The 115,343-nt window shown below is 45.2% G+C and carries 115 protein-coding genes, 3 pseudogenes and 1 riboswitch (2 of these 119 only partly in view); of the genes and pseudogenes, 94 read left to right on the forward strand and 24 right to left on the reverse strand.

All coding sequences use genetic code 11. The features are described from left to right. The 5 genes from NQZ91_09820 to pknB all read left to right on the forward strand — a co-directional run. Positions 1-1,589 carry the 3' portion of a primosomal protein N' gene (locus tag NQZ91_09820; GenBank protein ID UUM57615.1) on the forward strand. Its footprint begins 799 nt before the window's first position, so 1,589 of the gene's 2,388 nt are visible here — the last part of the coding sequence; the start codon falls outside the window, past its left edge; the stop codon is at positions 1,587-1,589. Positions 1,590-1,751: 162 nt separating this feature from the next. Next, complete coding sequence (gene fmt, locus NQZ91_09825; GenBank protein UUM57616.1) at positions 1,752-2,690, forward strand: methionyl-tRNA formyltransferase; 939 nt, start codon at positions 1,752-1,754, stop codon at positions 2,688-2,690. Then, positions 2,671-3,987: a 16S rRNA (cytosine(967)-C(5))-methyltransferase RsmB gene (rsmB, locus tag NQZ91_09830; GenBank protein ID UUM57617.1), complete on the forward strand. Its 1,317-nt coding sequence runs from the start codon at positions 2,671-2,673 to the stop codon at positions 3,985-3,987. Before fmt ends, rsmB begins: the two co-directional genes overlap by 20 nt. Before the next feature lie 33 nt (positions 3,988-4,020). Beyond that, the gene (locus NQZ91_09835) at positions 4,021-4,758 is read left to right on the forward strand and encodes a Stp1/IreP family PP2C-type Ser/Thr phosphatase (protein UUM57618.1); all 738 of its coding nucleotides are present in this window, start codon (positions 4,021-4,023) and stop codon (positions 4,756-4,758) included. After that, on the forward strand, positions 4,758-6,770 hold the full coding sequence (gene pknB / locus NQZ91_09840) for a Stk1 family PASTA domain-containing Ser/Thr kinase (protein ID UUM57619.1): 2,013 nt from the start codon (positions 4,758-4,760) through the stop codon (positions 6,768-6,770). The genes NQZ91_09835 and pknB overlap by 1 nt, the downstream gene beginning before the upstream one ends. Positions 6,771-6,774: 4 nt before the next feature. Here the strand turns inward: pknB and NQZ91_09845 are convergent, their stop codons facing one another. Beyond that, positions 6,775-8,031 carry an ISL3 family transposase gene (locus tag NQZ91_09845; protein UUM57620.1) on the reverse strand — a complete coding sequence of 419 codons (1,257 nt, stop codon included), beginning with the start codon at positions 8,029-8,031 and terminating at the stop codon, positions 6,775-6,777. A 235-nt stretch (positions 8,032-8,266) separates the two neighbouring features. Here NQZ91_09845 and liaF point away from each other — a divergent pair, with 235 nt between their 5' ends. The 6 genes from liaF to NQZ91_09875 all read left to right on the forward strand — a co-directional run bounded on the left by liaF (position 8,267) and on the right by NQZ91_09875 (position 13,864). Beyond that, positions 8,267-8,962, forward strand: a complete 696-nt coding sequence (gene liaF / locus NQZ91_09850; protein ID UUM57621.1) for a cell wall-active antibiotics response protein LiaF — start codon at positions 8,267-8,269, stop codon at positions 8,960-8,962. Beyond that, positions 8,962-9,978 carry a sensor histidine kinase gene (locus NQZ91_09855; protein ID UUM58859.1) on the forward strand — a complete coding sequence of 339 codons (1,017 nt, stop codon included), beginning with the start codon at positions 8,962-8,964 and terminating at the stop codon, positions 9,976-9,978. The genes liaF and NQZ91_09855 overlap by 1 nt, the downstream gene beginning before the upstream one ends. After that, a complete protein-coding gene (locus NQZ91_09860) occupies positions 9,950-10,591 on the forward strand; it encodes a response regulator transcription factor (protein ID UUM57622.1) in 642 nt (213 codons plus the stop codon). The genes NQZ91_09855 and NQZ91_09860 overlap by 29 nt, the downstream gene beginning before the upstream one ends. A gap of 54 nt (positions 10,592-10,645) precedes the next feature. Further along, positions 10,646-12,046, forward strand: a complete 1,401-nt coding sequence (locus NQZ91_09865; protein ID UUM57623.1) for a Cof-type HAD-IIB family hydrolase — start codon at positions 10,646-10,648, stop codon at positions 12,044-12,046. Between the two features lies 1 nt (position 12,047). Next, positions 12,048-12,419, forward strand: a complete 372-nt coding sequence (locus tag NQZ91_09870; GenBank protein ID UUM57624.1) for a S1 RNA-binding domain-containing protein — start codon at positions 12,048-12,050, stop codon at positions 12,417-12,419. A 99-nt stretch (positions 12,420-12,518) separates the two neighbouring features. Continuing rightward, positions 12,519-13,864 (forward strand): IS3 family transposase gene (locus NQZ91_09875; protein ID UUM57625.1). Its coding sequence is split into 2 segments (ribosomal slippage): positions 12,519-12,960 and positions 12,960-13,864, totalling 1,347 coding nucleotides; the frame shifts between segments, so codons are not numbered across the junction. A 52-nt stretch (positions 13,865-13,916) separates the two neighbouring features. Here the strand turns inward: NQZ91_09875 and cysK are convergent. Continuing rightward, a complete protein-coding gene (gene cysK / locus NQZ91_09880) occupies positions 13,917-14,843 on the reverse strand; it encodes a cysteine synthase A (protein UUM57626.1) in 927 nt (308 codons plus the stop codon). A gap of 90 nt (positions 14,844-14,933) precedes the next feature. Next, positions 14,934-15,566, reverse strand: a complete 633-nt coding sequence (locus NQZ91_09885; protein UUM57627.1) for a YigZ family protein — start codon at positions 15,564-15,566, stop codon at positions 14,934-14,936. A gap of 56 nt (positions 15,567-15,622) precedes the next feature. Here NQZ91_09885 and NQZ91_09890 point away from each other — a divergent pair, with 56 nt between their 5' ends. From NQZ91_09890 to NQZ91_09935, 10 genes are all read left to right on the forward strand, one after another. Beyond that, the gene (locus tag NQZ91_09890; GenBank protein UUM57628.1) at positions 15,623-16,915 is read left to right on the forward strand and encodes a DEAD/DEAH box helicase; all 1,293 of its coding nucleotides are present in this window, start codon (positions 15,623-15,625) and stop codon (positions 16,913-16,915) included. Then, the gene (locus NQZ91_09895; protein ID UUM57629.1) at positions 16,908-17,573 is read left to right on the forward strand and encodes a ComF family protein; all 666 of its coding nucleotides are present in this window, start codon (positions 16,908-16,910) and stop codon (positions 17,571-17,573) included. Before NQZ91_09890 ends, NQZ91_09895 begins: the two co-directional genes overlap by 8 nt. Positions 17,574-17,649: 76 nt before the next feature. Next, positions 17,650-18,192 carry a ribosome-associated translation inhibitor RaiA gene (raiA, locus tag NQZ91_09900; GenBank protein ID UUM57630.1) on the forward strand — a complete coding sequence of 181 codons (543 nt, stop codon included), beginning with the start codon at positions 17,650-17,652 and terminating at the stop codon, positions 18,190-18,192. 219 nt (positions 18,193-18,411) lie between these two features. Next, positions 18,412-18,738, forward strand: coding sequence for a hypothetical protein (locus NQZ91_09905; GenBank protein ID UUM57631.1), 327 nt, complete (start codon positions 18,412-18,414; stop codon positions 18,736-18,738). 115 nt (positions 18,739-18,853) lie between these two features. Further along, positions 18,854-21,937: an SNF2 family helicase gene (locus NQZ91_09910; protein UUM57632.1), complete on the forward strand. Its 3,084-nt coding sequence runs from the start codon at positions 18,854-18,856 to the stop codon at positions 21,935-21,937. An 84-nt stretch (positions 21,938-22,021) separates the two neighbouring features. Beyond that, complete coding sequence (locus NQZ91_09915; GenBank protein UUM57633.1) at positions 22,022-22,681, forward strand: hypothetical protein; 660 nt, start codon at positions 22,022-22,024, stop codon at positions 22,679-22,681. A gap of 1 nt (position 22,682) precedes the next feature. Beyond that, the gene (gene murC / locus NQZ91_09920) at positions 22,683-24,014 is read left to right on the forward strand and encodes a UDP-N-acetylmuramate--L-alanine ligase (protein ID UUM57634.1); all 1,332 of its coding nucleotides are present in this window, start codon (positions 22,683-22,685) and stop codon (positions 24,012-24,014) included. A gap of 43 nt (positions 24,015-24,057) precedes the next feature. Further along, a complete protein-coding gene (locus tag NQZ91_09925; GenBank protein UUM57635.1) occupies positions 24,058-24,543 on the forward strand; it encodes a GNAT family N-acetyltransferase in 486 nt (161 codons plus the stop codon). 14 nt (positions 24,544-24,557) lie between these two features. After that, positions 24,558-24,920 (forward strand): TIGR02328 family protein, encoded by a 363-nt coding sequence (locus NQZ91_09930; GenBank protein ID UUM57636.1) that lies wholly within the window; start codon positions 24,558-24,560, stop codon positions 24,918-24,920. Between the two features lie 152 nt (positions 24,921-25,072). After that, positions 25,073-25,534, forward strand: a complete 462-nt coding sequence (locus tag NQZ91_09935; protein ID UUM57637.1) for a GNAT family N-acetyltransferase — start codon at positions 25,073-25,075, stop codon at positions 25,532-25,534. 15 nt (positions 25,535-25,549) lie between these two features. On the opposite strand, the pseudogene NQZ91_09940 reads toward NQZ91_09935, so the two are convergent. After that, a pseudogene (locus NQZ91_09940) lies at positions 25,550-25,798 on the reverse strand (DNA cytosine methyltransferase). Here NQZ91_09940 and NQZ91_09945 point away from each other — a divergent pair. Further along, positions 25,797-26,296 (forward strand): annotated as a pseudogene (locus tag NQZ91_09945) (ATPase). The pseudogenes NQZ91_09940 and NQZ91_09945 overlap by 2 nt on opposite strands. Before the next feature lie 21 nt (positions 26,297-26,317). Here the strand turns inward: NQZ91_09945 and NQZ91_09950 are convergent. Genes NQZ91_09950 through NQZ91_09960 form a run of 3 tightly spaced genes read right to left on the reverse strand, consistent with a single transcriptional unit; the run spans position 26,318 to position 30,004 of the window. Beyond that, positions 26,318-27,577, reverse strand: coding sequence for a hydroxymethylglutaryl-CoA reductase, degradative (locus NQZ91_09950; protein UUM57638.1), 1,260 nt, complete (start codon positions 27,575-27,577; stop codon positions 26,318-26,320). Positions 27,578-27,636: 59 nt separating this feature from the next. Beyond that, positions 27,637-28,794: a hydroxymethylglutaryl-CoA synthase gene (locus NQZ91_09955; GenBank protein ID UUM57639.1), complete on the reverse strand. Its 1,158-nt coding sequence runs from the start codon at positions 28,792-28,794 to the stop codon at positions 27,637-27,639. A gap of 25 nt (positions 28,795-28,819) precedes the next feature. After that, positions 28,820-30,004 carry an acetyl-CoA C-acetyltransferase gene (locus tag NQZ91_09960; protein UUM57640.1) on the reverse strand — a complete coding sequence of 395 codons (1,185 nt, stop codon included), beginning with the start codon at positions 30,002-30,004 and terminating at the stop codon, positions 28,820-28,822. Between the two features lie 283 nt (positions 30,005-30,287). On the opposite strand from NQZ91_09960, the gene NQZ91_09965 reads away from it, so the two are divergent. The 13 genes from NQZ91_09965 (at position 30,288) to NQZ91_10025 (ending at position 44,667) form a co-directional block, all read left to right on the forward strand. Beyond that, the gene (locus tag NQZ91_09965; GenBank protein ID UUM57641.1) at positions 30,288-30,980 is read left to right on the forward strand and encodes a phosphoglycerate mutase; all 693 of its coding nucleotides are present in this window, start codon (positions 30,288-30,290) and stop codon (positions 30,978-30,980) included. A 272-nt stretch (positions 30,981-31,252) separates the two neighbouring features. Next, positions 31,253-31,954 (forward strand): discoidin domain-containing protein, encoded by a 702-nt coding sequence (locus NQZ91_09970; GenBank protein ID UUM58860.1) that lies wholly within the window; start codon positions 31,253-31,255, stop codon positions 31,952-31,954. Between the two features lie 372 nt (positions 31,955-32,326). Then, the gene (locus NQZ91_09975) at positions 32,327-32,710 is read left to right on the forward strand and encodes a VOC family protein (GenBank protein UUM57642.1); all 384 of its coding nucleotides are present in this window, start codon (positions 32,327-32,329) and stop codon (positions 32,708-32,710) included. A 132-nt stretch (positions 32,711-32,842) separates the two neighbouring features. Next, positions 32,843-34,240: a polysaccharide deacetylase family protein gene (locus NQZ91_09980; GenBank protein UUM57643.1), complete on the forward strand. Its 1,398-nt coding sequence runs from the start codon at positions 32,843-32,845 to the stop codon at positions 34,238-34,240. A gap of 159 nt (positions 34,241-34,399) precedes the next feature. Continuing rightward, a complete protein-coding gene (locus tag NQZ91_09985) occupies positions 34,400-35,755 on the forward strand; it encodes a 6-phospho-beta-glucosidase (GenBank protein UUM57644.1) in 1,356 nt (451 codons plus the stop codon). After that, on the forward strand, positions 35,755-37,155 hold the full coding sequence (locus tag NQZ91_09990; protein ID UUM57645.1) for a glycoside hydrolase family 1 protein: 1,401 nt from the start codon (positions 35,755-35,757) through the stop codon (positions 37,153-37,155). Before NQZ91_09985 ends, NQZ91_09990 begins: the two co-directional genes overlap by 1 nt. A gap of 10 nt (positions 37,156-37,165) precedes the next feature. Further along, positions 37,166-38,257 carry a MupG family TIM beta-alpha barrel fold protein gene (locus NQZ91_09995; GenBank protein UUM57646.1) on the forward strand — a complete coding sequence of 364 codons (1,092 nt, stop codon included), beginning with the start codon at positions 37,166-37,168 and terminating at the stop codon, positions 38,255-38,257. Between the two features lie 125 nt (positions 38,258-38,382). Then, a complete protein-coding gene (locus tag NQZ91_10000; GenBank protein ID UUM57647.1) occupies positions 38,383-40,440 on the forward strand; it encodes a BglG family transcription antiterminator in 2,058 nt (685 codons plus the stop codon). 86 nt (positions 40,441-40,526) lie between these two features. Then, entirely contained in the window at positions 40,527-41,819 is a 1,293-nt protein-coding gene (locus tag NQZ91_10005) for an IS110 family transposase (GenBank protein ID UUM57648.1), read from the forward strand. A 200-nt stretch (positions 41,820-42,019) separates the two neighbouring features. Continuing rightward, positions 42,020-42,331: a PTS sugar transporter subunit IIB gene (locus NQZ91_10010; GenBank protein ID UUM57649.1), complete on the forward strand. Its 312-nt coding sequence runs from the start codon at positions 42,020-42,022 to the stop codon at positions 42,329-42,331. A gap of 1 nt (position 42,332) precedes the next feature. Next, entirely contained in the window at positions 42,333-42,650 is a 318-nt protein-coding gene (locus NQZ91_10015; GenBank protein UUM57650.1) for a PTS lactose/cellobiose transporter subunit IIA, read from the forward strand. Between the two features lie 44 nt (positions 42,651-42,694). Beyond that, complete coding sequence (locus NQZ91_10020) at positions 42,695-43,132, forward strand: DUF3284 domain-containing protein (GenBank protein ID UUM57651.1); 438 nt, start codon at positions 42,695-42,697, stop codon at positions 43,130-43,132. A 158-nt stretch (positions 43,133-43,290) separates the two neighbouring features. Beyond that, positions 43,291-44,667, forward strand: a complete 1,377-nt coding sequence (locus tag NQZ91_10025) for a PTS transporter subunit EIIC (protein ID UUM57652.1) — start codon at positions 43,291-43,293, stop codon at positions 44,665-44,667. A gap of 194 nt (positions 44,668-44,861) precedes the next feature. On the opposite strand, the gene NQZ91_10030 is transcribed toward NQZ91_10025, so the two are convergent. Both NQZ91_10030 and NQZ91_10035 read right to left on the reverse strand, forming a co-directional pair. Next, entirely contained in the window at positions 44,862-45,944 is a 1,083-nt protein-coding gene (locus NQZ91_10030; protein UUM57653.1) for a DEAD/DEAH box helicase, read from the reverse strand. Beyond that, positions 45,941-46,921 (reverse strand): Gfo/Idh/MocA family oxidoreductase, encoded by a 981-nt coding sequence (locus NQZ91_10035; protein ID UUM57654.1) that lies wholly within the window; start codon positions 46,919-46,921, stop codon positions 45,941-45,943. The genes NQZ91_10030 and NQZ91_10035 overlap by 4 nt, the downstream gene beginning before the upstream one ends. A gap of 82 nt (positions 46,922-47,003) precedes the next feature. Here NQZ91_10035 and udk point away from each other — a divergent pair, with 82 nt between their 5' ends. From udk to dnaX, 5 genes are all read left to right on the forward strand, one after another. Beyond that, entirely contained in the window at positions 47,004-47,633 is a 630-nt protein-coding gene (gene udk / locus NQZ91_10040) for a uridine kinase (protein UUM57655.1), read from the forward strand. Between the two features lies 1 nt (position 47,634). Next, positions 47,635-48,174 carry a PadR family transcriptional regulator gene (locus tag NQZ91_10045; protein ID UUM57656.1) on the forward strand — a complete coding sequence of 180 codons (540 nt, stop codon included), beginning with the start codon at positions 47,635-47,637 and terminating at the stop codon, positions 48,172-48,174. A gap of 185 nt (positions 48,175-48,359) precedes the next feature. Further along, entirely contained in the window at positions 48,360-48,629 is a 270-nt protein-coding gene (locus tag NQZ91_10050; GenBank protein UUM57657.1) for a DUF1294 domain-containing protein, read from the forward strand. 65 nt (positions 48,630-48,694) lie between these two features. After that, positions 48,695-49,192 (forward strand): GAF domain-containing protein, encoded by a 498-nt coding sequence (locus NQZ91_10055; protein UUM57658.1) that lies wholly within the window; start codon positions 48,695-48,697, stop codon positions 49,190-49,192. Continuing rightward, positions 49,192-50,859: a DNA polymerase III subunit gamma/tau gene (gene dnaX / locus NQZ91_10060; protein ID UUM57659.1), complete on the forward strand. Its 1,668-nt coding sequence runs from the start codon at positions 49,192-49,194 to the stop codon at positions 50,857-50,859. Before NQZ91_10055 ends, dnaX begins: the two co-directional genes overlap by 1 nt. A 74-nt stretch (positions 50,860-50,933) precedes the next feature. Here dnaX and NQZ91_10065 read toward each other — a convergent pair. Next, positions 50,934-51,203: pseudogene (locus NQZ91_10065) on the reverse strand (DUF4300 family protein). 414 nt (positions 51,204-51,617) lie between these two features. Here NQZ91_10065 and NQZ91_10070 point away from each other — a divergent pair. Beyond that, complete coding sequence (locus NQZ91_10070; protein UUM57660.1) at positions 51,618-51,812, forward strand: DUF3272 domain-containing protein; 195 nt, start codon at positions 51,618-51,620, stop codon at positions 51,810-51,812. Here NQZ91_10070 and birA read toward each other — a convergent pair. Next, entirely contained in the window at positions 51,784-52,728 is a 945-nt protein-coding gene (gene birA, locus NQZ91_10075; protein UUM57661.1) for a bifunctional biotin--[acetyl-CoA-carboxylase] ligase/biotin operon repressor BirA, read from the reverse strand. The two genes, NQZ91_10070 and birA, sit on opposite strands and share 29 nt — an antisense overlap. Before the next feature lie 64 nt (positions 52,729-52,792). Here birA and NQZ91_10080 point away from each other — a divergent pair, with 64 nt between their 5' ends. The 10 genes from NQZ91_10080 (at position 52,793) to NQZ91_10125 (ending at position 62,321) form a co-directional block, all read left to right on the forward strand. After that, positions 52,793-53,827, forward strand: coding sequence for a M42 family metallopeptidase (locus tag NQZ91_10080; GenBank protein ID UUM57662.1), 1,035 nt, complete (start codon positions 52,793-52,795; stop codon positions 53,825-53,827). 1 nt (position 53,828) lies between these two features. After that, complete coding sequence (locus NQZ91_10085) at positions 53,829-54,569, forward strand: CBS domain-containing protein (protein ID UUM57663.1); 741 nt, start codon at positions 53,829-53,831, stop codon at positions 54,567-54,569. A 12-nt stretch (positions 54,570-54,581) separates the two neighbouring features. Continuing rightward, positions 54,582-55,049, forward strand: coding sequence for a cytidine/deoxycytidylate deaminase family protein (locus tag NQZ91_10090; protein UUM57664.1), 468 nt, complete (start codon positions 54,582-54,584; stop codon positions 55,047-55,049). An 806-nt stretch (positions 55,050-55,855) separates the two neighbouring features. Next, complete coding sequence (gene metK, locus NQZ91_10095) at positions 55,856-57,046, forward strand: methionine adenosyltransferase (GenBank protein UUM57665.1); 1,191 nt, start codon at positions 55,856-55,858, stop codon at positions 57,044-57,046. Between the two features lie 19 nt (positions 57,047-57,065). Next, positions 57,066-57,677, forward strand: a complete 612-nt coding sequence (locus NQZ91_10100) for an NAD(P)H-dependent oxidoreductase (GenBank protein UUM57666.1) — start codon at positions 57,066-57,068, stop codon at positions 57,675-57,677. Positions 57,678-57,796: 119 nt separating this feature from the next. Then, complete coding sequence (locus NQZ91_10105; GenBank protein ID UUM57667.1) at positions 57,797-59,056, forward strand: UDP-N-acetylglucosamine 1-carboxyvinyltransferase; 1,260 nt, start codon at positions 57,797-57,799, stop codon at positions 59,054-59,056. A gap of 42 nt (positions 59,057-59,098) precedes the next feature. Then, complete coding sequence (locus tag NQZ91_10110; protein ID UUM58861.1) at positions 59,099-59,671, forward strand: GNAT family N-acetyltransferase; 573 nt, start codon at positions 59,099-59,101, stop codon at positions 59,669-59,671. Next, on the forward strand, positions 59,668-60,528 hold the full coding sequence (locus NQZ91_10115; protein ID UUM57668.1) for a methionyl aminopeptidase: 861 nt from the start codon (positions 59,668-59,670) through the stop codon (positions 60,526-60,528). The genes NQZ91_10110 and NQZ91_10115 overlap by 4 nt, the downstream gene beginning before the upstream one ends. Positions 60,529-60,561: 33 nt before the next feature. Further along, positions 60,562-61,485, forward strand: a complete 924-nt coding sequence (locus NQZ91_10120; protein UUM57669.1) for a YihY/virulence factor BrkB family protein — start codon at positions 60,562-60,564, stop codon at positions 61,483-61,485. A 92-nt stretch (positions 61,486-61,577) separates the two neighbouring features. After that, positions 61,578-62,321: a hypothetical protein gene (locus NQZ91_10125; protein ID UUM57670.1), complete on the forward strand. Its 744-nt coding sequence runs from the start codon at positions 61,578-61,580 to the stop codon at positions 62,319-62,321. Positions 62,322-62,360: 39 nt separating this feature from the next. Here the strand turns inward: NQZ91_10125 and NQZ91_10130 are convergent, their stop codons facing one another. Beyond that, positions 62,361-62,798 carry a GtrA family protein gene (locus NQZ91_10130; protein ID UUM57671.1) on the reverse strand — a complete coding sequence of 146 codons (438 nt, stop codon included), beginning with the start codon at positions 62,796-62,798 and terminating at the stop codon, positions 62,361-62,363. A gap of 29 nt (positions 62,799-62,827) precedes the next feature. Further along, positions 62,828-62,925: riboswitch (PreQ1 riboswitch) on the forward strand. Between NQZ91_10130 and NQZ91_10135 the strand changes: the two genes are divergently transcribed. The 3 genes from NQZ91_10135 to NQZ91_10145 all read left to right on the forward strand — a co-directional run bounded on the left by NQZ91_10135 (position 62,926) and on the right by NQZ91_10145 (position 66,215). Next, positions 62,926-63,435, forward strand: coding sequence for a QueT transporter family protein (locus NQZ91_10135; GenBank protein UUM57672.1), 510 nt, complete (start codon positions 62,926-62,928; stop codon positions 63,433-63,435). 193 nt (positions 63,436-63,628) lie between these two features. Then, a complete protein-coding gene (locus NQZ91_10140) occupies positions 63,629-65,785 on the forward strand; it encodes an RNA-binding transcriptional accessory protein (GenBank protein ID UUM57673.1) in 2,157 nt (718 codons plus the stop codon). Then, entirely contained in the window at positions 65,772-66,215 is a 444-nt protein-coding gene (locus tag NQZ91_10145; GenBank protein UUM57674.1) for a SprT family protein, read from the forward strand. Before NQZ91_10140 ends, NQZ91_10145 begins: the two co-directional genes overlap by 14 nt. A gap of 30 nt (positions 66,216-66,245) precedes the next feature. Here the strand turns inward: NQZ91_10145 and NQZ91_10150 are convergent, their stop codons facing one another. From NQZ91_10150 to NQZ91_10170, 5 genes are all read right to left on the reverse strand, one after another. Then, positions 66,246-66,683 carry a NusG domain II-containing protein gene (locus NQZ91_10150; GenBank protein ID UUM57675.1) on the reverse strand — a complete coding sequence of 146 codons (438 nt, stop codon included), beginning with the start codon at positions 66,681-66,683 and terminating at the stop codon, positions 66,246-66,248. 95 nt (positions 66,684-66,778) lie between these two features. After that, entirely contained in the window at positions 66,779-68,797 is a 2,019-nt protein-coding gene (gene recG / locus NQZ91_10155; protein ID UUM57676.1) for an ATP-dependent DNA helicase RecG, read from the reverse strand. Between the two features lie 58 nt (positions 68,798-68,855). Next, on the reverse strand, positions 68,856-70,196 hold the full coding sequence (locus NQZ91_10160; GenBank protein UUM57677.1) for an MATE family efflux transporter: 1,341 nt from the start codon (positions 70,194-70,196) through the stop codon (positions 68,856-68,858). Positions 70,197-70,243: 47 nt separating this feature from the next. After that, the gene (locus tag NQZ91_10165; GenBank protein ID UUM57678.1) at positions 70,244-70,909 is read right to left on the reverse strand and encodes a TrkA family potassium uptake protein; all 666 of its coding nucleotides are present in this window, start codon (positions 70,907-70,909) and stop codon (positions 70,244-70,246) included. 10 nt (positions 70,910-70,919) lie between these two features. Continuing rightward, positions 70,920-72,254, reverse strand: a complete 1,335-nt coding sequence (locus NQZ91_10170; protein UUM58862.1) for a TrkH family potassium uptake protein — start codon at positions 72,252-72,254, stop codon at positions 70,920-70,922. Between the two features lie 207 nt (positions 72,255-72,461). Between NQZ91_10170 and asnA the strand changes: the two genes are divergently transcribed. The 3 genes from asnA to NQZ91_10185 all read left to right on the forward strand — a co-directional run bounded on the left by asnA (position 72,462) and on the right by NQZ91_10185 (position 75,724). After that, entirely contained in the window at positions 72,462-73,454 is a 993-nt protein-coding gene (asnA, locus tag NQZ91_10175) for an aspartate--ammonia ligase (GenBank protein ID UUM57679.1), read from the forward strand. 141 nt (positions 73,455-73,595) lie between these two features. Next, a complete protein-coding gene (gene typA, locus NQZ91_10180; protein ID UUM57680.1) occupies positions 73,596-75,443 on the forward strand; it encodes a translational GTPase TypA in 1,848 nt (615 codons plus the stop codon). Between the two features lie 20 nt (positions 75,444-75,463). Then, complete coding sequence (locus NQZ91_10185) at positions 75,464-75,724, forward strand: DUF3165 family protein (protein UUM57681.1); 261 nt, start codon at positions 75,464-75,466, stop codon at positions 75,722-75,724. Between the two features lie 72 nt (positions 75,725-75,796). Here the strand turns inward: NQZ91_10185 and NQZ91_10190 are convergent, their stop codons facing one another. Further along, positions 75,797-76,999, reverse strand: coding sequence for a mechanosensitive ion channel (locus NQZ91_10190; GenBank protein ID UUM57682.1), 1,203 nt, complete (start codon positions 76,997-76,999; stop codon positions 75,797-75,799). 196 nt (positions 77,000-77,195) lie between these two features. Between NQZ91_10190 and murD the strand changes: the two genes are divergently transcribed. From murD to ileS, 12 genes are all read left to right on the forward strand, one after another. Further along, positions 77,196-78,551 (forward strand): UDP-N-acetylmuramoyl-L-alanine--D-glutamate ligase, encoded by a 1,356-nt coding sequence (gene murD / locus NQZ91_10195; protein ID UUM57683.1) that lies wholly within the window; start codon positions 77,196-77,198, stop codon positions 78,549-78,551. Next, positions 78,548-79,636, forward strand: a complete 1,089-nt coding sequence (locus tag NQZ91_10200) for a UDP-N-acetylglucosamine--N-acetylmuramyl-(pentapeptide) pyrophosphoryl-undecaprenol N-acetylglucosamine transferase (GenBank protein ID UUM57684.1) — start codon at positions 78,548-78,550, stop codon at positions 79,634-79,636. Before murD ends, NQZ91_10200 begins: the two co-directional genes overlap by 4 nt. After that, positions 79,620-80,723, forward strand: coding sequence for an FtsQ-type POTRA domain-containing protein (locus NQZ91_10205; protein ID UUM57685.1), 1,104 nt, complete (start codon positions 79,620-79,622; stop codon positions 80,721-80,723). Before NQZ91_10200 ends, NQZ91_10205 begins: the two co-directional genes overlap by 17 nt. A 151-nt stretch (positions 80,724-80,874) precedes the next feature. Then, positions 80,875-82,251 carry a cell division protein FtsA gene (gene ftsA, locus NQZ91_10210; GenBank protein ID UUM57686.1) on the forward strand — a complete coding sequence of 459 codons (1,377 nt, stop codon included), beginning with the start codon at positions 80,875-80,877 and terminating at the stop codon, positions 82,249-82,251. 26 nt (positions 82,252-82,277) lie between these two features. Continuing rightward, the gene (gene ftsZ / locus NQZ91_10215) at positions 82,278-83,528 is read left to right on the forward strand and encodes a cell division protein FtsZ (protein UUM57687.1); all 1,251 of its coding nucleotides are present in this window, start codon (positions 82,278-82,280) and stop codon (positions 83,526-83,528) included. A gap of 1 nt (position 83,529) precedes the next feature. Beyond that, positions 83,530-84,210 carry a YggS family pyridoxal phosphate-dependent enzyme gene (locus tag NQZ91_10220; GenBank protein UUM57688.1) on the forward strand — a complete coding sequence of 227 codons (681 nt, stop codon included), beginning with the start codon at positions 83,530-83,532 and terminating at the stop codon, positions 84,208-84,210. 2 nt (positions 84,211-84,212) lie between these two features. Next, positions 84,213-84,779: a cell division protein SepF gene (locus tag NQZ91_10225; GenBank protein UUM57689.1), complete on the forward strand. Its 567-nt coding sequence runs from the start codon at positions 84,213-84,215 to the stop codon at positions 84,777-84,779. A 6-nt stretch (positions 84,780-84,785) separates the two neighbouring features. Beyond that, on the forward strand, positions 84,786-85,043 hold the full coding sequence (locus NQZ91_10230; GenBank protein UUM57690.1) for a YggT family protein: 258 nt from the start codon (positions 84,786-84,788) through the stop codon (positions 85,041-85,043). Next, positions 85,040-85,831 (forward strand): YlmH/Sll1252 family protein, encoded by a 792-nt coding sequence (locus NQZ91_10235; GenBank protein ID UUM57691.1) that lies wholly within the window; start codon positions 85,040-85,042, stop codon positions 85,829-85,831. Before NQZ91_10230 ends, NQZ91_10235 begins: the two co-directional genes overlap by 4 nt. Before the next feature lie 8 nt (positions 85,832-85,839). Next, positions 85,840-86,520 (forward strand): DivIVA domain-containing protein, encoded by a 681-nt coding sequence (locus NQZ91_10240; GenBank protein UUM57692.1) that lies wholly within the window; start codon positions 85,840-85,842, stop codon positions 86,518-86,520. 234 nt (positions 86,521-86,754) lie between these two features. Then, on the forward strand, positions 86,755-87,210 hold the full coding sequence (locus NQZ91_10245; protein UUM57693.1) for a GNAT family N-acetyltransferase: 456 nt from the start codon (positions 86,755-86,757) through the stop codon (positions 87,208-87,210). After that, entirely contained in the window at positions 87,207-89,996 is a 2,790-nt protein-coding gene (gene ileS / locus NQZ91_10250; protein ID UUM57694.1) for an isoleucine--tRNA ligase, read from the forward strand. The genes NQZ91_10245 and ileS overlap by 4 nt, the downstream gene beginning before the upstream one ends. A gap of 64 nt (positions 89,997-90,060) precedes the next feature. On the opposite strand, the gene NQZ91_10255 is transcribed toward ileS, so the two are convergent. Together NQZ91_10255 and NQZ91_10260 are read right to left on the reverse strand one after the other, a co-directional pair. Next, positions 90,061-90,369 (reverse strand): DUF1827 family protein, encoded by a 309-nt coding sequence (locus NQZ91_10255; GenBank protein ID UUM57695.1) that lies wholly within the window; start codon positions 90,367-90,369, stop codon positions 90,061-90,063. Positions 90,370-90,431: 62 nt separating this feature from the next. Further along, on the reverse strand, positions 90,432-90,887 hold the full coding sequence (locus NQZ91_10260) for an NUDIX hydrolase (protein UUM57696.1): 456 nt from the start codon (positions 90,885-90,887) through the stop codon (positions 90,432-90,434). Between the two features lie 156 nt (positions 90,888-91,043). Between NQZ91_10260 and NQZ91_10265 the strand changes: the two genes are divergently transcribed. Continuing rightward, entirely contained in the window at positions 91,044-92,042 is a 999-nt protein-coding gene (locus NQZ91_10265; GenBank protein ID UUM57697.1) for an MBL fold metallo-hydrolase, read from the forward strand. Positions 92,043-92,211: 169 nt separating this feature from the next. On the opposite strand, the gene NQZ91_10270 is transcribed toward NQZ91_10265, so the two are convergent. Next, a complete protein-coding gene (locus NQZ91_10270; protein UUM57698.1) occupies positions 92,212-94,464 on the reverse strand; it encodes an ATP-dependent Clp protease ATP-binding subunit in 2,253 nt (750 codons plus the stop codon). A 222-nt stretch (positions 94,465-94,686) separates the two neighbouring features. Between NQZ91_10270 and NQZ91_10275 the strand changes: the two genes are divergently transcribed. The 4 genes from NQZ91_10275 (at position 94,687) to NQZ91_10290 (ending at position 97,421) form a co-directional block, all read left to right on the forward strand. After that, positions 94,687-94,917: a DUF1797 family protein gene (locus NQZ91_10275; GenBank protein ID UUM57699.1), complete on the forward strand. Its 231-nt coding sequence runs from the start codon at positions 94,687-94,689 to the stop codon at positions 94,915-94,917. A gap of 127 nt (positions 94,918-95,044) precedes the next feature. Continuing rightward, complete coding sequence (locus tag NQZ91_10280; GenBank protein ID UUM57700.1) at positions 95,045-95,725, forward strand: amino acid ABC transporter permease; 681 nt, start codon at positions 95,045-95,047, stop codon at positions 95,723-95,725. Between the two features lies 1 nt (position 95,726). Then, positions 95,727-96,461: an amino acid ABC transporter ATP-binding protein gene (locus tag NQZ91_10285; GenBank protein ID UUM57701.1), complete on the forward strand. Its 735-nt coding sequence runs from the start codon at positions 95,727-95,729 to the stop codon at positions 96,459-96,461. A 114-nt stretch (positions 96,462-96,575) separates the two neighbouring features. After that, positions 96,576-97,421, forward strand: a complete 846-nt coding sequence (locus tag NQZ91_10290; GenBank protein UUM57702.1) for a bifunctional methylenetetrahydrofolate dehydrogenase/methenyltetrahydrofolate cyclohydrolase — start codon at positions 96,576-96,578, stop codon at positions 97,419-97,421. A gap of 407 nt (positions 97,422-97,828) precedes the next feature. Here the strand turns inward: NQZ91_10290 and NQZ91_10295 are convergent, their stop codons facing one another. Continuing rightward, positions 97,829-98,752, reverse strand: coding sequence for a neutral zinc metallopeptidase (locus NQZ91_10295; GenBank protein ID UUM57703.1), 924 nt, complete (start codon positions 98,750-98,752; stop codon positions 97,829-97,831). 144 nt (positions 98,753-98,896) lie between these two features. On the opposite strand from NQZ91_10295, the gene xseA reads away from it, so the two are divergent. From xseA to NQZ91_10350, 11 genes are all read left to right on the forward strand, one after another. Further along, positions 98,897-100,240, forward strand: a complete 1,344-nt coding sequence (xseA, locus tag NQZ91_10300; GenBank protein ID UUM57704.1) for an exodeoxyribonuclease VII large subunit — start codon at positions 98,897-98,899, stop codon at positions 100,238-100,240. Continuing rightward, positions 100,215-100,430: an exodeoxyribonuclease VII small subunit gene (locus tag NQZ91_10305; GenBank protein UUM57705.1), complete on the forward strand. Its 216-nt coding sequence runs from the start codon at positions 100,215-100,217 to the stop codon at positions 100,428-100,430. Before xseA ends, NQZ91_10305 begins: the two co-directional genes overlap by 26 nt. Before the next feature lie 2 nt (positions 100,431-100,432). Then, a complete protein-coding gene (locus NQZ91_10310; GenBank protein ID UUM57706.1) occupies positions 100,433-101,305 on the forward strand; it encodes a polyprenyl synthetase family protein in 873 nt (290 codons plus the stop codon). Then, entirely contained in the window at positions 101,298-102,119 is an 822-nt protein-coding gene (locus tag NQZ91_10315) for a TlyA family RNA methyltransferase (GenBank protein ID UUM57707.1), read from the forward strand. Before NQZ91_10310 ends, NQZ91_10315 begins: the two co-directional genes overlap by 8 nt. Then, complete coding sequence (locus NQZ91_10320) at positions 102,112-102,537, forward strand: arginine repressor (protein ID UUM57708.1); 426 nt, start codon at positions 102,112-102,114, stop codon at positions 102,535-102,537. The genes NQZ91_10315 and NQZ91_10320 overlap by 8 nt, the downstream gene beginning before the upstream one ends. A gap of 3 nt (positions 102,538-102,540) precedes the next feature. Further along, on the forward strand, positions 102,541-104,202 hold the full coding sequence (recN, locus tag NQZ91_10325) for a DNA repair protein RecN (protein ID UUM57709.1): 1,662 nt from the start codon (positions 102,541-102,543) through the stop codon (positions 104,200-104,202). 156 nt (positions 104,203-104,358) lie between these two features. After that, the gene (locus tag NQZ91_10330) at positions 104,359-104,742 is read left to right on the forward strand and encodes a hypothetical protein (protein ID UUM57710.1); all 384 of its coding nucleotides are present in this window, start codon (positions 104,359-104,361) and stop codon (positions 104,740-104,742) included. 152 nt (positions 104,743-104,894) lie between these two features. Then, positions 104,895-105,728 carry a DegV family protein gene (locus NQZ91_10335; GenBank protein UUM57711.1) on the forward strand — a complete coding sequence of 278 codons (834 nt, stop codon included), beginning with the start codon at positions 104,895-104,897 and terminating at the stop codon, positions 105,726-105,728. Then, positions 105,721-106,551, forward strand: coding sequence for an SGNH/GDSL hydrolase family protein (locus NQZ91_10340; GenBank protein ID UUM57712.1), 831 nt, complete (start codon positions 105,721-105,723; stop codon positions 106,549-106,551). The genes NQZ91_10335 and NQZ91_10340 overlap by 8 nt, the downstream gene beginning before the upstream one ends. Beyond that, positions 106,529-107,128, forward strand: coding sequence for a YpmS family protein (locus tag NQZ91_10345; GenBank protein ID UUM57713.1), 600 nt, complete (start codon positions 106,529-106,531; stop codon positions 107,126-107,128). The genes NQZ91_10340 and NQZ91_10345 overlap by 23 nt, the downstream gene beginning before the upstream one ends. Positions 107,129-107,213: 85 nt before the next feature. Continuing rightward, on the forward strand, positions 107,214-107,489 hold the full coding sequence (locus NQZ91_10350; protein ID UUM57714.1) for an HU family DNA-binding protein: 276 nt from the start codon (positions 107,214-107,216) through the stop codon (positions 107,487-107,489). Positions 107,490-107,971: 482 nt separating this feature from the next. Here the strand turns inward: NQZ91_10350 and yidC are convergent, their stop codons facing one another. Together yidC and NQZ91_10360 are read right to left on the reverse strand one after the other, a co-directional pair. Further along, on the reverse strand, positions 107,972-108,889 hold the full coding sequence (gene yidC / locus NQZ91_10355) for a membrane protein insertase YidC (protein ID UUM57715.1): 918 nt from the start codon (positions 108,887-108,889) through the stop codon (positions 107,972-107,974). 93 nt (positions 108,890-108,982) lie between these two features. Beyond that, positions 108,983-109,264 (reverse strand): acylphosphatase, encoded by a 282-nt coding sequence (locus NQZ91_10360; GenBank protein UUM57716.1) that lies wholly within the window; start codon positions 109,262-109,264, stop codon positions 108,983-108,985. 70 nt (positions 109,265-109,334) lie between these two features. Between NQZ91_10360 and NQZ91_10365 the strand changes: the two genes are divergently transcribed. From NQZ91_10365 to NQZ91_10405, 9 genes are all read left to right on the forward strand, one after another. After that, positions 109,335-110,075 (forward strand): RNA methyltransferase, encoded by a 741-nt coding sequence (locus NQZ91_10365; GenBank protein ID UUM58863.1) that lies wholly within the window; start codon positions 109,335-109,337, stop codon positions 110,073-110,075. 46 nt (positions 110,076-110,121) lie between these two features. Next, on the forward strand, positions 110,122-110,604 hold the full coding sequence (locus NQZ91_10370) for an HD domain-containing protein (protein UUM57717.1): 483 nt from the start codon (positions 110,122-110,124) through the stop codon (positions 110,602-110,604). A 15-nt stretch (positions 110,605-110,619) separates the two neighbouring features. Further along, positions 110,620-111,321, forward strand: coding sequence for a Bax inhibitor-1/YccA family protein (locus NQZ91_10375; protein ID UUM57718.1), 702 nt, complete (start codon positions 110,620-110,622; stop codon positions 111,319-111,321). An 85-nt stretch (positions 111,322-111,406) separates the two neighbouring features. Next, complete coding sequence (locus NQZ91_10380; GenBank protein ID UUM57719.1) at positions 111,407-112,654, forward strand: diaminopimelate decarboxylase; 1,248 nt, start codon at positions 111,407-111,409, stop codon at positions 112,652-112,654. Positions 112,655-112,731: 77 nt separating this feature from the next. After that, positions 112,732-112,971 (forward strand): YneF family protein, encoded by a 240-nt coding sequence (locus NQZ91_10385; protein ID UUM58864.1) that lies wholly within the window; start codon positions 112,732-112,734, stop codon positions 112,969-112,971. 65 nt (positions 112,972-113,036) lie between these two features. Further along, the gene (gene racE, locus NQZ91_10390; GenBank protein ID UUM57720.1) at positions 113,037-113,831 is read left to right on the forward strand and encodes a glutamate racemase; all 795 of its coding nucleotides are present in this window, start codon (positions 113,037-113,039) and stop codon (positions 113,829-113,831) included. Next, on the forward strand, positions 113,828-114,835 hold the full coding sequence (locus NQZ91_10395) for a nucleoside-triphosphate diphosphatase (protein ID UUM57721.1): 1,008 nt from the start codon (positions 113,828-113,830) through the stop codon (positions 114,833-114,835). The genes racE and NQZ91_10395 overlap by 4 nt, the downstream gene beginning before the upstream one ends. Then, complete coding sequence (locus NQZ91_10400; protein ID UUM57722.1) at positions 114,808-115,335, forward strand: metallophosphoesterase; 528 nt, start codon at positions 114,808-114,810, stop codon at positions 115,333-115,335. The genes NQZ91_10395 and NQZ91_10400 overlap by 28 nt, the downstream gene beginning before the upstream one ends. Beyond that, positions 115,332-115,343, forward strand: the 5' portion of a protein-coding gene (locus tag NQZ91_10405; GenBank protein ID UUM57723.1) for a CBS domain-containing protein. It continues 447 nt past the right edge of the window; 12 of the gene's 459 nt are visible here — the first part of the coding sequence; its start codon is at positions 115,332-115,334; its stop codon lies off the right edge, out of view. Before NQZ91_10400 ends, NQZ91_10405 begins: the two co-directional genes overlap by 4 nt.

The following is a 115,343-nucleotide window of genomic DNA, read 5'->3' on the forward strand; positions in this document are numbered from 1 at the left end:
TCAAGGAAATCCTGTCCAAGGTCGGCCAGGAGAGCCAGACCTATCTGCTGCAGGGGGTGACAGGCTCTGGCAAGACAGAGGTCTATCTGCAGGTCATTGACCAGGTCCTCAAGATGGGTAAGACGGCTATCATGCTGGTGCCGGAGATTTCGCTGACGCCCCAGATGACCAATCGTTTTATCGCGCGTTTCGGCCAGCAGGTGGCCATCCTGCACTCAGGCCTGTCAGACGGGGAGAAGTACGACGAGTGGCGTAAGATTGAGCGGGGGGAGGCCCAGGTGGTGGTCGGTGCCAGGTCGGCGATTTTTGCTCCCTTAAAAAATCTAGGAGCCATTATCATCGATGAGGAGCATGAGGCGACCTATAAGCAGGACTCCAATCCTCGCTACCATGCCAGAGACGTGGCAAAGCTGCGGGCGGACTACAACCAGGCTGTCCTGGTTTTGGGGTCGGCTACGCCAAGCCTAGAAACTCGTGCCCGTGCCAGTCGCGGTCTTTACGGTAGGCTGGTCCTCAATCAGCGGGCCAATCCGCAGGCCAGGATACCAGAGGTCCAGGTCATTGATTTCAGAGATTATATCGGCCAGCATGAGGCTAGTAATTTTACGCCGGTTTTGATAGAAAAAATCCAGGAAAAGCTGGCTCGTAAGGAGCAGGTGGTCCTCATGCTCAATCGCCGTGGCTATTCTTCCTTTGTCATGTGTCGGGATTGTGGGACGGTGGACCAGTGTCCAAACTGTGATATTTCTTTGACCCTGCACATGGACAGCCGGTCTATGAATTGCCACTATTGCAATTTTCAAAAGCCCATTCCCCAGGTCTGTCCTAACTGTCAGAGTCGGGCCATTCGCTACTACGGTACGGGGACCCAGAAGGCCTATGATGAGTTGCAGGAATTGCTGCCGAATGCTCGTATCCTTCGGATGGATGTGGACACGACCAAGAAAAAAGGTGCCCATGAGGCCCTTTTGGAGAAATTTGGTCGACAGGAGGCAGATATCTTGCTGGGGACCCAGATGATTGCCAAGGGACTGGACTTTCCAAATGTGACCTTGGTAGGGGTGCTCAATGCGGATACGGCGCTGAATTTGCCAGACTTCAGGTCATCCGAGCGGACCTTCCAATTATTGACCCAGGTGGCTGGTCGAGCAGGTCGGGCAGACAAGGAGGGGGAGGTCATTATCCAGACCTATAATCCCAATCATTATGCCATTGCCTTTGCCAAGAACCAGGACTACGAGGGCTTCTATCAGTATGAGATGGGCATTCGGAAAAGTCTGGGCTATCCGCCTTACTATTTCACGGTGGGCTTGACCTTTTCTCATAAGTCGGAGGATCTTGTCATCAAAAAGGCCTATGAGACGGTGCAGCTCTTGCGGGAGAACTTGACGGAGCAGATTCAGATTTTGGGGCCGACGCCCAAGCCTATCGCCCGTACCCATAATCTTTACCATTATCAAATCATTCTCAAGTACCGGCGGGAGGAGCAGCTGGAGCAGGTCCTCAATCGGATTTTGGACTGGACCCAGGAGCGGGACAACCAGGACTTGCGCTTGGTGATTGATAATGAACCGCAAAATATGATGTGATACTCTTTGAACATCGACAGTATCCGTTCTTGAGTTACAATATATGAGGTTGGACAGGTGTGTCCAGCCTTTTTGCTATCTAGATTTCAAGTCCCAGTTAAGGCAATTATCCATAAAAATGGTATAATTAAGGGATACTAAATAGAGGATGAAGGAGCAGAGATGACAAAATTGATTTTTATGGGAACGCCTGAGTTTTCAGCGACTGTTTTGAAAGGCATTTTGGCAGAGGGCTCCTATGAGGTTTTGGCGGTGGTGACCCAGCCTGACCGAGCGGTTGGGCGCAAGAAAACCATCCAAATGACACCGGTCAAGCAGGTGGCCTTGGAGTACGACTTGCCTGTTTACCAGCCGGAAAAATTATCAGGCAGCCAGGAAATGGCGGACATTATGGAATTGGGAGCGGACGGAATTGTGACAGCGGCCTTTGGTCAATTTTTACCGATCAAGCTGCTGGACTCTGTTGACTTTGCGGTCAATGTCCATGCCTCGCTCTTGCCCAAGTACCGCGGTGGCGCGCCCATTCATTATGCTCTTATCAACGGAGATGAGCGTGTCGGAGTGACTATTATGGAAATGGTCAAGGAAATGGATGCGGGTGACATGATTTCAAGCGACAACATTGCCATTGAAGAGACAGATAATGTCGGCACCCTTTTTGAAAAACTAGCGGTGGTCGGTCGTGACCTGCTCTTGAAAACCTTACCGGGTTATATGGCTGGCGACATCAAGCCGGTGGCACAAGACCCTGAACAGGTGACCTTCTCGCCCAATATTCAGCCTGAGGAGGAAGTTTTGGACTGGGCCAAGTCTGCGCGCCAGATTTTTAATCAGATTCGTGGTATGTATCCTTGGCCGGTTGCCCATACCTATTGGCAGGGAGGGCGCTTTAAAATTCAGGAGGCTTTGGAAGTGGAAGGGTCTGGCAGACCAGGTCAGGTCATTGAAAAGACTAAGAAAACACTGGTCATCGCCTGTGGCAGCTCTGCTATTTCCCTAAAAACCGTTCAGCCAGCGGGCAAGCCCAAGATGACGATTGCGGACTTTTTGAATGGGGCTGGCCGTGAGATTGAGGTAGGAGATGTCTTTGGTGAACAATAAGCAAACAGCGCGTGGACTGGCTCTGGCGGTCTTGACAGAGGTCTTTGAACAGGGAGCCTACTCCAATATCGCCCTCAACAAGGCCTTGGAAGGAACCAACCTGTCAGCCCAGGACAAGGGGCTGGCTACGGAATTGGTCTATGGTACGGTGTCACGAAAAATTACGCTGGAATGGTATCTGGCCCACTTTATCAATGACCGGGACAAGCTGGACAACTGGGTTTATTACTTGCTCATGCTGAGCTTGTACCAGCTGCTTTACTTGGACAAATTGCCTGTCCATGCCGTGGTCAATGAGGCGGTAGAGTTAGCCAAGCGTAGCAAGGGAACGGACAAATTTGTCAATGCCATCTTGCGGAAAATCAGCCAGGCGGACCTGCCTGACCCAGCTAGTATTAAGCGGAAAAACAAGCGTTTGTCAGTTCAATATTCTGTCCCAGTCTGGCTGGTTCAGACCTTGGTTGCGGAATATGGTGATGAGAGGGCGGAGAAGATTTTTGCCAGCCTGCACCAGCGTAATAAGGCTAGTGTCCGTGTGACAGATACTAGCTGTCTGGATGATTTGCAGGCAGCATTGGGAGCGGAGCGGTCGCACTTGTCTCCTGTTGGCCTAGTCAAGTCCCATGGACATTTTGCTGGGACGGAGGCTTTCAAGTCCGGTCTTTTGACCATTCAGGACGAGACCAGCCAGCTGGTGGCTCCGACCTTGCAACTTGAGGGCCATGAAGTCGTACTGGATGCTTGTGCGGCACCTGGTGGTAAGACCTGTCACATGGCGTCTTACCTGGATAGTGGGAAAGTGGTGGCCTTGGATCTATATGACCACAAGCTGGCTCTTATCCAGGAAAATGCGGACCGCCTGGGTCTTTCAGATAAGATTGAAACTCAAAAATTAGATGCCAGTCGGGTGCATGAAGTCTTTGGTCCAGATAGTTTTGACAAGATTTTGGTGGATGCTCCCTGCTCCGGCATCGGGCTTATCCGTCGTAAGCCAGACATTCGTTATAATAAAGCTGGTCAGGATTTTGAAGCATTGAAAAAAATCCAGCTGCAGATACTGGACAGCGTTTGCCAAACCATTAAAAAAGGTGGTATAATAACCTATAGCACATGTACCATTATTGCAAAAGAAAATCAGGAAGTTCTTCGAGAATTTTTAGACAGTCATCCTGATTTTGAACAAGTTGCATTAACACATCCAGAATCATCAATTGTGACAGATGGAATGATACTGATTACCCCTGAACTTTTTCAGACAGATGGCTTTTTCATTGGTCAGCTGAGAAGACGATTCTAGAAAAGGAGGCTGTTGCTTAGCAACAAGAAACTTATGGAAATTGCATTACTTACAGATGTTGGACAAAAACGATCAAATAACCAGGATTATGTCAATCGTTATGTCAACCGAGCAGGAATTGATTTGATTATTCTAGCAGATGGACTAGGAGGTCATCGCGCAGGCCATATTGCTAGTGAAATGACAGCCACAGACCTTGGTGCTGCCTGGGTAGATACTCAAATTATGACCCTCAACGAAGTCCGTGAATGGATGGTTGACATCATTGAGCAGGAAAATCAAAAGATTTATCAATTGGGTCAGACTGAAGAATACAAGGGCATGGGAACAACCTTAGAAGCGGTTGTGGTTATTGACAATCAGATGATTTATGCCCATATCGGGGACTCTAGAATCGGTATCGTTCATAATGAAGAATATGAACGCTTGACCAGTGACCATTCCTTGGTTGGAGCTCTTATGCGAGCGGGTCAATTGACAGAAGAAGAGGCGCAGAACCATCCTCAGAAGAATATTGTGACCCAGTCCATTGGTCAGGCGGACCCGGTTGAACCAGATATTGCCTTGAAGACCTTGGAAGTTGGGGATTACGTGTTAATCAACAGTGATGGCTTGACCAATATGGTCTCGACAGAGGATATTCGCGATATCCTCTTGAGTGATGTTTCGCTGGAAAGCAAGGCAGAGACCCTGGTTCGTTTTGCTAATAATGCTGGTGGTTTGGACAATATCACGGTTGCCATCCTTCATATCACGGAGGAGGCTAACTAATGATTCAAATCGGTAAGATTTTTGCCGGTCGGTATCGGATCATTCGGCAGATAGGCCGAGGAGGAATGGCTGATGTCTACCTGGCAAAGGATCTGATTTTGGATGGTGAGGAGGTTGCTGTAAAAGTTCTCCGGACCAATTACCAGACAGATCAAATTGCTGTTCAACGTTTTCAGCGTGAAGCCAGAGCCATGGCTGATCTCAATCACCCAAATATCGTACGGATTACGGATATTGGTGAGGAAGATGGTCAGCAATACCTGGCCATGGAATATGTTAATGGCCTGGACTTGAAGCGCTATATCCAGGAAAATTCACCCTTGGATAATGATGATGCGGTCCGTATCATGGGGCAAATCTTGCTGGCTATCCGTATGGCCCACACCCGCGGTATTATCCATAGGGATTTGAAACCTCAGAACGTCCTTCTAACGCAAGATGGCGTGGCCAAGGTAACGGATTTCGGGATTGCGGTTGCCTTTGCAGAGACCAGTTTGACCCAGACAAATTCGATGTTGGGCTCGGTTCACTATCTCTCGCCAGAACAGGCGCGGGGGTCCAAGGCTACAGTGCAAAGTGATATTTATGCCATGGGGGTCATTCTCTTTGAGATGCTGACAGGACGAATTCCTTTTGATGGCGATAGCGCTGTAACCATTGCTCTCCAGCATTTCCAAAAGCCCATGCCATCTGTCCGCGAGGCCAATCCAAACGTACCGCAGGCTCTGGAAAATGTTGTCTTAAAAGCAACAGCCAAGAAATTGACAGACCGCTACAAGTCCATTGCGGAAATGTACACGGATATGGCTTCAGCCTTGTCCTACAATCGCCGCAATGAGCAGCGGGTGGTGTTGGATGAAAACAAGGTGGATTCAAAAACCCTGCCTAAATTATCCCAGGTTGCTTCAGAGAAAAAAGTAGATACACCAGTGGAGTCTTCACCAGCTCCAGCAGCAGTTGCTCCAAAAACTAAGCCGACGTCATCAGCCAAGAAGCCCAAGGCAAAAAAGAGGATTCGTACCCGCTATAAGGTATTGATGATTGCTATTGGCCTTCTCTTGGCGGCCTTCTTCGCCATTCTTTTTAATACTCCAGCCACAGTGACAGTGCCGGATGTTGTGGGGCAAACCTTGGAAGTTGCGACGGAGGAGATTGAGACAGCCGGATTGCGCGTGGGTACGGTGACCAATGAAGCTTCGACGGAAGTCGCAGAAGGTCAAGTTATTCGGACAACACCTGCTGCTAATTCCAAGCGCAAAGAAGGTTCCCGTGTCAATATTGTCATTGCCATGGAAGAAGGTGTCAACATTCCTGATTTGTCTGGTGATGAATTGGCGAAAGCCCAGGAAAAACTAGAGGCTCTTGGCTTCAAAGTGGAAGTGGAAGAAGAGTATAGCGAGAAGGTCAAACAGGGCCGGGTGATTCGGACCAAGCCAGAATGGGAGACCAGTCAGCCAAAAGGTTCAACCGTTGTCTTGGTTGTTTCCAGAGGGGCTGAGCCAGTTGATGTACCGGATGTATCTGGACGTAGTGTGAATGATGCTACCCATGCCCTAGAAGCTGTCGGTTTGAAGGTTTCTTCGACCAAGGAAGAATACAGCGACTACTTAGAAGCTGGTCAGGTAATCGGAACAGACCCTGCAGCCAATACCAGTGTTTCTAAGGGTTCTAGCCTGGTTCTCATTGTTTCAAAAGGTCAACGACCACTCATGCCAGATTTTGGTATCTTGACGACTTCCTACTCAGATGCTAGAAAACAGCTGGAAGCTTTGGGAATTAAAAGTATTGAGCGCGTGGAAGACTCGAGTTATTCGACTAGTGAGCGAAATCTGGTCGTAGGACAAAGTCCTCTGCCAGGTCAACCTATTACTGACTCTGTCACAATTTATGTATCCATTCCTACGGTGACACCAGAGTCCAGCAGTAGCAGCACTAGCTCGACAGAAGAATCAACGACGACTAGTACGTCTTCATCAAATAATGGCTCTTTGTCAACTGTAGTGGGTAGATGAAAAGCTAACACCTAGAGAGGACGAAATTCGTTCTCTCATTTTTGATGTTTAAAGCAATATATATCTTGGTTTTAAAGTTCGTAAAGTTCCTAAAGCCAAACGCTTGCCTCTTAATGTCTTTGATGAGTTTATTGGTCGCTTCCAGTTTAGCGTTGGAATATGGAAGCTCCATGGCGTTCGTGATGTAAGTTTTATATTTTAGAAATGTCTTAAAAACAGTCCTAAAGGTTGAATTGACAAGATTCAGATTGTCCTCTAGAAGTTCGAAGAAATGTTTCGAGTTCTTCTCTTGGAAATGGAAGAGAAGGATCTGATAGAGTTCGTAATAGAATTTCAGTTCCACAGAGAAATTCAATGTCTTCTGGATAACCTCTCTCGGTGTTACTGTTTGCCCGAAAGTGCGGGAAAAGAAGCGATTCAGAGACAGTTTACGGCTATCTTTTTGGAGAATACGCCAGTGATTTTTCATGGATCGATAAGGTAGGGAACGCGTATCGAAAGTCTTCATAATATCAATTCTAGTCGTCATCATAGCACGGCTCAGGTGTTGGATAATGTGAAATCTATCAAGGACAATTTTAGCTCTTGGAAATAGTTGTTTGATGATGGGAATATAGCTACCCGACATGTCCACTGTTACGACCTCGACAGTTTCTCTGACCGCCCTAGGATACTTGTAGAAATAGTTCTTGATGGTGGTTTGGCGGTTGTTGTCAAGAATGGTCACAATCGATCTCGTCTCAAAATTCTGAGCAATAAAGGCGAGTTTCCCCTTGTTCCGACAAAATTCATCCCAGCTCAAGACTTTTGGTAATGTCGTAAAATCATGCTCAAATTGAAACTGAGTCAGTTTCCTCTGGACGACCGACACGGAGATATGTAGTCTCCTAGCGATGGCTATATTGGTCATGTTTTCTGTATGGAGTTGCGTCACTTTCTCCCAAATAGGTTGGGAAATCTGACAGTTTTTCTTGACTAGAGCAGTCTCAGATACAGTCACTTTTTGGCAAGATTTGCATTGAAACCTCCGTTTCTTAAGCAGGAGGAGGGTCGGAAAGCCCTGACAATCTAAAATCGGAATCTTTGACGACTTTTGAAAATCGTACTTGATGCATTTTCCTTGGCAATGAGGACAACGAGGACTGTCGTAATCTAGCTTTGCCCTGATTTCTAGATGGGTCTGATGTTTCAAAACGAAGAGAATTTTGATATTTTTGTCTTTGATTCCGATTAGTTCTGTGGTATGATAAAGTTGTTCCATATGAGTCTTTCTAATGTGAGTGTGGTTGCTTTTCATTATAGGTCATATGGGATTTTTTGTATACACTCAAAAAGGCTACATAATCTCTACAGTGGATTTACCCACTACAGAAATTATAGAGTCCAAATAATTCAGACTAAGAGGGGCATTGTCCTCTCTTTTTTCTTAAAATTCCTACCCGGGTAGGAGACAAATCCTGCTAAAATCTGTTAGAATATTGGGAGAGGATCCTTACATGAAAAAAATCCAATTTTTTATACTGATAGAGAGTATTTTGTTTACGCTGGCCTTTTTTGATACCCTAGCCAGTGAGACGGCACGGACTCTTCTCCTAATCGCAGTGATACTAATTCTATTCTGGTATATCACAGGCAGAAAGGGGCTTAATGCCCTACTAACAACGGCCCTTTCTCTCATATTTTTAGTCTTTTTCCTCAATATTTATTTCATTATCGGTGTTTTGCTGATGGTGGTCTATATTTTGGTTAATTTCTTTTCACGCTATGAGAAGCAGTACCAGTATTCCCAGATAGTTCTGGGGGATCAGCATATTCAATCCCAGCATCAAAAGTCCCAGTGGTTTGGTCATAAAGATCATTCCCAGGACCAGTATGGTTTTGAGGATATCAATATTATCCGCCTGTTTGGCAATGACGTTGTTGACCTGGATCAGACGGTTCTAATTGGTCGGGATAATGTGGTTGTTATCCGTAAGACTTTTGGTAAGACTAAAATTATCATTCCTATTGATGTCGAGCTATCCCTGTCTGCCTCTAGTCTGTATGGACGTGTCTATTTTTTAGGCGATGCACATTGGGATTTGCGAAATGAGAGTTTTTCGATTGCGACCCCTGACTATTCTTCTGCCAATAAGCGGGTCAAGGTTGTTATCAATAGCCTCTATGGCGATGTGGAGGTCGTGCGGGTATGATGAAGAAAGGAACGCTATTTTTTCTCATTTGGTATGCCGGGCTGATTGTTATCGTCATCCTTGCCTCAGTCCTTCCCTTGTTGGGCTATTCCTTATTTGACATGTCCTTTTGGACGGCCAATGACCAGCTCTATGTGACCTTGATTTCGCTCCTGGTACTCTTGACAATCTTTCTATCTATCTTGGTTCAGACGGTCAGTTTCCTATCCACGCAGACCATGAGAATGAAGATTAAGCAAATTAGCAATCACCAGCCCATTAGGGTTGATAGCGACGAGGACCAATTGCTCCTACACCTATCTGAGAAAATGCGCAGTTTGACCAGGCAGGTCCAATTGATTGACAACCAGGACCTAGTCAAACGGGAAGCAATTGTCGAGGGGGAGCGTAAGCGAATTGCCCGTGACCTGCATGATACGGTCAGCCAGGAACTCTTTGCGACCAGCATGATTTTATCAGGTCTGGCATCAAATCTGTCCACCATACCGAAAGAAACCCTGCAAGAGCAGCTGGTCTTGGTCAAGGACATGATTGAGTCGGCCCAGCGGGATTTGCGGATTTTGCTCCTGCACTTACGACCTAGTGAGCTGGAAGGTAAGACCCTGGTTGAAGGTTTTGATGTGATTCTGCGGGAAGTCAGCGACAAGAGTAGTATCCAGGTCCACTTCCAGCATGAAGTAGAAGAATTGCCTAAGCTGATAGAAGAGCACCTCTTCCGCATTGCCCAGGAGATTATTTCCAATACCTTGCGCCATGCCAAGGCCAAGCAACTGGATGTCTACTTGATTCAGAAGGAGACAGAATTACAGCTTAAAATGACAGATGATGGCATTGGTTTCCAGCAGGAAGATGATGGGGAGCTCAGCTATGGCCTCCAAAACATCCGCGAGCGGGTGGAAGATATGGCAGGGACTATCAAGATTCGGACGGCTCCCAACAAGGGGGTTGCCATTGATATTCGTATCCCACTACTGAAAGGAAAAGAAGATGAAGACGATTCGAGTGATGCTGGTTGATGACCACGAGATGGTCCGACTAGGATTGAAAAGTTATTTAAATTTACAGGCTGATGTGGAGGTTGTCGCAGAAGCCAGCGATGGCGAGGAAGGCTTGGCTAAGGCACTGGATTTGCGTCCAGATGTGGTTGTTATGGACCTGGTCATGCCCAAGATGACAGGGGTAGAGGCGACTCTGGCCCTCTTGAAGGAATGGTCGGATGTCAAGATTGTGATTTTGACTTCTTATTTGGACAATGAAAAAATCTATCCAGTTCTTGAGGCTGGTGCCAAGGGCTATATGCTTAAAACCTCTAGTGCAGACGAGATTCTCTCTGCCATTCGCAAGGTGGCGCGTGGGGAATTTGCCATTGAAACAGAAGTAGAGAAGAAGGTCGAGCACCACAAGCGTTATCCAGACCTGCATGATGATTTGACCGTACGTGAACGGGAGATTTTGGCCCTGCTTGCCAAGGGCTATGATAACCAGCGTATTGCGGATGAATCCTTCATTTCCCTCAAAACGGTGAAAACCCATGTTTCCAATATTCTGTCTAAACTAGCTGTCAGCGACCGGACCCAGGCTGTCGTCTATGCCTTTCAACATGGACTGGTGGCACAGGATGAAGATTAGTGATATAATGGTAGGCGGTCATACTCAATGAAAAACAAAAGTGGGGGAGAATAGATGGACGCAAAATTAAAATACAAGGCCAAGAAGATTAAGTTGGTATTTTTCGATATTGATGATACCTTGCGCTTGGTGGAGACGGGATTTATTCCGGACACTATTCCGACGGTCTTTGCATCACTGAAAGCAAAAGGCATCTTGACAGGGATTGCCTCTGGTCGGGCCAAATATGGTGTTGTGCCAGAAATCCAGGCCTTGCAGCCGGATTACTTTGCTATGATAAACGGCTCTTATGTAGAAGATGCCAAAGGCAATGTCATTCGTAAGGCTCCGATTGCACCGGATTTGATTGAGAAATATATTGCTTGGACCAAGCAAGTGGGGATTGACTATGGGGTTATGAGCGCCGAAAAAGCCACTCTGTCCTTCCGTGACCAGCGGATTAGTCAGGCCATTGACCCCATTTATGATAATCTGGAGACAGACCCTGATTTTTACAAGGGCCAGGATATTTACCAAATGTGGACCTTTGAGCAGGAAGGTCAGGAAGTGGTCTTACCGGAGGAATTGCAGAGTGACTTACGCAGTGTCCGTTGGCATGCCATTTCATCAGACATTGTCCTCAAGTCTGCCTCTAAGGCAGCAGGGGTAGCCGCAATCGTTGAAAAGCTTGGTCTCAAACCAGAAAATGTCTTGGTCTTTGGCGATGGTCTTAATGACATCGAGCTCTTCCAATATGCTGGCATCAGTATTGCCATGGGGCATTCCCACCCAGAACTGCAAAAACATGCAGATTATATTACAAAAACAGTAGAAGAAGACGGCATTTTTGATGCTTTGGAGAAATTAGGTTTGGTAGAAAAAGAAAAATACTTCCCACAATTAGACTTGGAAAATGTAGAGGGACCAGTTGCCCGCATCAAGACCAATCACGGTAGCATGACCATCAAGCTCTTCCCAGAAATTGCACCAAAAACAGTGGCGAACTTTGTTGCCCTGTCAAAAGATGGTTACTATGACGGCATTATTTTCCATCGTATTATCGAGGATTTCATGATTCAAGGTGGCGACCCGACTGGTACAGGTATGGGCGGTGAGTCTATCTACGGTGAGTCCTTTGAGGATGAATTTTCTATGGAGGCCTTCAACCTGCGTGGTGCTCTTTCTATGGCCAATGCAGGTCCCAATACCAATGGCAGTCAATTTTTCATCGTGCAGAACCAGAATTTCCCTTACAATGTCAAGGAATTGGAGCGCGGTGGCTGGCCTAAGGAAATTGCGGCTCTTTATGCTGAAAATGGTGGAACACCGCACCTGGATCAACGCCACACGGTCTTTGGACATTTGATGGATCAAGAATCTTATAGGGTATTGGATACCATTGCGTCTGTAGAGACAGATGGTTCAGACCGTCCGCATGAAGATGTTGTCATCGAAAGTATTGAAATCGAGGACTAAGATGAATATTGGTGATAAAGTCAAAGGAAAAGTGACGGGCATTCAGCCCTACGGTGCCTTTGTTGAATTAGAGAACGGTCAGATTGGGCTTATCCATATTTCTGAAATCAAGACAGGCTTTGTTGATAATATCCACCATTTTATTAAAATGGGCCAGGAAGTTCTGGTCCAAGTCGTTGACTATGATGAATATTCGCACAAGGCTAGTCTATCTATGCGGACCTTGGAAGAAGAACGCCAAAAAATCCCAAGACACCACCGCTTTACCAACGACCGCTATAAGATTGGCTTTGAGCCTCTGGCCAAGGCCCTCCCAACCTGGATTGCCGAATCCAAGGAGTATTTGAAGGAAATGAAAGAAGGAAAGGTCTAGACTAGTTGCTAGTCTAGCTTTCCAATAGTAAAAAGAGCTTGGAAATGAACTGCACCCCAAAAGTTAGACACAAAATCTAACGATTGGGGTGTTTTTCTTATGAAATTAAGTTATGAAGATAAACTAGAAATATATGAGCTGAGAAAGAGTGGCGTGTCGTGGGTCAACCTTAGCCAGATATACAAGGTCACTATTGCCAATCTCACCTACATGATAAAACTCATGGATCGATATGGCGTGGAAAGCGTTGAAAAAGGTAAAAATAGGTATTATTCACCTGAATTAAAGCAAGAAATAATGGATAAGGTCTTGATTCATGGGTGTTCTCAACTCTCAGTTTCCCTTGATTATGCCTTGCCAAATCGAGGAATGCTTCCCAATTGGATAGCACAATACAAGAAAAACGGGTATACTATTCTTGAAAAACCAAGAGGGAGACCGAGCAAGATGGGACGTAAACGCAAGAAAACCTGGGAAGAGATGACGGAATTAGAGCGCCTTCAAGAGGAAAATGAACGTCTTCGAACTGAGGTGGCCTTCCTAAAAAAGTTGAGAGAACTTCGCTTGAGGGACGAAACACTAGTGCGCGAACAGCAGAAACAATTAGAGATATGGTCCAAGGAGGATTCCGACTAGACCTCCTACTTGCGACAGCTAAAATGCCTCGCTCAACTTATTATTATCAAGTCAAGCAACTGGATAAACCCGACAAGAACAAAGCCATTAAGGCTGAAATTCAAGCCATTTATGATGACCATAAAGGTAATTACGGCTATCGTCGGATTTATTTAGAACTCAGAAATCGAGGTTTCTTCATCAACCACAAAAAGGTGCAGCGCTTGATGACAGTAATGGGCTTAGCGGCTCGTATTCGTCGTAAGCGCAAGTATGCTTCTTACAAAGGTGAGGTGGGTAAGAAGGCTGATAATCTGATTAAACGTCAGTTTGAGGGATCTAAGCCTTATGAAAAATGTTATACCGATGTGACGGAGTTTGCTTTGCCTGAAGGGAAACTCTACTTATCGCCTGTTCTTGACGGCTATAATAGTGAGATTATTGCTTTTACCCTGTCTCGGTCACCTGACTTGAAACAGGTTCAAACCATGCTTGCGAAGGCTTTTCCAGCAGATTTATACAGTGGGACTATTCTCCACAGCGATCAAGGTTGGCAATACCAGCACCAGTCTTACCATTACTTTTTGGAAACAAAAGGCATTCGACCATCCATGTCCCGCAAAGGGAATAGCCCAGATAATGGGATGATGGAGTCTTTCTTTGGCGTCTTGAAAACAGAAATGTTTTACGGATTTGAAAAGAGTTTCAAGTCTCTGGATCAACTGGAGAAAGTTATCACTGATTATATTTTTTACTATAACAACAAACGAATCAAAGCAAAATTAAAAGGACTTAGTCCTGTCCAATACAGAACTAAATCCTTTCAATAATTATTTGTCCAATTTTTTGGGGTCAGTACAAAATCCAGGCTCTTTTGGTATATTAGTTTTCAAACTCATAGAGGGTAGTTGACAGATAGCGTTCACCGTTGTCAGCCAGGATAGCCAAGACTTTTTTGCCAGCTCCTAGTTCCTTAGCGACTTCAATCGCAGCATGAATAGCAGCGCCAGAAGAAATACCGACCAGGAAACCTTCCTGTCCACCGATAGCGCGGCCGGTTGTCAGAGCATCATCTGATTTGACGCGGACAATGCTATCGTAGGCAGCGGTATCCAGGGTGTCTGGGATGAAGCCAGCTGAAATTCCTTGAATCTTGTGCGGACCAGGTGCTTCACCAGAGAGGACGGCAGACTCATCTGCTTCCACAGCGTAAATTTTTACATCGGGATTGGCTGCCTTAAGGACATGAGAGACACCGCTGACGGTACCACCAGTACCCACGCCTGACACAAATGCATCCAGACCAGTTGGGCCAAAGTCCTCCAAAATTTCTTGTCCTGTTGTATCTTCATGAACTTTTGGATTGGACGGGTTGGCAAATTGGAAAGGTACCCAGCCATTTTGTGCTTCAGCGATTTCATTGGCCTTGGCAATGGCACCCTTCATCCCCTCGCTACCTGGTGTGAGAACTAGCTCAGCTCCGTAGGCTTGGATAATTTTACGACGCTCAATGCTCATGGTTTCAGGCATGACGATGATGACCTTGTAACCTTTTGCAGCTCCAACCCAAGCCAAACCGATACCAGTATTTCCGCTAGTAGGCTCAACGATCGTATCACCAGGCTTGATAGTGCCGGCCTTTTCAGCATCTTCAATCATTGCCAGAGCAATGCGGTCTTTGACAGAAGAACCAGGGTTGAAGGCCTCCAGTTTGACATAGACATCCGCAGCACCTTCAGGGACAATGTTATTGAGTTTGATAATCGGTGTTTTTCCGACAAGTTCTGTAATCGATTGATAAATAGCCATTGCTAATACCTCCAAATATAGTTACTTCTAGTATATATCAAGTCCCAGCCAATGTATAATATAAAAAAACTATCGTCATGATAGCTTTTTTTAATGAACAGGAACTTCGACAATTCTTGGCTCAGTCTCTTGGCTTGTGACCTTGCCATGGTAAAATTCGGTCAGACTGGTCAGAGTCGGCGCAACCAGTTCCTTGTCAACATAGATCATGGTTTGAACTTCCGTTGTAAATTGGGTATCGTGTTCTTCCAGTCCCAACTCAGCCCGCCAGTTGGCAAATTCCTGGTACTGGGCATAGGAAAGGGTGATAGAAATGCCTTTTTGCTCCTTGACTTCGACAATGCCGATTTCCTTGACAGCCTTGGACACGGCCCCAGCATAAGCCCGAATCAGCCCACCGGCACCCAATTTGATACCTCCAAAATAGCGGGTCACAACCGCTGCGACATTGGTCAGTTCATGATTTTCCAGCACTGTCAGCATGGGAACACCCGCTGTACCAGAAGGCTCGCCGTCGTCCGATGATCGCTTGATTTCCATATTTTCGCCAAGGATAAAGGCAGAGCAGTTATGGTTGGCCTTGTAGTGCTCTTTCTTAATACCGTTGATAAATTCCCTGGCCTCTTCCTCGGTTGTCACCCGTTTCATAAAGCAAATAAAGCGGGATTTCTTAATCTCTTCTTCGACAATACCGTCTTCTTTAATGGTCTTAAATTCTTTCATACCAAAATTATACACGTTTTTCCAAAAACTGACAAAAATTTCCGAATAAATAAGTGATGAAAGAATTAGAAAATTATTATGGACGACTGTTTACCAAGTATCAATTGACAGCTGAAGAGCGCCAAGCAGCTCAGACCTTACCTAGCATGACAGAGGGGGGCGCTTGTTTTCGTTGTTCGACTGCATTTTCGGACCGCCATCGTTTACCAAACGGGGCCTACTATTGCCGAGAATGTATCCTGCTAGGCAGGGTGCGGTCAGATGAGGAACTCTATTATTTTCCCCAGCAGGATTTCCCAGAAAATGCCTGTCTCAAGTGGTCTGGTCAGCTGACTGATTGGCAGCAGAAGATTTCAAACGGGCTCTGTGCCAATATTGAAAAAAGGCGGCCGACCTTGGTTCATGCCGTGACGGGGGCTGGAAAGACGGAGATGATTTACCATGCAGTAGCGCAAGTCATTGACCAGGGCGGAGCAGTTTGTCTGGCCAGTCCCAGAATTGATGTCTGTATCGAGCTTTATAAGCGGCTGCAACAAGATTTCGCTGTTCCCATCAGTCTCCTTCATGGTCAGTCGGATCCTTATTTTCGGACGCCGCTTGTGGTCGCTACCACCCACCAGTTGCTCAAGTTCTACCAGGCCTTTGATTTGGTCTTAATCGATGAGGTGGATGCCTTTCCCTATGCGGACAATCCCATGCTCTACCGGGCAGTAGACAATGCCGTCAAAGCAGACGGGCTCCAGGTTTTCCTGACAGCGACCTCGACGGATGAGCTGGATAGGAAGGTAAAATCCGGCCAATTAGAACGGCTCAGTTTGCCCAGACGCTTTCACGGCAATCCCTTGATTGTGCCAGAAAAGGTCTGGTTCAGCCAATTTGACCAGAGCCTGAAAAAGGACAAGCTGGTTGTCAAGCTCAAGAAAGCTATCAGAAACCAGCGAAAAACAAGTTTTCCCTTGCTGATTTTTCTGCCAGAAATTTCCAAAGGCCAGGAATTTGTAGCGATTTTGGAGCGAGAATTTCCTGATGAGAAAATCGGTTTTGTTTCTAGTCAGACGGAAAATCGACTGGAGATTGTTCAAGGTTTTCGCGACCGCACCATTACCATCCTGGTTTCAACAACGATTCTGGAGCGAGGTGTGACCTTTCCCATGGTTGATGTCATGGTAGTCCAGGCCAACCACTATCTCTATACGTCGTCCAGTTTGGTGCAGATTGGAGGTCGAGTCGGACGGTCCATGGATCGTCCCACAGGCTTGCTCCTCTTTTTTCATGAGGGTTCGACCCGTGCCATTGAAAAAGCAATCGCTGAAATCAAATTTATGAATAAGGAGGCCGGCTATGTCTAACTGCCTACTCTGTGCGGAAAGCCTGCGAACCCGCACCACATTTAGCTCTATCCTCTTTTTCCAGCAGGAGAAGCTAGGGATTTGTTCCAGCTGTCAGGCTTCTTTTAAGGAAATAGCAGAGCTCCACTGTCCGTCGTGTTATAAGTCAGGAACTTCCGATATCTGCAGTGATTGTCGGCACTGGCAGGCCAGGGGCAAACACATTGACCACAGGGCCATTTTCCAATACAATCCAGCCATGGCAGATTATTTCAGCAAGTACAAGTTTCAAGGGGACTATCTGCTCAGACAGATCTTTTCCCAGCAAATCAAGGCAGCCCTGTCAGCTTATTCGGACTATACCTTGGTTCCCATTCCCCTTAGTCCAGAGAGGTTGGAGGAGCGAGGCTTCAATCAGGTGACGGGGCTACTTGATGCGGCTGGTCTTCCATATAAAGAGCTCTTAGGCAAAATTGATAGCCGGAAACAGTCTTCAAAAAGTCGGGAGGAGCGTCTTGATGCGGAACAGGTCTTTTATTTGTTGGAGGAAGATGAGCTTCCAGAAAAAATAATTTTAGTTGACGATATTTACACAACAGGTGCCACAATCCAGCTTGCCGTGGGACTTTTCATGAAAACTGGTCAGAAAGAAATCAAAACATTTTCACTTTCACGTTGAGAAAACGGTTGCAATATTTTATAAATGTGTTATAATGATAGTGAAGAAAGGCGAAAGCCAAGAAAGAGGTACTAATATGATTAAATTCAGTATTCGTGGAGAAAACCTTGAAGTTACAGATGCACTCCGTGCCTATGTAGAAGAGAAAGTTGCTAAGATTGAGAAGTACTTTAGTGCAGACCAAGAGTTGAATGCCAAAGTAAACTTGAAGGTTTACCGTGACAAGCGTGCTAAGGTTGAAGTGACCATCCCTGTTGGTGGTGTAACCCTGCGTGCAGAAGACATTTCACAAGAAATGTATGGCTCAATCGACCTTGTCGTAGACAAGATTGAACGTCAAATCCGTCGTAATAAGACAAAAATCGAGCGCAAACACCGTCAAAAAGTGGCTACTGGTCAAGTCTTTACAGACGAGTTGGTAGAGCAAGCTGAAGAAGAAGTAAAAGTAGTTCGTACTAAGCAGGTAGACTTGAAACCAATGGATATGGAAGAGGCGGTTCTTCAATTGGAATTGCTTGGACATGACTTCTTTATCTACACAGATGCCAATGATGGTACTACCAATGTCCTTTACAAACGTGAAGATGGCGATTTGGGACTCTTGGAAGTGCGTCAGTAATTCTCAGAACTTGTATTCACAGTTCAGTATCTTTAGCTAAGGCTAGTTTTCTGCCACTCATCGTTCGTTTTTCTCGAAATACAGTCAGTATTCCATCAAAAAACGGTCTTGATTTGTAAAAAAAACTATCTCTCATCTAAATCTACCTTACTTGTAAATACTGTTTCTTATATAAACGAATAGGAGAGGAGGGCAACCTTCTCTCTTTTGCCATGACGGGTGACGAAAGGACTAGCTATGCAGTTTTTAGCAGAATTGATTGGAGAGTGGCTCTTGGAATTGCCAGATTTTGAGCCAGAAAAACAGGCGCCCTTTGGCAGTCGTTACTGGTTGGGCTGGCTCGGAATCTTGTTTCATCTGGTCCTGGTCGGCTTGCTTGCCTTTATCAGTTTCTTTAGCCTAGCTAAGCTGCTGAAAGACTTTCATCTGGGCCATATGATTCTTGCAACCTTCCTCCTTGGGCTTGCGCTCTTTTCGCTTTGGCGACTTGGCAAATACCTGGTCAGGATGTGTCGCGCAACCAACTATTATTGGAAGAGGAAATAGAAAGCATCAGCTTGAGCTGGTGTTTTTTTGATCCCTGGGGAGGGAAATTCGGTTTCAATTATGCTATAATGGAGAGATAATATTTGTTAGGAATGAATGTTGAATAGGAGCATGGATGAGTAGGATGATGCCGGGGCGGACTCGCCAGGAAGGAATTGATTTATACGAATCGGGTCAGTTGACAGTCGTTGAGAGCGAGCTGGGTAAGATGACACTGGAAATTGCCGGGGAGTTGTTTTCCTATAGTGATGACGATAGTGAGCTTAATTGTAGCTGTCTGCTATTTCAAAACAAGGGCTACTGCCAGCATTTGGCTGCTACGGAGTATTTTTTGAAGAATGATAAGGCTGGTCAGACCCTCAAGGAGGAGGGCAGCCATCAGAAGGAGACCGCTAGGCGAACCTACTTTGGCGGCTTGTTTTTGGATGAAATTTTACCGCTTCCGCTTGATTTGGGTATCCAATACCAATTGGCGGTGGAGGGGCAGTTATTGGCCTATGACCGCCAGATTGACTGGACCCTCAAAATCGGTCGTTTGCCAGACCAGCGTTACTATATTATTCGCGATATTGGGGCCTTTTTGAAGGTGGTCAAAACCAATGGCCAGTATCAAATCGGTAAAAAATACTTTGAGCATGTGTCCTTTGATCATTTTGACCCGGCAAGTCAGGCTCTTCTGGAATTTTTATGGGTCCTGGTGCCTGAAAAAGCCCGCCTGGACTCGGAAGTCTTGGTTCATTTCGGTCGTCATTTTCGCCTGCCCAAGTCTCACTTTGAGGAGGGGCTGGAATTACTGGGGGACTTGGATGAATTTCAACTGACCCACCAGCAGACCAGCTACTCACAGTTGACCATTAAACACCTAACGCCAGAAGACGGTCTCTTTTGTTTTGAAGTAACGGTTCATATGGATATGATTGAAATGGTGATTCATGAAGAGCCTGTCCGCCAGCTCTTTTATGGAAGTTACCTGCTCAAACATGGTATTATCTATAGCCTGAATCGCCAGCAGGAAAATCTGCTGATGCGGATCAATGATCTGGTTCCGACTGAATCAGGCCTACGCAAGGTTCAAGTGGATTTTCAAGATCAGGGCAAATTGGCCCTCAGTTTATTGGAACTGCAAAAATTGGGGAAAGTCAAGGCACCCAAACGCTTTGCCATTGAGGATTTTCAGCCGGAATTCCATCTGGGCATGGAGGCAAGTGGTCGCTTGACCCTGCAGCTGGTCTTGGATTTTTCAGGTCGCAAGGTTGCCTCGCAAGAGGAGCTGGACTTACTACCTTTTACAAGTCATTTTCAACATTTGGAAGCTGTCCGCCAGGCGATCAAGCTAGCAGGCTTTCATGGGAAATTCCTGGCCTACCGCCAGCCCTTGGTCCAGACCGAATGGTATACCTTCTACAAGGAACATCTAGCCCTGTTGGAAAAAATGGGTAAGGTTTACCTGGACCAGCAGTTAGAAAATAATCTTATTCAGGCCAAGCCAAGTCTTGAAATCGTGAAAAATGGTTCCTTGTTGGACATTTCCTTTGACTTGACAGGCATTGATCAATCTGAGGTGGATCAGGCCATCCAGGCCCTTTTAAACCAGGAGGACCACTATACCAGCCCAAGTGGCAAGTTGCTGGTCTTCGACGAAGAGGCCTTGCGCATCAGCCAGACTCTGACCAATCTCCGAGCTAAATTTGGAAAGGGGCAGACCCTTCATTTGGATGCCTTGAATGGTTTCCGACTGGCTCAGCAATTGTCAGGCTTGGACCAGGTTCATTTTTCGGAAGAATTTCAAACCATGGCGGCTCATTTGGCGGCACCAGATACCTTTCCTCTTCCCCAACAGCCCCTTAATCAGCAACTACGGGATTACCAAGAGACAGGCGTCAAATGGCTTTCCATGCTCAACCATTATGGTTTCGGGGGCATTCTGGCAGATGATATGGGTCTAGGGAAGACCCTGCAAACTATTGCCTTCCTGTCAGGCCATCTGAAGTCAAGTTCCAAGGTTTTGATTTTGGCTCCGTCTAGTTTGATTTATAACTGGCAGGAAGAATGTGCCAAATTTGCGCCGGACTTGGAAGTGGCAGTGGTCTATGGCAATAAGGACCACCGGGAAAAGCTTATCAATGAGGACCATCAGGTCTATGTGACTTCCTATCCAACCTTCAGACAGGATTTTGACCTCTATAAAGAAGAGCAATTTGATTATTTGATTTTGGATGAAGCCCAGGTCATGAAAAATTCTCAGTCAAAAATTGCCCAGCTTCTGAGAGAGTTTGAGGTAGGGAATTGTTTTGCCCTGTCTGGTACGCCTATTGAAAATCACCTGACTGAGCTTTGGTCTATTTTCCAGATTGTCCTACCAGGCCTCCTGCCAGGTAAGCAGGAATTTAGCAAGATGACTTCCCAGGAAATTGCCCGTATGATCCAGCCCTTTGTCCTCAGACGGCATAAGGAAGAGGTTCTGGATGAATTGCCAGATTTGATTGAGGTCAATGTCCTAAATGAATTGACAGATGAGCAAAAGGTCATCTATCTGGGGCAACTCCAGCAAATGCAGACCAAGGTGTTGGGAGCAGATGATGCCCAGATTAACCGTAATAAGATTGAAATCCTATCAGGCATTACCCGTCTCCGCCAAATTTGTGACACTCCCAGCCTGTTTATGGATGATTTCACCGGAGAAAGTGGTAAGCTCAATAGCCTGAGCGAGCTCCTACAACAGCTTAAAGAGGGTGAGCATCGGGTATTGATTTTTTCACAGTTTAGAACAATGCTGGATAAGATTGAGCAGCAGCTGGATGAGTTGGGCCTGACCTCTTACAAATTGACCGGCTCGACCCCTGCTAGTCAGCGCCAAGAAATGACCCAAGCCTTTAACGCAGGTAGCCGAGATGCCTTCCTCATTTCCCTCAAGGCAGGTGGCGTGGGGCTCAACCTGACCGGTGCCGATACAGTCATTTTGGTTGACCTCTGGTGGAATCCTGCGGTGGAATCCCAGGCCATTAGTCGGGCCCACCGAATGGGGCAGACAGAAACGGTCGAATGCTATCGATTGATTACCAGGGGAACGATTGAAGAAAAAATCCTTGCCCTGCAGGAAAGTAAGAAAAATCTGGTCAAGACGGTGCTGGACGGCGAAGAAAGTCGTTCAAGTCTGACGGTTGAAGATATTCGTGACATTCTTGGTATCACAGAATAAGGCTGACAATCTGAAGCAGACTTCCTCTTGTGTGGTAAAACCCTGTGCCTTTATGATATAATGAGTAGTTGAAAGGAATGTGCTATGATAAGAGAAGATACTCGATTTCCCATCATTTCAGACAATGAGCCTCTGATTGAGGCCAGCCCTCAGATGCTTCTCTATGAGGAGAGCGATTTGATTTCAAATATTAAGGGACCTTATCAGGACAAGGTGTTTGAAGCCAGTGGCAGTCAGGAACCAGCGGTGAAACCTGTTCCAGAGCAGACGGAAGACGAGCTCTTGCCCCCTTTATTTGCTACCAAGAGGTCGCATTATTCCAGACGGGACCGAAATCTTCACAGACCGGTCCAGCATGCGGAGCGGAAGACCCAGGGGCAGTTAGCCAGGGAAGTAGCCAAAGAAGATATTAAAAAGAAACGTTCAGCTAGCTATTTGAAGGATGATTTTATCGGAAGCAAGCCTAAAAAAGTTCCAACTGTCCAGCCTACTCCTCGCAAGGAAGCGACTGGCAATCTTCTGGCCAATCTAGCTGACCGTTTGCGCCAAGAAAGCTATATTTTAGCAGATCTGCCAGAAGTCTATTCTTTGAAAAAAGAGGAGCGGGTGCAGGAAAAAACATCAAGCAACCAGTCCTTTGATTTCCTCAAGAGAAGTCAGGTCTACAATTATCCGGAAAGGCGTGCCTTTCGTGATAAGCAGGTTGCTCAAGAACTCAATTTGACACATATAGAAGAGGATTAAGATGACAAAAAACTATCATTTTATTGGTATTAAGGGTTCGGGCATGAGTGCGCTGGCTCTTATGCTCCACCAAATGGGCCACAAAGTTCAAGGAAGTGACGTAGATAAGTATTACTTTACCCAGCGTGGGCTGGAGCAAGCTGGAATTCCTATCCTGCCCTTCGATGAAAAAAATATTACTGCCGATGTGGAGCTGATTGCTGGTAATGCCTTCCGTCCAGACAATAACGTGGAAATCGCCTATGCGGATGCGAAAGGCTACAGCTACAAGCGTTACCACGAGTTCCTGGGTCAATTCATGAAGGAATTTACTAGCCTAGGTGTGGCTGGTGCCCACGGTAAGACGTCAACTACAGGTCTCTTGGCCCATGTTATGTGCAATATCACGGATACCTCATTCTTAATCGGTGATGGTACAGGTCGTGGTTCTGCCAATGCCCAATACTTTGTTTTTGAGTCAGATGAGTATGAGCGTCATTTTGCTCCATATTACCCAGAGTACAGCATTATCACCAACATTGACTTTGACCATCCGGACTATTTCACTAGCCTTGAGGATGTCTTCAATGCCTTCAATGACTATGCCAAGCAGGTTAAAAAAGGTCTTTTCCTCTATGGTGAGGATGAGGAATTGCGTAAGATTACAGCCAATGCGCCGATTTACTACTATGGTTTCGGTGATGAGAATGACTTTGTAGCCTATGATTTGCGTCCGTCAACCACAGGTTCGCAGTTCAAGGTGCGCTACAAGGACCAGGAATTGGGTGAATTTCAAATTCCAACCTTCGGTAAGCACAATGTTATGAATGCGACAGCGGTTATTGCCAATCTCCATATTGCTGGTTTTGATTTGAGCTTGGTAGCTCAACACCTCAAGACCTTTGCTGGTGTCAAGCGTCGTTTTACGGAGAAAATTGTCAACGATACGGTTATCATTGATGACTTCGCCCATCATCCAACGGAAATCATTGCGACCATTGATGCGGCCCGTCAGAAGTACCCAAGCAAGGAATTGGTGGCTATTTTCCAACCGCACACCTTTACGCGGACCATTGCCCTTTTGGATGAATTTGCAGAGGCTTTGAATGGGGCTGATGCGGTTTATTTGGCACAAATCTATGGATCAGCGCGTGAGACAGATAACGGTGAGGTCAAGGTAGAGGATTTGGCGGCTAAAATCACGAAAAAAGGTGGGCTGGTGACGGTTGAAAATACTTCTCCACTCTTGGACCATGACAATGCGGTCTATGTCTTCATGGGGGCAGGGGATATTCAGTCCTATGAATATTCATTTGAGCGTCTCTTGTCAAATTTGACACATAATGTACAATAAGAAAAGGGACTGCGGTCCCTTTTCAGATACTAGGGGAAATAATATGGAAATTCGTTTTGCGCAGCCGGGTGACTTGCCTGGTATTTTGCGGCTGGAACAGGAAAATTTTATTCCTGAGGAGCAGATTTCAGATCCTGTTTTGGCTGTCTATGCTGAGAATCTTAGCAAGTCTAGCCTCGTTATGATTCACGAAGGAGAAGTAGTAGCCTATTTGTTAGCCTGTCCTGCAGAAGAGAAGTTGGTGACGGATGCTATTTTTGAGCTGACAAGCTCTGCTGACTTAAAAGGACGATACTTGCACATTGCTAGCCTGTCAGTGGACAATGCCTACAAGGGTCAGGGGCTTGGTACCCTACTCACGGCTGCCTTGAAAGAAGTCGCAAGGTCAAGAAATATGGAGGGGATTGCTTTAACTTGTAAGGAATATTTGCTCAACTATTATGAGCGTAATGGCTTTGAGGATATGGGACCCTCCCAGTCACAGTTTGGCGGCGGCCAGTGGTTTGACATGTATTGGTCTGTGCCATAACAGGGGGGGATCCAATGCAACTTTGGCATCAAGACTTAATTTCGGTACTTCCGCGCCAGCAATTGTTGGGACAGCATAGAAAATGTTGTGCCTTACGAGGTGCAGGTTGGGGACGTCCTCATGCGACGGTCAACTATGTCTTTACCCATTCTCCGATAAAATTGTTTCAATATTATAAGAAGAACATGCAGGAGATGGAGAATAGAGGTTACAAGGTGTCGGCCGAATGGCAGGAGTCGACCTATCGTGGGAAGAAGGAAGCGTCTTATAGTGAGGTTGAAGAAATTCCACTGACCATTCCTATTTATCCAGAGCATGACGCATTTTACTTGGAAGAATGTCTGGTCAATTTGCGGGACAAGGGGATTTTTCTGTAAATCATCCGTTAAACACAAAAAATCAGCCCAGAGGACTGACTTTTAGGAGATTTATGAAAAATTTTAGGATACACTTATAGTATAAAGGAATTTTCAGAATATTCATCGGTCTTAGGACCGATTTGTATTATTTTTTTTGAAGGAGGAAAAAGATGATTAGACAAGCTCAGTTACAAGACATTCCAGCACTGGAAAGCCTGCTTGAGGAGATTTTACAGTTTCATCATGTGGGGAGACCTGATATTTTTAGGGAAAGTGGGCAAAAATATTCGCAGGCAGACTTGACTTCCATGATTGGAAATCCAGACCAGCTAATTTTTGTCTATGAAACGGCGGGACAGGTAGTTGGGCATCTCTTTTGCCAAATTCAAGAGGCCCAGAGTCAGGTATTACAGCCTGTAAAAACGCTCTTCATCGATGATTTGTGTGTGTCATCGCAGGTTCGCGGTCAGGGAATTGGCAAGGAACTCTATGCTTTTGCTCTTTCTTATGCCAAGGAAAGTGATTGCTACAATATAACGTTGGATGTTTGGGCGGATAATACGAAGGCAGTCGCATTTTATGAGCAACTAGGGTTGAAACCGCAGAAGATACGGATGGAGGAAGTATTATAATAGAACTCAACTATTTCAGTTGAGTTCTTTTATAAATTCTCCGATTTTTTTAACGATTTCTGTTACTAAGGCATTACCCATGAAAAACATTCGCATTTTATCAGAAACGTCAACAATAGTTCCGTCAGAAAGTTTTTTCTTAGCTGTCCAAACGTCTGGAAAGTCTTGCAGTCGCTCTGCTTCAATAGGTGTAATGAGGCGGTAATGCCCATTGACTTTTAAGAAGTGGGTAGAGCGATTGACAGTCCCCTCTGATGTTAGCATAAAAAATACCCTGATTAGTCAGGGTGTAAAAATCGCACATGCAACCTTGGAACAATATCTGAACAGCCTTACAGATAGCCTGCTCTTTTACGCAGTTCCTCGGTTTGATGTAAAAGGGTGTAGTCTCTTACAGCGTCTAGAAAAATACTACACAGTAGACCTTGGTTTTAGAAACCTATTGCTCCCAGATCATCAGGAAGATATTGGACATATGATTGAAAATATTGTATTTTTGGAGCTATGTCGACGTTATAGCAAGGCCTATGTTGGCAATGTCGATAAGTACGAGGTGGATTTCATTGCCGTCACGGAGCAGGGGCATTGTGCCTACTACCAAGTCAGTGAAACAACTCTTGCGTCTGAAACGCTTGAAAGAGAATTGCGTCCGCTGCAGAAGATTTCAGACAGTATGTACTGACTATGGATACTATTCAACCCTATGCAAATTATGGCGGTATCGAGAAGATGAGCCTGCTAGACTGGTTAGTGGAGGCTTAAAAAAGAGTCACCCCTCTTTTTTTAGTTTCTTCTCATTTCTTCTAACAATTTCTGTGCTGTCTCCAGATTGCTGTGTTTTTTTTGGCGCAGGAGGTGGGCTAGGTGGTCGACCTCCTTTTCGTGGGCGCCGGCTAGCAGGGCCAGGGATTTGGCATGAAGTTTCATGTGTCCCTGTTGGATACCAGTTGTGACCAAGGCGCGCAGAGCAGCGAAGTTCTGGCTGAGACCGACAGCGGCTATGATAGAAGCTAGTTGCCGCGCCTGTGGATGTCCCAAAATAGCAAAAGCTGCTTGAACCTTAGGATTGAGGCCAATTGAACCACCGACGGTAGCGATAGGCAGGGGCAGTGTGATGGAACCCACCAGCTCCTCGCCTTGGATTGTCCATGTCGAAAGACCGCGATATTGTCCGTCGCGACTGGCATAGGCGTGAGCGCCTGCCTCAACCGCCCGCCAGTCATTTCCCGTCGCAACTACAAGGGCGTCAAGGCCGTTAAAAATCCCCTTATTGTGGGTGGCAGCCCGATAAGGGTCCACCTGAGCCAGTTTGCTGGCAAGGCTTATTTTTTTTGCCGTTTCTTGAGCAATGGCAGAGCTGATTGCTAGACTTGAGATGGCTATCCGACATTCTGCGGACACCAGGGACTCCGTTGCATAGTTGGACAGAATCCCCATCAAGGCCTGACCTTGCGATAGAGTTTCCAAATGTTCTTTTATCCCTTCCAACATATTATTTAACATATTGGCGCCCATGGCCTCTTGGACGTCGACCTGCAAGTAAACAATCAGAAATTCACCCTTTTGCTCGACGGTAATCCTTCTAGCGCCACCGCCTCGTTTGACAATAGATGGATGTGCGTCGTTGGCTAGTTGGAGCAGTTCTTCTTCCGCCTGACCAATGAGCTGACTAGCTCTGTTCATGTCAGGAACGTCGTAGAGTGCGACTTGACCGATCATAAGGCGGTTGTGGATAGTGGTGGAAAAACCGCCCGATTTGGCAATCATTTTTCCACCTAGCGAGCAAGCGGCAACGACAGAGGGTTCTTCCGTGACCATGGGAATGCTGTAGCTGACACCGTCAACCAGCAATTCAGGTACGACCGAGAAGGGCAAGGAGAAGGTTCCAAGGTGGTTCTCAGCCATTTTTCCTGCAACGGTTTCTGGGAGATTATCATCTTGCTGGAGAATGGCAATGGTTTTCTCATCTAGCTCATGAGCTTGAGCTAGCAAGTCAATGCGTTCAAGCCGCGTTTTTTTGTAATATCCTGAGAAATGGGACATGATTTCCTCTTTCTATATGAGAAAAGCACCCTGGCTTGGCCAAGGGTGCCAGTTACTGACTAGTTTTTGATATAGATTCGTCTGTGGTCTTGGATTTTAGCTAGAGCAAATGGACTTTGGTCAGCAGGCAAGTCAGCAGAAGTGCCTGTTTCGTCCAATTCAATTTCTTCAAAGAAGATTTGTTCGTATTGGTCCATGCTCAAGCGTGTCCGCTGGTTGAGCTTGTCTAGGCGGTCCATTTCCAAGTGCTCTTGGTAGCCTTCGACTAGACGGCCGCTAAAGATTTCACAGACAGCTCCGCTACCATAGCTATAAAAGAGGACTTGGTCATCTGCCTTGAGCGCTCTGCTATTTTCCAAAAGGGAAAGGAGAGAAAGGAAAATCGAGCCAGTATAGATGTTGCCGACCACCTTATTGTAAACGATGGCCTCTCGGAAGCGGTCAGAGAGGCGGGTCAGGGTTTCCTCATCCTTGGCAATGGCTTGGAGGCCCTTGAGCCCCTGCTTTGAGAATGGGATATGGAGGCACATAGCCGCGAAGTCGCTGAGCTGTTGTCCAGTTTTCTCATGGTAGTGGTCGAAGGTAGTAGTCAAGCAATCAGTGTATTGTTCGGTTGAAAATTTGCCATCAACACGCGGATATTTGTCATAGTTGGGACGCCAGAAGTCGTAGATGTCGCGGGTTTGGCAGACATTGTCATTGTTGAGGACCATGATGCGTGGGTCAGCAGTGACCAGCATGGCAACAGCACCCGCACCTTGAGTTGGTTCACCGCCTGATGCGATACCGTATTTGGCAATATCGCTGGCGATGACCAGAACTTTGGAGTCAGGGAATTGGTTGATGTGGCTTTTGGCTAGGCTGAGTCCAGCAGTTGCACCGTAGCAGGCCTCTTTCATTTCGATAGACCGTGCAAAGGGTTGAATACCTAGGAGTCCATGAATAGCCACGGCTGCAGCCTTACTCTGGTCAACACTTGATTCGGTACCAACGATAACCATGTCAATAGTTGCTTTATCTTCTTCGGTCAAGATGCTAGCCGCAGCCTGTGCCCCCAAGGTCACGATGTCTTGAGTCACAGGAGCCACAGCCATTTCAGACTGGAGCAATCCGATTTTAAATTTATTAGGATCAACAGAGCGGGCTTGGGCTAAGTCAGCCAAATCTAATACAAAATCAGGTGCCGCAAAACCGATTTTATCAATACCAATATTCATAAAAATTCCTTTGTTTACAAGTGATTTATCTTGTGGTCGCCTTGGAAATGATGAGGGAAATTCCCTGACCGCCTCCGATACAGAGTGAGCAGAGGCCTAGTTTTCCATTGCGTTTTTCTAGTTCGTGGATCAGCGTCACCAGGATGCGGCTACCGCTGGCACCGATAGGGTGTCCGAGTGCGATTGCACCTCCGTTGACGTTGACCTTATCTGCTGGGATGCCCAATTCCTTGACAACAGGAATGGACTGGGCAGCGAAGGCCTCATTGATTTCAAACAAATCAATGTCGTCCACTGTTTTTCCGAGTTTTTGTAGAGCTTTCTGGCTAGCTGGAATTGGTCCCAAGCCCATGTAGGCTGGGTCCAATCCGCTAGTCGCATAGGCCTCGATGAAGGCTAGAGGCTGGACATTCAACTCCTTAGCCTTCTCTTCTGACATGAGAACGAGAACTGCACAGCCGTCATTGATACCTGAGGCATTGGCTGCAGTCACCGTACCATCTTTTTTGAAAGAAGGGCGGAGTGTTGCTAATTTATCAAGTGGGGTCAATCGTGGGTATTCATCTGTGTCAAATATGACTTCTCCCTTGCGGGTTTGTAGGCTAATTGGGACAATTTCATCTACGAATGTGCCTTGGGCAATAGCCTGAGCAGCTTTTTCTTGGCTGGCAAAGGCGAAGGCGTCCTGTTCTTCACGAGTGACCTGATACCGCTCTGCAACATTTTCAGCGGTAATGCCCATGTGGTAGCCCTCAAAAGCATCCGTCAGACCGTCAGTCAGCATAGAATCTTCTAATTCCAAGTGTCCGAATTTAGCACCGAATCGGCTGTGCTTTGACAGGTAGGGGGCTTGGCTCATGATTTCAATACCACCTGCAACGACGACGTCATTGTCGCCCAGCATGATAGACTGGGCTGCGAGCAAGACGGATTTGAGACCGGAACCGCAGACCTTATTAACCGAATAAGCAGAAGTTTCTTGCGGAAGTCCTGCTTTGACAGCAACTTGGCGGGCAATATTTTGCCCCTGACCAGCAGAAAGGACATTGCCAAAGATGACCTCGTCAATGCTCTCCGCTGGGATATTCTTTTTCTCTAGCGCCTGCTTGAGAACCTGGGATCCCAAGTCGGCGATTTCTATATCTTTTAGACTACCTCCGAAACTGCCAATGGCAGAGCGGTAGGCAGACACGATAGCTACTTTATTCATGAGTACTCCGTGTTCATTATTATTGTTCAGTTCGCAAAGGATAAAAAAGTCCGGCATTTCTAGAGTGCGGAATCTCCTCTTGGATCTGTCGTGTTCAGCCTAACTATTATATCATGTTTTTGGCATAATGGATAAGAAGAAGGATAGGTCTGAGGGCTGAATTTTCAAGAAAAAATAATGAAAGCGTAAACAGCTTGTGGAAAAACTAGCATTTTTTACGCAATTCGTGTAAAATAGAGAAGTATAAGAGGGAAACCTCAAAATAAAAAGGAGAATCCATATAATGGTAAAATTGGTTTTTGCTCGCCATGGTGAGTCTGAATGGAACAAAGCTAACCTTTTCACTGGTTGGGCTGATGTTGATTTGTCTGACAAAGGTACACAACAAGCAATCGACGCTGGTAAATTGATCAAAGAAGCTGGTATCGAGTTTGACTTGGCCTTCACTTCAGTATTGAAACGTGCAATCAAGACAACAAACTTGGCTCTTGAAGCTGCAGATCAATTGTGGGTACCAGTTGAAAAATCATGGCGTTTGAACGAGCGTCACTACGGTGGTTTAACAGGTAAAAACAAGGCTGAAGCTGCTGCTGAATATGGTGATGAGCAAGTACACATCTGGCGTCGTTCATACGATGTATTGCCACCAGAAATGGCAAAAGACGATGAGCATTCAGCACACACTGACCGTCGTTATGCTCACCTTGATGGCTCAGTTATCCCAGATGCTGAAAACTTAAAAGTAACGCTTGAGCGCGCTCTTCCATTCTGGGAAGACAAGATTGCTCCAGCCTTGAAAGATGGCAAAAATGTCTTCGTAGGTGCACACGGTAACTCTATCCGTGCCCTTGTAAAACACATCAAGCAACTGTCTGACGATGAAATCATGGATGTGGAAATCCCTAACTTCCCACCACTTGTGTTCGAATTGGACGAAAACCTCAACATCGTGAAAGAGTACTACTTGGAAACGTAATTGGATGGACACCTGGACTTCGGTCTAGGTGTTTTTTGATGCTCGGATAGAATTATCACAACTTATAACTATGTTTGTATGACAACTGAATTCGTATATCAATAAATTATCAAGTGGATATATCCACAAAATGCTTGTGATTAAAATCATTCAATGAAAGACTCTTTTTGTAAGCGTTCCAATATGGATGATGTAGGTTTAGGAGGATGCATCAAAAGTGAACACAATATAATTAATATAATAAAAAAGAGAGGTCTATGTTAAATGAGTAAATTTCAAAGCAACTATTTGATAAGCGGCAACGTTTTTCTATTCGACGTTTTACTGTCGGTATGGCTTCGGTTGCGATTGGTCGGACAGAAAATGCTCACTTTGATGTGCACAGTCTTTTGCCAACTACAAGTTATCGATTCCGTGTGACAGCCCGTAATCCACTAGGTTCTTCAGAAGCATCTGAGGTTCTCGAAACCGATACAATTGCTAAAGAGCCAAGCTTGAAAGTAGCAATTGTCAATGCAACTGCAAGCACGGCAGAACAAGCAAATGAACCATTAACCAATCTTTACGATGATGATGATAATACACTTTACCATAGTGATTGGAACAATAATCGTGCTGTTCCGTCAAGTCTAGTTATTGATTTGGGAGAAAGTACAGCTGTCGATCACCTAATTTATCGTCCTCGCGATAACGCTGGTAATGGAAATATTACTGGATTGAGCCTTGAAATTAGTCAAGATGGTGAGACATGGCAAGCAGTCGGTGAACCAACAACCTGGCTTCGTAATGCGAACGAAAAAGCTGCTCTTCTACCAGAGGGGACCGTTACTCGCTACATCAAGATTAACTGGCTATCAAGTGTGGGTGGCTATGTATCTGGTAATGAGTTGACTGTCATGGCGCCAGCAGCAGTCGTTGAAGAAGAATTGGTGACGGAAAAAGGGAACCAGCTTATCACTATCTGCCAGCTTTGAGTTCAAAGTACCAGCTGCACCTGTCACTACTTCAACAGTAGCTAGTCCAGAACCGGCTTCAACTTCTGAACTCTCAATTCCAACTGAGTCAGTAAGTCCAGCTTCAGCAACTCAATCAGAATCTGCTAGCTTGCCAAATACCGGAGATAGTCAATCAGTCCTTGCTCTTATTGGTCTTACAGGATTTGCAGCTCGCAAAAGAAATCATAGTTGATAGGGAGTGTTCATGACCATTGGTCTCAGGGGCAATAGGAATTGAGCATCAACTATATAAGGTGGACCGTCCTTGTGATGGTCCACTTTTCATATCAGATATCAGATTTTTCATGTATTTTATGATAGAATTTAAGTATCAAATAAAAGGAGTCTAACATGGCAAGTAAAAAAATGTTGCACGCTTGTTTGCGTGTTGAAAACTTAGAAGCTTCTCAAAAGTTCTACGAAGAAGCCTTTGGATTTAAAGAAACCCGTCGTAAGGATTATCCGGACCACAAGTTTACCTTGGTGTATTTGGCACTTCCAGGTGATGAGTTTGAGATTGAATTGACTTATAATTACGATCATGGTCCTTATGTGGTTGGGGATGGTTTTTCACACCTGGCTCTCTCTTCCGATGATTTGGAAGGGGACAATGCTAAGCACAAGGCGCTTGGCTATCCAACGACAGACCTCAGTGGACTACCAGGCAATCCAGGACGATACTATTTTGTAACGGATCCAGATGGCTACCGTGTGGAAGTTATTCGCGCAGACTAAGAGATGAAAAGGAGTCGAAAAAGTTCGGCTCTTTTTTATTTTATGTAACTGTTTTCAGAAACCGAATATTGATTGAAAAAAAGTCGTTTTTATACTATGATAGTTATATATCTATGAAAGAGATTTACTTGTATGAGAAAACAAAATGTTGCGCTGTTGGTTGTCAATAGCATTCTTTTTTTAGTGTGCCTTGGCATGTTGGTCTTTGCTTATGGAAAATACCAGGAACAGGCCTTGAGAGATGACGTCAAACAGCTAAAATTAAACTATTCCAAGGAAAGCAATGTCTATCGTCAGGCTGGGAAAATCGGTTCAGAATTTGTTCAAGTTGCCATTCCAGAAGATGAAGCTGGGAATCCGATTTCGGTGATTCAGAAGGAGGTCCTAGCACTGGTGAAAAAGCAATTCGGCCAGGAAGGGCCTCAATCTAGAACGACAGGACTGCATTTTTTCAGTGTGGATAAGGAAAACTCTGAGTACAAAGACATCATAGCTTATCGGATTCGAACAAGGCCTTACAAGGTACGGGGAACCAAGTTGGTTTCTCAGAAAAAACAGGATGTGGAGCAGATTTTACTGACAGCGGAGCAAGAGGTCTTTAGTTTGAAACATTTGGTTGAGGACCAGGGAGTTTTTCGTGCCATTGTCTCATCTCATCTGCAGAGAGAATTGGCTAGTCAAGGCATGGAGCAGGCAGAAATCGACCAGCTTCTCCAGAAATTTGGCCAGGAAGAAGTGGAAAATCTATCCTTCAGCTACCGAGAGAGTCAGTTTCTGTTAAACCTGCCAGAAGGCTATCAAGTGGAGACCCTAGCCATTTCCATCTCAGAGCTCTATGATTGCTTGTCCGGCCATCATTTGACAGTCACAGATCAGGAAAACTACGACAAGTACCAAAAGGAAAAAGAAGAATTGGCCAATCAAAAACGGATTGCTCTGACCTTTGACGATGGTCCCAACCGCCAGACGACACCAAAGATTTTGGATATTTTGAAGAAATACAATGTTAAGGCAACATTCTTTATTTTAGGGAAAAATATTGCTGGCAATGAGGATATTATCCAGCGAATGGTGGCCGAAGGTCATGAAATTGGTAACCATACCTGGAACCATCCGAAGTTAACGGGCATCAGTCCAGAGGCTGTTCAGTCAGAAGTTGGTGACACCCAGGCTGCTCTGGAAAAGATTCTGGGCTACAAGCCCAAGCTCATGCGGCCGCCGTACGGAGCAGTCAATCAAGCGACCATGAATGTCATTAATATGCCCATTATCTATTGGTCAGTGGATTCCAATGACTGGTCCAGCCGGAATCCTGCGGTCATTCTGGAAACCATTAAGGCCAATACGATTCCTGGATCTATCGTTTTGCTCCACGATATCCATCCTACCAGTGTAGAAAGTGTCGAACCAACGCTCCAGTATTTTGCGAGCCAAGGCTTCAAGTTGGTGACTTCTAGTGAATTACTGGGGCAAGAACTAAATCCTCAATTGATTTATTACAATCAATTTGATGCCGGACCCGGCGCTTAAATAAGATCATATCTAACCTATGTTCACCATGAGCATAGGTTTTTCTTTGCCCAGAACCCAAGGATTTTCCGTAGGGAAAAGGAAAAGTTTGGTCTTAGAAACCGTTTACAAATCCAGTATATTAAGAGTATACTTTTAGTAAGAGTAAAATGGAGGATAATGCCTATGGTTAAACTCGTAACAATAGGTGGTGGCTCAAGCTATACACCGGAACTGGTAGAAGGAATGATTCTAAGACATACCGAGGTACCTATCAAAGAATGGTGGTTTGTAGACATCGAAGATGGCCGAGAAAAATTGGAAATCGTGGTAGAACTTGCCAAACGCATGGTCAAAAAAGCTGGTCTTGACTGGGAAATTCATGCGACCTTGGATAGGAGAAGCGCTCTAAAAAATGCAGATTTTGTGACCTCTCAATTTCGGGTCGGTCAATTGCAGGCGCGATACTTGGATGAGACCATTCCTCTCAGTCATGGATTTTTAGGTCAAGAGACTAACGGAGCTGGAGGTATTTTTAAGGCTCTGCGGACCATTCAAGCCTATAAGAGCATCATTGCTGATATGAAAGAGCTCTGTCCAGATGCCTGGCTGATTAACTTTACGAATCCTGCTGGCATGGTGACGGAGGCTATTGTCAATTACCTGGGGTGGGAAAAGGTGATAGGTCTATGCAATATTCCGATTGGGCAAAAGAAAGCTGCCGCAGAGGTGCTTGGTCTTCAGGAATCTGAGGTTATGACCCGCCATATCGGTTTGAATCATTTTCATTTTCATCAGGTTTGGGACCGTTTTGGAAAAAATCGGACCATGGAAGTGATGGAGAAACTCTATGGAAATCAGGCAAGCCGTCCAGCAGATGCGGTGAAAAATATCAGTAATCTGGAATTTTCAATTGACTTACTTCGGACAATTGGCCTGCTGCCGTGTGACTATCACCGCTATTATTTTTTGGAAAAGGAGATGTTGGATGATGCCCTCCAGCAATACCAGGCTGGGCGGGTGCGTGCCGCAGTGGTCCAAGAGGTAGAAAAGGAACTGTTCCAGCTCTACGCCGACCCTCATTTACAAGAAAAGCCCAAGCAGTTGGAGAAACGGGGCGGAGCTTATTACAGCGACATTGCCTGCCAGTTGATTGTGGCCATTTACAATGACAGCCACCAGGAGTTAACCGTTTCGACGGTCAATCGGGGTGTGATTCCCTATCTACCAGAAAATTGTGTTGTGGAGGTGACTGCTATTATTACAGCTCATGGGGCTATTCCGCTCGGCTGTCCGCCAAGTCCACCTCTGGTGACTGCTTATTTGAAGCTAATGAAGGAGATGGAATTAGCAACGGTAGAAGCTGCGGTGACAGGTGATTATGACTTGCTCTTGCAAGCCTTCTATCTCAATCCCTTGATTGCCAACGGGCCTAAAGCAGAAGAACTATTAAAAGACCTATTGCTTGCACATGCGGATTATTTACCGCAATTTGTATCCAGCATTGAAGCCATCAAAGCAGAAAGGAAAGTATAATGACAGAACAAGGGACATTTTATCAATTTCCAGAAGGATTTCTCTGGGGTTCATCCACCTCTGGTCCACAGAGTGAGGGGATAGAGCCAGGTGACGGAAAGGGCTTGAACAACTGGGATTACTGGTTTGGGATTGAGCCGGAGCGTTTCCATGGGCAGATTGGTCCGGATGTGACCTCCACTTTTTATAAAAACTATCAGACCGATATTGAGCTTTTGAAAGAAACGGGGCATACGATTTTTCGGCCATCTATCCAGTGGTCACGTTTAATCCCGGACGGTGTCGGTCAGGTCAATCCAAGGGCTGTGGAATTTTACCGGGATGTTTTTCAGCAGGTCAATGCCTTGGGTATCAAGTTGCTGGTCAATCTCTATCATTTTGACCTACCTTATGCTTTGCAGGAAAAAGGAGGATGGGAATCCAAGGAAACGGTTTGGGCCTATGAAGCCTACGCTCGGAAATGTTTTGAATTATTTGGGGATTTGGTGGACCACTGGGTGACCTTCAATGAGCCGATTGTGCCGGTAGAGTGTGGCTATCTGGGCTCCTACCATTATCCCTGTAAAGTTGATGCTAAGGCTGCAGTAGCGGTGGCTTACCATACTCAATTAGCCAGCTCCTTGGCAGTCAAGGCCTGTCATGAATTGCATCCAGACCATCAGATTTCTATTGTGCTCAATCTGACTCCTGCCTACCCAAGGAGTGACAGTCCTGAAGACCAGAAAGCTGCCCGCATTGCCGAACTTTTCCAGACCAAGAGCTTTTTGGATCCGTCTGTATTGGGGGCCTACCCAGAAGAATTGGTAGCCATTATCGATGAATACGGGCTCAGACCAGATGTTACAGAAGAGGAACTTGCTATCATCAGGGAAAATACGGTTGATTTCCTAGGGGTCAACTACTATCAGCCTCTCCGAGTACAGGCTCCGAAAGTAATCTTTGAGGAGGGTGACCTGTTGACGACGGAACATTTCTTTGCCTCTTATGATATGCCTGGCAAGAAAATCAACCCTCACCGTGGCTGGGAAATCTATGAACGTGGCCTTTATGACATTGCCATGAATTTGAAAAAGGACTATGGCAATATCGTTTGGCTGGTCACGGAAAACGGCATGGGCGTGGAAGGAGAAGAGGCCTTCAAAGAGGACGGCTATATTCAGGATGATTATCGGATTGAATTTATTCAAGACCATTTGATTGAGCTACATCGAGCCATTCAAGAAGGCGCCAATTGTAAGGGTTACATGCTTTGGACCTTTATTGACTGCTGGTCTTGGTTAAATGCTTATAAAAATAGATATGGCTTGGTTGAGCTGGATTTGAGCACTCAAAAGAGAATCATCAAAAAATCAGGTTATTGGTTTAAGGAAGTCAGTCAAGCCAACGGCTTTAGTAGGTAGGAGGGGGAATATGACAAACTTTGGATTTTCAATCTATCCGGAGCGACATGGCTTGGAGAAATGTCAGAGCTACATCGATTTGATGGAACGATATGGTGCAAGGAGGATTTTTATCAGCTTGCTCCAGATTGGGCCAGATAATTCCGAGGTGTTTGACCTGTATCGTTCAGTTATTTCCTATGCCAACCAAAAGGGGATGCTAGTGATTGCAGATATCAGTCCAGGATTCATTGAATCCTGTGGTTGGAAAGATTCCCTTATTGAAAAAGCGCATGCATTCGGAGTTGCAGGGATTCGCTTGGATGAAGCTCTGCCCTTGGAAGAAATTGTTTCTCTGACACAAAATCCTTATCAGCTGAAAATTGAGTTGAACATGAGTACAGATAAGAGATTATTGACAGATCTCTTGCAAGCAGGAGCTAATAGAGAGAATATAATTGCCTGTCATAATTTTTATCCCCATGAATATACGGCACTTTCGGAAGATTACTTTCTCGAAATGTCAGAGTTTTATAGACAAGAGGGGATTACATCGGCAGCCTTTGTCTCCTCGCAGACTGCAACAGAGGGCCCATGGCCCTTGTCTGAAGGGTTACCAACTCTAGAAGAACACCGTCATCAAGAATTAGCTCGTCAAATTGCGTGGATAAAAGCGACTGGTTTGATTGATTGGGTATTGATTTCCAATCAGTTCGTGATAGAAGAAGAATTAGAGTCTATTCAAGAGGTGCTCGATGAAGATGTTCTGACTTTCAGAGTGCAATTGGCAGAACACGTGACCGATATTGAGAGAGAGATTATTGATTTTAGTCACAATTATCGTGGGGATATCTCTGCTTATGTTATTCGTTCAACCATGCCACGAATTGTATATAAAGATAACTCTATTCCTGCTCAGACAGATGGATATCGCAAGGTAGAAGCCGGAACTGTCATCATTGATAATGACCTCTACGGTCGCTACAAAGGAGAACTCCACATTGTCATTAAGGAACTGGAGCTATCCCCTAAGGCAAATATCGTTGGAACCATACATCCTGAGGATTGGCCGTTGGTTTCCTTTTTGAAGCCATGGCAGGCCTTTCGCTTAAAAGTAGTTTAGTCGCAATCTTTCATCAATGCTAAGGAAAAAAGAAGAATAGTCAATTTCTTGTGTGTATGTTATTATAAATCTATAGAGCTACAGGGATTTTGAATACAGATTTTAAGTTTGGAAAGGAGGACGAGATGCTATCAAAAAAGGAGATTCGATTATTAGAATTTCTAATCGACCATCCAGATGATTACGTTTCTAGTTTGGAAATTGCTCAGCAGCTGCATATTAGCGACCGTACGGCTAGAACCTATCTGAAGCAGTTAACGGCTTCGCTACAAAATAGCGGGAGTCAATTGCTATCAAAGCCTGGTCTCGGTTATCATCTGCAAGTGGATGATTCTCGTGCATTTGAAACCTTTTGGCAATCCTCCCTTTCTTCCAAAAGGCAGCTGACCAATCTTCATTCGGTGGAAGAAGCTGTGGACAGGCAGAGATTTGTGCTCAATAAGCTCTTGTTTGAAGGACAGTCGCCAACATTGGCGGAATTGGAAAGGGACTTATTTATCAGTAAAACAACCCTGCACTCGGTGATTGTTGATATCCGAAACCTATTGTCATCCTACGATATGGAATTAAATATGACAAAAGCAGGTTTAGAAATCACTGGTAAAGAGACGGCGATTCGGCATTTTATCATGGATTATTTTTTCAGCGAACAGCTAGGGAAAACCTTATATGGACTCGTTGAGAATAACCTCCTTCCATCCATCAATTTCACAGAAATTATGAGGATTGTGATTGATGAATGTCGGGATGCCAGTCTTCGTCTATCAGATTTTGTATTGCAAAATTTGGTCCTTCATATCGCCCTGATGTTGCAGCGGATGCGGGCTGGCTCTGCAATTGAACGCTTTCCCATTTCAGAACAAATTAGTCGCTCTAAGGAATATCAGGTTGCCCAAAAAATTCTCAGGAAAATTGAAGGAGCCTTTGACCTATTGATTCCTGAGGAAGAAGCAAATTATATTGCCCTTCATTTGAAGGTTAAGCTGACGGAAAATCTGGCCAAAATAGATCAGGCAGAAGTGGCCTTGAGACAGCAAATTCAAGATAGTTTGCTCCAATTGTCTCGTAAGATCGGTTTAGAACTTTCTGCCGATCAGCAGTTATTTAAAGGAATTCTAGCCCACATGTTGCCCCTAAAAATCCGACTGGAAAATGGGATTGTCTTGGATAATCCATTGACGGAGGAGATTCGTAGGGATTATGCGGAAGTCTTTGACCTCACAAAGGAGGTCTTTGGACAAATGCCCCTCTTTCAAGGTTATAAAGTTTCAGATGATGAATGGGCTTATCTTTCCCTGCACTTGATGGCGGCAGTTGAACGGTACAATCCACAGCGAAAGACAAAGGTATTGGTCGTTTGCTCAACAGGTGTCGGTAGTGCCTTGATGTTGAAAAATCGGCTGGAGAAAGAATTTTCTTCAAGTATAGAAATTGTAGATGTGGTCAGCTATTACGAGGTGACCGAGGAGCGATTGTCTGATGTTGAGTTGATTATCTCATCTGTCAGTCTATCCAATCTTATCTTTATGACACAGGTTATCACGGTTTCCGTTTTTCTATCCGGAGAGGACGTCTCAAAGATAAAGCAACATTTGCAGCAAGGTTTGACTTTTTCGATGGGTGAGGAACATGGGGAAAATATGGACCATGTTCAAGCGCGTCAGATTGCTGAGGCGGTCTTTGGACCGAGTCGGATTGTGGTAGTCGATGAAAATAGGGAACGAATGTCCCTGTTGGAAGAGTTGACAATGAAGCTGAATGAAGCTAGTCAGCCAGGTTTTGTAGAAACGTTTTTAGACCAGGTTCATCTGCGGGAGACCTATAGCTCTGTAGTATTTGAAGAAATGTTGGCCTTCCCTCATCCTGCGGTAGCAATGAGCTATTCAGAACAGATTGTAGTAGGCATTTCTAAAGAAGGTATCCGTTGGGGTGAGGAGGGAATCGTTCATTTTGTATTCTTACTATCCCCTTCAAAGGGGCGAAATTCTCACATAAAATATATATCCCCCTGTCTGGTCGAGTTTGTCAAAGACAAAGACCTACAAAAACGGTTGTTGAACAATCCAACCTATGATGAATTAGTAACTATTTTTATTCCCTTAATACAAAAACATACTAAGATTAGTAGTGAAGAAATCTCCGACGGGAGAGAGTACTCACTACTTTTTTCATTCTCAAGATGATAAAGTAGAGGTGTCTTGTTAAGTCGAGGGTTCTTTTGACGCTAGACGTCGCGACAAAAACTGGCAAGACACCTGTTTTAGGAAGAATGTTATCAAAGTATGTGGGACGCCAGACGTCGAGTATTGAAAATGACATCGCTAAAACAAGGAATCATTCAAGACAAAGAGGTAGTATCATGCGAGTAGTATTTGGGATTGACGTGAGTAAGGTAAGTTCAGAAATAGCCATTCTAGTCAATGGCGAGAAGGTACATAACTACACCATGTCCAATGATGCCATTGGCTTTTCACGGCTACTTGGCGATTTGAGAACCGTCCACAAGCCAGAAATCATCTTTGAAGCAACAGGCGTCTATTCTCGTCGTCTTCAATCTTTTCTGGATGAACATGGCTACGCTTATACACGACTCAATCCCTTAGAAGCCAAGAAGCAACTGGATAGCTTGCGTGTGAGAAAAACAGATCAAATTGACGCCGAAAAACTAGCTCAATCTCAGTTTGTACTGAATCGTAAATCGACGTATGTCCAAGAAGAAGTCTACCAAAACTTGCGGGATCTCAGTCGTTTCTATCAGAATCTGACCGAGGACATTGTTCGGGCTAAAAACCGCCTGCACAAGGTCTTACAGGTCACTTTCCCTGAATTGGAAAATATCTTGTCAACACCAACTGGTGAACAATACTGGAACTTAGTTATAGCTTTTCCTTGTAAGGACTTCGTGCTTGAGCTAAGCCAGGATAAACTCTTAGAAAGCATTCGTCAATCCACTTCAAAACGGATTTCGGACAAGCGTGTGGCGTACTTAGCCGAAAAGCTGATAGCACTAGCTAATCAATCTTATTGTGCCGTCAAGAAAACCTCTCCAATGCTGGAAGAGGTCCGTTACTATACAAAAGAATTGCTTAGACTTTCTGAACAGAGACAGGCAGTCTTAGACGAAATGGTGGAACTAGCCCAACCTTTACCAGAGTATGACATTCTGCTTTCTATTCCTGGTATCGCTGAGACTACTGCAACAAGTATTATTGGCGAACTGGGAGATATTCGCCGTTTTCAGTCTGCCAATCAAATCAATGCCTTTATCGGTATTGACCTGAGACACTATGAATCTGGAAACTTCATCGCTAAGGAACACATTACCAAGCGTGGCAATCCCTATGCTAGAAAGATTCTGTTCAAATGCATTCACAATATCGCTTCAGCTAGTCACACCAATCCTTGCCATATAGCAGACTTTTATGAGAAACGAAAAAGGCAATCGCAAATGACTTCAACGAAGCCACACACGATTGCCTCCATACATCGACTCATTCGGACAATGTATTACCTCATTATGCATAACAAACTTTACGATTACGCTTCAACCCAAAATCGATAAAACTGTTTATGCTCTATCATTGTAACACCTTATCAAAAAATTTCAACATAAGGTGTTGGTTTTGTATACACTTTTTTCACTAAACTTTAGTCCAAAAGAAAACAATTTCCTTATTTTGACTATTGAACTCAAAATATTTTTCGTCAAATACCTTGATAGACTTGACAAATGGTAGAAAACAGAAATAGGAGGAAAAGATAATGAAAAACATTATGTTAGTATGTAATGCAGGTATGTCAACAAGTATGTTGGTAACTAAGATGCAAAAAGCAGCAGAGGAAAAAGGTCTTGAAGCTACTATTTGGGCGGTTCCTGTTTCTGAAGCTGATTCCGAAGTGGCTCAAAAGGAAATTGATGTTCTCTTATTAGGACCACAGGTCAAATTCCTCTTGAATGAATACAAAGGAAAATTTGAGCCAGGTATCAAGGTGGATTCCATCAATATGATGGACTATGGTGTTATGAATGGTGCTAATGTTTTAGATGCCGCGCTAAAGTTAATGGGAGAATAATATGAATTCTTCAGGCAATTTAGAATCCATTATGGGTTTAATCATGTATGGTGGTGATGCCAAAGGCTTGGCTGTCCAAGCAATTCAGGCTGCTAAAAAAGGCGAATTTGCAGATGCGCATGCAAAGCTTGAACAGGCTAATGATTCCTTGAATATTGCCCACAAGTCACAAACAAGTCTATTGGCTCAGGAAGCAGGTGGACAATCTGTTGAGGTATCCTTGCTCATGGTGCATGGTCAAGACCATCTGATGAATGCCATTACCTTCATTGATATGGCCAAAGAGATTGTTAGTTTGTACGAACGATTGGACAGCTAAACAATGCTACAGAGCCATCTGTGGGTATATAGAAAGGAGGAGGAATGGAAATCACAAAAACTTATCCGGTTTCTATTGATCGACTTTTCGAGGCGATAGTGACGTCCTTAAAAGAAGATTATCGACAAAATACTGGTGAGGAGCCGGCGGAAGTTGACTTGGTAGCTGGCTTAACCTACCAAAAACGATTTGGCGAGAAACATCAGCATAGTGTCCAAGTCACCCTGCTGGAGTTGGCCAGTCCATCCCTCTATTCTGTTCGATTCTCATCTAATCGAGGCAAGGAAACGATGACCTATCAATTGACTCCTGTAGATAAGGGACATACCAGTATTCAGTATTCTTATGGAGTGGAAGCTGCGGATTTTTTTACCAAGGCTAATTATTTCCTGATGGAAAAATTGATGGCAAAAAGTCTAGAACGGCAGACAGAGGCACAATTAGATGCCTTGGTTCGTTATGCCACACAAGAAGCCGGATAATATTTTTCAGAAATCAAATCATTTGCCCACTAGTTTCATAGAGGTACGTTTTCTGCAAAAGACTATTTTTAGGAATGAATCATGATTTGATTTTCTTTGTCTACAAATTGTCACAAAACCGTTTAACGCGGAAGAAAAAAATAAAAAGGAGACAGATTATGTCAAATATTTCTGATAAGTTTATGGAAATATCTGGGAAAATCGGCTCGCAAAGGCATTTAGTTGCGATTCGAGATTCCTTTATTTCTATGATGCCAGTTACCATGGCCGGTTCAGTAGCAGTCTTGCTCAATGTTTTTCTGAGGGACATCCCAAATAATATGGGGTGGACTGGCTTTGCAGAGGCTATGCAACCACTGATAAATGTCAATGGTTATGTCTATTTTGGTACCATTGGTATAATGGCCCTCGTTTTCTCATTTGCCCTGGGCTACAATTTGTCTAATATGCACAAGGTCAACCCTTTGGCAGGTGGTTTGATTTCCTTTGCTTCCTTTATTTCTACTATGCCACAGAGCTTGACAATCTCCACAGCTCTCGATGGACTAGATAATTCAGTTATAACAGCTTTGAAAGACTTGGGGCTGACAATAGCAACAAATGATGGTGCATCTGTACTTGAAACAAGTGAATGGGGAGCCATTGCTTTGAAATATGCGGGAGCTACCGGTCTTTTCACCGCCCTCTTCATTGGCTTCCTATCAACATTTGTCTATGCCAGCCTGGTAAAACGGAATATTACTATCAAGTTACCAGATACAGTACCGCCTGCGGTAAACAAGGCCTTTGTAGCCATCATCCCTGGTACAGCAGCTATTTACGCATCTTCAATCTTGGCTTATGCAGTCTACGCTGCGACTGGTCAAGCCTTGAGTGATGTGATTTCAACCTATATCCAGATGCCATTGATGGGTCTATCTCAAGGTATTGGCTCAGTTATTTTGCTCACCTTCTTGGTTCAGCTTTTCTGGTTCTTTGGCTTACATGGTCACAACGTTTTGGCACCAGTTATGGATGGTATCTACGGGGTTGCCCTCAATGAGAATACTGCCGTTTATGAAGCGACAAGAAGCGCGGCAGACTTACCATGGTTATGGACTCGTGGTTCCTTTGATGCCTACGCTCAAATGGGTGGTTCAGGGGTTACATTGGCGCTCATCCTTGCCATCTTCATTTTCTCTAAACGAGAAGAATATAAAACAGTAGCTCGTCTTTCAACACCAATGGGAATCTTTAATATCAACGAACCAATCACATTTGGTATTCCAATGGTACTGAACCCACTCTTTGTTATTCCATGGTTGATTGTACCGCCTGTTTGTGCAACAATTGCCTATCTAGCGACCTCTATGGGCTTGATTCCGCCTGTCTTCTTAGCGGTTCCATGGATTACACCTCCAGGCTTGTATGCTTACTTGGCAACTGGTGGTAATGTGATGGCAGCCCTTGTATCACTCTTCAACCTCTTCATTGCCTTCCTGATCTGGACACCGTTTGTTATTTCAGCAAACAAGGTGAAGGCTGGAACAGAATAATGTTTAAGAAAAATAAACATCCATTTTTGCTCTCGGTTGGTTTCTTTCTCATTGCAGTGAGTCCACTGTATGGTAATCCCTATCTGAACATCGTTGCAGGATTAAGCCTGATTTTAATCAGCATTCTGTGGAAATAATCAAAACTCCCTAGCTTCAATCTGGCTAGGGAGTATCTGTTTATTATAGCTTAGTTCTTAGACCTTATACAATTCCTGTTGTTTCAGGATGACTTCTTGCACTTGGGCGTATTTTTTCAACTGTTTGAGCTCGCTTGGGCTGGATACCAGGGTGATAACCAAACCCTCCTTGCCCATACGACCGGTACGACCTGCTCGGTGGGTATAGGCCTCCTGGTCAAAGGGAACCTCGAAGTTGAGGACGCATTCCAGATTATCGATGTCAATCCCACGCGCTACCATATCTGTAGCCAGCAAGAGGTTGATTTCATGGTTTTTGAACCGCTTGATGATAACCTTGCGGAACTTGACGTTGACATCAGATGCCAGCGAAACAGCATTGGCACCGTTGTAGAGCAACTTATCCTCGCTAGCACCCAGGTCCGATAGGCTGTTGAAGAAGGCAAGGGCTCGGAAATCAGGGATATTGGCAAACTTGCGAAGGACTTCCAGACGATTTCGCTTGTCCACCATCATGTAGCAATGCTGGATATTGTCCAATTTCTTCTCGGAAAGGTCCAAGGTCAGCACATCAGGACCAATCTTTTCCCGGTTAAACTTGGCTGTCGCACTCATATAGACCAACTGGTGGTCCCGAGGGACGTAGTTGATAATTTTTTCCACGAAATGGTACTGGGAATCGCTAAAAAGCTGGTCAAATTCATCCAGGATAATGGTGTTAACATTCATTATCTTGATTTTTTTCAGCTTGATGAGCTCAAAAATCCGACCGGGCGTTCCGATAAGGATTTCAGGTCCTTTTTTCAGTCGCTCAATCTGGCGCTTTTGACTGGAGCCAGATATAAAGAGCTGGGCAGTGAGGCCGATCGTCTCCGACCAGGTCTTGCAGACATCAAAAATTTGTCCAGCTAGTTCTGTATTTGGTGCTAAAATCAGCAATTGTTGGGCTTTTTTGGGCGTCAAGGCCAGCAAACTAGGCCAGAGATAGGCCAGGGTCTTACCGGTGCCTGTTGGGCTGATAGCCAGCAGGGACTGTCCATTTTTGATAGGCTCGAAAGCCTGGGTTTGAACCGGAGTGAAGTCTTCAAATCCGGCCTGTGTCAGCTGGTCCAGCCAGCTAGTTGGGAAGTTAGTTTTCATATCGTATCCGCCTTAAAGGTGATTCCTGCGTCCTTGCGCATGGTGTAAAGAGTTTGGTGGACGGCCTGGGCCACATCCAGCCACTGGTCCGCCAGTTCATGGTTTTGCTCCCTGATGACCCGAGCAAAGTTGACCGCCTCCTCCAGCATGGGGTGCGGAGCTACTTGGACAGGCAGGGCAATTTGGCTACCATCGTGTTTTTTGAAAATAGCAGAGCTGATCCGTTGGCAACCATCCAGGACCAAGGTACCATCCGCTGTATAGATTTCGCTTGGCAGGTCACTGGTCACATTTTTTCCAGCCTGAACGGTCACGAAGAAGTCATCATAAATGAGTTGTCCACTACCGTTCAAATCCAAGCTGGACGGCAATTGCTGGGCTGTGTAGCGAGCAGACTTGGGAGTGCCAATCAAGCCGATAGCCGCATAGAGAGTATAGACACCCAAATCCATGAGGGCCCCACCTGAAAAATCTGTCGAGAAGATATTGGGTGTCTGGTCAGCCAGCAACTCAGGCATTTTTGATGAATACTTGGCATAGCCAAAGTAGCCACCCAAAATAGTCTGATCAGCCAGGAAGTCACGAATAATGGCAAATGCCTCTTCCTGGTAATTACGGGCCGCTTCAAAGAGAAAGATACCTTTTTCCTTGGCTATTTGTCTCAGCGTAGCCAATTCATCAGGCCGTGATACCATGGTTTTTTCGACAATGGCATGTTTACCAGCCTCTAGCACGGCCTTGGCCTGTTCAAAATGAAGGGAATTGGGACTGGCGATATAAACCAGGTCCAAGTTCGATGCCAGAAACTCTTGCATACCTGTGTATAAAATTACATTTTCATAAGGAGCAGAAAAATTTCTGGCGGTCTCGATATTTCTAGACAGGACGGCGCTTAGTTGATAGGCTTGACTTTTTTGAGCCGCTTTAATAAATTCATGAGAAATGGATGAAGTTCCAATAATTCCAAATTTAAGCATAAAATCTCATTTCTTTATGTGTTATTCTTTTCATTATAGCACGTTTCGTGTTAAAATAGTATTGATAAGAGAAGGAGTTGATATGACACAGAAACCGATTATTATTGGCGTAACAGGTGGATCGGGCGGCGGCAAGACCAGTGTGTCTCGCGCGATCTTGGATAATTTTCCTGATGCACGAATTTCAATGATTGAACATGATTCTTACTATAAGAATCAATCTCACCTGACATTTGAAGAACGTATCTTAACCAATTACGACCATCCACTGGCTTTTGACACAGATCTCATGATTTATCATATAGGAGAACTGTTAGCAGGTCGAGCAGTGGACATTCCGATTTATGACTATACCCAACACACTCGTTCTGACAAAACCTATCGTCAAGACCCTCAAGATGTCTTTATTGTAGAAGGAATCTTGGTGCTAGAGGATCAGCGTCTTCGCGATTTGATGGATATTAAAATTTTTGTGGATACAGACGATGACATTCGCATTATTCGTCGGATCAAGAGAGACATGTTAGAACGCGGGCGGAGTTTGGATAGTATTATTGATCAATACACCTCGGTAGTGAAACCTATGTATCACCAATTTATCGAGCCAACCAAACGTTATGCCGACATTGTCATCCCTGAGGGGGTTTCCAATGTCGTGGCTATTGACTTGATAAATACCAAGGTGGAGAGTATTTTGAGAGAGCGTGGTTAAGATGCCGAAGCAGAGAGTGTTGCCCAATATCATTTTAGGGATTATGGCTTCCAGTGATAGTATGGTAACAGGAAAACAAATAACAGAGTTCGTCCAGCGTGATTTGGGAGAATTTTGGCAAGTAGCCCATAGTCAAGTCTATCCAGAGTTGAAGCGGATGACCAGCGACCAATGGATTACCTGTCATCCAGTACCTGGTAACGATAAGGAAAAGCAGTATGCGATGACCGAAGAGGGAATGAAAATCTTAGATGAGTGGTTGTCTGTCCCAAATGAAGACACACCACAGCAGAAAGATATTTTCTCCTTGAAATTGTTCTTCATTCGCAACCGCAATGATAAACGGATTCCAGTTTTATTGGAAGGCCAGATTGAGCTGGTTGACAAGCATTTGCGCCATCTAGAAGATCGGAAAAATCACCTGTTTTCTGATAAGGAAGCGATTCGCGAGAATTTCGGAAGATACTTGATTCTAAATCGAGCAATTGCTCGAAATCGTGCCCAACTGAATTGGTTGCAGGATACTTTAGACGATATCTAAAAGACGGTTCAGATTTTCTGAATCGTTTTTTTCTTGTCTCTATCAGGATAGTATGGTAAAGTTGAAGTAGTAATGCTCTGTGAAAATCATCTTCGATGTCAATCCAACTCGATGAATAAGAGCTTGGGCAGGATTGACCGTCGGCCAGATTGAATTTTATTGAGCGAAAGTAGAAAGAGAAAAAAATGGACAGTAAACAAGTTGTGGCCATGCTGTTGTTAGTGTGGAACCTGGTGGTCTTTCTGACTTACGGTATGGACAAGGGCAAGGCCAGAAAGGGTGCCTATCGGATTTCTGAAAAGACTCTGCTCTGGATGTCTTACCTGGGCGGTGGTCTAGGTGCCTGGGCAGGTGGCAATCGTTTCCGTCACAAGACCCAAAAATGGTATTTTAAATTGGCTTGGACAGTTGGGGTCCTGATTGACCTGGCTATCCTCTTGTGGGTGATGAAGTAGGCGCAAGCCTTTTTCTTTTTTACTTGGAACTATAAATGTTCCTCATTCTGTGCTATAATAATTCTATGAAAAATCAAGAAAAAATCGCACAGTATCAACTCTTGCTGGCTCAATTGGAAGCTCTCCTCGACGGAGAAACCAATGCGCTAGCTAATTTGTCCAATGCCTCGGCTCTGCTCAATCAAGCTTTGCCTCAATCTGTCTTTACAGGTTTTTACTTGTATGATGGGCAGGAATTGATTTTGGGGCCATTTCAGGGTGGCGTATCCTGCGTTCACATTGCCCTTGGAAAGGGTGTCTGTGGGGAATCGGCAGAGAAACGTCAGACCATTATCGTAGACGATGTCCGGACCCACACTAACTACATCTCCTGCGATGCGGCAGCCATGTCCGAAATCGTGGTGCCTATGGTGAAAAACAGTCAGCTCTTGGGCGTTTTGGACTTGGATTCCAGACTTGTTGCGGATTATGATGCCATTGACCAAGAATACCTTGAGAAATTTGTCGCCCTCCTATTGGACAAGACAAATTGGAATTTTGCTATGTTTGGAGAAAAGCGCTAATGTATCAAGCCTTATATCGGAAATACCGGAGCCAGACCTTTGAGGAAATGGTTGGGCAGGAAGTTGTGGCGACCACGCTTAAGCAGGCCATCGAACAGGAAAAAATCAGCCATGCCTACCTTTTCTCAGGCCCTCGGGGAACAGGAAAAACCTCTGCTGCTAAAATTTTTGCCAAGGCCATGAACTGTCCCAACCAAGTCAATGGCGAGCCTTGCAATGACTGCTATATCTGTCGGGCTATTACCGAAGGAAGTCTGGAGGATGTGATTGAGATTGACGCGGCATCCAATAATGGTGTCGATGAAATTCGTGATATTCGGGACAAATCGACCTACGCACCTAGCCTTGCGACCTATAAGGTCTATATCATCGACGAGGTGCACATGCTGTCGACAGGGGCCTTTAATGCCCTCTTGAAAACCTTGGAAGAACCGACTGAAAATGTGGTCTTTATCCTTGCAACGACGGAGTTGCACAAAATTCCAGCGACCATTTTGTCTCGGGTTCAACGGTTTGAATTTAAGTCTATCAAGGTGACCGACATTCAGCGGCATCTGGCGGAAATTTTGACCAAGGAAGGTCTTGCCTTTGACAGCCAAGCTCTGACTGTCATTGCCCGTCGGGCAGAAGGTGGGATGCGGGATGCCCTGTCAATCCTCGATCAGGCTCTCAGTCTCAGTCCCAATCAAGAAATCACCCTGGCTATCGCTGAGGAAATCACAGGCTCTATCAGTTTGAAGGCGCTAGATGATTATGTGACCAGCCTTCGTCAAGCAAATAGCCTAGAGGCCCTCAGTCACTTACAGACCTTGTTCGACCAAGGCAAGAGCATGAGCCGGTTTGCGACGGACTTGCTCCATTATCTGCGGGACATGCTCGTGGTTCAGACCGGTGGCGAGGATACGCACTTAACCGTAGGTTTTACGGAAAATTTGGCCCTGCCTCAAGCGCGGATTTTTGCCATGATTGAGCAGGTGACTAAGGGCTTGAGCGACATTAAGACCAGTCCCCAGCCCAAGATTTACGCCGAGATGATGACCATTCGCTTGGCTGAGGATGGTTCATCTTTTTGGAAAATGGCAGAGCTACCAGACGATTTGGCCCAGCAATTGACCAAGCTCCAGCAGCAGGTGGCAGATTTGCAGCAACAATTGGCTAATTTATCTAGTCAGCCTGTCCAAGTCAAGCCGGTTTCCCGCAAGCCACAGGCACCTAAGAAATACAAATTAGACACCAGTAAGGTTCATGCTATTTTGCAAGAGGCCATGGAAAATCCAGCTCAGGCGCGTGAAAATTTGACCCGCCTACAAAATGCTTGGGGCGAGATTATCGAGAGCTTGTCCGGTGCAGACCGTGCCTTGCTAGTCGGTTCACAGCCGGTTGCGGCCAATGAAAATCACGCAATTTTAGCCTTTGAGTCCCCGCTTAATGCTGAACAAACCATGAAACGGGACAATCTCAATACCATGTTTGGCAATATTCTCAGCAAGGCTGCCGGATTTTCACCGCAAATCTTGGCCATCGCCCACGAAGATTGGTTGTCCATTCGGGCGGAATTTTCAGCCAAGGCCAAAGGAGCCAAGGTGCAAACTGTTGAGAAAGAAGAAAGCCCAGTGCCAGAGGAATTTGGATTCTTGGCAGACACAGTGGAAATTGTGGAGGATTAGAACTCCTCTGCTATATAAAAAAATCAATCAAGGCAGTCTTTCATTTTGTTGCCGTGATTGATTTTTGTTTCTTCTTACGATTTGGTTTTTATAAGTTTATCGTTTTCCATGATAAAGGGCTGAGCAGTTTCTTGGCTGTAGTCCACGGCATACTTGTCTAGCAAGTAAGAGTAGACAGCCTCCTTGTTCTTGAATTTCTAGGCTTGGAAGGAAAGTATTTCGACGAAAAGGGCGCCTTCTTCATCTTCAACCATGACACCCACGTGACCGATGAAGAGGTTATTGCCGTCCAAATCATCGTGCATAACGACGGATACCATTTTGGCCTTATCTGAAAATGAAATGGTGGATAGATGTTCTTACATTTTTTGGGCATGAACCGTGACATCTTTTGTTGCCTAGGTTGGAATAGCGCTATAAAAATTGGTTGACATCCTCTTCTGGCAAGGTTGCTTCAAGCCGTTTTTTTGACATCGGTTAGACTGGACTTATCCACCAGATTGGATACTTGTGGCTCAGACGATAGAATGGTTTGGCATCCAGCCAAGATTAGAAAACTTGTAAGCATAAGTGCAAGAATTTTTTTACATTGCTTTCCTGCCTGAAAACTTCTTCTAGCATAGTTCATTTGGCTATTTTTAGCAAGACAGATATTAAAAATTCAATGTCTGGCTGTGCAAATTGGAGATTTTTGACATGAAAGATGTTTGTGACACAAAAATCAGCCATTGGCTGAATTTTTTGCTATAATCTATTGTATGAGACTATCACATTTTCTATTTTTAGCATTGACTACGATTTTAGCGACTTATTTTATGAATGCCTCGATTTTGGCTGGGGATTTTTTGATTGCGGGCATCTATGCCTTTATCGTCATCCGCAACCTTCATTTTGCCTATAAGGTTACGCAATTCATACGCCTCTTTAATGGTCCGTCCAAGAAGAAAGGCTGATTTCTCCGCTAGAAATCATTTTGGCCTTGCCATTGTCCAGTTGAATGACCAGGTTTCCAGTATCGGTAACGGCGATGGCTGTGCCCTTGAAAGTCACATTATTTTCGACAAAGCTCACTTGTTGGCCTACGACAAGTGATTTTTCTTTATAGAGGGCAATCAATTCCCGTTCATCTGTGTGGAAGAAGGCCTGCCAGATGGCTGTGATGAGTTGATTGCGGGTAAAGGGGGGGTGGTCCTCAAAGAGATTTCCTGCTGTTTCTTTCAACTCTTTTGGAAAATCATCAATATGCACATTGATGCCAACGCCGATGATGACGTCTGTAATGGTCTGACTTTCCATGGAAGAAATGGCTTCGGTCAGGATGCCAGCGACTTTTTTCTTGCCCAGATAAATATCATTAACCCACTTGATTTGCACGTCCAAGTCGCTCAATTCTTGGATAGCTTTCACAACCGCGGCTGCCACCAAGATGGTGTAGGGCTTGAATTCCAAGAAGGGAACATTGGGCGATAGTCTGAGAGACATATAGATGCCACCGGATTTTGAGGTGTAAAATGGGCGCCCGAACCGACCCTTGGCCTTGTTTTGATAGGGAGCCAGATAGAGGGCAGGGCTGGGGTGACCGTTTTCGATACCTTGTTTGGCGTCCAATTGGGTAGAGTCGCTATCGGCCTTGATGTAGACAGGAATCTGCAAGGTCTCAGCAATCACATCCGGCAAGAGCAAATCGCCTTCCACCAGCTTGTAACCTCGATTGCGGGCAGCCTCGATGGTCAATCCATGCATTTCCAGCTGGCGGATAGCTTTCCAAACCGAAGTCCGAGAGACCCCCAATTCTTGAGCAATTTCTTCACCGCTGATATAATCCTGTCGCTCGACCAAAAGAAGATAAATTTTTTGATAGGTTTTCATGATTTCATTATAGCAAAATAAATGGCTAAAAGTGGTATAATAGTCTTACAAACAGGAGGTTTCCATGCAAACAGTAGATTATATTGTAAAATTAACCAATACACCTTCGCCAACGGGCTTTACGACGGACATTATGAACTATATCAAGAGCGAGGTCGAGTCCTTCGGCTATCAGGCGACCAAGACTGCTAAAGGCGGCATTCTGGTTTCGGTGCTGGGGGAAAGTGACCAACAACACCGCATTGTCACTGCTCATCTAGACACACTCGGAGCAATGGTTCGGACCATTAAACCAGACGGTCGGATTAAAATGGATTTGGTGGGAGGATTTGGCTACCCTTCTATTGAAGGTGAAAACTGCCTGATTCACTGTGCGAAAAACGGCAAGGTCTTTACGGGGACCATTCTCATGCACCAGACTTCTGTCCATGTCTACCGCGATGCCAATACCGCTGAGCGCAATCAGACCAATATGGAAATCCGACTGGACGAAAAAGTAAGCTCTGCGGATGAGACGCGCGCTTTGGGTATTGAAGTCGGAGATTTCATTTCCTTCGATCCGCGTACGGTGGTTACAGCGACTGGCTTTATCAAGAGCCGTCATTTGGATGACAAGGTTTCGGCAGCCATTCTCATCAACCTGCTCAAGACCTACAAGGAAGAGGGTATCACCCTGCCTTACACCACCCATTTTTATTTTTCAAATAATGAAGAAATCGGCTACGGTGCTAATTCTAGCCTGCCAGATAAGGTTGTAGAGTACCTAGCGGTTGATATGGGAGCGATGGGAGACGACCAGCAGACGGATGAATACACGGTTTCTATCTGTGTCAAAGATGGCTCCGGTCCTTATCATTATGAATTGCGTCAGCACCTCGTTTCCTTGGCTGAGAAGGAAAACATTCCTTACAAATTAGACATTTATCCTTACTATGGTTCAGATGCTTCTGCGGCTATGCGAGCAGGTGCAGATGTCAAACACGCCCTGCTGGGTGCAGGAATTGAGTCTAGCCATTCCTACGAGCGTACCCATTTGGACTCTGTGCAGGCGACTGAGCGTATGGTCGATGCCTATCTCAAATCGCACATGGTAGATTAACATGAGTGAAACACGTTTTTTACAGCTCTTTAATGACTTGGATAAAATCTTGCGCAAGGTCTGCAAGGTTCCAGATGGTGAATACGCCGACGTAGCATCCATGCTTGCCAAGGCCAAGGAACTCAGTCCTCACAATCCAGTCGAGGCCAACTGGGACAAGCTCTATGTAGCTCGTCAGCTCCGTAATCTCTTGGTCCATGAAAATCGCACCAATTTGCAGGAGGTGGCCCAACCTTCGCAGGAGTTGATTGCGGTTTTGGAAAAGGTCATCGCCCAGTACCAAGAACCCATGACGATTGGTAAGTTTTTGCGCCAGATTGAGAAAGTCAAGCCCGTTATCTTTGAAGGCTCTGACAAGCTGATTAAGGCCTTGGAAGTAGTGGACAGGGAGCATTTTTCAAAATTTCCTATCTTCGCTCAAAATACCTATCAAGGCTTGGTTTCGGACAAGGGATTGACCAACTGGCTTGCCAAGGCTAGCAAGGAGACGGGCTCTATCCGAGAAAAATTGGAACGGGCCAGCCTAGCGGATGTCCTAACCTGTGAAGATGACAGCATTCGCGTGGTGCAAGTCTCTGCCAAAACCAGCCTTTATGAAGTGATGAGCCAATTTGAAAGCCGCAAGCGGACGACCATCTTGGTCAGTCGCCAAGGTCATGGCAATATTCAGTCTCCAGAAGATCTGATTGGCATTATCACGGCGCAGGATTTGGCGGAAATTTACCGGCTGTTGGATGAATAGAAAGGATAAGTTATGTCAACAAATCGTCTAGCTTGGGATGAATATTTTGCGTCGCAGGCGCTTTTGATTGCCAATCGTGCTACCTGCAAGCGTGCCAAGGTCGGTGCGATCTTGGTCAAGGACAATAAAGTAATTGCGACAGGCTATAATGGTTCGGTTTCTGGTACAGAGCATTGTTTGGATCAAGAATGCCTGATGATTGACGGTCACTGTGCCCGAACCCTCCACGCAGAAGTCAATGCGATTTTGCAAGGAGCAGAGCGAGGTATCCCCAAAGGATTTACTGCCTATGTGACACATTTCCCCTGCCTGAATTGCTCCAAACAGCTCCTGCAAGTGGGCTGCAAACGAGTGGTTTATATCAATGAGTACCGTATGGACGACTATGCCCACTATCTCTACAAGGAGAAGGGCTGTGAACTGGTTCATCTGCCATTAGAAGACGTCAAACAGGCCATTCAAGATGCAGAATTTATATAGAAGAGGAAGAGTTTGTAGACAAAGTCTCCTTTCGGACTTTCCTGAGGTGATGTCGGACGGTAGTAAACTTTCTTGTTTCTGGGTTTACTCCTCAAACAGTCTCCCAGACTGTCTAAGCACAGCGGAAAGTCTCGGTTTAGACTCGCTCAGCTCGCAAAATAAATCAAATTTAATTTTTTCTTAGCAGAGCTACTCAGTTTATTTATTTAGAGTATAGTCTGTCTACGTTCTGAGAGTTGTAAGGATGCAACTCTTTTTTTCGATTTATTTGTTAAAAAGGTCACGTTTTGGTAAGAAATGTGCTATACTAGAGGGGTTATTAAGTCCCGAAAAGGCAGTCTGAACACTGGTTAATGATTTGTAGCAATGTAAATCATCTTCCTTGCTCGATTTCAAAGAAATCTCGCAAAGAACCAGTCGTTTACGACTGGTTCTTTGTAACTTTTTAACCCGCTAAGAAAATTTCTGTCGCAAGCTCCGTATTTTCTACGGAAGCCACTATCCTGCGGTCTTCCTAAGCGGCTTACTAACTTTTCCAAGAAAATAATATCGATTTTCTCGGATTCGTGTCGTAACCCGCTAAGAAAATTTCGTTGAATATGCGACGAAGTCGCAAGGGGATAGTTTCCGCCGTGGTGAAAGTCATAGAATGTTTACATTCTATGACTAGGGCTTGGCAAGACTTAGGTTTGCCAAAAAGAAATAGAACTCCGCAGGAGATCGCTTTCGGCCTGCACCACTTCAGGAAACTATCGGAAAACAGAAATTTTTAGCAAACAAGATTTATTTAAAAGGGGGACATTTTTATGTCAGAACGTAAGTTGTTTACGTCTGAGTCAGTTTCGGAGGGGCATCCGGATAAGATTGCTGACCAGATTTCAGATGCTATTTTGGATGCTATTTTAGCCCAGGATCCAGATGCCCACGTGGCAGCAGAGACAGCCGTTTACACAGGTTCTGTCCATGTGTTTGGCGAAATTTCGACCACAGCCTATGTGGACATTAACCGCGTGGTGCGTGATACCATTGCTGAGATTGGCTATACCAAGGGCGAATACGGTTTTGCTGCAGAATCAGTCGGGGTGCACCCGTCATTGGTGGAGCAATCACCGGATATTGCGCAAGGGGTTAATGAAGCCTTGGAGGCACGTCAAGATGCCAGTCAAGATCCACTCGATTTGATTGGGGCAGGTGACCAAGGGCTCATGTTTGGTTTTGCGGTAGATGAAACGCCGGAACTCATGCCTTTGCCAATTTCACTGAGTCATCAGTTGGTTCGTCGCTTGGCAGAGTTGAGAAAATCAGGCGAAATTGCTTATCTTCGTCCAGATGCCAAGTCTCAAGTAACTGTTGAGTATGATGAAAATAATCAGCCTGTTCGTGTTGATACAGTAGTTATTTCGACCCAGCACGACCCAGAAATCAGTCAAGAACAAATTCGTCAAGATGTGATTGAGCAGGTCGTTAAAGCGATTATTCCGGCAAATTATCTGGATGATCAAACTAAGTTCTTTATCAATCCTACAGGGCGCTTTGTGATCGGTGGTCCGCAAGGTGACTCTGGTTTGACTGGTCGTAAAATCATTGTGGATACCTATGGTGGTTATGCTCGTCATGGTGGGGGTGCCTTTTCTGGTAAAGATGCGACCAAGGTTGACCGTTCAGCATCCTATGCAGCCCGTTATATTGCCAAAAATATTGTCGCGGCAGGATTTGCCAAGAAGGCAGAAGTCCAGCTAGCCTATGCTATCGGTGTGGCCCAGCCTGTTTCTGTCCGTATTGATGCCTTTGGCACCAGCATTGTTTCTGAAAGCAAATTAGAGGCAGCTGTGCGTCAGATTTTCGACCTGCGCCCAGCGGGAATTATCCAAATGTTAGACCTCAAGCGTCCGATTTATAAGCAGACGGCGGCTTATGGACACATGGGACGGACAGACATTGATCTTCCGTGGGAACGACTGGATAAGGTGGATGCTTTGAAAGAGGCCTTGGCCTAGTTGATAGGGAGGTCTTGTGATGAAAAAAGCCCTGATTGTATTTGCCCATCCTCGAAAAGAAAGTTTTACCCATGCCTTGGTGGCGCGGGTTGAGCAGGCTTTACGAAAAAATGGGATAGAAGTGACTGTACGTGATTTGTATGCTCTGGGTTTTGATCCTGTATTGCGTGGAGAGGATGCCATCCATATTAAAAATGGTCAGTTTGTTCGCGATGCAGCTGCCTATCCAGCTGATGTTCAAGTTGAGATGGACTTGATTGCGGAGAGTGATTTGCTGGTTTACATTTTTCCGTCTTGGTGGAATGGGATGCCGGCTATCATGAAAGGCTACGTTGACCGTGTTTTTCAGCATGGATTTGCCTACAGCTTTGAATCCGATGAACCGCGCCAGCTATTTTCCACGAAAAAAGCCATGTTCTTTACTCCAACAGGGCAACCGCAGAATACAGATGGCAGCTTGACACCGATTGACCAAGCCATGAAGTTTTTGACCTCTGATTGGCTCTTCAATAGCAATGACGCCCAAGTTCTTGGCCATGTTTTTTATGGCCGTGTGCCTTATTTGACACGGGATGAATTGGAAGTCTACTTGCAAGATGCAGAAGAGCGTATCCAGAGAATATTCGATTAAAGCAAAGGGGGCCTGCAAGGGCTACCCTTTTCATTTCAAATAACTAGCATTTTCACTAAGCTTGTGGTAAAATAAAACGTATGCCTTTTTGGGCAAAGTTAGAAATGAGAAATTCTAGTATGAGAAAAATTGTAATTCAAGGTGGGAAACCTTTAAAAGGGACTGTTACAGTCAGTGGTGCTAAGAACTCTGTTGTAGCATTGATTCCAGCCATTATTTTATCGGATGGGATTGTAACTCTGGATGGTGTGCCAGCTATTTCCGATGTAGATAGTTTGATTGATATTATGGAGACTATGGGGGCAACGGTCAAACGTGACGGCGAAACTCTTGAGATTGACCCGCGTGGTGTGCAAGATATGCCCATGCCTTTCGGGAAAATCAATAGTCTGCGGGCCTCTTATTATTTCTACGGTTCGCTGTTAGGTCGTTTTGGACGGGCAGTGGTCGGTCTACCAGGTGGTTGTGACCTGGGGCCTCGTCCCATTGATTTGCATCTGAAAGCATTTGCTGCTATGGGCGCTGAAACGACCTACGAGGGCGAGTATATGCGTTTGGCGACGGATGGTTCTCGTATCCGTGGGGCTCATATCTTTATGGATGTTGTCAGTGTTGGCGCGACTATCAATACCATTTTGGCGGCTGTCAAGGCTGAAGGGCGGACAGTTATCGAAAATGCGGCGCGTGAGCCAGAAATCATTGACGTAGCAACTCTTTTGAACAACATGGGAGCCCATATTCGCGGTGCTGGTACAGACATCATTACCATCGAAGGTGTTGACCGTTTGAATGGTACCCGTCACCAAGTCATTCCTGACCGGATTGAAGCAGGTTCCTATATCGCACTTGCAGCAGCAGTTGGGGAAGGTATCCGCATTGACAATGTGCTCTACGAACACTTGGAAAGTTTCATTGCCAAATTGGAGGAAATGGGCGTTAGGATGACTGTTTCTGAGGATAGCATCTTTGTTGAAAAACAGGAGCAGCTTAAGGCAGTCAGCATAAAAACAGCGCCTTACCCAGGCTTTGCGACGGATTTGCAGCAACCCATTACCCCACTCTTGCTCAAGGCAGAGGGGACTGGGACAATTACCGATACAATCTATGAAAAACGTGTCGGACATGTTCAGGAATTGTCAAATATGGGTGCCAAAATCATGACCCGCAGCAATCACATTGCCTTTGAAGGTCCAAACAATTTGGTTGGAGCGCCTGTTAAAGCAACGGATTTACGTGCAGGTGCGGCCATGGTCATCGCTGGTTTGATGGCACAAGGGCGGACAGAAATCACCAATATTGAATTTATCCTTCGGGGCTATTCCAATATTATCGAAAAACTAACAGAACTGGGTGCGGACATCCAGCTAGTAGAAGAATAAAAGAAGGAGGCTGGAAGTCATTCCAGCCTCTCAAGATAGATGATGACTATATGGATGGGCTTGGCAGCGACTGCCAGATTTGAAACAGAACGCCTCATCTTACGGCCTTTTCGCTACGAAGATGGGGATGATTTTTACCAGATGGTTTCTAAGCCAGAAAAGATGCCTTTCATTTTTCCGGCTTTGCCCGACAAGAACTTGGCAGTAGCGACCATGGTGGAGAAATTTATGCGCCAACCCTTGGGAAACTGGGCTTTGGTGGACAAGGTTTCCCAGCAGCTAATCGGTGCGCTCTGTTTTGAAAAAATGGACGAGAGCAAGCTGACTGCGGAGCTCAGCTATTTCCTTAAAAAAGAAAAATGGAGGCAGGGTCTGATGACGGAGGCCGTGCGCAACCTGGTCTTTTTGGCCTTTTATGAATTGGGCTTGCGTGAGCTGACCATCATCACCCATCTGGAAAATGCTGCTAGTCAGGCTGTGGCCAGAAATGCTGGCTTTGTGCAGGTTGACCACTATCGCGGGAGTGACCGTTATAGTCACAAGACGCGGGACTACCTGAAATTTAGCTTGAAAAAAGCAGACTTTAGATTAGAAATCAATGAGGAGAACCAATGATTACCATTAAATCACAGCGTGAAATTGATGCCATGAATCGTGCAGGAGACGTCTTGGCTGGAGTGCATATCGGATTGCGTGAGCTGATTAAGCCGGGCGTAGACATGTGGGAAGTAGAAGAATATGTCCGAAAGACTTGTAAGGAAAAGAATGTTTTGCCCCTTCAAATCGGTGTAGATGGCGAAATCATGGACTATCCTTATGCCACTTGTTGTGGTCTTAATGACGAGGTGGCTCATGCCTTTCCGCGTCATTACAAACTCAAAGAAGGCGATTTGCTCAAGGTGGACATGGTTCTGAGTGAGCCATTGGACAAATCAGTTATCGATGTGTCAAAACTCAATTTTAACGATGTAGCAGCCATGAAGAAAATCACCCAAAGCTATCGCGGTGGTGTGGCGGATTCTTGCTGGGCTTACGCAGTTGGTCAGGTGTCCGAAGAAGTGACCAAGCTGATGGAAGTGACTAAAGAATGTCTCTATCGTGGAATGGAGCAGGCTGTTGTAGGCAATCGGATTGGTGATATTGGCGCGGCGATTCAAGAATATGCCGAAAGTCTCGGCTACGGTGTAGTCCGTGACTTGGTTGGTCACGGGGTTGGTCCAACCTTCCACGAAGAACCAATGGTGCCTCACTACGGAATTAAAGGCCGTGGTCTCCGTTTACGCGAAGGTATGGTCTTGACCATCGAACCTATGATCAATACAGGTACTTGGGAAATTGACACCGATATGAAAACAGGTTGGGCTCATAAAACTTTGGATGGCGGTTTATCTTGCCAATACGAGCACCAATTTGTCATCACCAAAAATGGTCCTGTTATCTTGACCAGTCAAGGCGAAGAGGGAACTTATTAAACAGACTTATGCCATAAAAAAGGAGGAGAGAAGATGAAGGAGGAAACACTTTTTGAGAAGGTCAAGTCCTTTTTCGGGTCCTTCTTTGCTTTTTATCGATCAGCAGAGGTGGATTTGACCAGCGTGGCAGTGGCCTATTATTTGCTGATTTCAGGCTTTCCCATTTTGCTGACTCTGGCTAATCTTCTGCCCTACTTTCCCTTTGATGTGGAAGAAATCCTGGCCATTCTCAAAGAATTTATTCCAAGTCAGTTTTCTGGGACAGTTTTGCCAACGGTGCGGTTGCTCCTGACCCAACGTTCCTCCTCTTGGTTGGGAATTTCAATTATGACAACACTCTGGACGGTCTCTAAGAGCATGATGATTTTACAAAAGGCGGTCAACAAGGCCTACGGTGTCACAGACCACCGCAATGTGATTCTTGCACGGATTGTAGGTGTCTTGATGGGGCTTGGTCTCCAAACCATTCTCATTTTGTCCATTACGCTCTTGACCTTTGGCCAAGCCATTGTCCAATTTATCCGGTCCAATCTGGGTATTGACAATGATTGGTTGCTGGGGATTTTTAGCCAGGTCCAGTGGATTGCTTATCTAGCCCTGGCGGTTAGTTTGATTATGTTTTACTATGTTTTACCCAACGTAAAAATTCCCAAGCTACGCTATGTTTTGCCAGGACCTGCTTTTGTTCTGGGAGTCTTTATTGGTCTGGGGAATATGTTGGCGACCTATGTTCAGCGTTCGGCAGATAAGATGGTCGATGTCCGCCTGGTGACTAGTTTGGTCTTTCTGGTTGTTATGATTTGGTTCATTCTCTTGAGCCATCTTCTCATAGTGGGAGCAGTTCTCAATGCCACTGTCCAGAGCAGACAGGAGGGCGAATTTGAACAGCGGTCGGGAGATATGAAAGAAACCTGGAAGGCCCTGAAAAGATTTTTTACAAGAAAGCAGAGTACATGACCAGCGAGAGTTGGTCTTTTTTGGTGCGTTTTTCTGGATTTTATGAATAATTAGTGATATAGTTATAAAAAAGTTGGATACAGGAGGGTGATATGAAATTTAGCCGAATTTTATTTTTATCCTTGTTCAGTTTGATTCTTGTAGCCTGCGGGCTTAGTCAAGGTCAGAATTCTGCACAATCATCAGATTCTGAAGCTGCTGTTACTGGGACTTCAAGCAGTGGAACAGCTGAAACTTCTAGTCAATTGCCTTCAAAGCAAGCATTAGAGGCTGATCCCACACCCTTGGATATTGCGAGTGTAGTCAATCCTGCAAATTTGGGTCAGAATCTGTCAGACGGAGGCTATGTTTTTGTTTTTCGCTATACAGGGGCTGGCGGAGAGCGGACAGCAGTTCCGGAGAATCTACAAGGTCAGGTTATCGATGATGGTCAGCGGATTTCTGATTCTAGCGTAGAAAAGATGGGACTTTATGGGCAAAAATACCGGGATTTAGGGGTAGAAGCTGACCATATCCTTACTTCTGAATATTACTTCGTCTGGCAGCATGCCCAGGCTGCATTTGGGGATAATTTGGAAATCAATCGAGATTTGACAGGGTCCTTGAATTTTTCTGACGATCAGGAATTGGAGCAATCTTTACAAAACTTGCGGAATCGGACCATTCAAGTCCCTGAAGCTGGAAAATCAACGATTTTATTTACCCACCAGGGCAAGTTTGACAAGGCCTATGGCTACTATATTCCAGCAGGGACGACCCTGGTATTCAAGCCGGATGGGAGCAACCAACCCAAGCTCATTGCTGTTTTGACTTTTGAAGAGTTTTTGAATGTATAAATTAGATACTTAAAGCAAATAGGTTTGGACCCGCCAAACCTATTTTGTATTTTTAAAAATAAATAATTTACTAAGGACATAGTTGAGGACGATGACCAAGACCTGCGAAAGAGCAGTTGCGATAGCATTGACTTTTTGAATGTCCTGTTGAACAAATTGGCCGATGATGTGAGGGAATTTTTCGACCAGGAAATAGGCTAGAGCCATATCGAGGACCAGGGTAGAAATACGGGCACCGATAAATTTGACCAGCCGTCCCTGCCAACCATTTTTTTCCTGCTTGAAGACATAGCGGTCATTGGTCCAAAAGGCAAAGAGAATGGCAACTGTGTTGGCAATCAGAGTGACCATTAAAATGTTGGGCCAGATGTAAAAGAGGCTGGTTCGCGTGATGATATAGACCAGGGTTGCGGCGACGCCTGCGATTAGATAGAGGATGACTTCATTTTCTAAGAATGTTTTTACTAGTTTTTTCATAAGAACTAGTCTATCATTTTTTTGAAAATTATGCTATACTGGAAAACGTTGTAAATACAACCCTTGGGGCTTGCTCACTTTACCCAAGCATATTTCAGGCGGTCAACCCGCTAAAGGAGAATTTTTTATGAAGACATCTACCTTTTCTGTCAGAGATCTGGCAGAGATTGCTATCGTTGCGGCCATTTATGTGGCTTTGACCCTCACACCACCCTTGAATGCTATATCCTTCGGTGCCGTTCAATTTCGGATTTCAGAAATGCTGAATTTTCTAGCCTTTTACAATCCTAAATACATCATCGGAGTGACCATCGGTTGCATGATTGCCAATCTGATTGGCTTTGGGGTCATTGATCTATTTGTTGGTGGTTTTTCAACTCTTATCTTCGTGACACTTGGTGTGAAATTATTTTCAAAATACAAGGACCACTATCTTATCAATGGTTTGATCAATAAGGCTTTTCTCTATTTTTCCTTATTTTTCTCATTTACCATGTTTACCATTGCTTTAGAGCTAAAGTTCTTGTACGATTTGCCATTTTTCCTTACCTGGTTGACAACAGCGGCTGGGGAATTGCTTTCGCTCTCGGTCGGGGCAGTCATTATGGATAAATTGGCTAAGCGATTGAATTTGTAACAGAACGAGTTAATGTGAGCAGGGTCTGGACTGAAGTCCAGGCTCTTTTTGCATGTAAGATAAAATGAGCTCATTCAGTTAATCAAAGACAATACGATTTTCTGGACTATAGCAATAAAAATTGCTCCGCAGACCGGATCTTTGGCTCTCTTTTTGAGCTGTTCAGGTCTTTTTTCATGGTATAATAGAGCTTATGGAAGAAAAATACATGAAGATTGCCCAAGAATTGGGTGTAAGTTTGAAACAGATTGATACGGTATTGACCCTGACAGCTGAGGGCAATACCATCCCCTTCATCGCTCGTTACCGCAAGGAAGCAACGGGTAATTTGGACGAGGTTCTTATCAAGGCCATTATTGACCGAGATAAGGCTTTGACGGCTTTGGCTGACCGCAAGGCGACGGTTCTGACCAAGATTGAAGAGCAGGGCAAGCTGACTGACCAGCTCCGTCAGGCCATTGAAGAGGCTGAAAAGTTGGCGGACGTCGAAGAGTTGTACCTGCCATATAAGGAAAAACGTCGGACCAAGGCGACGGTGGCGCGTGAGGCTGGTCTCTTTCCACTGGCACGCTTGATTTTGCAGTATGGTACAGACTTAGAAACTCAGGCGACAAGCTTTGTCACTGAAGGCTTCGATACGCCGACCGCTTGCTTGGTCGGTGCAGTGGACATTCTCGTGGAAGCTCTGGCTGAGGACGCCAAACTCCGTGCTTGGGTCTACCATGAAATCCTGACCAATTCCAGACTTATATCAGAAGTCAAGGACCAGGACAGCGATGAGAAGGCTGTCTTTGAAATCTACTATGAATTTGCCGAAAAAATCGCGAGGATGCAAGGCTATCAGACTCTTGCCATCAACCGCGGTGAAAAATTAGGCATTCTCAAGGTCGGTTTCCAGCACAATCTGGACAAGATGATCCGCTTTTTTGAATTGCGCTTTCCGCAGCAAAATGCCCATATTCAAGAAGTTATCAGTCAGGCCCTGAAAAAGAAGATTATCCCAGCTATGGAGCGCCGTATTCGTACGGAATTGACTGAGCAAGCGGAAGAAGGGGCCATCCAACTCTTCTCGAAAAACCTCCGCAACCTGCTTTTGGTTTCACCCCTGAAGGGCAAGGTAGTCCTCGGCTTTGACCCTGCCTTTCGTACAGGGGCAAAACTAGCGGTCGTTGACCAGACAGGAAAACTCCTGACGACGCAGGTTATTCACCCCGTCAAGCCGGCCTCACAGGCTCAGATTGCCCAAGCCAAGCAGGATTTGGCGAATCTGATTGGTCAATACCAAGTCGAAATCATAGCCATCGGAAACGGTACGGCCAGCCGCGAATCAGAAAGCTTCGTTGCTGATTTGCTCAAGGACTTCCCACAGGTCTCCTACGTCATCGTCAATGAAAGCGGAGCCTCAGTCTACTCTGCCTCTGAACTGGCCCGTCAGGAATTTCCAGACCTAACTGTCGAAAAACGCTCTGCTATTTCCATCGCCCGCAGGCTCCAAGACCCGCTGGCTGAGCTGGTCAAGATTGACCCGAAGTCCATCGGTGTCGGCCAGTACCAGCACGATGTTAATCAGAAACTTCTGTCCGAGAGTCTGGATTTTGTCGTCGATACGGTGGTCAACCAAGTCGGTGTCAATGTCAATACGGCTAGTCCCGCCCTCCTTGCCCATGTGGCTGGTCTCAACAAGACCATTTCGGAGAATATCGTCAAGTATCGCGAGGAGCATGGCGCTCTGACCACCCGTCAAGAGCTCAAAAAGGTGCCGCGTTTGGGCGATAAGGCTTTCGAGCAGGCGGCTGGCTTCTTGCGTATTCCTAACGGCACTAATCTTTTGGATAATACTGGCGTGCATCCTGAGTCTTACAAGGTTGTCGAGAACTTGCTTGCTCATCTAGCTATCGACCACTTGGACTCTGCTACGCAGGAAAAATTAGCGACGGTGTCAGTTGCGGACATGGTTGAAACCTTGGGCATCGGTCAGGAAACACTGAAAGATATTATCGCAGACTTGCTCAAACCGGGTCGGGATTTACGGGATGATTTCGAGGCCCCTGTTTTGCGTCAGGATGTCTTGGATGTCAAAGACTTGAAAGTCGGTCAAGAATTGCAGGGAACGGTCCGTAACATTGTGGACTTCGGTGCCTTTGTCGATATTGGTGTCCATGAAGATGGGCTAATTCACATTTCCCACATGGTCAAACGTAAGCGTGACGGCAAAGGTCGTCTTATGGCGCAACCTCACCCGAGTGAAATCCTTGCGGTTGGCGAAATTGTCACTGTCTGGGTGACAGAAGTAGATATAAAACGCAACCGCATCGGTCTGAGCCTCTTGAAATCTCATGGACTTGACTAAGTACGTAGAGCTGGTGTCCAGAGAGGACTTCGGCAAGGAATTTCGTCATGTAGCCATCTGGAATCGCCGTCTGCGCTCGACAGGCGGACGCTTTTTCCCGCAGGATGGGCACTTGGACTTCAATCCCAAGCATCTGGAAGAGTTTGGTTTGGAGGTCTTTCGGCAGATTGTCCGCCACGAGCTCTGCCATTACCATCTCTATTTTGAGAAAAAGGGCTATCGTCACGGGGATAGGGATTTTCAAGAACTATTACAGGCTGTCGATGGACTTCGTTATGCACCTAAATTGGTACAAGCACAGAAACCAAATCCCCGCTACAGTTGCACGGCCTGTGGTCAAGTCTACATGAGAAAGCGCAGGATTGACCTCAAGAAATACAGGTGCGGCAAGTGCAGGGGGATGCTAAAACAGCTAAAAAACGAATCATGATAGTTTCGTCATCACGATTCGTTTTTCTTTTTATAGGGGTAAAATCAATTCTTCCTCTTCCTCTTCCTCTGTAGGTTCGCCCCCAACGGCCTTGATTTCAATCATGAGATTGTGGGGCAGGCAGACGGAGAGTTGACCGGGTTTGCTAATCCAGCCTGTCATGACGGCAATCTGGTCCGGGCTATTGTCTTCCTTGACCCGGATACTCTGACCGTCGACTTCGATGATATTGTATTGGCCAGGATTGGGATAATAGGTGATTTCCTGATGTTTGGTATCGGCAGCTAGTTCAAATTCATCCACGACCTCGCCGTTGATGCGGACATAAGCAATGATTTTTGCTTCTTGTCCCTGCTCTGATAGCTCTGCATAGGTGAGGATAGCAGGTGTGAAGGACAGGACCAGGGCCAGTCCGATGAGCAGGTAGTCGAATAGTTTTAGCTGCTTGAGAATAGTCTTGAACGTCATAGCTCTATTGTATAGAAAAAATCCAGCTTTGTAAATTGCTGGATTGATTTTATTCTGGGGACAGCTTTATAACTGAGTAGCTGACTTGATGATGCCTAATCCAACTCATTTTTCATATCCAGGTGTTGGGCCAGGATACTCCAGCTTGGGTTTTCTTGCCAGTTGGCTTCAGCGGTAATTTGGCTAGCCAGGCGCCTAGCTTCTTCTAGGATAGGATAGTCATCAATGATATTGGCAACCTGAAATTCTGGCAGACCGGATTGGCGGGTACCAAAGATCTCACCAGATCCCCGCATTTTCAGGTCTGCTTCGGATAGGACAAATCCGTCCGTAGTTTCTGTCATCAGTTTCATCCGTTCCTTGCCGGACTCGGTTTTGGGATTGGCGACCAGGATGGCGTAGGATTGCTTGTCTCCCCGACCCACCCGGCCCCTCAGCTGGTGGAGCTGGCTGAGACCAAAACGATCCGCATCCATGATAACCATAATGCTGGCATTGGGAACATTGACACCAACCTCGATAACCGTTGTTGAGACCAGGATATCTGTTTTTCTTTCCTTGAAAGCCTGCATGATACTATCCTTTTCCTCGGAGGACATCTTACCATGCAGGAGGTCAATTGTGGCCTTCGAGCCGAAATAGTCCCTCAATTCCTCCGTTAAGGCAACCGCATTTTTCAAGTCCAGGGCTTCGGATTCCTCAATCAAGGGAGAAACGAAGTAGACCTGGCTTTCTTTTTTTAGCTCCTTTGTCATCCAATCCAGTACAACTGGTAGCTGCTGGTGTTTGACCCAGCGCGTGATAATGGGTTTTCGTCCGGCTGGAAGTTGGTTGATGATGGAGACGTCCATATTGCCAAAGGCTGTGATGGCTAATGTCCTTGGAATCGGTGTAGCCGTCATCATGAGAACATCTGGATTGCTCCCTTTTTGACGGAGAAGTTTTCGTTGCTTGACCCCAAACCGGTGTTGTTCGTCTGTGATGACCAAGCCTAATTTATGATAAGTGACTGCATCCTGAATCAAAGCATGGGTCCCGACGATCAAGTCGACCTGATTTTCCTCGATAGCCTTGAGCGCGGCCCGTCTAGGGGCAGCCTTCATTTTACCGGTTAACAGGGCTATGGATAAGTTGGGAAAGAGCCCTTGTAGGCTTTGATAATGTTGCTCGGCTAGAATTTCCGTTGGAACCATGAGGGCAGATTGAAAGCCAGCTGTGTGAGTGGCGTAGATGGCCAAGCCTGCCACAACCGTTTTTCCGGAACCGACATCACCTTGCAGCAGCCGATTCATGTGGCGACTGGATTTCATATCTTCTAAGATATCCTCCAGGACCTGATTCTGAGCCTGGGTCAGAGAGAATGGGAGGGCCTGGATGGCTTGCTGGACAGCTGGTTGGTTAAATGGAATGGCTAGTCCCTTAGATTGGTCACGGTTTTGCGTCTTGAGTTGCTGGAGCTGTAGCTGGAAATAGAAGAGTTCTTCAAATTTAATACGGCGCAGGGCTTGTCTATACTGGTCTAAGTCTTCTGGGAAATGCATGGCCCGTACAGCGTCGACCCGTCCCATGAGCTTGTAGCGTTCCAGTATAGGGCTGGGGAGATTCTCAGTCAGGAGGTCTAAATAGCCTAGGTCCACGGCGGACTTGACCAGTTTAACCAGCTGGGTCTGACTAATTCCTTGAGCGACATGATAGACAGGCTGCAAATCATCTGCTTGCTGGGACAAGATTTTCATTCCCGTCAGGCTAGCCTTGGCTTTATCCCATTTACCCCAAATGACTATATCTTGTCCTACTTCCACCTTGTCGGCCAGATAGGGTTGATTGAAAAAAGAAACGGCTACCACCACCTGGTCCTGCTTAATAGAAAAACGAAGGCGGTTGCGTTTGAAGCCATAATATTGCACATTGGCTGGAGTGACGACCTGCCCCATAATCACAGCCTTTTCGCCGTCCATAAGCTCTAAGATGGATTTTGTCTCGTAATCTTCGTAGCGGAAGGGATAGTAGCACAGGACATCTTCCACGCTATAGAGGTCTAGTTTTGTAAATTTCTCTGCTGACTTGGGTCCGATTCCAGGCAAGACAGACAGTGGATCCTTCAATTGTTTCATGCTTGTATTATAGCAAAAGTTTGACCAATTTCCCAAAACAAAAACACCCAGTGTCGAACTAGGTGTTTGCCATGGCTTGTTTAAGCCGTTTTCTGTAAATCAGGCTACTAGGTATGAGGACGAGAATGCTGCCAATCCAGGCTGCAGGATTAGCGGCCGCAACGCCATTGAAGCCGAAATAGTGGAGGCCAACAATGGCCACGAGAGCCCGCATGATCAATTCTCCGAAACCAGCCAGCATAGGTACGGCACCATTTCCCAGCCCCTGGATGAAGCTCCTAAGGATAAAGAGGCTGGCCACAATCCAATAACAGGAGGCATTGATGATGTAGTAGGCCAGTGCCAAGTCAAGAACTGTCTCGCTGGCGTCTGCGATGAAGAGACCTGAGAAGAACCGATTTCCCCAGATAAGAACAAGGGCGAACAAGATAGACCAGGCCAAATTGATATAGAGGGTCTTTTTGACCCCTTCCAAAATGCGGTCATATAGTTTAGCACCATAGTTTTGGGCCGTAAAGGTTGAGATAGCCAGTCCCAGATTCACCATGGGCAACATGGCCAATTGGTCCGTCCGTAGGGCAATAGATTGGGCAGCGATGGCATCGGTTCCCAACTGATTCATCATGACCTGGAAGGTCAAGGAGCCAATGGCAATAACGCTGGCCTGTAATCCCATTGGAAAGCCAATATTGGCATGTTTGATTAACTCCTCTTTTTCAAGCTTCAAATCGCCTGGTTTTAAGTGGTAATGGGGAATTTTTCTCTTGATGTAAATGATGAGGAATATAACGGAGAAGGCCTGGGCCAAGACTGTTGCAAAGCCAGCTCCGAAGACGCCCCATTTCATGGTTAAAATAAAGAAAAAGTCAAGGCCGATATTGATGATGCAGGCGATGATGAGGGCGATAAGCGGAGTTCGCGAATCTCCCAGACTACGGATGGCACTGGACAAATAGTTATAAAAGATGGTAAAGGTCATTCCGCCATAGATAGCTAGAAGGAAGTCGTGGGCGTGCTCGATGATATCAGCAGGTGTCTGCATGAGTTCCAGGGTTGGGCGGAGAAAGAGAAGGGAGACCGTCGTCAGTACCAAACTAACGATGGCAGCATAGAAAAGTCCGTGAACAAAGCTTTTCTTGAGGCCAATCAAGTCCCCTGCACCAAAGCGTTGGGCACTAATAATGGTGAGGCCATTAGTTAAGCCTTGGGCAAAGCCTAGAATCAAAAATGTCAGCCCAACAGTGGCTCCTACACTTGCAAAGGCCGTGGTCCCAAGGGTATGGCCAACAATCATGCTGTCAGCAAAATTGTAGGTTAACTGGAAAAAGGAGCCGATCAAGAGAGGGATAGCAAATTGTAAAATAACAGTTAAGGGTTTCCCCTTGGTCAAATCGTTCATATAATCTCCTTAAAATATGAATGATAAATCAGTCAAAACTTGTCACCTTATCCTGTGAACTCTTCAAAATGATCGACCGTGTTGTGGTCCGTTACAGCCATAACGACCTCGTCTTCATTGAAAACATAGTCAGGCGATAACTGGATATTGAGTTCCTTGGTGGTTTTGAGGCGGTAGCCGATAATGTTCATCTTGTAGTTCTGACGCAGTTGCAACTCTGCCAAAGTCTTGCCCAGCCATTTTTTAGGCGGGTGAAACTCAACAATGGACACGTTACCATCCAGCTGGACTAGGTCCGTCGTATTGCGGTGGAGGAGGTGCTTGGCCAGGGAAACGCCTGTTTCTCTTTCTGGTGAAATAATCTTATCAGCACCAATTTTTAAGAGGACCTCTTTAGCGGTCTTGCTCTTCACCTTTGCGATGACCTTTGGAACACCCAGCGCCTTACAGTGGAGGACGGCTAGGACGCTAGACTCCAGATTGTCACCTGTTGCGACGACGACGGTATCACAGCTGTCAATACCTGCGGCCCGCAAGAGGGATTTATCAGTGATATCTCCGACAATACCGCGGGACAGGATGGGCTCCAATTGGTTGATTTGATTTTCATGATTATCGACGGCGATAATATTGCAGTTGTAGGGATGTAGGGTCTTAGCGATAGTGGTGCCAAAAACTCCTAGACCTAAAATACCGATAGTAAATGATGACATGGGTTCTCCTTTAAACAATCATGGTTGATTTTGCATATTGTAAATGATCCTTCTTGTCAGGTCTGTGACTAGATAGACTGACTAGAATGGAGATAGGGCCGATTCTGCCAAAGAACATCAGGAACATGATGATAACTTTTCCAGCCAAACTGAGGAAGGGGGTTAAATTAGCTGTCACACCGACCGTTGCCAGGGCTGACATGACCTCAAACATGAGGAAAATCAAAGGTTGCTTAGCATCTGTCATACTGAGTCCAGCCAAGCCTAAGATAAAGACAGACATAAAGACGATGAAGGTTGCAAATGCCTTGCGGATGGTCAGATGGTCAATGGTATGGTGGTTGAAATTAGTATGGGGAAGCCCCAGAATTTCACTGCGTGCATAGAGTAAAAGCGTCAGGAAGGCTGTGATTTTAATACCTCCTGCCGTACCACCAGGGGCTCCTCCCAGCATCATTTGGAAGATATAGAGGAGGAGGGTGATAGGTTCGGCCTTGGTATAATCAATACTGGCAAAGCCTGCTGTCCGCATGGTCACCGTTTGGAAAAAACTGGTCAATAGTTTGTTGCCCAGCGACATGGAGCCAATAGTGGCAGGATTATTGTATTCTGTGATAAAGGTTAAGACTGTCCCCGCTGCAAGAATGAGTACAGTCAGAGCCAGCACTACCTTGGTATGGAAATGGAGTTTTCTGTGGTGGAATTTCTTGCCTATTTGAGAACGTAAGTCAAACCAGACGGAAAATCCCAATCCTCCCATGATAATCAGAGCAGCCAAGGTTAGATTGATGAGGGGATTTTCAGCGTACTGGACGATGCTGCTGGCCCCTAAATTATCAAAACCAGCATTACAGAAGGCAGAGACAGCCACAAAGACAGAAGAAAATAGACCGTCCTTCCAGCCGTATTCTGGAACAAATTGAAAGGCCAGGAAGAAGGCGCCCAGGGCCTCACTGGCAAAGGTAAAGGCAAAGACAGATTTGATAAAGCTGGAAAAATGCTTGGTGTCCGTTCGCGACAGGGCCTCCTGTAAGGTAGAAGCATTGACAAAACTCAATTTCCGTCCTCCTCGAAGGGAGAAGAGACCGATAAAACTAATTAAGCTCAATCCGCCGATTTGAATCAGGACCATACAAATCAATTGTCCAAACATGTTGTAGGTTTCAGCCACAGGCTTGGTAAATAACCCCGTCACGCAGACCATGGATACCGTAGTAAACAAATGGTCCAGGTAGCTAGCAGTAGAGCTAGCCTTTTGAGCAATTGGTAAACTGAGCAAAAATGAGCCAACCAGAATTACAGCTAGGAAACTGGCGATAATCCGTTGACTAGGTGAAAATTTCATTTTCAAAGCCCCATTCTATTCTATAAAATATGAAGCCATTTTAGCATAATTTTTCCAAAAAGTAAGGAAAGAAGTGGCGAGAAAGCAGAAGAACCAGCATTTTGGAAGAAATAATTCATTAAATTTTCAGAATATTTAATAAAATCCTTTACAAGTCGATGAAAATGGGTATAATAGGGAGTATAGAAAAAATTAGGAGGTTTAGGTATGAAGAAAAGTTTCATTCAGCAGCAAGAGGAGATTTCTTTCGTCAAGAATACATTTACCCAGTATTTGAAAGACAAGCTAGAAATCGTTGAAGTGCAGGGACCGATTTTGAGTCGTGTCGGGGATGGTATGCAGGATAATTTGTCTGGCGTGGAAAATGCCGTTACCGTTAATGTCAAATTGATTCCAGATGCGACCTACGAGGTAGTGCATTCCCTTGCAAAATGGAAGCGTCATACCTTGGCTCGTTTCGGTTTCAATGAAGGCGAGGGACTCTTTGTCCACATGAAGGCTCTCCGCCCGGATGAAGAGGATTTGGATGCCATCCACTCGGTCTATGTAGACCAGTGGGATTGGGAAAAGGTCATTCCAGCTGGTCGGAGAAATCTGGCCTATCTGAAGGAAACAGTTGAGCAGATTTACAAGGCCATCCGCCTGACGGAGTTGGCAGTTGAGGCGCGTTACGATATTGAGTCTGTCCTGCCCAAGAAAATTACCTTTATCCACACAGAAGATTTGGTCAAGAATTTTCCTGATTTGACACCTAAGGAACGTGAGAATGTTGTTGCCAAAGAATACGGTGCTGTTTTCCTCATCGGTATCGGTGGTGAATTGGCCGATGGCAAGCCACATGATGGTCGCGCACCTGACTACGATGACTGGACGACACCGTCAGAAGGTTCTTACAAGGGTCTCAACGGAGATATTTTGGTCTGGAATGAAGCTCTAGGTTCTGCCTTTGAATTGTCCTCAATGGGCATTCGGGTGGACCAAGATGCTCTCAAACGCCAAGTAGCTATTACCGGCGATGAGGCTCGTTTGGCCTATGATTGGCATCGTGCTCTCTTGGACGGCCAGTTTCCGCTATCTATCGGTGGTGGTATTGGACAATCGCGTCTGGCCATGTTCCTCCTTCGTAAAAAACATATCGGTGAGGTTCAATCTAGCGTCTGGCCACAAGAAGTGCGTGACAATTTCGAGAATATTTTGTAAAAAAAGAAGAGATTGATTTTCAATCTCTTTTCTTTCTTGTTTATCAAACAGACTGAAAACATTTACAATGCGATTATCTGTGATTTTTCAGTCAATCTATGATATACTTTTTTAGTTACATTAAATGATTTAGAGGATATTATGACAAAACTTAGAGAAGACATCCGTAACGTAGCCATTATTGCCCACGTTGACCACGGAAAAACAACCCTCGTTGATGAGCTCTTGAAGCAATCACAAACTCTTGATGAGCGTACGCAATTGGATGAGCGTGCCATGGACTCAAACGACATCGAAAAAGAGCGTGGTATCACCATCCTTGCCAAAAATACAGCTGTAGCTTACAATGGAACTCGTATCAACATCATGGATACGCCAGGACACGCGGACTTCGGTGGTGAGGTTGAGCGGATCATGAAAATGGTTGACGGTGTTGTCCTTGTCGTGGATGCTTACGAAGGTACTATGCCGCAGACTCGTTTCGTATTGAAAAAGGCCCTTGAGCAAAACTTGACACCAATCGTCGTTGTCAACAAGATTGACAAACCATCTGCTCGTCCAGAAGAAGTAGTGGACGAAGTGCTTGAGCTCTTCATCGAGCTTGGTGCGGATGATGACCAGTTGGAATTCCCAGTTGTTTACGCATCTGCTATCAACGGAACATCTTCTCTGTCAGACAATCCAGCTGACCAAGAAGAAACAATGGCACCAATATTCGATACCATCATCGAGCACATTCCAGCTCCAGTTGATAACTCAGACGAGCCACTTCAGTTCCAGGTTTCGCTCTTGGATTATAACGACTTCGTTGGTCGTATCGGTATCGGCCGTGTCTTCCGTGGTACGGTAAAAGTTGGTGACCAAGTTACCCTTTCTAAACTAGATGGTACGACCAAAAACTTCCGCGTTACAAAACTCTTTGGTTTCTTCGGCCTTGAGCGTAAAGAAATCCAAGAAGCTAAAGCGGGTGACTTGATTGCCGTTTCTGGTATGGAAGACATCTTCGTTGGTGAGACGGTAACTCCTACTGATGCGGTTGAGGCCTTGCCAGTATTGCGCATTGACGAGCCAACCCTTCAAATGACTTTCTTGGTGAACAACTCACCATTTGCGGGTCGTGAAGGGAAATGGGTAACTTCACGTAAGATTGAAGAGCGTCTCTTGGCTGAATTGCAGACAGACGTATCTCTTCGTGTAGATCCAACCAATTCACCAGATAAATGGACTGTTTCAGGTCGTGGTGAATTGCACTTGTCTATCTTGATTGAAACCATGCGTCGGGAAGGCTATGAGCTTCAAGTATCACGTCCAGAAGTTATCATCAAAGAAATCGACGGCGTGAAAATGGAGCCATTTGAGCGCGTGCAAATCGATACTCCTGAAGAATACCAAGGTTCTGTTATCCAATCCCTTTCTGAGCGTAAGGGTGATATGTTGGATATGGTTTCAACAGGTAATGGCCAAACTCGTCTTGTTTTCCTTGTACCTGCGCGTGGTTTGATTGGTTATTCAACAGAATTCCTTTCTATGACTCGTGGTTACGGTATTATGAACCATACTTTCGACCAATACCTGCCTGTTGTTCAAGGTGAGATCGGTGGTCGTCACCGTGGCGCCCTTGTCTCTATCGACCAAGGTAAGGCAACGACTTACTCTATCATGCGTATCGAAGAACGTGGTACCATCTTTGTCAATCCAGGTACGGAAGTATACGAGGGAATGATTATCGGTGAAAACTCTCGTGAAAATGACTTGACAGTTAACATCACGACCGCTAAACAGATGACAAACGTTCGTTCAGCTACCAAAGACCAAACGTCTGTAATTAAGACACCACGTATCTTGACCCTTGAAGAATCTCTTGAATTCTTGAATGACGATGAGTACATGGAAGTAACACCAGAATCTATCCGTTTGCGTAAGCAAGTTCTCAATAAGGCAGAACGTGATAAGGCTGCCAAGAAGAAAAAATTAGCAACTGAAGAATAGAAATCTCAAAGGGGATGGTCATGTTTTATCTGATACTAGCAATATTATTGGTGCTCTTTTATATCTTTTTAGCCCCCAATAATGTACGAGGGACTATCAACCTCATGGTAGCAGTTGTTGCCGTTGTAGCCCTCTTCATCTTTTTAATGCTAGCCTTCCTAAAAATCTTGCAGGTATCTTCAGATATTTGGGTAGGATTTATCGTCATCTTCATCGGCCTATGGGCCATGAGAGACATCTATTATTTAGATAAACCGAGTCGAAAAACAGTGAGAAAATAAGAAGAAGCAGGATTGGAAAGAGTCCTGCTTTTTTGTTATATTAAAAGCCCGACTTACTGTCGAGCTAAGATATTATTCTTTATCAATTTTCTTTTCTAATTTTTCCAATTGTTTGGCTGCGAAGTCACGACCACCGAGACCGAAGGCCAGGGCAAAGGCAACAGCCAAGGCTCCCAGAACAATCGTGAAGGTCGATTGAACGATATTCTGTGCGAATTTCAATTGGTCAAGAGCCATGAAGGCTGCAAAGACAATGAGGCCATAGCGGACAAGGCCAGCTAGGAAGGCATTGTTGGTCACCTTGCTCAAGAAACCAGATAGAATGTTGCCACCAATGACTGCCAAAACAAGAATGGCAATGGCACTAATCAGGGACGGAAGGTAGGCAAGAATGGATGTACCAACAGCGTTAAAGACTTGCAGGTTAAGAACTTGGATAGCTTGAACAAAGAAGAATACAATAATGATGCCACGAACCAATTGAGCCAGGATAGAGGAAAGTTGGAAGTTGGCATCTTCTTTGTTTGTCAAATACTTAGAGTAGGCATTGATACCAGCAGTTTCAAGAAGATTTTCCAAGAGGTTGCCCAAGAGCTTGGCAATGAAGCTACCAAGAGCGACTAGGACAAGGGCTACCAGGATATTTGGAAGGAAGCCAATGACCTGGTTGAGAATGGTGACGATTGGTTGAGAAATGCTGGTGATACCCAGAGTTTCCAAGGCCAAGGTCAAGATTGGAATGAAGATAAGAACGTAAACGACTGTTGCTAAGACAGTGATGAGTTGTTTAGTGTCAAATGGCAATTTTTCTTGGCCAGTAACCTTGGTGTACCATTTGTCAATTTCCAGACGCTCCAAGAAGGCTTTCAGAAGACCCTTAATGAAGTTACAGAAGAAGGTTCCTACAAAGAGAATCAATCCAGCTGCAATCAAATTAGGAATAAAGGCAAAGAATTTTTGGAACATGCTCGAAATCGGGTCAACAGTACTGCTGATATTCAAGCCCGAAAGGATAGAAGGCAGGAAGAAGAGAATGACCAAGAAATAAACCAGTTGACCGAGGTTTTTAATGATGGCCTGTCCATTATCTTCCGGCTTGAGGATACCCCATTTTTGCAATTTTTGAGCAAATTGAATCTTGTTCAAACCAGCCAGGGTTAATTTACGCAGGAGACCTGCAAGGACAAAGGCAATGATCAAGAGAACGATCATGCGGACAACTCCTGGCAAGGCCGAAACCAAGGGCAGGAAGAGTGTATCGAAAATATTAGACATATAGATACTCCTTAAAAATATATTTCTATTTTAGTCTAACATTTTTATAGGTAGGGTGCAAAGAAAACGCTTTACAGTCTGCTTTTTGTGGGATAAAAGGTAGTATAGGAGGCGTTAGCTTGTTGCTATGGCTTGAAAAAGCCGGGCTTTCAAGGTAAAATAAAGTGTTAGAAAGTTGAGAGATAGGAATTGTAAGATGAAACAAATTGATAGTGTCAAAAATAAAAAGGTCCTGGTTCTGGGACTGGCTAAGTCAGGCGAGTCGGCAGCTCGCTTGCTCCACCAGCTCGGTGCCATTGTTACAGTCAATGACGGCAAGCCGTTTGAGGATAATCCCACAGCTCAATCTCTCCTGGAAGAGGGGATTCGTGTCATCTGTGGCAGCCACCCCCTAGAATTATTGGATGAAGAATTTGCCCTCATGGTGAAAAATCCAGGTATTCATTATCAAAATCCTATGGTAGAGAAGGCCTTGAAAAAAGGGATTCCAGTTTGGACAGAGGTGGAGCTGGCCTATTTGATTTCAGAAGCGCCGATAGTGGGTATCACAGGTTCAAATGGCAAGACTACGACTACGACCATGATTGCGGAAGTTCTCAATGCTGGCGATACATCTGCTAAACTGTGTGGGAATATCGGTTATCCAGCCTCATCAGTGGCTCAAACAGCGACAGAAGAGGACACCTTGGTCATGGAATTGTCTTCCTTCCAGCTTATGGGGACGGAGTCCTTCCGACCACACATTGCTGTGATTACCAACTTGATTGCCAGCCATATTGATTACCATGGGACCTTTGATGCCTATGTTGCTGCAAAATGGATGATTCAGCGTCAGATGACGGCTGACGATTTTATTGTGCTGAATTTTAATCAGCAGGAAGCCAAGGATTTGGCTGCTCAGACTTTAGCGACAGTGGTGCCTTTTTCTACGCTAGAGGTGGTAGATGGGGCTTATTTGGCAGAAGGCAAGCTGTATTTCAAGGGTGAATATATCATGGATGCTGATCAGATTGGTGTTCCCGGCTCGCACAATGTTGAAAATGCCCTGGCGACGATTGCGGTTGCCAAGTTACTGGGTGTGGCGAATCAGTCTATCCAGGAAAGTTTGGCTGCCTTTGGTGGTGTCAAACATCGCTTGCAATTTGTAGGAACGATCAACGATATTTCCTTCTACAATGACAGTAAATCTACTAATATATTAGCTACCCAAAAAGCTCTATCAGGTTTTGACAATAGCAAGGTCATTTTGATTGCCGGTGGTTTGGATCGTGGCAATGAATTTGATGACTTGGTGCCAGATTTAGTTGGATTGAAACAGATAGTGATTCTCGGTCAATCTGCTGAGAGAGTCCAGCGGGCTGCAGACAAAGCGGGAGTGGATACCATTTCAGCGACAGATATTGCTGATGCCACTCGCAAGGCCTTTGAATTGGCTCAAGCAGGAGACGTCGTTCTCCTTAGTCCTGCCAATGCAAGCTGGGATATGTATGCCAATTTTGAAGTTCGAGGGGATGTTTTCCTCGACACCTTTGAGGAGTTGAAAAACAAATGAAAAAAATCGTATTTACGGGTGGGGGAACAGTCGGTCATGTGACTCTCAACCTCCTCCTAATCCCGCGTTTTTTGGAAGAAGGCTGGGAAGTTCACTATATTGGAGATGAAAAAGGGATTGAGCATGAACAGATTAGCCAGTCTGGTCTGGACGTGACCTTCCATTCCATTGCCACAGGTAAACTGCGCCGTTACTTTAGCTGGCAGAATATGCTGGACGTCTTTAAGGTTGCCTGGGGGATTATCCAATCCTTAGTGATTATTGGCAAAATCCGTCCTCAAGCCCTCTTTTCAAAAGGTGGTTTTGTATCCGTTCCGCCTGTCATTGCTGCCAAGGCTCTCGGAGTGCCAGTTTACATTCACGAATCAGATCTGTCTATGGGACTGGCCAATCGCATTGCCTATAAATTCGCTACAACCATGTATAGCACTTTTGAGCAACCACTGTCACTGACAAAGGTTAAACATGTGGGGGCAGTGACCAAGGTAGGTCAGACCAAGAAGAAAGTCACCCCTATTCAACTGCCGGAAATTCTGAAACAGTTTGATAAAGAGCTGCCAACTTTACTTTTTGTTGGTGGTTCGGGCGGTGCCAAGGTTTTTAATGACCTGATTAGTCAGCATAAATCGGCCTTGACCGAGCGATTTAACATTATCAATCTGACTGGAGATAGCAGTCTCAACAGTCTGGAACAGCACCTCTATCGTGTGGACTATGTGACGGAGCTCTATCAGCCCTTGATGGATTTGGCGGATGTGGTAGTGACCCGTGGTGGCTCCAATACCCTCTTTGAGTTGATTGCCATGAAAAAGCTGCATCTGATTGTCCCGCTTGGATTAAAGGCCAGTCGAGGAGACCAGATTGAGAATGCCAATTATGCGGTCAATAAGGGCTATTCACGAAAATTGGATGAAGAATTTTTGACGCTGGAGTCACTTTTTGATGAAGTGGGTTATTTGTTGACCAATAAAGACCAATTTGTCACACAAATGGAAAACTCCAATGAAATCCAGTCGGTAGATAGTTTCTATGCTATTTTGATGTCAGATATTGAGGGTGGAGGTGCCAATGGGCCACAAAGATGAACAACTGATTTCTGATGAAAACGAAAAACTTGTAGAGGTCCAAGAGATGGAGGAAACTGAAGACCAGGAGGTAGAATCTGAGTCCTTTTCAGAAGAGCAAAGTGATATAGAGCGAGCTGATGAACATTCGCATGTAGAAGGCGATGAGGAAAGTTCTTTTGAGGATGGAGAGACCGATGCTGAACCTATAGCATTGGAAGACTTGGATCCAGATGAAGCCAGCGAATTTTTCAGGAACTGGAAGGAAAAGTTCAAAGAGCACCAACAAATCCAGGAAGAGGAAATCAAGCAGGCAGAAGACCAGACAGAGACTGAGGTAACACCTGTTTCAAAAAGGTCTTTCTTTCCATTTGGACGAAAAAAAGCAGGAGAAAAGAGTAAGAAAACAGAAGCTAGAATTCCTAAGGATGCCCTCCTTAAATCTATTCCGCTTTATTTAGCTGGGCTCCTCATCATTCTCTCTTCTGCCTATCTGATTAGCCCTTTTGGTAAATTGAAAGATATTCAGGTAAAAGGAAATGAGCATATTTCGGAAGAATTGGTAAAAGAGTACAGTAATATCCATGAAAAGGACTATGTCCTATCTGTCCTTCTCAACCGAAAATCCTACACCAAGAATATCGTCAACAGAAGTAATCTAATCAAGGACGTATCTGTTCAATTCCAGCTGCCTAATCGCTTTTTGCTAGAATTAGAAGAATATAAAGAGCTTGGTTTTATCACAGAGAATAATCAATTTTACTCCATCTTATCTAGTGGCGAGGTTTCAGAGGTTCCTACTGAGGAAGAAAATATGCCTCTGAATGCAACAATGGTTCACACAACTGACAGGGAATTGTTGAAAAAAATGGCTTTACAGCTAGCTGAAATTGATGAGAATATTCGCGCCAATATCCTGACTATCGATTTGACACCTACTAAAGCAACCAAGGATTTGTTGACCTTGACCATGGCTGATGGCAACGTCGTCCTGGTGCCAGTTTCAGAGCTAGATATCAAGCTTCCCTACTATCCAAAAATTGCTCGCCAGCTCATTTTGCCGAGTATGATAGATATGGAAGTTGGAGTTTACAGTTATGCTTTATAAAGCAAGGAAATGAGAAAAAATCTTTTAGAAATAAGCATGAAAAATAGCCATTTTAGAATGTTATATGGTATAATTAAGGATGAATAATTCTATTTATCTAAAAAATGGATGCTTTTTTAAAATGAGATGAAAGTAAGAGAGGACTGACAGAATGGCTAGAAACGGCTTTTTCACGGGATTAGATATTGGTACAAGCTCCGTTAAAGTCTTGGTTGCGGAATATATTGATAATGAAATGAACGTTATTGGAGTAAGTAACGTTAAGAGTGCTGGGGTCAAGGACGGGATTATCGTTAACATTGATGTTGCAGCCGCAGCAATTAAAAAGGCCTTAGAACAGGCTGAAGAAAAATCTGGGATTCGCATCGATAAGGTAAACGTCGGTTTGCCAGCAAACCTTTTGCAAATCGAGCCTACTCAAGGGATGATTCCAGTCACAACAGATTCCCAAGAAATTACAGACTTGGACGTTGAAAATGTTGTTAAATCAGCCTTGACCAAGAGCATCACACCAGAGAGAGAAGTGATTTCCTTTATTCCAGAGGAATTTGTGGTGGATGGCTTCCAGGGAATCAAAGATCCCCGTGGAATGATGGGAATCCGTCTAGAGATGCGGGGTATGCTCTACACAGGTCCAAGAACTATTTTGCACAATCTACGTAAAACCGTTGAGAGAGCTGGAATCCAAGTTGAACATGTTGTGATTTCTCCTCTGGCCCTAACAAGGTCCGTTCTCAATGAAGGGGAACGTGAATTTGGTGCTACGGTGATTGACCTCGGTGGTGGTCAGACAACTGTTGCAGTTATGCGTGGCCAAGAGCTCCAATACACGAATATCTACCAAGAAGGTGGCGACTACATCACCAAGGATATCTCTAAAGTCCTTACTACATCTCAAAGTATTGCTGAAAATCTTAAATACAACTACGGTATCGCTTATCCAGCAGATGCAACTGAAAAAGAAACATTCACTGTTGAAGTGATTGGAGAAAGCAAGCCTGTTGAAGTAACAGAATTGTACTTGTCAGAAGTGATTGCTGCTCGTCTTCGCCAGATTTTCAATAAAATCAAACAAGATTTGGAAAGAACACGAGCATTGGAATTACCAGGCGGGATCGTTCTTGTCGGTGGTGGAGCAATTCTTCCAGGTGTTGAAGAATTAGCAGAAGAAGTTTTTGGTGTAACGACAAAAATCTTCGTACCAAATCAAATTGGTATCCGTAATCCATCCTTCGCACATGTGATTAGCCTAGTTGAGTATGTCGGTCACCTGAGTGAAGTGGAAAAAATTGCACAATATGCTGTAAACGGTGAGGCTCAGCTACGTATCAAACCAGTTGATATTCAACCAACAAGTCGAGTTCAAGTTCAACAGCCTGTAAGAGATTTTGAAGATGAAATCGCTGATGAACCGGTATATGATACGACCGTAAAACCATACGGACAAGAAGAATATGGTCAAAACGAGGAACCAAAAGTTAAGTTGACCGATCGTATCCGTGGTCTCTTTGGAAGTATGTTTGAATAATGAATGAAGGAAAAGGTAAATAATCTATGACAATTTCATTTGAAACGGCAAATACTGGTGCTGTAATTAAAGTTATTGGTGTCGGCGGTGGCGGCGGAAATGCTATCAACCGCATGATTGAAGAAGGTGTAGCTGGCGTAGAATTTATTGCGGCTAACACAGATGTTCAAGCTTTGAGCAGTTCAAAAGCTGAAACAGTCATCCAATTGGGACCTAAGTTAACTCGTGGTCTTGGTGCTGGAGGTCAACCTGAAGTTGGTCGTAAGGCTGCTGAGGAAAGCGAAGAAACTCTGAAAGAAGTTCTTTCAGGTGCAGATATGGTCTTTATTACAGCTGGTATGGGTGGAGGCTCTGGTACAGGTGCTGCACCAGTTATCGCCCGTATCGCCAAAGAGTTGGGTGCCCTTACTGTAGCAGTTGTAACTCGCCCATTTGGTTTCGAAGGAAACAAGCGTGGTAACTTTGCTATCGAAGGTATTGATGGTCTGCGTGAGCAAGTAGATACTCTCTTGATTATTTCAAACAACAACCTCCTTGAGATTGTTGATAAGAAAACTCCGCTTTTGGAAGCCTTGAGTGAAGCAGACAATGTCCTTCGTCAAGGTGTTCAAGGGATCACAGACCTCATCACTAACCCAGGTTTGATCAACTTGGACTTTGCGGATGTGAAGACTGTGATGGAAAATAAAGGCAATGCCCTTATGGGTATCGGTATCGGTACTGGTGAGGACCGTGTCATTGAGGCGGCTCGCAAGGCGATTTATTCACCATTATTGGAAACAACTATCGATGGTGCTGACGATGTCATTGTTAATGTGACCGGTGGTTACGATATGACCTTGACAGAAGCAGAAGAAGCTTCAGAAATCGTTCATCAGGCAGCCGGTCAAGGTGTAAACATTTGGTTGGGTACATCAATCGATGAATCGATGAAAGATGAAATCCGCGTAACCGTTGTTGCGACAGGTGTTCGTCAGGATGGACCTTCTGCTAAAACATCGCCATCAGGTACAACCAAACATCACCGTCCTGAGGTCGTTTCTGCAGCCCGTTCTGCGGCTCGCTTTGACTACACCTCAACACCGGCACCAACTCCTTCTTCTGTTCAACAAGCAGAAGTTCCAAAAGCTTCAGCATTTGGTGAATGGGATTTACGTCGCGAGAATTTGTTGAAATCTTCTGAGCTTGAAGCACGTCCTAGTATTTCGGTTGAGAAATTTACAGTTGAAGAAGATGAAGATGAGTTAGACACTCCACCATTCTTCAGAAATCGCTAGTATGACCATAAAAGAAAACGTTGCAAGGGTGGGCCAAGCAGTTGAACAAGCCTGTTTGGAAGCTGGTCGCCCATTAGAATCGGTAAAGGTAATAGCTGTCACAAAGTATGTTGACAGCTCTATTACTAGAGAATTGATTGAAGCTGGTGTGACAGATATTGGGGAAAATCGGGTGGACAAGTTTCTCGATAAGTACCATGCCCTGCAAGACCAGGCAGTAAGCTGGCATCTGATTGGAACCCTGCAAAGAAGAAAAGTCAAGGATGTTATCAATTTTGTTGATTACTTCCATGCCTTAGACTCTCTTAAGTTAGCAGAGGAAATTCAAAAACGGGCAAAGAAACCAATCAATTGCTTTTTACAGGTCAATGTTTCTAAAGAAGAATCAAAACATGGTTTTTACGAGGAAGAGATTGAACCGGCATTGGTTGAATTGGCTAGGTTAGATAAGGTAAGATTGGTGGGTCTCATGACCATGGCACCTATCAATGCTGATAAAGAACAGCTCAGTCAAATTTTTCATCAAACAAACGCAATCAGAGAAAGATTAGCAAATTTGAATCTCCCTAATATGCCTTTTACGGAATTAAGTATGGGAATGAGTGGAGATTTCAAGGAAGCAATTGAGGCGGGCTCGACTTTTGTTCGCATTGGGACAGCATTTTTTAGTAAGGGAGAGTAAAAGTGGCATTCAGAGATACATTTAAAAATTTTTTCACCTACTTTGAAGTGGATGATAGTGCTGAATTAGAAGATTCAACCGGCCATCAAATGCCCAATGAACAGCCCAAATTGCAAGTTGCTAAGAAAGAAGTTACAAGAGAGCAGGCTTTACCATTGGAAAAAAGAAGAGGAACTGGGAGTCATTCTTCGGAATCCGTTGCCAATATTCAACGGTTGAATGAACGGCAGCAAGAATTGCTCGCGATCAATGGTCCTGAGAGAGAGAAGAAGACAACCATCGACATTAAGTTTCCTAAGCGATACGAAGATGCACCTGAGATTGTGAATCTATTGTTAGAAAATGCAAGTATTTTAATTGATTTCCAATTTATGACAGAGCAGCAAGCTAGGAGATGTTTGGATTATCTGGATGGGGCTCGGTCAGTCTTGGCCGGAAATCTTAAAAAGGTTTCCAATTCTATGTGGCTATTGACCCCGGTTAATGTTCGGGTAAATATTGATGAGTTGAGAAATGTGAACTCTGGCCAACATTTGGACGGGCAGTTCGATTTCGATATGAAGCGGTAAGACATCATGTGGTTACTAGTACAAATCCTGCTAAAGGCTATTGATGTCTATGCAAGCATTTTATTGATTTATGCTCTCATGACTTGGTTTCCAGCTCTTGTCCAATCTAGGATTGGTCAACTAATCAGATGGCTTGTTGAGCCCATTTTGATACCGTTCAGAAGATTGAACCTACAATTTGGTGGATTCGATTTCACTATCTTGGTGGCCTATCTGTCTCTTCAAATCTTATCGAGAATTCTAATAGGATTGGTAATTTTATGAAGGATAGGCAAGTCATCCTGCAACACTATCAAAAGTCGGAGCAAGATTTTGTTGAGCGGATTTATGAAATGTGTCAATTTGTAGATAGGACTTCCATCGACAGGTTGACAGATTTTCTTAATCCAAGACAGGTCATGATTACTGAAGCAATTGCCGGGAAGTTTAATCTCTTTGCTCATTCGAGTGGGCATCATCTTCCGACGGAATATAGCAGGCTCATTATTTCAACAAGCGATCAATTGCCAGAGTTTGCTGACTATGAAATTTCGATTTTAGAAGTTGATTTTAACAGAAAGTTTCATCAGCTTAGTCATTCGCAGATTTTAGGAACACTCTTAAATCGTTTGGGTATTCAGCGGAAATTTCTGGGAGATATTTTTATCAATGATCAGGAAATTCTCCTGTTTATTGATGAAAAATTTAGTACCATTCTCTTAATGGATGTTGAAAGGATTGCAAAGGTTCCTGTAAAATGGAAGATGCGGACAACTGAATCAGTGAGCTTGGAGCACCATATCCAGGTTGACAAGAGGGTCATTCTGGCCTCCAGTTTGCGATTGGATAAATTAGTAGCTGCTGCTTTTCAACTATCTCGTTCAGCAGTTGTGAAGCTAATTGAGTCAAACAAGGTCAAGGTTGACTATGCTGAAATTAGTCAGGTTTCAAAAACTCTTGAAATAGGTCAATTGGTTAGTGTGCGTGGCTTCGGAAGATTCCGATTGGTAGACCTGCTCGGAACATCCAAGCAGGGGAAATTTAAAATAGAAATAGAAGTGACAAAAGTATAGGGGGAAATATGGCCTTAACAACACTTGAATTAAAAGATAAGACCTTTGGGACAAAATTCAGAGGCTATAATGCTGATGAAGTTGATGAGTTTTTGGACATTGTCACCAGAGATTATGAGGAATTGGTTCGTCTGAAGCAAGAACACGAAGCAGAATTGAAAGCCTTGCGCGAACGCCTCACTTACTTCGATCAGATGAAGGAATCGTTGAGCCAATCTGTCTTGATTGCCCAGGATACAGCTGATCGTGTAAAAGCAGCAGCGGAAGAGCGTGCCTTTAATATTAAGCAACAGGCTGAATATGATGCGCACAATCTTCTCAACGAAGCCAAAGAGAAGGCAAATGAAATCCTTCGTTTGGCGACAGACAATGCTAAGAAGGTTGCAGTAGAGACTGAGGAGTTGAAGAACAAGACACGTGTTTTCCATCAACGTCTTCGCTCTACTTTGGAAAGCCAGCTTGCCCTTGTAAATAACGCTGAGTGGGAAGAAATTCTCCAACCAACGGCGTCTTATTTGCAGACAAGTGACGAAGCTTTCCGTGAGGTCCTGGTTAAAGCGATTGATGAAGATGTGGAGTTGGAAGAGTTAAACCTTGATTATACTCGCCAGCTTACAGCTGAAGAAATTGCTGAACTCAATCGCCAGGCAGCTGCTATTGAAGCTGAATTGGAACAATCAGCAGACTAATTACATACTGATGAAGCAAAAACACAACGAATATTGATAGGTTTAGCGAGCAGGTGACGGTGGAAGACTTGTACTCACTCAATAGGAGTTATCATTTTGCGTATTTTTCCTTGAACTCAAGTAGGGGAAAACGTCTGTTCACGTTACGAACGTAGAGGGATAGGGGAAACTCTGTCTAAACTAAGGTGGTACCACGAACTTTCGTCCTTATTGGCGGGAGTTTTTTTGATGCTTATGATACGATTAGAAGAAGTAACGAAAGAAAATTTTGATGCCGTGCTAGATTTAAGTCTGGCAGAGGAAGACAAGCGTAAAGTGGCTCCGGTGGAGTATTCGCTTGCTCAAGCCTGGCTTTATCGAGAGGAAGAGAGGCTCTATCCCCTGGCTGTTCGTCTTGGCAAAAGGATTGTCGGTTTTGTCCTCCTTTCGGTAGATAAGGACAGGCAAACGGTCTTGCTCTGGCGCTTGCTGATTGATAAATCCTATCAAAACAAGGGCTACGGCCAGGAGGTTATTCGACAGGTAATGGTCCTAGCTAGGCAAACATTTTCTTGCCACCAGCTAGTCACTAGCTATGTCATCGGCAATCATAAAATGCGGTACATCTTAGAAAAACTCGGTTTCCAGTCAGCTGGAATGACTGGACATGAAATAAAAATGGAATATCAACTAAATAAGGAGATAAAATGAAATTAAAAGAAACACTTAATCTAGGTCAAACAGCCTTTCCAATGCGTGCAGGCTTACCAACACGTGAACCAGAATGGCAAAAGGCTTGGGATGAAGCAAACTTGTATGCTCGTCGTCAAGAACTTAACGCAGGCAAGCCAGCCTTCCACTTGCATGATGGACCTCCATACGCAAATGGAAATATCCACGTTGGACATGCCCTGAACAAGATTTCGAAAGACATCATCGTTCGTTCTAAGTCCATGTCAGGCTTCCGTGCACCATTTGTACCAGGTTGGGATACACACGGCCTTCCTATTGAGCAAGTCTTGGCAAAACAAGGTGTCAAACGCAAGGAAATGGACCTGGTTGAATATCTTGAAATGTGCCGTGACTACGCTCTTAGCCAGGTTGACAAACAACGGGATGACTTTAAACGCTTGGGTGTTTCTGCAGACTGGGAAAATCCATACATCACCTTGACTAAAGACTATGAAGCAGCTCAAATCCGTGTCTTCGGTGCTATGGCAGACAAGGGTTATATTTACCGTGGTGCCAAGCCTGTCTACTGGTCATGGTCATCTGAATCTGCCCTTGCAGAAGCTGAAATCGAATACCATGACATTGACTCAACATCTCTTTACTATGCTAACAAGGTCAAAGATGGCAAGGGACTCTTGGATACAGATAGCTACATCGTTGTCTGGACAACGACTCCATTTACAGTAACGGCATCTCGCGGTTTGACAATGGGAGCAGACATTGACTATGTCTTGGTTCAACCAGCTGGTTCTGAGCGTAAGTATGTCTTGGCAGAAGCCTTGGTTGATAGCTTGGCAGTTAAATTTGGTTGGGAATCCTTCGAAGTGATTTCAAAACACAAGGGTGCTGAATTTGAATATATCGTGACCGAACACCCATGGGATAGAGAAGTGGATGAATTGGTCATCTTGGGTGACCATGTTACCACAGACTCAGGTACTGGAATCGTCCATACGGCTCCAGGATTTGGTGAAGACGACTACAATGTCGGTGTCAAATATGGCTTGGAAGTTGCTGTAACTGTCAACGAACGTGGCTTGATGAATGAAGCTGCGGGTCCTGATTTTGAAGGTCAATTCTATGATAAGGTTGTGCCAACTGTTAAGGAAAAATTGGGTGACTTGCTCCTTGCTAGTGAAGTGATCAATCACTCCTACCCATTTGACTGGAGAACCAAGAAACCAATCATCTGGCGTGCAGTGCCACAGTGGTTTGCCTCTGTTTCCAAATTCCGTCAGGAAATCTTGGACCAAATCGAAGCAACAACTTTCAATCCATCTTGGGGTAAAACACGTCTTTACAACATGATCCGTGACCGTGGTGACTGGGTCATCTCACGTCAGCGTGCTTGGGGTGTGCCGCTTCCAATCTTCTATGCAGAAGATGGTACAGCCATTATGACCAAGGAAGTGACAGACCACGTTGCTGCCCTTTTTGAAGAGCATGGTTCTATTATCTGGTGGAAATCAGAAGCAAAAGACCTCTTGCCAGCAGGCTTCACCCATCCAGGTTCACCAAATGGCGAATTTACCAAAGAAACAGACATCATGGACGTATGGTTTGACTCAGGTTCATCTTGGAATGGCGTTATGAATGCCCGTGAAAACCTTGCCTACCCAGCAGACCTCTACCTAGAAGGTTCTGACCAATACCGTGGTTGGTTTAACTCATCCTTGATCACCTCTGTAGCCGTAAATGGTCATGCCCCATACAAAGCTATCTTGTCACAGGGCTTTGTCCTTGATGGTAAAGGCATGAAGATGTCTAAATCATTGGGGAATACCATCCTTCCAAGTGATGTTGAAAAACAATTTGGTGCAGAAATCTTGCGTCTGTGGGTGACATCCGTTGATACTTCAAACGACGTACGTGTGTCTATGGATATTCTTGGACAGGTTTCTGAAACCTACCGTAAAATCCGTAATACCCTTCGCTTCTTGATTGCCAACACTTCTGATTTCAATCCTGCAAGTGATGCGGTGGCATACGAAGAGCTTCGTTCTGTTGACCAGTATCTCTTGGTGAAATTCAACAAATTGGTAGCTCAAATTCGTGAAGCCTACGACAATTATGATTTCATGGCTATTTACAAATCTGTAGTAAACTTTGTAACACTTGATTTGTCAGCCTTTTACCTCGATTTTGCCAAAGATGTCGTCTACATTGATGGTGCTAAATCACTTTCTCGTCGTCAGATGCAGACAGTTTTCTATGACATCTTGGTCAAAATTACCAAGCTCTTGACTCCGATCTTGCCACATACGGCAGAAGAAATCTGGTCATACTTGGAACACGAAGCAGAAGAATTTGTACAATTGGCGGAAATGCCAGAGGTGGAAACCTTTGCTAATGAAGCGCAGCTTTTGGTTGACTGGGAAAACTTTATGGTCTTCCGTACAAAAGCTCAAAAAGCCTTGGAAGAAGCACGTAATGCTAAAGTGATTGGTAAGTCACTTGAAGCTCATTTGACTGCCTATGTCTCAGTTGAAACCCAGTCCTTCTTGGAGAGCTTGAATGCAGACCTTGCTCAGTTGCTCATCGTTTCAAACTTGACAGTAACCACGGAAGCAGCTCCTGAAAGTGCACTTGTGGTGGATGAAGTTGCCTTTGCAGTAGAACGTGCAGCAGGTGAAGTGTGTGATCGTTGTCGACGCATTGATACTAGTGTTGCAGAGCGCAGTTATGGAGCGACAATCTGTGACCACTGTGCAAGTGTTGTAGAAGAAAACTTTGCTGAAGCAGTAGCAACTGGATTTGAGGCATAATGATATGACAAAGTCTATCGAAAGATAGGCTTTTTCGTCTAAAAAAAGAAACCGTTCTGGTTTCTTAGATTTCGCTGACGATTGGGAAGGACATCTCAATCAATTTATCTGTGTGGATTGTGCGGATGGCTGCTTTGTTTATCTTCCGTTCATCAATCTTGCGATGAAGGAAAAAATCACGGATTTTTTCAATTTCTGACTGTTGGACAGAGCGGTATTTATTGCTGATGAGGAGTTCGTAGTGGCGGGGAGCCTGAGTGAAGATAACATCAGTATTTCCCGCAGAATAAGTCTCTACCAAAAATGCATCCGTATTGGCAAGTTGATTTTGAACCAACTGGCTATGGCTATTGGTTGTATTTATAATTTTCATGCAAAACCTCCTCTAACTCTATGGCTTCATTATAGCACTATCAGCAAGATTTGACTAGTCTTTTATAGTGTTTTTTGATCTAAAATCCATTGTTGCACGCCCCATTTATGGCTACCTCGTTTTAATTTTTCAAGGGCTTCTTGGATGGGAAACCAGGCAAGATGATTAAAATCTTCTAGTGGTTGTCCGATTTGATGATAGCTCTTAACCTGGTAGATGTAGGCAGGGTTGTGGAAGTGGGTATCTCGGTGGCTGGAATAAAAATATTCATCCGCCTGGCCATAATAATGCCCAATTTCAGCTGTAAATCCCAGTTCTTCCATCAATTCTCTTTCCAGGGCAATGAGGTGGTTTTCGCCTTTTTCAATTTCTCCACCCGGTAAAAACCAGGCGCCATTTGGTGCTTGAACCAGGATAATCTTATCATTTTCTTCATTTGGAATAACAGCATAGACTCCCTGGCGTAATTGATAGTCGACTCCTACTTGTTTTTCTCCAAATACTGCAATCTGTTCCATATTTTCCTCGCTTGATGTTTAAGAGCTTGAATTGTTAACATTATACCATTTTTTCATTATTTTTCCTTATGGAAGATGTTATTAAGTGTAATAATTTCCAGGCTCTATAATGTGCTATACTTAGATTATGGAAAACGATTACAAAAGGAGGGGCTCATGAAGGAAATCTATCCAAATATTTATACTTTTCCCATTGTATTGCCCAATAGTCCATTGAGAGAAATCCATGTTTACGTGATAAAAAGTCCGGAAAGGTCGGTCCTGATTGACACGGGCTACAATCATCCAGAATCTTTTGAAGCTATGTTAGCAGGATTGGCTGAATTAGGATTGGAAATGAAGGATGTTGACCTGGTTTTGACCCATCTTCATGCTGATCACACAGGGCTAGCGACAAGGTTTTATCAGGCTGGCGCTAAAATTTATGCTGGTCATGTGGATGGGATTTTGATGAATGAGATGGCAACGGGTCCTTATTGGGACAGGATGAATGATTATCGTCAGCTATATGGTATCTCCAGGGATGAGATGGCTGTGGAGGACAACCCTGGTTTCAAGTTTCATCTACCTAGTCAGGTCCCTTTTGATATTCTTGAGATTGGCAAGTATTTCAAGGTTGGAGGCTTTAAATTTGAAATTATCAATCTCCAAGGCCATACACCAGGGCACATCGGTTTATTGGACCGTCAGAAACAGCTCTTAATTGGAGGAGATACGGTTCTGGATCCGATTACTCCTAATATTACCTTTTGGGGATGGGATTATCCCAATATCCTAGGAACCTATCTAGCAACCCTGGATAAATTAAGACGAACACCGCTGCGTTTAATCTTGCCTGGCCATCGTAAGCCTATTGAAAATCATTTGGAGCGGATTGGAGTTTTAGAAACCCATCATTTTGAACGTTTACAGGAAATTTTAGATAGCATTTCGGAGGGTGAAAAGGTCACTGTCAGGGATGTATCGGCACGGATTAGTTGGCGCATTAAGGCTGATAGTTGGGAGGCCTTTCCAAAGGCTCAGAAATGGTTTGCTAGCGGTGAGACCATGGCCCACCTAGATTATTTGGTGCATACGGAACATCTAACTATGACTATAGAAGATGGCGTTGCACAGTTTGTCAAATTGCGTTCCAACATCACTCCTGTTGATTGATTTCTTCATCAGTTATAGGGCGGGCAAGGATGATTGGTTGCAAATAGGCGCTCTTGCGATCATCTCGATGTTCGCGATGATTTAGTTTTTTCTCTTTCAAAAACAGAACCTGTTCGTTTGAAACAGGCTCTGTTTTCTTTTTATAGATGAAACTAGACTGAGTATCCCTTTAGACTTCTTTGACTTTGGCGACGGTTTGCGCCTTAATCTGAATGTCTCCCTTGCTGGACATGACAGCGCGAAGATTTTTCTCCGTTGGATTTTCCAGATAGAAGTCCGTGATAGCATCTTCAATCTGGTCTTGAATGGTTCGTCGGAGCGGACGGGCACCCATTTTTGGATCATAGCCCAGGTCGACCAATTTTTCCTTGACCTTGTCTGTCACATGGAGGCTGATGCCGTTGGCAAACAAGCGCTTGTTGACATCTTCCAGCATGAGGCTGACAATTTCAAGCAGATTATCCTTACTAAGCGGCTGGAATTCGATGATACCGTCGAAACGGTTCATAAATTCTGGGCTGAAGAAGTTACCAAGCTGACCGAGGACTGATTGAGCCCGCCCTTCCATAGCAGCACCGAAACCGACAGAGGCCTCAACCTTGCCAGTACCGGCATTGGAGGTCATGATAATGATAGTATCTTTGAAGGAAACAGTCCGACCTTGCCCGTCTGTCAAGCGACCGTCATCCAGGACCTGCAAGAACATGTGCATGACATCTGGATGGGCCTTTTCTACCTCATCCAGGAGAATGAGCGAGTAGGGATTGCGGCGCACTTTCTCAGTCAATTGCCCGGCCTCTTCATAGCCGACATAGCCTGGAGGGGCACCGACCAATTTGGCAACGGCGTGTTTTTCCATGTACTCAGACATATCAAAGCGAATCATACTATCAGCTGAGCCGAAGAGCTCGATGGCCAGCTGTTTAGAAAGCTCGGTCTTACCGACACCGGTTGGACCAACGAAAAGGAAGGAACCGATTGGACGGTTGGGCGCACCCAATCCGACGCGATTGCGACGAATGGCCTTGGCAATCTTATCCACGGCATCGTCTTGGCCAATCACATGAGCCTTGAGGTCGCTAGCTAGGTTGATGAGTTGAGATTGTTCTTTCTCCTTCAAATCGCCGACAGGAATATTGGTTTTCTGCTCGATAATGGCCTCAATTTCCTTCTCAGTAATGAGTGGAATGTCCTCTTCACTGATAGTCGCCTGCTGCATTTCCTTGTATTTAGCAATCTGGTCGCGGAAGTAAGCAGCTTTTTCGTAGTCTTCATCACGAGTAGCCTGGGCTTTGCGATTTTCAGCATCGATCAGGCGTTGGTCAATCTCTTTCGGATCAATGAAATTGAGAGTCAGGTTCATCTTGGAACCCGCCTCATCCAAGAGGTCAATGGCCTTGTCAGGCAGGAATCGGTCCTGGATGTAGCGGTTGGAAAGGACAGCTGCAGCTTCAATAGCCTGATCTGAATACTTAACGTGGTGGTAGTCCTGGTACTTAGCCTGGATGCCCTTGAGAATGGTAATGGTCTCTTCGACGCTTGGCTCCTCAACCTTGACAGGTTGCATGCGGCGTTCCAAGGCGGCGTCCTTCTCGATAATACGATATTCATTGAGGGTGGTTGCTCCGACCAGTTGCATTTCGCCACGGGCAAGAGCTGGTTTGAGAATGTTGCCGGCATCCATGTTGCCGTCGCCAGCAGAACCTGCTCCGACAATTTCATGGATTTCGTCGATAAAGAGGATGACTTCCTTACGGTTGCGAATTTCCTCCATTAGTTTTTGCATGCGTTCTTCAAATTGTCCACGGATACCTGTTCCTTGCACTAAGCTAACAACGTCTAGGCGGATAACTTCCTTATTTTGGAGTTTATGTGGGACATCTCCGTCTACGATTTTCTGGGCCAGACCTTCGACAACGGCCGTTTTACCAACACCGGGCTCACCGATGAGGACGGGGTTGTTCTTGGTCCGGCGGTTGAGAATCTCAATTACGCGAGTGATTTCTTGGTCGCGTCCGATAACCGGGTCAATATCTCCACGACGAGCAATCTCGGTCACGTTAATACCAAATTCTTCCAAGAGGCCGTTTGGCTGTTGCGGTGCTTGCGGGATACCTCCGCCAGGCTGATTGGAGCGGCCGCCGCCTCGGTTCCCTCCTCCAGACTGGGTCGGAGGTGTCTGGTTGCGGTCACGTCCAGCTGGTGTGTTGTCAGGGTATCCTCCCAAATGATTGAAAAATTCACTGAAGGGATCCATGTTGTTAGGGTTGAAGTCGCCTAGGCCACGGAGAATGGCGTTGTTGGGGTCAGTCTTCATGATTTGGTAGCAGTTGTGGCAGAGGTCGACCTGCTGTTGTTTGCCGTTGAGGTTGGTGTAGAGATGGATGGTTGCGTCATTGATGTTACAGTTTTTGCAGAGCATAATTCTACCTCTTTCTTTGAAAAATGTGACCTTTGCTCAAATGGTCAATAAAGGTCAAATATAATTTAATTATAACAAGTTTTAGGAAAAAATCAAGAAATTGCTATGTGCTAGTCTATTTGCAGAAAAATGTGCGAGTATATGCAACAAAAACGTGTAAAAAAGAGACTTTTCAGTTACTTTGTGGTAAAATATACCTATACTAAGAAGAGGAGAAAGATTATGGAATCACACTTAGTGAGAATCATCAATCGTCTGGAAGCGATGGCGGGTGATGGTGGTACCCTCAAGCGTAATTTTGAGCGTGAAGGTGTTGTCGTTGCTGAAGTTGCCTACAGCTACGATGAAGAAAATGGTTCAGTATATACCTTGCGTGATGTTGCTGCTCGTGAAACCTATACGTTTGACAGCATCGACTTGATTGCAATGGAAATCTACGAATTGTTGTACTAATAAGTAGTAGAATGCACCTTCGGGTGCTTTTTAGTTTAAATGATGAATATTTTAGACAGGGATGTTGCATATTTATTCACGACGTGGTATAGTAGTGAGTATATGAAAAAATGGAGTAGTGGATGAAATGAATTTTTCTTTTTTGAATGATTATATTGCTTATTTTAATTATGGAGCCTTGGTAACTCTCATCATTGCCAGCTTTGTCGTGCTTTTCGGGAGCATCATCGGTATCTTGTTAGCCTTTGCCCAGCGGAGCAAGTATAAAATCTTGGCTTGGTTTGCCAATATCTATGTATGGATTTTCCGTGGTACGCCAATGGTGGTGCAGATTATGATTGGTTTTACCATGACACACATTGCGGCACCGACCTTCCAGTTGGGGATTTTGTCTGTTGACTTGACCCGTCTTTTACCAGGTATTATTATCCTATCGATGAACTCAGGTGCCTATGTGTCAGAGGTGGTCCGGGCAGGTATCAACGCGGTTCCTAAAGGGCAGCTGGAGGCGGCCTATTCTCTAGGGATTAGACCAAAACAGGCCATGCGTTATGTCATCATGCCACAGGCCATTAAGAATATCCTTCCAGCTTTGGGAAATGAATTTGTGACCATTGTCAAAGATAGCTCACTCCTGTCTACGATTGGGGTTATGGAGCTTTGGAATGGGGCAACGACGGTTTCGTCTACGACTTATATTCCTTTGGAGCCACTGATTTTTGCAGCATTTTATTACTTGATTTTGACCAGCTTGCTGACGCTTGTCATCCAGCATTTTGAGAAGAAAATGAACAAGGGAGGCCATTAAGATGGCGGAAACAATTATTTCAATTAGAGATTTACACAAGTATTTCGGGGAAAATGAAGTTCTGAAAGGAATTGACTTGGATGTGGAGCAGGGAGAGGTAGTGGTTATTATCGGACCGTCAGGCTCTGGGAAATCGACTTTCTTGCGGACCATGAACCTACTTGAGGTACCAACCAAGGGGACGGTGACCTTTGAGGGCGTGGATATTACGGATAAGTCCAACGATATTTTCAAGATGCGTGAGAAGATGGGCATGGTCTTCCAGCAGTTTAATCTATTTCCCAATATGACTGTACTGGAAAATATCACCCTTTCGCCTATTAAGACCAAGGGGATTGCCAAGGTAGAGGCTGAGAAAAAAGCCTTGGAATTGTTAGAAAAGGTTGGTTTGCCAGACAAGGCCCAGGCCTATCCACAAAGTCTCTCAGGTGGTCAGCAACAGCGGATTGCCATTGCGCGTGGTCTGGCTATGGAACCAGATGTGCTCCTCTTTGATGAGCCGACATCTGCCCTTGACCCTGAAATGGTTGGAGAGGTATTGGCGGTTATGAAGGATTTGGCCAAGGCTGGGATGACCATGGTTATCGTGACCCATGAGATGGGCTTTGCCAAGGAGGTCGCAGACCGAGTAATCTTCATGGATGGGGGCTATATCGTTGAGATGGGTAGTCCTGAATCAGTCTTTGACCAGACCAAGGAAGAGCGAACCAAGGACTTCTTATCTAAGGTACTATAGACCAGTAACTCCGGCATTGTTCGGGGTTTTTCTTGTTTTTTTGAAAAATAGCAGAGCAGGTTGGGAAATTGTCCCTGTTTTTTGTATAATGAAAGAAAACAATAAGGAGTTGGCATGACAATTATTGATGGTAAAGCCCTGGCGGTGAAATTGCAAACTGCCCTGGCAGACAAGGTCGCAGAAATGAAAGAAAAGACAGGCTTGGTTCCAGGTCTTGTGGTCATTTTGGTTGGTGAAGATCCTGCCAGCCAGGTCTATGTACGAAACAAGGAACGTTCGGCTTTGGCTGCTGGTTTTAAGAGTGACGTTGTTCGCCTTCCAGAGTCTATCTCAGAGAATGAATTATTGGACCTGATTGACAAGTACAATCAAGATGAGAATTGGCACGGCATCCTGGTCCAACTGCCTCTACCTGTTCATATTGATGAAGAAAAGGTGCTCTTGGCTATTGATCCGGACAAGGATGTGGATGGGTTCCATCCGACAAATATGGGGAAACTCTGGTCTGGTCATGCAGTCATGATTCCTTCAACTCCTGCTGGAATTATGGAGATGTTTAAGGAATACCAGATTGACTTGGAAGGTAAATCAGCCCTAGTCATTGGCCGTTCAAATATTGTTGGTAAGCCCATGGCCCAGCTCCTCTTGGATGCCAATGCGACTGTGACCATTGCCCATTCTCGGACCAAAAACTTGCCAGACTTGGCTCGTCAGGCGGATATTTTGGTGGTAGCTATCGGCCGTGGACATTTTGTCACCAAGGAATTTGTCAAACCAGGTGCAGTTGTCATTGATGTGGGGATGAACCGTGATGAAAATGGCAAGCTGATTGGCGATGTCAAGTATGATGAAGTTGCCGAACTTGCTAGTCACATCACCCCTGTTCCAGGTGGTGTCGGTCCGATGACCATTACCATGCTGATGGAGCAGACTTTCGAGGCTTTTAAGCGGTCATTATAGAAGATGGAAGGGCAGGTTATTCTGCTCTTTTATTACTGGTCAATATACATTTTTATAAATTCAGTCTTTAGACTGATTATAATTTATATGTAAAAGTTTACAATAAAGGTGTTCCTAGTAATGGGAACATCCTTTTACCCCAGGATTCAAGAATGCTTACAGTGGTTTTCTTGAATTTTCCTAATCTCCTTTAGGTGTCGACTGAGGTCGGCGCCTTTTCTGTCACAAAAAAGGAGCGGGAAAGAACTCGACTAATGAAAAGAGAGTTCGTCTTCCCGCCCCCGCTCAGTTGATTAGGACTAGTTCGGAGCGTTAAACGCGAACGAAACTGCCAATCAACCCCTGCGTCAATATGTTTTTGCTAATCAAATAGCCAGAAGTTAGACTTTATGCCCAACCTTAACATCTTATGGATTTGGAACAGAGAAACTGTCAGCATGTGCCAGGTCTCCGTAGGTATAACCACGGTCAAACCAGCGTTTGCGCTGTTCGGATGTACCGTGAGTGAAACTGTCTGGGACAGTCCGGCCGTAGGCTTCTTTTTGCAGGGTATCGTCACCTACTGCATGGGCTGCCTGCATGGCCTCGTCGATGTCACCAGCATCTAGCATGCCTTGGCCATCGACAAATTTGGCCCAAGCACCAGCATAGTAGTCTGCCTGCAGTTCCAGACGAACATTGAGGGCGTTTCCTTCCTTGTCAGACAGGCGGGCGCGCTCTTTATGGTAGGCACCGAGGACCTCTAGCTCGTTTTGAACATGGTGACCCACTTCGTGGGCAATGACGTAGGCCATGGCAAAGTCACCTTTAGCCTTGTAGCGGTTCCCTAATTCTTGATAGAAAGAGGTATCGATATAAATTTTTCGGTCAGCAGAACAGTAGAAGGGACCGGCTTGGGCTGATCCCATTCCGCATCCTGTGCTGGTTTGGTCAGTGTAGAAGACCAGAGTTGGAGCCTTGTAGGTCATGCCGTTTTTGTCAAATTCCTGGGTCCAGAAATCTTCTGTAGAGGCTAGGACCTTACTCATAAAGACAGCATCCTCATCGGAGACCTCAGTTCCTGCAGTTGATACCTGAGCGGATTGATAGGGATTGACTCCAGATGAACCGCCCAATAGACCTCCCAGTCCTGAACTACCACCAAAGAGTATGAGGACTAGGAAGAGGATGATTTTTCCCTTCCAGCCTAGTCGTGAAAAGAGAAGCCCCAAGAGCATGCCACCACCGGAAGAGCCACTTCGACTGGTTCCTCCAGGAAAGAAGGAGCCACCGTTGGACTGACCACGTCTGTCCTCTATATTTTTACTTTGTCGTTGATTGTCTAACTTCATATAAAACTCCTAAGTTTGTTCAAGTATATTATATAGTAAAATTCCTAAAAAGGCACAAGAAAGCAATTACAAATTTATTCTCTAATTCTGAATAATCTTGCGATTTTTGGTATAATGAAAGAGATATAGACAGAAGGAGCTGACATGGTTGACTATTTGTCGGTTAGTCATTTAACCAAGTATTTAAAATTAAAATTTGACCGTGATCCCTATCTAGAAAAGGTTTATTTGACAGGGCAGGTATCCAATTTCCGCAAGCGTCCGACCCACCAGTATTTTTCCCTCAAGGATGACAAGGCAGTTATCCAGGCGACCATGTGGGCAGGTATTTACAAAAATCTGGGCTTTGAGCTGGAAGAAGGTATGAAAATCAATGCGATTGGTCGGGTCCAGCTCTATGAGCCAAGTGGATCCTATTCGATTGTCATTGAAAAAGCTGAGCCAGACGGCATCGGAGCCTTGGCAATCAAGTTTGAGCAACTCAAGCAGTCCTTGACTGCAGAAGGCTTGTTCAAGCAGGAATTTAAGCAGCAACTGCCTCGCTTTACCCAGAAAATTGGTGTCATTACCAGTCCAAGCGGCGCGGTCATTCAGGACATTATCACGACAGTCAGTCGGCGTTTTCCTGGTGTGGAAATTGTTCTCTACCCGACCAAAGTGCAGGGTGAGGGAGCGGCTCAGGAAGTAGCTGCCAATATCCAGAAAGCCAATAGCAGGGAGGATTTGGATGTCTTAATTGTCGGTCGTGGTGGTGGGTCTATTGAGGACCTCTGGGCATTCAACGAGGAAATGGTGGTTCGAGCCATTTTTGAATCGCGAATTCCGATTATTTCTAGCGTGGGTCATGAGACGGACACGACCTTGGCGGATTTTGTGGCAGATAGACGGGCAGCGACCCCGACGGCAGCAGCAGAATTGGCGACACCGGTGACCAAGGCGGACCTCTTAGGCTATTTGAACCAGCAGGAAAACCGTGCCTACCAGGCTATGACCAATCGGATTAAGTTTCGGCAAAGCCAGCTGGACAAAATCAGTCAGTCGGTTATTTTCAGGCAGCCAGAACGGCTTTATGATGGCTATGTGCAAAAATTAGACCGGTTGACCAGCCAGCTACAGACTAGGATGAAAGAGATTTTCGGGGATAACAAGCAGGCCAGTGTCCTGCTCCAGCAACGCCTACAGGGCTTGCAATTGCCCCAGAAAGTCAGCCGTTATCAGGAGAAGGTCAGCCAGTTGCAACGCTTGCTCAAGAGCAATATGGCCAACATTTATGACAATAAAATGGCCAAGGCTGACAAGCTGATAGAGGCCATGACCATGCTGGATACCAGCCGCATCGTGGCGCGCGGTTATGCCATGCTGGAGCAGGCTGGTCGGGTCATTGATAGCGTAGAAAAGATTGAAAAAGATGAGCAGTTGACCATTGTCATGAAGGATGGTCGTGTGGATGTGGAGGTAAAGGATGTCCAAAAAAATGAAAACATTTGAAGAAAATTTAGCAGAACTTGAGGGAATTGTGACCCGCTTGGAGCAGGGAGATGTAGCCTTAGAAGAGGCTCTGGCTGAGTTCCAAAAGGGTATGGTCCTGTCCAAGGACTTGCAGAAAACCTTGGCTGATGCAGAAAAAACTCTGGTTAAGGTCATGCAGGCAGATGGTAGTGAAAGTGAGATGGTTTAGGTATGGATAAATTCAATCTCATAGGCTCAACCATTGAAAACTACTACAGAAACACCCACGCCTGTGTTTCGGAAAAGTTGATTGAGTCGATTCTCTACTCAATAGAAGCAGGAGGGAAACGCCTTCGTCCCCTCATCCTGCTGGAGGTTTTGGAGGGATTTGGCAAGACAGTGACAGACGCCCACTATCAAATTGCTGCTGCTTTGGAAATGATTCACACGGGAAGTCTTATCCATGATGATTTACCTGCCATGGACAACGATGATTACCGTCGAGGTCGGTTGACAAACCACAAACAGTTTGACGAAGCTACAGCTATTTTGGCGGGGGATAGCCTTTTTCTGGATGCCTTTGATTTGGTAGCCCGTGCCGACTTACCATCACCCATTATTGTTCAGTTAGTTCAGTTCCTAGCCACTTCCTCAGGCACATTTGGTATGGTTGGGGGACAGATGTTGGATATGAAAGGGGAGGGGCAGATGCTGGAGGCTACGGAACTCTTCAAGATTCATGAGAACAAAACTGGTCGTCTCCTGACTTATCCTTTCTATGCAGCTGGTATTATCGCAGAGCAGTCAGAATATGTCCAAGGGAGATTGTGGCAATTGGGCTCGCTGATTGGGTATGCATTTCAGATTCGGGATGATATTTTGGATGTGACAGCAAGTTTTGAAGAATTAGGGAAAACGCCTAATAAGGATCTTGTGGCTGAGAAAGCAACTTTTCCAGCTTTGTTGGGCTTAGATGAATCTAAGAGTCTTCTTGAGGAAGCCTTGGATAAGTCTATAAAAATTCTTGAGGAATTGACTCAGGATTATGATTTCAAGTCTGACAATATCATTAAGATTTTAGAAAGTTTACGAATCAATGAGTAAAGAACGAGTAGATGTGCTAGCCTACAAGCAGGGGCTTTTTGAGACTAGGGAGCAGGCCAAGCGAGGCGTCATGGCGGGCCTGGTGGTCAATGTCATCAATGGCGAGCGCTATGACAAGCCGGGCGAGAAAATCGATGAGGGGACCGAGCTCAAGCTCAAGGGTGAGAAATTAAAATATGTCAGCCGTGGTGGCCTCAAATTAGAGAAGGCCTTGCAGGTCTTTGGAATTTCTGTTGAAGGGCAGACGACCATTGATATTGGTGCTTCCACAGGCGGCTTTACGGATGTCATGCTCCAGTCTGGCGCCAAGCTGGTTTACGCCGTGGACGTTGGGACCAATCAATTGGCTTGGAAACTTCGGCAAGATGAGCGTGTAATTTCCATGGAGCAGTACAATTTCCGATATGCTGAACTGGTTGATTTTGACCAGGGACAGCCAAGTTTTGCCTCTATTGATGTCAGCTTTATTTCGCTCAGTCTGATCTTGCCAGCCCTGCATAATATTTTGGCAGACGGCGGTCAGGTCGTAGCCCTGGTCAAGCCTCAGTTTGAAGCGGGACGGGAGCAGATTGGTAAAAATGGTATCGTTAAAGACAAGCAGGTTCATGTCAAAGTTTTGCAGGACGTGACCAAGATGGCCGTGGAGACTGGCTTTACCGTTAAGGCGCTCAGCTTTTCTCCGGTTCAGGGCGGTCAGGGCAATATTGAATTTTTGGCTCATTTGGAAAAATCTGACCAGCCAGAAAATATGGTTGTGGGTCAGATTGGTGACTTGGTTGAGCAAGCACACGAGGAATTTAAGAAAGATGAATAAACGAGAACGCTTAGAAGTAATAAAAGATTTGGTGGTCCGCTATCCGATCGATACCCAGGAAGAGATTGTGGAACGCTTGGAGGCTATGGGGGTCCATGCAACCCAGGCGACGGTTTCCCGGGATATCAAGGAGTTGGGTATCATCAAGGTGCCAGCAGCTGACAAGGGCTATATTTACGGTCTGCCTAAGGTGGGCCTGGCAAAGGTCCGCTCGAAAAATATCCTTGATTTTTCATATTCGGGTAACATGGTCAATATCAAATTGGTGCCTGGAAGTGCCATTGTTGTCAAACGGCAGATTGTGGAACAATTTGAGGACCAACTGTTCACCATCATTGCGGACGACGATAGTATCTTTTTAATCTTGAAGGACCAGGAAAAACTGCTTCAGTTGGAGCGCATGGTTAAAGGGTGGTAAGGGATGTTACTAGAAGTTTCGATTAAGAATTTTGCCATTATCGAGCAGGTCTCTCTTAACTTTGAAAAGGGTATGACCATTCTCTCTGGTGAGACGGGAGCTGGGAAGTCTATCATTATCGACGCCATGAACCTTATGTTGGGGGCGCGGGCGACTACTGATGTCATCCGCCACGGGGCTGCCAAGGCGGAGATTGAGGGGCTTTTCTCTTTTGAACATAGCAGAGCCTTGGAGCAGATTTTGGAGGAGCAGGGGATTGAAGTGGCTGACGAGCTGATTATCCGTCGGGAAATCCTGCAAAATGGTCGGTCGGTCAGCCGGGTCAACGGTCAAATGGTCAACCTGTCTGTCCTCAAGCAAATTGGTCAGCACTTGGTCGACATTCACGGTCAACATGACCAGGAAGAATTGATGAAGTCCCAGCACCATATCCGTCTGTTGGATAGCTTTGGAGAAGAGGATTTTTGGACCCTCAAGGACAACTACCAAGCGACTTTTGATGCCTACCGTAGCCTCCGCAAGCGCGTGCTTGAAAAGCAGAAAAACGAGCAGGAACACAAGTCTCGTATCGAGATGTTGGAGTATCAGATTGCGGAGATTGAATCCGCTGACCTCCAGCTTGGTGAGGATATCCAGCTCAATCAGGAGCGGGATAAGCTACTCAATCATAAGCAGATTGCAGATACGCTGACCAATGCCTACGCCCTCCTGGACAATGAGGATTTCTCCAGCGTCAACAATATCCGCTCAGCCATGGGGGATTTGCAGAGTTTGGAAGAATTCGACCCAGAATACAAGGCCCTATCGACCAGCCTGACCGAGGCCTACTATGTGATGGAGGATGTGGCCAAGCGATTGGGTGATGTGGTGGACAATTTGGAGTTTGACGGCAACCGTCTCATGCAGCTGGAAAGTCGCTTAGACCTGCTCAACACCATGACCAAGAAATATGGCGGTTCGGTCGACGATGTCCTCGATTATTTGGCAAAAATCACTGAAGAGTACAATCTTTTGACCGGTAACGACCTGTCTGGTGATGACCTGGAAGTCCAGCTCAAGACCTTGGAGAAAGACTTGGTTAACTTGGCTGGTCAATTGAGTCAGGCCCGTCATGAGTTGGCCCAGATTTTAGAAGAGGTTATTCGCCAGGAATTGCAGGACTTGTATATGGAGAAGGCCAAGTTCCAGGTTCGATTTACTAAGGGTAAATTCAGCAAGGAGGGCCATGAAACGGTGGAATTTTATATTTCTGCCAATCCTGGAGAGGATTTCAAACCCCTGGTCAAGGTGGCCTCAGGAGGAGAATTGTCTCGCCTCATGTTGGCCATTAAATCAGCCTTTGCCCGCAAGGAAGGCAAGACATCCATTGTATTTGACGAGGTGGACACGGGTGTATCTGGTCGCGTAGCCCAGGCCATTGCCCAGAAAATTTACAAAATCGGTCAATACGGTCAGGTCTTGGCGATTTCGCACTTGCCACAGGTGATTGCGATTGCGGATTACCAGTTTTTTATTGAGAAAGTATCGGACGAGCATTCGACCGTTTCTCGTGTGCGTCTCTTGACGACGGATGAACGGGTGGAAGAGATTGCCAAGATGTTGGCTGGTGACACAGTGACGGAGGCAGCCAGAACGCAGGCCAGAGAATTAGTGATGAAAGGTTGATGAGGGAGTGGTCAAACCTTAGCTGATTTGACAGGCTGGGACCAGTTTGAGGCTGTTATGAAATGTAGAATACAGCATATAAATCCTTTACAGAAAAACGGAAAACTGCTAAAATATATGTAAATAATCACTCTCTATATAAAGTAGGTGGCTAGCATGAAACAGTATCTAGGTCGGTTTGTAGGTGTTTTATTGGTCTTGAGTTTATTCCTTCCCTTTGCCTTTACTCCCAATCTGAAGACTTTTGAGGTTGTCACGATTTCTGGATGGGCCTATTTCAGCGGTAGTCTCTTTGCTCTCCTTTGTCTGGCTCTGGTACTTGCCTTCTGTTTTAAATTGGTGCTGTTTTCCAAGACCGTCAACCTGTTACTCTTTGCTGGTGCTGGGCTCACGACACTATATTTTTATAGTTTGCAGCTACAGGCAGTTGGCAGCTCATTTCTGACTCGATTGGATGAATTTCCTGTTGGCTACTTTCTCTGTGGTGTCTTCTTGGTACTTGAGCTTGGATTCACCTTGAAAGAATTGCTTTCTCAGTAAGTGTGACATATCTTACTTTTTATCAATAATGCTTGAAAGCAGTATAGGGCTAGGTTTTAGTGGTCTAGCCTTTTTTCATTTCTAGCGTTTTATTTTTGAGGTGATTTTTGCTATAATAGTAGACATATTTGTAGAGAATTGTAGGATGAAATATGTCAAGGATTAAAATTGTAACAGATTCAAGCACCACTATCGAGCCACACTTGCTGGAAGAACTGGGAATTACGGTTGTTCCTCTTTCGGTGATGATTGATGGAGTGGTCTATTCGGATAGCGACCTGACAGAGGGGCAATTTTTACAACTGATGCGCAATGCTAAGAGCTTGCCGAAGACCAGTCAACCTCCAGTGGGGGTCTTTGCAGAAACCTTTGCTGATTTGGCCAAGGACGGTAGTCAAGTGATTGCCATCGTCTTATCTCACGCCCTTTCGGGCACCGTTGAGGCTGCTCGTCAAGGGGCAACCTTGTCCGGTGTTGATGTGACGGTTATTGATTCAAGCTTTACAGACCAGGCTGCTAAATTCCAGGTGGTTGAGGCTGCTCGTCTGGCTCAAGCTGGGGCTAGCAAGGAGGAAATCTTGGCGGCCATCGAGCAGGTGCGAGAAAAAACAGAATTGTATATTGGCGTATCGACGCTTGAAAATCTGGTTAAGGGAGGCCGTATTGGTCGCGTTCAAGGGCTCTTAAGCAGCTTGCTCAATATCCGTATCATTATGACCATGAAAAATCATCAGCTAGAGCCCATTGTGAAGGGTCGGGGCAACAAGACCTTCAAGAAATGGTTGGATGAGTTTATTGGTCAATTAGCCGATAAAAAGGTGGCTGAAATCGGCATTTCCTATGCAGGCGCAGCAGATTTTGCCCAGCAGATGAAAGAACAGTTACAGCCCTACCTAGCCAAGGATATCGCTGTCCTAGAAACCGGCTCTATCATACAAACCCACACTGGTGAAGATGCCTGGGCTATCTTAGTACGCTATGAATAATCGAAAAGTTTTTCATGGGCTCTTTTATTTCTTTCTGTGCTTGATATTGACCGTCTTTCTGTTTGACTGGCTGATTCCAAAGGCTGCATCAAGGGTGTCTCCTTCAGAAATCAGTCAGTCAGACGAGCGCCCCATCCTACACTATGTTGCGATTGGTGATTCATTGACGGAAGGTGTGGGGGATACCACGGGCCAAGGAGGCTTTGTTCCGCTTCTGGCTCAAGATTTGGCCAACCAGCTCTCAGTGGATGTTGTCGATGCCAATTATGGCATTGCAGGCAATACCAGCAACCAGATTTTAAAAAGGATGAAGTCTGATAAGAAATTGCAGGCAGATTTGAAGCGGGCGGATTTGATGACTTTGACGGTTGGTGGAAATGATTTGCGAAAGGTGATTATGAACAATATCACCGATTTAAAAGTATCTTCTTTCAATAAGCCATCCAAGGATTATGCCAAAAGACTGAAAGAGATTATTGACTACGCCCACAAGCAAAATAAGGATTTACCTATTTACGTTGTTGGTATTTACAATCCTTTCTTTTTAAGTTTTCCAGAAATGACCGAAATGCAGACTATCGTGGATAATTGGAATGAAGTGACTGCCAAGACGCTTGAAGAGCAGGACAAGGTTTACTTTGTTCCCATCAATGATTTGCTTTACAAGGGATTGGAAGAAGAGGTGGGTATCAGTTCCACTGATGCAGGTACTAGAAATAATCTACTCTACAACGAAGATAGTTTTCACCCCAATAATACGGGCTATGAAATTATAAAGAAAGCAATCGTGGAGAAAATACATGAAACCCCAAAAGAATGGTAAGATAAAGATTTGGAAATGGTTGTTTTTGGCACTTCTAGCTTGTAATGTCGGTGCCTATATTGTCCTTATCAATCGTGTGCAGGATAAGCGTGAAGACTTGACGGTTTTCGTAAAAAATAATCCTGACGATGTCAAAATAGGGACATTTACGACCACAAGAGAACAGCTGAATCAGACACTTGAAAACTATCTCAAAGAATATCAAACCAAAGATTTTGAATATTCCATTGCCCTGACCAGCCAACAGATTGTCTTTGAGGGCAGTTACAAGTTGTTTGGTGTGGAAATTCCCCTCTATCTCTATTTCCAGCCAAGTAAGATGAAGGATGGAAGTATCATGTTGCAAATAATGGAAGTTTCAGCAGGCAGTCTATCTTTACCCAAAGCAGAGGTTCTAAATTATTTGAAGAAAAATTATAAATTTCCAGACTATGTCCATGTGGATACGGAGGCATCTAGAGTGCAGGTCCAGCTCCAGGAAATGGAGAATAAGCTAGGGATTTATGCCAAAATGAATACGCTTGATTTATATAATGACCAATTTATTATTGATATTTACAAAACAGAAATAAAATAACACTTTAAGCTTGACCAAAAGCTTAAAATTGGATAAGATATTAGAGTGAGTAGTCACTCAGAAAATAATTGGAGGATTTAGCAAAATGGCTAATAAACAAGATTTGATCGCAAAAGTTGCAGAAGCAACTTCATTGACTAAAAAAGATTCTGCAGCAGCAGTTGATGCGGTATTCGCAGCAGTAGCTGACTACCTTGCAGCTGGTGAGAAAGTTCAATTGATTGGCTTCGGTAACTTCGAAGTTCGTGAGCGTTCAGCACGTACAGGTCGCAACCCTCAAACAGGTGCAGAAATCAAAATCGCAGCTTCTAAGGTTCCTGCTTTCAAAGCTGGTAAAGCACTCAAGGATGCTGTAAAATAATTCAGCATTAAAAAGCCCGTCATATCAAGCTTTCTAGCTTGTTCGACGGGCTTTTTTCTGTGTTTTGGGGCATTTTTGGGGCATAAAATCAGTATTTCAGAACGTCGACAAACTGTATTCTGGATAAATAAACTAAGTAGCTCTGCTAAGAAAAAACTATAATTTAGTTTATTTTGCAAGCGGAGCGAGCCCTAAGCCAGGACTTTCCGCTGTGATGAAAATGAGAAACGTTGTCGTTTCGGACATTCGGAGTATTTGAGACCTTAGGCTCAAATACTAGGTATGGAATTCCGTAGGTAGCTCAAAACAGTCTGGGGGACTGTTTGAGGAGTAAACCCAGAAACAAGAAAGTTTACTACCGTCCGACATCACCTCAGGAAAGTCTGAAAAGAGACTTTGTCTACAATCTCAGGATTTTTCCTTAACTTTTGACTTCTAATCACAAATAAAACAACCACCTGCTTCAGATGGTTGTCTTCTTTCTATCTCGAACGTTGTTTACCAGCGTTGCGTTTTTTCTTTTTAGATGCTTTTTCTTCGATGATAGCTGATGCAGCTGGGGTCACATCTTTGACCTTTCCTGGTGCAGCTTTCAAGGGTTTGTTCTTAAATTCTTCCTCTACCTGCTTACGAATGCGTGGCTTGAGGATGAAGTTGGTGATGGCTTGTTGGATAAGACTAATCAGACCACCGATTACCCAGTAAAGGGTTACACCAGCAGGAGAGCCAAATGAGATCATCACAATCATGAGCGGATTCATCAGTGCCATGGTTTTCATTTGCTTTTTCTGTTCTTCATCCATACCGACCTGCATGAGGAGGGATTGTCCATAGTAGAGTACACCTGCAATAGCTGTTAAAATCAGGCTGGATTTGCCCAGGTCGATACCGAGGAAACTAGCCTCAGCAATACCTGGAGTGTGGCGAGCCGCAAAGTAGATAGCCGAGAAGAAAGGCATCTGAATCAGGAGTGGTAAACAACCCATGCCTCCCAACATACTCACACCGTACTGTTTTTGCGTAGCGAAGTATTCTTGTTGGGCAGCCAGCTGTTCTTCCTGAGAACTTGCATTCTTCATACGTTCCTGGATTGGACCAAGAATTGGCTTGAGGTAGTTCATCTTTTCAGACTGGATAGCTGCCTTATAAGATTGGTAAATACCTAGTGGAAGGATAATCAAGCGGACAATCAGGGTCACGATGATAATGGCCAAACCATAGCCCAGGGCCTGGTTCTCAGCAAAGTATTCGATGAGATAAGACATTGGTTGCCCCAGATAGTTCCAGATGAAACCGGTCGGATTACCACTTTTATCTGTCTGCACACAGCCCGACAAGAAGAGCAGAGTTGCCAGTGACAAGCCTGACAATTTGATGAATCGTTTATTTTTCAATTTCAAACTTCCTTTTTTACAATATAGTCTCTATTGTACTTGTTTTGGTCAAAATTCTCAAGTCTTTCACTTACCAGCCTTAAAAATCCTTCTCAAGCCCTAGCCATGATTGACTTTAAAATCTGTCATATCCGGGAAATTGGCCAAATTCACATCTAGATAGTTGACCCTGGCCATACGAGAAGGTCCTTTTCGTATTTCATGGATAAAATGGCTGAGCTTGTCAGCTTGATCCGACTGGGCCAGGATGGTGACTGTTCCATCGTCATTGTTCCAGACACGGCCGTAGACGTCACCGATTTCCAGAGCCAGAGCCTGGACTGACCAACGAAAACCAACTCCCTGGACACGACCAGAGGCAATCATTTTGACCTTTCTCATGGGGTTCTCCTTTTTGACAAGTAACTCACTTTATTATATCATGGACAATAAGAAATATAAAGGAGCAGCCATGGACATTATCCGCTCAAAGACCAATAATCTGGTCAAGCAAATCAAGAAATTGCAGCAGAAAAAATACCGGACCTCCTCCTATCTGATAGAGGGCTGGCACCTGCTAGAAGAGGCTGGTGTTGCTGGTGCGACTTTCGAGCATATCTTGGTCTTGGAAGAATACGCAGAGCGGGTTGCTGGTTTGCCCAATGTTAGTCTAGTGACACCTGACATCATGCGGGACCTGGCCGATTCCAAGTCTCCCCAGGGTGTCCTTGCCCAGCTGGCCCTTCCTAGACAAGACTTGCCAACAAGCCTTACCGGCAAATTCCTGGTCTTGGAAGATGTCCAGGACCCAGGCAATGTGGGCACCATGATTCGGACAGCAGACGCGGCTGGTTTTGACGGTATTTTTTTGACGGATAAGTCGGCTGATATTTACAATATTAAAGTTCTACGGTCCATGCAGGGAAGTCATTTTCATCTGCCGATTTATCGTCTGCCTGTGGAGGAGCTTGTCAGATACCTGCAGGCTCAAGGGTTGCCAATCTTAGCAACGACCCTGTCAAGCCAGTCGGTGGACTATAAGGACTTCCAACCTGGTCCTAGCTTTGCTATGGTTATGGGCAATGAAGGTCAAGGAATTTCAGCCTACATGGAGGAAGTGGCGGCCCAGCTGGTCCACATCAGCATGCCGGGTCAGGCGGAAAGTCTTAATGTGGCCATAGCGGCCGGTATTCTTATGTTTAGTTTTATTTAAGGCTATCTTGGTAGACTATGCTATAATAGTCCGAGGAGGTCAAGATTTGACAGCTTACAAAAAAGATAAAGAGTATATGCACTATGTGGGCCATCTGATTGCGACGCCCAAGGTGCAAAAATTGGGCACTATTCCCCACCACTACCATTCGACACGGCTGGAACATTCCATTAATGTGTCCTACACCAGCTATAAAATTGCCAAAAAATTTGGCTGGGATGCCAAAGCGACAGCTAGAGGCGGTCTCTTGCACGATTTGTTTTTCTATGACTGGCGGGATACCAAATTTCAGAAGAGCCATGCCTGGGTCCACCCAAGGATTGCCAAGCGCAATGCCCAGAAATTGACCAAGCTCAATAAGGTCGAAGAGGATATTATCGTCAAACACATGTTCGGTGCTACCATTGCCCCTCCCCGCTACAAGGAATCTTGGATTGTCACCTGCGTGGACAAGTATTGGGCGGTTCGTGAATGGAGTCTGCCCCTGCAGCACAAGTGGAAGCATCGCAAAATTCTACGTTTTCAATAAATAAAGGAGTTTTCTATGAATAATGATTCAGTAATTATCAACCAGGTGGACAATACCGCCCTCAACCGTTTCTTTGGTAAGGTTTACGGCGTTGTCGCTATGGGAATTGGCTTGTCGGCCTTGGTGTCGTTTTTGACAGTGACAGTTTTCCGAGACACTTTATTCGCTCTCATGCGTGGTGGTTCCATGCTCATGATGATTATCATGATTGCCCAGATTGCCCTGGTCTTTGCGGCCTCAGCTATGGCGGCTAAAAATAGTCCGCTGGCTCTGCCTATGTTTTTGGGCTATTCAGTGACAAATGGTTTCACTCTGAGTGTCGTGCTGTTGGCCTATACAGGTGAAACAGTGGCCCTGGCCTTTGTATCAACTGCCCTCATGTTTGCGGTCATGGCTATTATCGGGATGACCACTAAGAAAAATCTGTCCGGCATGGCCCAGGCTCTTCGAGCAGCTCTCTGGGGAGTGATTATTGCCAGTGTTGTCAATATCTTTCTACGTAGCTCAGGTATCAGCTTTGCTATGTCTATCATCTCTGTCTTGATTTTCTCAGGTTTGATTGCCTATGATAATCAGCGCATCCGCACTGTTTTCGAGCAAACAGGCGGAAATGTCGGTCAAGGCTGGGTCGTTTCTATGGGCCTGCAGCTCTATCTTGACTTTATTAACTTGTTCCTGAACTTGCTCCGCATTTTTGGTAACTTAAATCGAGATTAAAACTTCCCACTCTCCGAGTGGGTTTTTCATTTTCTGAAAATGCCTTTCTATGCTATAATGGTTAGAAAATTGAGGAGAATGAGTTATGACCAAAATACCATTTATTGATAAGGAAACCCTTGCGACGATTACAGACCAATTTCCAACGCCTTTTCACTTGTACGATGAGAAGGGAATTCGTGAAAAAGCGCGTGCGCTCAATGCTGCTTTTGCTTGGAACCCAGGCTTTAAGGAATATTTTGCGGTTAAGGCGACACCGACACCAGCTATCTTGAAAATTTTGCAAGAAGAGGGCTGCGGTGTGGATTGTGCGACGGATGTGGAAGTGCTGATGAGTGCCAAAATGGGCTTTACGGACATTATGTTTACTTCCAATGATACCCAGGCGCAAGAATTTGTCTATGCGAGCGAAGTTGGAGCGACCATTAACTTGGACGCCTATGAGCATATCGAGTTTTTGAAAAATGTAGCCGGTATTCCTGAGACAGTCTGCCTACGTTATAATCCGGGTGGCATCTTCTCGCTTGGTACAGACATCATGGACCATCCAGAAGAGTCCAAATTTGGCATGACCAAGGACCAGCTCATGCAGGGTTACAAGGACTTGAAAGAATTGGGCGTTAAGGAATTTGGTATCCATGCCTTTTTGGCCTCCAACACTGTGACCAATGACTACTATCCAGAATTGGCGCGCCAGCTCTTCGAATTGGCCCTGGAAATCCGTGAGGAGACAGGGGTCACACTTGATTTTATCAACCTGTCAGGTGGTATTGGGGTCAACTACCGTCCAGACCAGGAGCCAAATGATATTGCCGTGATTGGCGAGGGTGTCCGCAAGGTTTACGAAGAAATTCTTACGCCTGCTGGCATGGGACATGTGAAAATCTTTACGGAGCTAGGACGTTTTATGCTGGCGCCACATGGGCATCTGATTACTAAGGTTCTCCACCGCAAGGAAACCTATCGGACTTATGTCGGTGTGGATGCCTCAGCAGCCAACCTAATGCGTCCAGCCTTCTACGGTGCCTACCACCATATCACCAATATCAGTCGACCAGACGCTCCGATTGAAGTAGTGGATGTGGCGGGCTCTCTCTGCGAAAACAACGATAAATTCGCAGTCAATCGTGAATTGCCACGCGCAGAAGTGGGGGACACCCTGGTCATCCATGATACGGGTGCTCACGGTTTCTCCATGGGCTATAACTACAACGGACGCCTGCGTTCAGCGGAGATTCTCTTGGAGGAAAATGGCGGAGCGCGTATGATTCGACGGGCTGAAACGCCAGAAGACTACTTTGCTACCTTGTACGGTTTTGAATTTGACAAGTAAGTCTTGGAAAAGACGGGAAAATTTGGTATAATAGGTCTAGAAAATTAGAATACGGTCTAGAGGAGATTGAAATGCAAATTGGAATTGGAATTGTTATTTTATTGGTTGTCTTAGCACTTGCTGGTGGGGTTGCTCTCGGTATTTACCTATCACGCAAACAGGTTGAAAAAATGATTGCGGATAAGCCTATTTTGGATGAAAATGCTCTTCGTTTGATGATGAGCCAAATGGGTCAAAAACCAAGCGAGGCTAAGGTTCAGCAGGTATTGCGCCAAATCAAGAGCCAACAAAAAGTAGCAACTAACAAGAAAAAATAAGCAAGCACTGGGGCTGGGGATTCATTCCCAAGTCCTTTTGTTTGGAGAAAGTCCTAGGAAACTATATGGATAATCGACCAATCGGATTTTTAGATTCAGGTGTGGGTGGTCTGACGGTGGTTCGTGAACTCATGCGTCAACTACCCCACGAAGAAGTCGTCTATATCGGAGATTCGGCCAGGGCCCCTTACGGCCCAAGGCCAGCTCAACAAATCAGAGAGTATACCTGGCAGCTGGTCAATTTTCTCTTGACCAAGAATGTTAAAATGATTGTTTTCGCCTGCAATACAGCGACGGCTGTTGCCTGGGAAGAGGTTAAGGAAAAGTTGGATATTCCAGTTTTAGGTGTGATTTTGCCAGGGGCATCGGCTGCTATCAAGGCGACCCAGTCTGGCAAGGTGGGAGTGTTGGGCACAGCTATGACTATCCAGTCAGATATTTACCGGGAAAAAATTCAGGCCCTGTCGCCGGAAACTCAGGTTGAAAGCTTGGCATGCCCACGCTTTGTCCCCCTGGTGGAGTCCAATAGCCACCAGTCTAGCCTGGCCAAGAAGGTGGTCTACGAAACCCTCAAGCCCCTTATGGGGAGGGTGGATACCCTGGTGCTGGGCTGCACCCACTATCCCCTCCTGCGGGCTATCATTCAAAATGCCATGGGGCAGGATGTAAAACTGATTGACTCTGGGGCAGAAACAGCGCGGGATATCTCCGTTTTGCTCAATTATTTCCAGCTCAATCGCAGTCGGACGGAGGCCAATCTTCAACATCGATTTTATACAACAGCCAGCCCAGAGGCTTTTAAGGATATCGCAGAAAGCTGGTTGGGCATTGATATTCAAGTGGAGCATGTAGAACTATGACAGAAAAGATTTACGAATACAGGGACGAGCAGAATTGGTTTATTGGCAAGGCGAGCTTTGCCAATCTATTTGGGAGCTTTGGTGAGACTGGAAGAGAGCAGGAAATATATCAATTGGGGCATGCTTTCGATCAACTTATTGCCTCAAAATATGAAGATGACTACAACCAGTGCGTCCAGATTGAGATTATTCGATTGCATTCGGATTTCAAACTCATCCAGTTTGCTCTCGATGTCTTAAATGACCTCAACAACCGCCAATTCAAGGCTATCCAGCACCAGGGAACTGTGCTGGTGACCGAAGGCGAAAAACTGCACCTGGTTTACTTGCCCAAGGAAGGGGTGTCCACAGAGGCTTTCTTTGGTCAGGAGCAAGGCTTGTCCGGTCTTGGAGACAGTATTCTGATTGCCACTAAAAATGAAGGCAAGACCAAGGAATTTCGTAAGTTCTTTGAGAAATTGGGCTATCAGGTCGAGAATCTCAACAACTATCCTGACCTGCCAGATGTGGCTGAGACAGGGACCACTTTTGAGGAGAATGCCCGTCTCAAGGCGGAAACCATTGCAGAGCTGACAGGCAAGATGGTCCTGGCAGATGATTCGGGTCTCAAGGTAGATGTCCTCGGCGGTTTACCAGGAGTTTGGTCAGCTCGTTTTTCAGGTCCAGAGGCGACAGACAGCCGTAACAATGCCAAGTTGCTCCACGAATTAGCCATGGTTTTTGAGACCAAGGACCGCTCGGCCCAGTTCCATTGCACCTTGGTCATGGCAGCACCGGGTCGGGAAAGCCTGGTGGTTGAGGCAGATTGGGCAGGCTATATTGGCACAGAACCCAAGGGAGAAAATGGCTTTGGCTACGATCCGCTCTTTTTGGTCGGTGAGACGGGCAAGACGTCGGCTGAACTTAGTCTAGAAGAGAAGAATAAGATTTCCCACCGGGCGCAAGCCTTAGAAAAATTGTTGGAGGCATTTCCAGTATGGCAGGAGCAAGCAAGACAATCCTAGTCATGAGTGATTCTCATGGAGACCGTAAGATTGTAGAGGAAATTAAGAACCGTTACCTTGGCAAGGTTGATGCAATCTTTCACAATGGAGATTCGGAGCTAGACAGCCAAGACCAGCTTTGGGAGGGAATGTACGTTGTCAATGGCAACTGTGACTACTTTGGTGGCTATCCAGATAGGCTGATTACCCAGTTGGAGGATGTGACCATTGCCCAGACCCACGGCCATCTCTATGGCATCAATTATGGTTGGCAGCGGTTGGATTATTGGGCCCAAGAAGTGGAGGCGGATATCTGTCTCTACGGGCATCTCCATGTGCCCGATGCAGAGCTGCGGGGCAAGACCCTCTTTCTCAATCCTGGATCAGTCAGTCAGCCACGGGGCTTGGTCAGAGAGTGCCTCTATGCCCTGGTGACCATTACAGATAGTCACTTCCATGTTGAACACTACAATCGTCAGCACCAGATTTATCAGCCACTAACAAAGGACATTCCACGATGATTGCACGC

Origin of the sequence: Streptococcus suis, assembly GCA_024583055.1 — a bacterium.
Taxonomy (GTDB): Bacteria; Bacillota; Bacilli; order Lactobacillales; family Streptococcaceae; genus Streptococcus; species Streptococcus suis_V.

Excerpts from the sequence above, each read along its gene's own strand:
- NQZ91_09915 (UUM57633.1), top strand. The coding sequence starts at position 22,022 with ATGATAAGAGAAGATACTCGATTTCCCATCATTTCAGACAATGAGCCT.
- NQZ91_10350 (UUM57714.1), top strand. The coding sequence starts at position 107,214 with ATGGCTAATAAACAAGATTTGATCGCAAAAGTTGCAGAAGCAACTTCA.
- NQZ91_09835 (UUM57618.1), top strand. The coding sequence starts at position 4,021 with ATGGAAATTGCATTACTTACAGATGTTGGACAAAAACGATCAAATAAC.
- NQZ91_10185 (UUM57681.1), top strand. The coding sequence starts at position 75,464 with ATGTTTTATCTGATACTAGCAATATTATTGGTGCTCTTTTATATCTTT.
- NQZ91_10150 (UUM57675.1), bottom strand. The coding sequence starts at position 66,683 with ATGACGTTCAAGACTATTCTCAAGCAGCTAAAACTATTCGACTACCTG.
- NQZ91_10160 (UUM57677.1), bottom strand. The coding sequence starts at position 70,196 with ATGAACGATTTGACCAAGGGGAAACCCTTAACTGTTATTTTACAATTT.
- NQZ91_10100 (UUM57666.1), top strand. The coding sequence starts at position 57,066 with ATGAAAAAAGCCCTGATTGTATTTGCCCATCCTCGAAAAGAAAGTTTT.
- NQZ91_09980 (UUM57643.1), top strand. The coding sequence starts at position 32,843 with ATGAGAAAACAAAATGTTGCGCTGTTGGTTGTCAATAGCATTCTTTTT.
- NQZ91_10285 (UUM57701.1), top strand. The coding sequence starts at position 95,727 with ATGGCGGAAACAATTATTTCAATTAGAGATTTACACAAGTATTTCGGG.
- udk (UUM57655.1), top strand. The coding sequence starts at position 47,004 with ATGACACAGAAACCGATTATTATTGGCGTAACAGGTGGATCGGGCGGC.
- NQZ91_10275 (UUM57699.1), top strand. The coding sequence starts at position 94,687 with ATGGAATCACACTTAGTGAGAATCATCAATCGTCTGGAAGCGATGGCG.
- NQZ91_09965 (UUM57641.1), top strand. The coding sequence starts at position 30,288 with ATGGTAAAATTGGTTTTTGCTCGCCATGGTGAGTCTGAATGGAACAAA.
- NQZ91_10120 (UUM57669.1), top strand. The coding sequence starts at position 60,562 with ATGAAGGAGGAAACACTTTTTGAGAAGGTCAAGTCCTTTTTCGGGTCC.
- ftsZ (UUM57687.1), top strand. The coding sequence starts at position 82,278 with ATGACAATTTCATTTGAAACGGCAAATACTGGTGCTGTAATTAAAGTT.
- NQZ91_10265 (UUM57697.1), top strand. The coding sequence starts at position 91,044 with ATGAAGGAAATCTATCCAAATATTTATACTTTTCCCATTGTATTGCCC.
- NQZ91_10190 (UUM57682.1), bottom strand. The coding sequence starts at position 76,999 with ATGTCTAATATTTTCGATACACTCTTCCTGCCCTTGGTTTCGGCCTTG.
- NQZ91_10110 (UUM58861.1), top strand. The coding sequence starts at position 59,099 with ATGACTATATGGATGGGCTTGGCAGCGACTGCCAGATTTGAAACAGAA.
- NQZ91_10030 (UUM57653.1), bottom strand. The coding sequence starts at position 45,944 with ATGAAAACTAACTTCCCAACTAGCTGGCTGGACCAGCTGACACAGGCC.
- asnA (UUM57679.1), top strand. The coding sequence starts at position 72,462 with ATGAAGAAAAGTTTCATTCAGCAGCAAGAGGAGATTTCTTTCGTCAAG.
- pknB (UUM57619.1), top strand. The coding sequence starts at position 4,758 with ATGATTCAAATCGGTAAGATTTTTGCCGGTCGGTATCGGATCATTCGG.
- NQZ91_10135 (UUM57672.1), top strand. The coding sequence starts at position 62,926 with ATGAAGACATCTACCTTTTCTGTCAGAGATCTGGCAGAGATTGCTATC.
- cysK (UUM57626.1), bottom strand. The coding sequence starts at position 14,843 with ATGGCTATTTATCAATCGATTACAGAACTTGTCGGAAAAACACCGATT.
- NQZ91_10345 (UUM57713.1), top strand. The coding sequence starts at position 106,529 with ATGAAACCCCAAAAGAATGGTAAGATAAAGATTTGGAAATGGTTGTTT.
- NQZ91_09870 (UUM57624.1), top strand. The coding sequence starts at position 12,048 with ATGAATATTGGTGATAAAGTCAAAGGAAAAGTGACGGGCATTCAGCCC.
- NQZ91_10085 (UUM57663.1), top strand. The coding sequence starts at position 53,829 with ATGAGTGAAACACGTTTTTTACAGCTCTTTAATGACTTGGATAAAATC.
- murC (UUM57634.1), top strand. The coding sequence starts at position 22,683 with ATGACAAAAAACTATCATTTTATTGGTATTAAGGGTTCGGGCATGAGT.
- NQZ91_10360 (UUM57716.1), bottom strand. The coding sequence starts at position 109,264 with ATGAGAAAGGTCAAAATGATTGCCTCTGGTCGTGTCCAGGGAGTTGGT.
- NQZ91_10270 (UUM57698.1), bottom strand. The coding sequence starts at position 94,464 with ATGCTCTGCAAAAACTGTAACATCAATGACGCAACCATCCATCTCTAC.
- NQZ91_10130 (UUM57671.1), bottom strand. The coding sequence starts at position 62,798 with ATGAAAAAACTAGTAAAAACATTCTTAGAAAATGAAGTCATCCTCTAT.
- NQZ91_09865 (UUM57623.1), top strand. The coding sequence starts at position 10,646 with ATGGACGCAAAATTAAAATACAAGGCCAAGAAGATTAAGTTGGTATTT.
- recG (UUM57676.1), bottom strand. The coding sequence starts at position 68,797 with ATGAAACAATTGAAGGATCCACTGTCTGTCTTGCCTGGAATCGGACCC.
- NQZ91_10115 (UUM57668.1), top strand. The coding sequence starts at position 59,668 with ATGATTACCATTAAATCACAGCGTGAAATTGATGCCATGAATCGTGCA.
- liaF (UUM57621.1), top strand. The coding sequence starts at position 8,267 with ATGAAAAAAATCCAATTTTTTATACTGATAGAGAGTATTTTGTTTACG.
- NQZ91_10305 (UUM57705.1), top strand. The coding sequence starts at position 100,215 with ATGTCCAAAAAAATGAAAACATTTGAAGAAAATTTAGCAGAACTTGAG.
- metK (UUM57665.1), top strand. The coding sequence starts at position 55,856 with ATGTCAGAACGTAAGTTGTTTACGTCTGAGTCAGTTTCGGAGGGGCAT.
- NQZ91_10315 (UUM57707.1), top strand. The coding sequence starts at position 101,298 with ATGAGTAAAGAACGAGTAGATGTGCTAGCCTACAAGCAGGGGCTTTTT.
- murD (UUM57683.1), top strand. The coding sequence starts at position 77,196 with ATGAAACAAATTGATAGTGTCAAAAATAAAAAGGTCCTGGTTCTGGGA.
- NQZ91_10245 (UUM57693.1), top strand. The coding sequence starts at position 86,755 with ATGATACGATTAGAAGAAGTAACGAAAGAAAATTTTGATGCCGTGCTA.
- xseA (UUM57704.1), top strand. The coding sequence starts at position 98,897 with ATGGTTGACTATTTGTCGGTTAGTCATTTAACCAAGTATTTAAAATTA.
- NQZ91_09995 (UUM57646.1), top strand. The coding sequence starts at position 37,166 with ATGACAAACTTTGGATTTTCAATCTATCCGGAGCGACATGGCTTGGAG.
- NQZ91_10335 (UUM57711.1), top strand. The coding sequence starts at position 104,895 with ATGTCAAGGATTAAAATTGTAACAGATTCAAGCACCACTATCGAGCCA.
- NQZ91_10375 (UUM57718.1), top strand. The coding sequence starts at position 110,620 with ATGAATAATGATTCAGTAATTATCAACCAGGTGGACAATACCGCCCTC.
- NQZ91_10125 (UUM57670.1), top strand. The coding sequence starts at position 61,578 with ATGAAATTTAGCCGAATTTTATTTTTATCCTTGTTCAGTTTGATTCTT.
- NQZ91_10105 (UUM57667.1), top strand. The coding sequence starts at position 57,797 with ATGAGAAAAATTGTAATTCAAGGTGGGAAACCTTTAAAAGGGACTGTT.
- NQZ91_10235 (UUM57691.1), top strand. The coding sequence starts at position 85,040 with ATGAAGGATAGGCAAGTCATCCTGCAACACTATCAAAAGTCGGAGCAA.
- NQZ91_10400 (UUM57722.1), top strand. The coding sequence starts at position 114,808 with ATGGCAGGAGCAAGCAAGACAATCCTAGTCATGAGTGATTCTCATGGA.
- NQZ91_10015 (UUM57650.1), top strand. The coding sequence starts at position 42,333 with ATGAATTCTTCAGGCAATTTAGAATCCATTATGGGTTTAATCATGTAT.
- NQZ91_09855 (UUM58859.1), top strand. The coding sequence starts at position 8,962 with ATGAAGAAAGGAACGCTATTTTTTCTCATTTGGTATGCCGGGCTGATT.
- NQZ91_10395 (UUM57721.1), top strand. The coding sequence starts at position 113,828 with ATGACAGAAAAGATTTACGAATACAGGGACGAGCAGAATTGGTTTATT.
- recN (UUM57709.1), top strand. The coding sequence starts at position 102,541 with ATGTTACTAGAAGTTTCGATTAAGAATTTTGCCATTATCGAGCAGGTC.
- NQZ91_10010 (UUM57649.1), top strand. The coding sequence starts at position 42,020 with ATGAAAAACATTATGTTAGTATGTAATGCAGGTATGTCAACAAGTATG.
- NQZ91_09935 (UUM57637.1), top strand. The coding sequence starts at position 25,073 with ATGATTAGACAAGCTCAGTTACAAGACATTCCAGCACTGGAAAGCCTG.
- NQZ91_10280 (UUM57700.1), top strand. The coding sequence starts at position 95,045 with ATGAATTTTTCTTTTTTGAATGATTATATTGCTTATTTTAATTATGGA.
- NQZ91_09930 (UUM57636.1), top strand. The coding sequence starts at position 24,558 with ATGCAACTTTGGCATCAAGACTTAATTTCGGTACTTCCGCGCCAGCAA.
- NQZ91_10035 (UUM57654.1), bottom strand. The coding sequence starts at position 46,921 with ATGCTTAAATTTGGAATTATTGGAACTTCATCCATTTCTCATGAATTT.
- NQZ91_10330 (UUM57710.1), top strand. The coding sequence starts at position 104,359 with ATGAAACAGTATCTAGGTCGGTTTGTAGGTGTTTTATTGGTCTTGAGT.
- NQZ91_10045 (UUM57656.1), top strand. The coding sequence starts at position 47,635 with ATGCCGAAGCAGAGAGTGTTGCCCAATATCATTTTAGGGATTATGGCT.
- rsmB (UUM57617.1), top strand. The coding sequence starts at position 2,671 with ATGTCTTTGGTGAACAATAAGCAAACAGCGCGTGGACTGGCTCTGGCG.
- NQZ91_10050 (UUM57657.1), top strand. The coding sequence starts at position 48,360 with ATGGACAGTAAACAAGTTGTGGCCATGCTGTTGTTAGTGTGGAACCTG.
- fmt (UUM57616.1), top strand. The coding sequence starts at position 1,752 with ATGACAAAATTGATTTTTATGGGAACGCCTGAGTTTTCAGCGACTGTT.
- NQZ91_10290 (UUM57702.1), top strand. The coding sequence starts at position 96,576 with ATGACAATTATTGATGGTAAAGCCCTGGCGGTGAAATTGCAAACTGCC.
- ftsA (UUM57686.1), top strand. The coding sequence starts at position 80,875 with ATGGCTAGAAACGGCTTTTTCACGGGATTAGATATTGGTACAAGCTCC.
- NQZ91_09845 (UUM57620.1), bottom strand. The coding sequence starts at position 8,031 with ATGGAACAACTTTATCATACCACAGAACTAATCGGAATCAAAGACAAA.
- NQZ91_10340 (UUM57712.1), top strand. The coding sequence starts at position 105,721 with ATGAATAATCGAAAAGTTTTTCATGGGCTCTTTTATTTCTTTCTGTGC.
- NQZ91_09895 (UUM57629.1), top strand. The coding sequence starts at position 16,908 with ATGTCTAACTGCCTACTCTGTGCGGAAAGCCTGCGAACCCGCACCACA.
- dnaX (UUM57659.1), top strand. The coding sequence starts at position 49,192 with ATGTATCAAGCCTTATATCGGAAATACCGGAGCCAGACCTTTGAGGAA.
- NQZ91_10070 (UUM57660.1), top strand. The coding sequence starts at position 51,618 with ATGAGACTATCACATTTTCTATTTTTAGCATTGACTACGATTTTAGCG.
- NQZ91_09960 (UUM57640.1), bottom strand. The coding sequence starts at position 30,004 with ATGAATAAAGTAGCTATCGTGTCTGCCTACCGCTCTGCCATTGGCAGT.
- ileS (UUM57694.1), top strand. The coding sequence starts at position 87,207 with ATGAAATTAAAAGAAACACTTAATCTAGGTCAAACAGCCTTTCCAATG.
- NQZ91_10090 (UUM57664.1), top strand. The coding sequence starts at position 54,582 with ATGTCAACAAATCGTCTAGCTTGGGATGAATATTTTGCGTCGCAGGCG.
- NQZ91_10080 (UUM57662.1), top strand. The coding sequence starts at position 52,793 with ATGCAAACAGTAGATTATATTGTAAAATTAACCAATACACCTTCGCCA.
- NQZ91_09975 (UUM57642.1), top strand. The coding sequence starts at position 32,327 with ATGGCAAGTAAAAAAATGTTGCACGCTTGTTTGCGTGTTGAAAACTTA.
- NQZ91_10320 (UUM57708.1), top strand. The coding sequence starts at position 102,112 with ATGAATAAACGAGAACGCTTAGAAGTAATAAAAGATTTGGTGGTCCGC.
- raiA (UUM57630.1), top strand. The coding sequence starts at position 17,650 with ATGATTAAATTCAGTATTCGTGGAGAAAACCTTGAAGTTACAGATGCA.
- typA (UUM57680.1), top strand. The coding sequence starts at position 73,596 with ATGACAAAACTTAGAGAAGACATCCGTAACGTAGCCATTATTGCCCAC.
- NQZ91_10260 (UUM57696.1), bottom strand. The coding sequence starts at position 90,887 with ATGGAACAGATTGCAGTATTTGGAGAAAAACAAGTAGGAGTCGACTAT.
- NQZ91_10055 (UUM57658.1), top strand. The coding sequence starts at position 48,695 with ATGAAAAATCAAGAAAAAATCGCACAGTATCAACTCTTGCTGGCTCAA.
- NQZ91_10000 (UUM57647.1), top strand. The coding sequence starts at position 38,383 with ATGCTATCAAAAAAGGAGATTCGATTATTAGAATTTCTAATCGACCAT.
- racE (UUM57720.1), top strand. The coding sequence starts at position 113,037 with ATGGATAATCGACCAATCGGATTTTTAGATTCAGGTGTGGGTGGTCTG.
- NQZ91_09925 (UUM57635.1), top strand. The coding sequence starts at position 24,058 with ATGGAAATTCGTTTTGCGCAGCCGGGTGACTTGCCTGGTATTTTGCGG.
- NQZ91_10140 (UUM57673.1), top strand. The coding sequence starts at position 63,629 with ATGGAAGAAAAATACATGAAGATTGCCCAAGAATTGGGTGTAAGTTTG.
- NQZ91_10145 (UUM57674.1), top strand. The coding sequence starts at position 65,772 with ATGGACTTGACTAAGTACGTAGAGCTGGTGTCCAGAGAGGACTTCGGC.
- NQZ91_10025 (UUM57652.1), top strand. The coding sequence starts at position 43,291 with ATGTCAAATATTTCTGATAAGTTTATGGAAATATCTGGGAAAATCGGC.
- NQZ91_10005 (UUM57648.1), top strand. The coding sequence starts at position 40,527 with ATGTTATCAAAGTATGTGGGACGCCAGACGTCGAGTATTGAAAATGAC.
- NQZ91_10200 (UUM57684.1), top strand. The coding sequence starts at position 78,548 with ATGAAAAAAATCGTATTTACGGGTGGGGGAACAGTCGGTCATGTGACT.
- NQZ91_10295 (UUM57703.1), bottom strand. The coding sequence starts at position 98,752 with ATGAAGTTAGACAATCAACGACAAAGTAAAAATATAGAGGACAGACGT.
- NQZ91_10365 (UUM58863.1), top strand. The coding sequence starts at position 109,335 with ATGGACATTATCCGCTCAAAGACCAATAATCTGGTCAAGCAAATCAAG.
- NQZ91_10310 (UUM57706.1), top strand. The coding sequence starts at position 100,433 with ATGGATAAATTCAATCTCATAGGCTCAACCATTGAAAACTACTACAGA.
- NQZ91_10220 (UUM57688.1), top strand. The coding sequence starts at position 83,530 with ATGACCATAAAAGAAAACGTTGCAAGGGTGGGCCAAGCAGTTGAACAA.
- NQZ91_09955 (UUM57639.1), bottom strand. The coding sequence starts at position 28,794 with ATGAATATTGGTATTGATAAAATCGGTTTTGCGGCACCTGATTTTGTA.
- birA (UUM57661.1), bottom strand. The coding sequence starts at position 52,728 with ATGAAAACCTATCAAAAAATTTATCTTCTTTTGGTCGAGCGACAGGAT.
- NQZ91_09990 (UUM57645.1), top strand. The coding sequence starts at position 35,755 with ATGACAGAACAAGGGACATTTTATCAATTTCCAGAAGGATTTCTCTGG.
- NQZ91_10255 (UUM57695.1), bottom strand. The coding sequence starts at position 90,369 with ATGAAAATTATAAATACAACCAATAGCCATAGCCAGTTGGTTCAAAAT.
- NQZ91_09860 (UUM57622.1), top strand. The coding sequence starts at position 9,950 with ATGAAGACGATTCGAGTGATGCTGGTTGATGACCACGAGATGGTCCGA.
- NQZ91_10230 (UUM57690.1), top strand. The coding sequence starts at position 84,786 with ATGTGGTTACTAGTACAAATCCTGCTAAAGGCTATTGATGTCTATGCA.
- NQZ91_10380 (UUM57719.1), top strand. The coding sequence starts at position 111,407 with ATGACCAAAATACCATTTATTGATAAGGAAACCCTTGCGACGATTACA.
- NQZ91_10165 (UUM57678.1), bottom strand. The coding sequence starts at position 70,909 with ATGTCATCATTTACTATCGGTATTTTAGGTCTAGGAGTTTTTGGCACC.
- NQZ91_09910 (UUM57632.1), top strand. The coding sequence starts at position 18,854 with ATGAGTAGGATGATGCCGGGGCGGACTCGCCAGGAAGGAATTGATTTA.
- NQZ91_10240 (UUM57692.1), top strand. The coding sequence starts at position 85,840 with ATGGCCTTAACAACACTTGAATTAAAAGATAAGACCTTTGGGACAAAA.
- NQZ91_10020 (UUM57651.1), top strand. The coding sequence starts at position 42,695 with ATGGAAATCACAAAAACTTATCCGGTTTCTATTGATCGACTTTTCGAG.
- NQZ91_09985 (UUM57644.1), top strand. The coding sequence starts at position 34,400 with ATGCCTATGGTTAAACTCGTAACAATAGGTGGTGGCTCAAGCTATACA.
- NQZ91_10205 (UUM57685.1), top strand. The coding sequence starts at position 79,620 with ATGGGCCACAAAGATGAACAACTGATTTCTGATGAAAACGAAAAACTT.
- NQZ91_09890 (UUM57628.1), top strand. The coding sequence starts at position 15,623 with ATGAAAGAATTAGAAAATTATTATGGACGACTGTTTACCAAGTATCAA.
- NQZ91_09950 (UUM57638.1), bottom strand. The coding sequence starts at position 27,577 with ATGTCCCATTTCTCAGGATATTACAAAAAAACGCGGCTTGAACGCATT.
- NQZ91_10170 (UUM58862.1), bottom strand. The coding sequence starts at position 72,254 with ATGAAATTTTCACCTAGTCAACGGATTATCGCCAGTTTCCTAGCTGTA.
- NQZ91_09885 (UUM57627.1), bottom strand. The coding sequence starts at position 15,566 with ATGAAAGAATTTAAGACCATTAAAGAAGACGGTATTGTCGAAGAAGAG.